The sequence below is a fragment of the Bacillus sp. NEAU-242-2 genome (assembly GCF_027853835.1).
Taxonomy (GTDB): Bacteria; Bacillota; Bacilli; order Bacillales; family Bacillaceae; genus Bacillus; species Bacillus velezensis.
The window spans coordinates 55936-167781 of sequence record NZ_JAPNNY010000006.1; the positions used below are offsets into that span (position 1 = coordinate 55936).

The window sequence follows — 111846 nt, forward strand, 5'->3', positions numbered from 1 at the left end:
TGGGGAATATGGCATATGGCAGACCATAATAGATATCATCAAGCTCATATTAATCAGCTTCGCAAATGGTTTGAAGAGAAACAGAAACTTGGCTGTTAAAGCCGCTTTTAGGAGGAGCAAGGATAAATTTATTACAAATTCATTTTCACTGACTGCCAATCAATTAAAATGGTCAGACAAAAAACCACATTTGCTGTTGAGTAGTTGTGGAATAAAGCATCGCATCAACTGCACTATGACAAGCTGAAACGTTAATATTTTGTGTTTCAGCCATTCGATCGCTATATTTGATCATGCTGTCCCAATACGATTTTTTTTATAGTCTTTGCCGCAGCAAAGTCCTCTGGAATCCTATACTAATCTTCCGCAGCCGCTGCATCGGCCTTTGTCACATGAACTGTACCAAACGGATGGTTGGGAGGAGCGTAAATTGAATATAGTTTTAACGGCGTATTACCCGTATTAATCACATTGTGCCACGTGCCGGCAGGGACAACAATGGCATAATCATCATAGACATTTCTTTGGAAACTTAAATGATCTTTACTCTTGCCCATTTTAACTAGCCCTCGGCCTTGCTCAATCCGTAAGAATTGATCTACGTTAGGATGGATCTCCAAACCGATATCTTCTCCAATGCCAAGACTCATCAAAGTAATTTGAAAATGCTTTCCTGTCCATAGGGCCGTACGGAACGTATTGTTTTGTTTTGCGGCTTTATTGATATTCACGACAAATGGTTTTGGTCCATAATCTTTCAAGAGAAGGTTTCTATCTTCGTATGAAGGATCATAGTTATTTGGAATAGTCCAATAAACAGATCTTCCATCGCTATACATCGGCACATTCACACAATAATAACATTGATGCGAAAAAGGTATATAATACATTTTTCATCCCCGCAATTTTAAATTTTTGTGATATTATCCTATGCGTTTTGTAATGAGAGTGTGCCATACTAAGGAATTCCCTTGTTCAGCCTAAAAGACTGAAGTTAGCAGAATCGTTTTGGCCACAAAACCCGTTTGCATAAAAAATACCAAAGGCCTGTAACTTTTGGTAACACTGTTGCAGCCGAGAAACTTAAACTTGCCCGGGGTATGCACTCACCAGTCCGACAACCAAGAGATATTGTGTTTTCTGTTCCACAAGCCGATTAAAACAGCCACAGTCACATAACTGGGCTTATTCAACACAAAAAAGAGCAGTAAACCCGTAAGTTACTGCTCTCCTCAGTCTATCCACCGTTCATTTGTTTCACAATGTATTCAGCATCATTTCCTACACCTTGAAGCAGCGCTGAACCTCGCCTATGCTGCCAAGGCAAACCAATAAAGTACAATCCCTCCGCAGCTGAAACACCCCGGTGATGTATAATTCGGCCTTCCTTATCCAAAACACCTTCTATTTTCATCCAACAAAGCGGATTCTTAAAACCAGTTGCCCAAATAACATTGTTTACTTCTAATGAAGATGAGTCTTTAAAAATGATTTCATTTTGCTTTCCGGCTATGACTCTTTGTTTTAAGATGATCTTCTTCTGTCTTATTGCATGTTTTAATTCATACCCAAATATGGGGTCGCCTTTCTTTTGAATGAACTTGCCTAATATTGATGTATGACTTGCATGTAAAACTCCTAATTTATCAAACCACCAAAAAATGCTTCTTTTTCCAATCCATAAAGGAAAATAAACCGGTTTATTACTGCAAGCCAAATATGTAACTCTTTCTTTGGATAATTCAACAGCTATCTGAGCCCCGCTATTCCCGCCGCCGACTACCAGTACATTCCCAGGCGCCAGTTGTTTTGAATGTTTATATTGTGAAGAATGTAATTGACGAATATGACCGGCTACATCTTTTGATATTGATGGAATGTTAGGGGTATGAAAAGGGCCTGCGGCCACCACCAGATTCTTCGTTTGATATTCTTCCCGGTTTGTTTTTATTAAGAAATAGTTGTTTAATTTTTGGACACTTATTACTTCTGTCCGTAATTGGATCGGGATCTCAAATCTTTTAACATATTTTTTCAGATAAGCAGCAATTTCATTTTTTGAAGGGAGTCCATGCTTGTCTCCTTCAAGCTGCATTCCCGGCAAAGAGCTGTACATTCGAGAAGTAAATAAAACCAATGAGTCATACCGGTTTTTCCAGCTTTCCCCCACTTCATGACTTTTATCCAAAATGATAAACTTTTGTTTCGACTTCCTTAGATAATATCCTACTGAGATTCCTGCCTGACCGGCTCCGATTACTATCGTGTCGTACATATGAACCCCCCCTCCGGTTTTATCTTAATTGTCAGCAGACAAAGTGAGTCCCTATCTCCTCCTTTAATGATGATGATGGTCACGCGGATTCTCAGTTTGGGCCTGACAAAGAATCGTATTGTCGTGATTATGCGCAGCTGTTTCCATTTGAATGGTTACATGTGTAATGCCTTTATCTCCAAGTTCATGTTCAATTTTGCGTAAAATACTTTCACTTTCAGAAATGGTCAGCTGATCGTTAACAACAGCGTGGCAGGAAAGAGCATTCAATCCGCTTGTGATAGACCATATGTGCAAATCATGAATGCTTTGAATTCCTTCTGTCTCTTCAATTGTATGAATGATGTCAGTGACATTGATATTTTCCGGAGTTCCTTCCATTAATACGTGAATGGAGTCTTTCGTCACATGGTAACCGCTTCTCAGCACAAGAATAGCCACAATGACACTGGCCACTGGATCTGCCCAGCTCCATCCGAAGAAGATGATAAGGATCGCAGCCAGTATGGCACCTACAGATCCGAGCATGTCACTTATCACATGTAAGTAAGCTCCTCTAATGTTCAGGTTATTCTTTGTATCTCCGCCGTTCAGCATAATCCAAGCGACCAATATATTCACAGCTAACCCGATGATACTAATCGTCAGCATGCCGGTTGTTGCTACCTCCGGCGGATGAGAGAAACGTTTGATTGCTTCATAAATGATATAAAGGGAAATCAATATTAATGCAACACCGTTGATCACAGCTGCAAGAATCTCAAATCGTTTGTAGCCGAATGTCTTATGATGACTTGCCTTTTTTTCGGCCAATTTAAAAGCAATCAGAGCAACCATTAAAGAGATTGAATCACTCAGCATATGGCCTGCATCTGACAAAAGCGCTAAACTATTGGTTAAAAATCCGCCTATCGCTTCTATTATCATATAACCTGTAATCATGATAAAAGAGATCAATAAAACCTTCTTATTGGATCCGCCAGCGTGATTGTGATTGTGACCCATAAAAATCTCCTCCTTATCTAATACACTGTATTTATTATTTCTTTTCTGCTATGAAGCATTCTAACACGGACACAAAAATAACCTTATATGATTATGTGCTCATATACGAATATATAGGTTCTTTACTGAAATGTCAAAATATTTTCAATGAAAATGTTTCTTATCATTAGCTTAGCTTGGGAGGTTGCATTGCTATGAAGCCGCGGATTACAGTAATTACTTTAGGCGCAGACAATTTAGAAAAATCGCTGCACTTCTATCGGGATGGCTTGGGTCTGCCTACAGAAGGAACAGCCGGTACAGATTTGAACGACTTGCAAACAGGACTGAAACTTGCCCTTTGGGACCGCAAAAACATCGCACATGAATCAAACGTTACGATAACTGATCCCGCTCATGATACTTTTTGTGGCGGATACGCCGTTCACTTCCAAGACCCCGATGGACACTTATGGGAAATCGTTTGGAATCCGCACTGGGATGCAAGTGAATAACCAAATTTTACAGCAACAATAAAAACACACCTGAATGTTCTGGTGTGTTTTTTAATTTGTTTCCCACAACGATCAACCTATTTATACGATGGCGGGATGCTTTGCGGAAAACGGAATACATTTTCGGGATCGTATTTCGCCTTTATTCTTTGAAGCCTTGCAAAGTTTGAGCCATAATATGCTTTTCCGAAGTTCTCGATATTTTGATCCGGAACATTCACATATGAACCTGTTACATATGGTTTCATCAGCTGACGCACTCTTTCAACTGATGCAAGATTCGAAGCTTCTTGTGATTTATTTTCCCAACTGGCCGTCCATTCCGTATAAAATAATGGACGGCGCCAATAGAAGGCTGTTTCACTGCTTGGAACTCTGCTTATCGCGCCGCCCCAATTGATAAAAAAGAAGTTGGTTTCTGTCCCAGTCGCTTTTTCTAAAAATTGTCTCATTACTGCAATAGGTTCTTCTGGCCAAAGATTGAGCGCCCACGCCGAGGAGAATTTAACACTCTGATCAGATCTGCCGGGAATCGGTTCGTCAGGATCTAAGAAATCTATACAATCCGGATAGTATAGTGTTTTGATTACTGTTTGTGCCGGCGTTCCGGCATTTAATAAAGGTTTTAATAATTGAACCAGCTCCGGTTTTGAACCGAGGAACAATCCTTCCGCATGGCACAAACCATTTACTTTGCTGTAAATCTCAAGGTAGCATCCTAATCGTTCGTCTGTAAACGGCGCCCATTTTTGCCACGCTTTAAATACCGTTTCTAACTGTTCCCACGGCCAAATGATATTAAAGACGGTTGCGGTTTTAGGGGCACGGTGAACTTTGAATGTATATTGGGTGTTATATCCGAAATTGCCTCCCCCGCCGCCTCTGGAAGCCCACAGTAAATCTTCATTGCGGGAATGATTTGCTTGAATGATCCTGCCTTTGGCATCTACCATTTTCAGTGCGAGAAGGTTATCACTTATCAGGCCGATCGATCGTGAAAGCACTCCAAATCCGCCTCCCATCGTGATTCCTCCGATTCCGACGGTTGGACTGTCTCCGAACGGGGCCATAAAACCTTCCCGAGCTAAACCTTTTACAAGCGGGCCGACGTGAATGCCGGTTTGAACGGTTGCTACCGCGTTTTTTTCATCTAAGAAAACGTTATTCATGTCACTCACATCAATAACAATCCCATCACTTACCGTGGAAAGATTTTTATCCAGAGCATGGCGGCCGCTTCTGACACGTAAAGGCACATTCTTCTCACGAGCCCATTTAATAGCATTACTTACATCGTATGAATTTTGTGCAAAAACAAAGACAAGCGGACAGACATCAACATAAGGGTTCCAATTCTTAACCGCCTGTGTATAGCCGGGGTCCCCTTTGAAGATGACACGTCCCGTTAACTGTGCTGATCCCATCTATTTCACTCCCAATAAGCATTTGATTCCGATACCAGTATATGCAGGAATTGGACAAATTCTTAGACAGATGTTCTGCAAACTTAAAAATAGATACATATACGCGAAGATGATATAAAAACAAAAAAAGACAAGAGCGGCAACCTGCCGAAACTCTTGTCTTTCCTACCATGATAGGCACTTACATTTATTGGCGTGATATCCCGACCTGACTATGGAAGTCCATAGAACATTATGTTTGCCCTGCCATGGGTGGTTCTGCTGAGACACCGGCTGAGCAATCTTTCTGTTTGATCCCCCGACAAGAATCTTTTTCTTTATCGTTTTTGCACCCCTGTACGGATAAAATCAATACACATTGAATCTTATCTTTTACATGATGAAAAGCTCTTATTTTTTCTTCTTGTGCTTACGTTTGCAATCATGTTTTTTCTCTTTCTTATGACGTTTTTTACATTTCGCTTTGGCTGCTAATTTTGCCGCTTCTACCTTTGCTTCTGCTGCTGCTTTTGCTGCTTCTGCAGCTCTGGCTCTTGCTTCTTCCGCCCTTGCTATGGCTTCTTCCGCTCTGGCTCTCGCTTCTGCTTCTCTTGCCGCTTCCGCTCTTGCTGCGTCGTCCGCCATATCAAAATCATGACCAAGGTCACAGGCTTCATTGTATGGCTTTTTCTTCGGAACGTACTGTTGATCTTCACCTTCGTTATAATACATTACGCCACTCCTTCTCTCATTTTTTAATCTCTACATACTATGTAAAGAAAGAACTGCAGCTTGGACTGGTATTTTGATGAACCGGCACATTTTTAGGGCAATTTTCATTTATCATTGCAACAGATTCTGGATGCTTGATGAAACTTGAATGATTTTGACGATTATCATAAACAGCTTAAAAAGGGAGACTACGAAAAAACCAAGGGGTTAAACCCTTGGTTTTTTTGTGAAAATGATAAAAAGGATGCTGCACGCTGCAGCACCCTTTTTATTGAACGATTGGAAAGTGTTTTTTGGTTTTTAGTTTGCTTGCTGTGTTTGTTTTACTGGTTCTTTGCTAAAAAGTCCGACAATGTTCCACAAGATAATAGCAGCAGCTATGATTACACGAGCCGTACTGACTTCTTGATTAGTAAACAATTTATAGCCATATATTGATCCCAATGCTGCTATGCAAAAAATATTGAACCATTTACTCCAACGCAATTAGAAAACTCCTTAAAAAAAGATTACATTTCCAAACAATGTATTATAATATTAACAAATTTTTAAATATTTAACCTTAAATTATTCTTAATTGGTTTTCCTGATCATTGTCTCTAATGTCATTCGGTCTTTCGGAGTTTTGATCGTTTTTTGTTACAGGCTAGACCCAGACATCATTTTCAGCTGTTTGATCAGTTATTTCCTGCCCGGTATTCACAACACCTTTAGGTTCTACAAGCAAAATGTTACACTCTGATTCTGCATAAGGTTTATGTTCAACATTTTTCGGAATGACAAACATTTCACCTTCATTTAATTTTACTTCTCCATCACGAAATTCAATGATTAAATTACCCTTAATAACAATAAAGACTTCATCTGTTTCGTCATGCTTATGCCAAACAAAATCCCCTTGTACTTTAACAAGTTTAAATTGATAATCATTCATTTCAGCGATTACTTTTGGAGACCATTGATCTTGGAACGCAGCTAATTTCTCTTGGAAATTAATCGGTTTATATTCCATTCTTTCCCCTTCCCGTGTAAAACTCAATCATTTTACTAGTCCCAAATTAAAGGCCTGTCAACCTCAGCAGTTCTGAGGTAGTCTAAAAGCTGACCGGTATGTACAGACTCATGGTAAGCGATTCTTAATAACATGTCTCCCAGTTCGCGAATATATCCAACATCAGACCTGTCAATCTTTATATTTGTTAAATCTGTTTCGCTTAACGATTTGATGAATGTCAAAAACGCGGCCCGATACGGTTTGGCGAATTCTAATTCTTCGGTTACTGTGGTAAACGTTTTTGATTCATACGGGTTTTCGGATTCCTCTGAAGACTCATTCATTTGTTTTAGTAAAATGTGATGATAAAGAAATTCCGCTTCTAATACATGTCTTATCATTTCCTTGCACGACATTGCTTCGGAATCCGGGCGCCAGTCCATTTTTTCCTCAGGTACAGCTGTCCATAACTTGATGCTTCGCCGTCTTACCTCTTCAAAATGTAAAACAATAAGGTCAATTGTATTCAAGTATTTTCCCCCTTTTATTTTTAAATAATAATTCTCCTTCTTCACGGAAAAAACCTCTTCAAATAAAAAACATATCCTTTCCCGACTCGCTGGATTGATAATCAAACCATTTTTAAGATAAGAAGATATTCATTCATCCATACAATAGACTCTGGCTGAACATATACTGAATGATAGTTTGCATCAGAAAGGAGAAATCAGCTTTGGCAAAATATCGGATCATGACCTTTGACGGGGGCGGTACATTAGGTGCTTTAAGTTTACAACTATTGAACAGACTGGCTGAAGAAAATCCGGCATTAATAAGCCGAACCCATGTATTTGCGGGAAATTCAATCGGTTCATTTACTGCCCTGGCATTAGCAAGCGGAAGATCTCCGAAGGAAACACTTCAGTATTTTGAGGATGAAATCCTGCCCGCATTCAGCACTTCCCGGCCGGGCGGACCTGTTTTCAATCAGCAATTACCATATTCCGGTTTTATTAAAGCGGTACGAAACTTTTTCCCGCCAGGCCTTCGTCTTAAAGATGTAAGAAAACGAATTGTTGTCCCTTCATTCAAATTATACTCCCCGGCACTGGATCGTTGGACGCCCGTATTATTTCACAACTTTCCCGGCTCTCCCTATTTAAATGAGAAAGTGAGTGATGTCATACTGCGGAGCAGCGGTGCTCCCGCGACACAGCGCGCCTATCAAAACTACGTGGACGGATATGTAGTGGCAACGAACCCCAGTACGGCCAGTATCGCGTTTGCGGTTGGTAAAGCCAACGTGCCATTGGATCAAATTGCGGCGCTATCCATCGGGACAGGTGAAGCCCCGACTCGGTTAAGAAGAGATACGAGGGGATGGGGAATGGTAAGTGCGGATAACATACGTCCCGAAAATCTGAAGAACCTTCCTCCAAATTGGGGAGTCCTTTTGGACAGGTCGCCTAATGAACCTTTACTGCCATTTCTTCAGATGATCTCCGGCGGAAATGGCTACTATGAATCCATGGTCAGCGCGAATCTGCTGGGAGATCGCTTTTTCCGGTTAGATCCGCGGATTCCTAACTTCTCCAAAACAGACCCTTCCGTGGTTCCCGCTGTCATTGAAATTGCGAACAAAACCAACTTACAGCCTGCGAATACATTTATAGAGAAAAACTGGAATGACAGCGCTAAATAAGCAAGAAGTTTACATCATCATACAATGAACAAAAAATACCAAGGGACTCAAACCCTTGGTATTTTTTATGCGGCTGAGAGGATTTGGACCTTCACGGGTTATTCACACGCTGGGATACTGTTTCATTTGAAGCTGAATCGGTCGGTTTTTGCTCTTTTTTTATTTTAACCGTTTCAGGCAGTAAGAAAGTAAATATTGCCGCTCCCAACAAAATAATAATTGAGAAATAAAAAGAAAGATCATAGTTACCCATTTCACTATAGAGAAAACCCGGTACATAAGCTCCCAGCGCTGATCCTATCTGATGGCTCAGGAATAACCAGCCTAAAATAAAACCAACTGAATATTGTTTAAAATATTGCGTGGCTAACATTTGAGTAGGGGCTACAGTTGCAAAATCAACTAGTCCAAACAGGGTGGCAAAAATAAGTAATATGACCGGATGATGACTATATAACAGGATACAAATTGATAATGCGCGTATGGCATATAAAAGAATAAGCATCTTTTTACTGCTCCAACGGTCTGCCGCAATTCCTGAAATGATTATCCCCAATATATTAAATCCCGCCAATACACTAACTGCGGCACTGGTTACACTTGTTGAAAATCCATGGTCATGAGAAAAAGGGATAAGGTGAGTATCCATCAGCCCTGTAGTTGTAAAACCGCATATAGCAAAAGGTAATATTAAAAACCAGAATTGTTTCTTGCAAAACACAGCCCAAACAGAAAAGCGGGCCGTATGCTGTTCACTTTCAACTCCTGCTTTCATAAAACCGCCCATAGGAGATAACCCCATCTCGCCGGGATGATTCCGTAAAAATAACAGTATGACAGGAAACACAATAACCATTAAAAGCAGACCCAAAATCACTACAGTTAACTTCCAGTTAAACCATTGAATCAAAATGAGAGAGCCGGGAACAAGAAGCATCTGACCCACGCCAAACCCTGCCTCCATAATTCCAAAAGCAAGTCCGCGTTTTTCATTAAACCAATTTGTAACAACAACTGTTGCGGCTACATTGGATGCCCCTCCGACACCGACGGAGATAACAATTCCGTAAAGGATAAATAATTGCCATGGATGATTTACAAAAGAAGTCAATATAAAGCTGATCCCGACTACGAAAGTGCTGACTGACAAAATCATTCGGGGACCTAATTTATCAACCAGCCTCCCTATTATGGGCTGAGATATGCCATATATGATAAAACTCAGAGTGGAAATAAGTGAGATTGTTCCTCTATTCATAGAAAAATCTTTTTCCCATGGTTCAACAAAAGCTCCAAATGAAAGACGCGCGCCTTGAACTGCTAAAAAGGTAAAAAAAGTGACAAACACAATGATCCATGCATAGTGATATTTTATTCGCATCCTATCCCCCCTCACTTTATAATTCCAAATCCCAGCGCTCTTCTATTAAATTTGATCCCCATAAAGGTTTTTCTTCATGAATTTCTGTAATTTCGAATCCATTCTTTTTATACAATGGCCGGGCTGTTGACATGTCTCTTACCGTCCAAAGAAATATACGCTCGTATCCATTTTCTTTACAATATTGAACAAGTGCCTTAATCAGACGGCTGCCGACACCTTTTCTTTGAAATGACGGATCGACTAAGAACCACCTTAACTGACCTGTTTTTTCATCGTCATTCACTAAGCCGATACAACCCGCAAATTGATTCCCGCTTTCTGCCACCCATATTTTTTCAATATCCGCTTTAAACGTATCGTGAAGATAGGATAAAAATGTTTCATCCCAGCGATGGGATTCGGCATAAAATAATCGCTGTTTCTCAATTATGTTTTTGACATCCTCTGAAGTATAATAGTCTCTTATTGAAATCGGAGATTCTTTATCATAAAAAGAATGCTGCAAAATGTTTTGAATGATTTCCATTGAATGTACAAGTTTTTCTTGTTCCTCTTTGTCTATGCGTTCAAGGATATATTCAACTTGCTGATTAGCTTTTTTCTCCAGGCTTTTATAAATACTTTTCCCTGACTCGGTGACATAAAGGAAATGGTTGCGTCCGTCTTCTCTGCATTTTTGCTTGTATATGAAGCCTTCTTCTTCAAATTTTCTGATAATTCTGCTTACATATCCTCTGTCCAGGTCTAACCTTTCTTGAATGATTTTTGCTGTACAATCGGGCGTATTATAAATTTCGTATAAAATCCTGGTTTCCGTTAAAGAGAATGGACTGTCATAAATATGTTCATTCAGAAAACCCAAAATGTCTGTATAAAATCTATTAAATTGTCTGAATGCCAAAACACGTTTTGTTTCCAAATTGTTGAACCTCCTCCAAAAGATTGACTTAAGAAACTTTTTCCATCGTAATCGAAACAGTTGCTTGAGTCAACTATTAATTTTCATCCCCTTTCAATTTGATGATTTTCTTACCGTAAAAAAACACATTGAAAATAAACGACACTGTTACATCGGAAAACAGTTACGTACCGGGATACATTCTTTTGACGTTAATATGGACATACAAAAAGTCACTTCCCATTACGTAAAGAAAGCGACTTTTTAGATTTGATTTTCAAGTTCCTTTTACAAATTTTGAAAAGACCATTGACTATTCAGTTGTACTGTATTAAGTTTAACTATATAGTCGAACTGAATAGAGGATGAGGATATGAAACATAAATTATTACCGCTGTCTGAAACCATGCATTATATTTTATTAGCTCTGCGTGAGCCGCTTCATGGCTATGCCGCCATGCAGAAGATCGAAAAGATGAGTAACGGAACTGTTATTTTAGCGGCCGGCACATTATACGGCGCGATTGAAAACTTGAATAAGCATGGCTGGATTGAGCCTGTTGGAGAATCAGGCCGGAGAAAAGTCTATAAGATAACTGCGGAAGGAAGCGCCATTTTGAAGATGGAACAAAACAGGTTACTGCATATTTTATCCCTGCACGAAGGAAGTGAATCGAATGAAGAAATTTAAGATGTTTTTTGATATTGAAAAAGAGGAGCAATGGCTGAACGAGCAATTACAAAAAGGCTATCGCTGTACAAATATCAGCGGATTAGGAATATACACTTTCGAAAAAACCGACAAAAAATATGTGATGAGACTGGATTATCAAGATTATTTATCAAAGAAAAAATTTAAAGATTACAAAGAGATCTATGAAGACTTCGGCTGGAGTTATATAAATGGCCCTTGGGGGCTTGGAACTCGATATTGGCAAAAAGAAGATGATGATCAAAATGAAATCTTCTCGGATCGCCAGTCAAAGAGTAATTATTATAAAAGACTAATGAGTTTTTCATCTTGTTTTGGGTTACTGTGCTTGTTTTATTCTTATTTGATTTACAAGGATTCAGGTTTGTATTTAGCTGAAGGTCTGTGGAGTATGGAAGGCGCAATGTTTTGGAAGGCATTTTTATTTGAAACTCCATTTGCCCTTTTGAGGTCGCTTCCCGCCCTTATGGCTGTTCTATTTGGCTGCAGTTTCTATAAAGCGTATCGAAAGTATTCAAGGTTAAAAGAACAATAACGCGGGGAAGTTACATTCAAAGAAGTAATTGAGGATCATGTATCTGCCGAAGCCGGGCGCTTTAAAGGAAAAAAAGCGCCCTGAATTTGCTGATAAATCAGATGACTTATTTTGTTAATGATACATACTTATTTACAATGGCTTGAGCGAGACAGGCTGATGAATCAACAAAGGTAAGCCCGCTTCTTTTTTGATCCGTAACCATATTTAAATCCGTACATGCAATGATAACCGTATCAACCTTTTCTGCTAATTCACGGTGTAATTCATCATATAGTGTACTAGCCTCATCGATTTGACCTTGTTTAATCTTTTCTATTATTTGATTGACATAGATTTGCCAACTATCTTGATGTAAAAAATCATAACCTTCTCTGTTTAACGCTTCTTGAAATATTCCGGATTGAACCGTAGGAACGGTGGCTAAAAGAGCTGCTTTTTTTGAGCCTTTAGGTATTTTTTTTATGGTTTCATCAATCATGTTTAGTAAAGGGACTGAAATCGATTTTTTTATTTGATTAAAATAGAGATGTGCGGTATTACATGGAATGGCAATAAAATCAACACCCGTTTTTTCAAGCTTTACAGCACCCTTAATAATTGCATTTTCCATGTCCGTATGATTGAGAGGTTTATTCATGTAGAAAGGTGTCGGACAGGAATAAATCATCATATGAGGAAAATCCATGTCATGTATTGCTCCATATATTTTTTGGCACTCGTCTACGACTTTATCTACAAATGGCCCAGTAGATTTTGGCCCCATGCCTGCCAGTATTCCAATCATAATTGTCCTCCTCTGTAAAAATGTGTACGAATACGATCATGATGAGTTATTCTTGTGTTTCTCATCTGAATCTGCACTCATTTCTTTTCTGGCTTTCTTCTCCTATTTTATCATTTCATTAATCGAATTATCATATCTAATTCCGCCGCACGCAGAAGAATGGCAGATACACTAAGGTTATGAAAGCTTGTTTTCATTACTATGTTTTCATGAATGATGGTTAAAAATCGGTGATTAAATTGTGCCCATATAGATTAGTAAACGTGTCATTGATGTCAAGGCATGAACTCCTAAAGGATATTTAATAACTCATTTTCAACGAAAAACTGATCTCTGTTAATTAGTCGAGATTCCAAGATATACCCCGACCAATTGACCTTCCTTTTTTAGGAATCCCAAAGGTTCCCTCTTGTTTTGATGTTGTTTTTTTAAAAAAATTTATTGACACAAATAAACGATCATGTTATTATTGAAAATTTGATATCTCACTTCATATATGGTAACCTTAAGTTAAGTTCCCATATATGGAGGTGGATTATATGTTTCAAATTGGCGATAACATTGTTTATCCAATGCACGGAGCAGGTACGATTGAAGCCATAGAAGAAAAACAATTCTTAGAGGAAAAACAACAGTATTATGTCATAAGAATGTCAATCAGTAATATGACAGTTATGATTCCAACGCGTAAAATATCGAGTTCAAATATACGGCCAGTTACTGATATACGTGCATTAAAACACATTATACACATTTTTCAGCATGGAGAATCAGATAGGTTACTGCCGTGGAAGCAAAGGTATATAGTAAACACGAACAAAATAAAAACGGGTGAAATACAAGAAGGCGCTGAAGTTGTACGTGATTTAATGCGAATGAAGAAAGAAAAAGCACTTAATTCAAGCGAAAAAAAAATGTTGGATAATGCATATGAATTTTTGATTAGTGAACTGGAAGTCATTAAAGGAATCACTGAAAAACAAATAAAAAGTTTCTGTTAAGGTTAATGATAGATAATTTTTCAGAATATTACGATTAGACGTTCAACTTCTTCAACTTACTTTTTAAACATTAACCGCTTTTATTACTCCTCAATCTAATCTGTTTTATTTTTTCTTCAACGAACACTTGAATTCTCGATGAAATAGTCACTTGATTTTTGTAATCCTGATTCACACTGGCACGGACAAGGAGCCGTAAGGATGGAAGAGAGGCAGGGCTTTCATTGTTTTAGGTCTAAGTGATTATTTCCGGAAGAAAAAACAACCACTCCCCTCTTTATCTTTAAGAATTTCTTACATCTCTTGCGACAGTGAATAGCAGTTGTTTATCTTCTTTTCATAAAAGAGATATGCGAATTGTAACAAAGAATAACATACAGTTACCTTGAGAACATAAAAACAAATCATTTATATATATTCCACATATCGTCAATCCGTTATGTTATACTGTAAACAATCCTTTGAGGTTTTAAACCTTTTTCTTACCTTGTAGCATCTGTCCCTACTCGAACGTTGAGTAGGGTTTTTTATTCAGTATGATACAGAGAACATAAAAAAACAGGCCCTATATAAAGAGCCTGTTTGTATAAACGATTGAAGATTAAGCAGTTTTTTGAACGTTAGCAGCTTGAGCTCCACGAGCACCTTGCTCAACGTCAAACGTTACTTTTTGACCTTCGTCTAAAGATTTGAATCCGTCACTTTGGATTGCAGAAAAGTGTACGAATACATCGTCTCCATTTTCACGTTCGATAAATCCAAAACCTTTTTCTGCATTAAACCATTTAACTGTACCTTGTTCCATTTTTGTTGCCTCCTAGTGTATTACACATTGTATTACTATCCTTGCCCAAAGTATCATCAAGACGAAAAGTCGATATTCATACTATCCTTTACACGAACAAAAATAATTCTCCTTTATCATAGCACGAAACGGAAATAACTGCAAATTAATAATATGTTCATTCATGTTTTATTTGTTAAACGTGCGGCAGGTTTTTTAGTGAGAACCTTCATTTGTAATTTAGAAGTTTTGACGGACCCCTTACCGTACTTAATAATAAATATCATGTTGAGAGGTGTATTTTTAAAAAGCCCACTCATGAAAACGAGTGGGTTTACAAAAGCTCTAACTAACCCGCAAAGGTTTTAGTCAGAGCTATTTATACGTATTTTTTTGATCCAACTCACTAAGCACCTGCTCTGTCATCAGTTCGATAATATTCATTGGAACATGATAAATCCCCTTTTTCATAAAAATAATCAGCTACTCTGATTGCAAAGTTTTCAATGTCTCCGTACATTCTTAAAAGGAAAATGCCATTAGCAATGACGCTAATGGCACCTTTGTTTCTTACTCAATAACTTATTCAGCTTCTCCCACAACTGTAAAGCGTTCATTTATATGTTTTGGATTTTCTATTTCATCCAATACTGCAATTGCATAGTCTGCATAGCTGATATAACTTTCGCCTTTCGAATTCACAAGAAGATGATCTTTTCCTGACTGATAAAACCCAGTTCTTTTCCCGTCTGGGTCAAATACCGCTGAAGGACTGATAAATGTCCAGTTAATATCAGAAGTCTCCTTTAGCTCTTGCAAGTTACGACCTTGCCCTTTAGCTGTTGGAATAAAAATCTCCGGGAAATCTGGTGTATCCATTACACTGACAGTTTTATTTTCGTCTACATAAAGACTCCCTGCTCCGCCTACAATTACGGCTCTTGTCCCCATTCCTTTTAATGCCCTAATTAATGCCCGGCCAGCATCTACATGTGCCTGTTCTTCTCCTAATGGAGCTCCGAAGGCATTAACTACTACATCTAACTTTTTTAGATCATCCGATGTCAGATCAATTATATTTTTTTCAATGATTGAGATCTTTTCCTCTTTAAGTTTTGCAGCATCTCTTACAATTGCAGTTACTTCATGTCCCCTGCTTACCGCTTCTTTCAAGATAAGACTTCCAGCTTTTCCGGTTGCACCAATGATTCCAATTTTCAATTTAAAGTCCCCCTAATCATTCAAAATTTTAAATGTAACCAAATTGATTACATGTAATAATTTTAGTTACACCTTATTTATTTGTCAATACTTTTATCATCTTGTTAATTGAGCATATTAGAGTGAAATAAACTTGTAATACATTCAGTTACAAGTGTACTATAAAGAGTGTAAAGTAATTAGGATGGTGAAGAAATCATGTCTATTAGCAGCCGTTTTGCTGTAGGAATTCATATATTGGCTCTTATTGAAATAAATGAAGACGGAATTAGCACTTCTGAATTTTTAGCTGGAAGTGTAAATACAAATCCCGCCTTAATAAGAAAAATTATGGGGATGCTGAAAAAAGCAGGTTTAGTAAATGTACGGCCAGGTATTGCAGGAGCTGAATTAGCGAAGGATTTAACTGAAATCACCTTACTTGATGTTTATAGAGCAGTAAATGTTGTTCAAGATAAAGAATTGTTTAGTATACATGAAAATCCCAATCCTCAATGTCCTGTAGGCCGGAACATTCAAAGTACAATTGGTCCAATATTTGAAATCGCCCAATCTGCCTTGGAAAAAGCTCTTGGACATATAACAATTGAGGATGTGGTAAAGGATATTATTGAAAAAGAAAAATCGGCCGATAATTGTTAAATGATTCACAGAAAATCTTTTATCAGACTGGGGATAAAAAATCAATAAAACAAAAAGGGACTGGGTTATATTGAATCCAGCCCCGAATTGATATTGATTTTTTGATTGAAAAATGGCTTTTTAAGCAGTAAGCTTGCGAGAACTTTCTTCTGGCTGATAAAACGCAAGCTGAATATACTTCCCGTCATCATATACAGAAATTATGGCGTTATCTCTTTTGTACTCATCAGAATCTGCTCGCATTTCTTTTCTGACTTTCTTCTCCTGCTTAATCACTTCATTAATTGCATTATCCTATTTACTACCGCCGCACGCAGTCAGCAGAAGGATGAAGGTGACTGACAAATCATACGACCTACTATAGTAAGTCTATAAACAAAAAATACCAAAGGTGTCAAAACCCTTGGTGTCATTGGGATCGGCCGAGAGGACTTGAACCTCCGCAGGTTATCACCCGCTGGGCCACCATCTATATTCACAAAACTATTGCTCAGTTGTCAGCATGTGAAGTAAATTACGAATTTCCTTGTTATAACTTTTAATTTCTTCTTCATTACAACCGGTTTTATCAAATACTGCATTAGGGATCATTGTGACTTTTTCTTTAAACTCATTCCCTTCAGTTGTTAACGTAATAATTACACTTCGTTCATCCTCTTTTGAACGCTCTCTTATAATAAGACCTCGCTCCTCAAGTCGTTTTAAAACTGGAGTTAATGTTCCGGAGTCCAGATATAATTCTTCGCCTAAACCTTTAACAGATATTTTTTCCTTCTCCCATAAAACAAGAAGAACCAAATACTGTGGATACGTAATTCCTAATTCTTTTAAGAGAGGATGGTATAACTTTATCATTTCACGGGAAGCTGCATAAATCGCAAAACATAGATGATTACTTAACAGTAATTTATCATTCTTCATGTTAAATCCCTCACAATATTTATATTCATTACTACACATAATAGCATAAGAATTACATTAAGTAAAATTGAATGACTAACAATTTAATTAATCATAACTTATGCAAAATCAGAAAGAATTTATCACCAATAATATGATCTCCTATTTTCTCAATGTGGTTATTATGTACACTAACTTTAAACTGCCGAAAACTGTTCTTTATTTTAGTCTAATCAATCATTTAGAGGATTTTAATTGCGAATTTCAATTGAGAACAATTTAATTTTCAAAAATTTAATTGACAACGCTTGTTATATTGATTAAAATTCAATTGTGTTAAATTTAATTTATAGGAGTGTTTGATGATGACAGTATATTTTACAGCAGAAGCTACAACAAAAGGCGGAAGAGAAGGTCATGTAACATCTAATGATCTTATTATTGATTTGGATTTAGCTATGCCAAAACGAAATCAAGTATCCACTGCTACAAATCCAGAACAATTATTTGCGGCAGGCTATTCAGCTTGTTATGACAGTGCTCTTCATTTAGCAGCCCAGAGACAACGATTAAAAATCGAATCAGCTGTTACCGGTAAAGTAAGTTTATTAAAAGATGAAAGTGATAATGGTTATAAAATCGGAGTTGTTCTGGAGGTGGAAATTCAAGGGGTATCTCAAGAGCAAGCGGAAGAATTAACACATGCAGCTCATCAAGTATGTCCATATTCTAAAGCTACTCGCGGAAATATTGATGTACAAATCATTACAACAGCAATGTAAGACGAAAGATGCCAAGATCAATAGGCAATAGAATAAAAAAATTTGATTAAAACATATAGGTGATCAACCTTCAAATAAGGAGTGAGATTGATGTTAAAGAAAGTACAATTAGAAAAAGCAGCTCAAGAATTTGCAGAAGCAACCGCGAACCCACCCTATCTATTCGACCTTGGACCTGAGAAAGGACGAAAAGCTGTAGATGAGGTTCAATCTGACCCAATTGATAAACTGCCAGTTGATATTGAAGATATTATGATTTCAGGAGGACCGAGCGGACAGGTATCAGTAAGAATAATGCGCCCGCAGAATGCACCTGCGCACCTTCCTGTCATCGTGTACATTCATGGGGCCGGCTGGGTATTTGGTAATGAGCATACACATGATCGGCTCATCCGTGAGCTAGCAGTCGGAGCACAAGCTGCTATTGTCTTTCCAAATTACACCTTATCTCCAGAAGCAAAATATCCGACAGCCATTGAAGAAATCTATGCAGTAGTGAAGTGGGCATCTGAAAATGGCCGTGAGAACGGCATGATTCCCGAGAGTCTAACAATTGCAGGTGATAGTGTTGGAGGCAATATGGCTGCTGCTGTCACGCTAATGGCCAAAGCACGAGGTGACTTGAATATCCGGCAACAATTACTTTTCTATCCGGTAACAGACGCTTCTTTCGATACGGAATCCTATCAACAGTTTGCTGCGGGATACTTTTTACGCAAGGACGCGATGATGTGGTTTTGGGATCAGTACACAACCAATTCGAACGAGCGTGCTGAAATTACAGCATCACCTCTGCGTGCAACTGCTGAGCAGCTTCAAGGGCTTCCACCTGCATTGATTATCACAGCTGAAGCTGATGTACTTCGTGACGAGGGAGAAGCATATGCCAATAAACTTCGTGAAGCTGGTGTTCCGGTCACTGCCGTACGTTTCCAAGGTATCATTCACGATTTCGTGATGCTCAACGCCTTAGCTAAAACTGAAGCTGCGCGCGGAGCAATTGATCTCGCCGCAACCTGGCTGCGTAAAGGGTTTTAATCCATTTATTGTTTCGTCACATAGAGACTGCTGCAAATAAATAAAAAACAAACAGATCCACTCAAATAATTGAGTGGATCGTATATTGGAATAATGGAACTTTTGATGAGCTTTTTAATCGGGCTGGTTATTATTTTGTTGTTGAGATGTCCCCCTAATTGAAAAGCTAACTCCACAACAAACTCCATTTTTTCACCACTTCACCCTCTTCATATCCAAAAAACCTTTGTTGATTAGTTAGCGTACAAGTTCTCGTTTTCTGCTTTGGACCCCATATAGAAAATAAAAAGCCAGCTCTCCTTCGGGAGAAGAACTGGCATAACAAAGCTTCTTATTTTGCTGTATTGCCCGGACCTTTTAATTTCTCTTCGTTCTTGCGTCAATGTTTTATTATTAGGACACAACCAATAAAATAATGACGATCGAGAATAGCAACGCTGCTTTTGCAAAGCAGTGAGCCCTCCAGAATATAAAAGAGCTGCAGTCATTGCTGCTCGGATAATCCCAGCTTATTCTGAGTCTGTATTTCGAGTAGTCGTTCAATTAAATGGATGTTTTTTTCATTCCTTTTCTGTTTGTTCCATTTTCCACCACAGTGAATCTTTTGGATTTTCAACAGCTTCTTGAAACTCAGCTTTAGAAGCAACTGTTGGGTATGAACCTTTTAAAGATTTACCTGAAGTATCTTTAAATAAGGTTAACACAACTATTAAGCCAATTAAACTGACTGCCAATAAATAGAAACCCGGCGCCAAATTGTTTCTTGTCACATGGGTTAACCAAGAAGCAACTAAAGGTGTTGTTCCGCCAAAAATAGAAACTGATAAGTTGAATGTCCAGGATAATGTACGATATCTAATGTCCGTATGGAACAACGTAGGTAAAGATCCTGGCATAGTACCTTCGTATACAGATAATACAATACCTAACATTAAAAGTCCTATAAATAAGAAAGTTATATTCCCCATATTAAGAAATTGGAAAGAGATAATCGAAAATACAATTCCTAATACTAATCCAATTGCTATAACTTTTTTATTTCCTAATTTATCTCCCAGTTTACCAAAAGTTAAAGCGAACGGTACCATAATAATCAATACAATTGCTGTAACCGGTGTACTTATATTATCACTTATACCAAGGTTCTCATCTAAATAAGAAGGCATATACCCTAACAATAGGTAATTGGTTATATTGAAAAATGCCACAAATACGATACATAAAAAGATATCTTTTTTATATGTTTTAATGACTTCAAATAAACCTGGTTGTTGTTCTTGGTTTTCAGAGATGTCATTTTCAAAGATTGGTGATTCATCTAAATGACTTCTCAAATATAAACCAAATAATCCTATTGGAATACTTAAGAAGAAAGGAATTCTCCATCCCCAACTATTCATTTGAACATCAGATAAAGTCCAGAAAAGTACTGTAACTAAAACAGAAGCTACTATATAACCAGATAATGTGCCGATTTCTAAACCGCTGCCTAACCTTATACGTTTATTATCTGGAGAAGATTCTGCGATATATACCATTGCCCCAGCGTACTCTCCACCCACAGAAAAGCCTTGCAGAATACGGGCAAAGAGTAATAATATAGGGGCCCATACACCAATCTGATCATAGGTAGGAAGCACACCAATTATTAAAGTAGATAAAGCCATCATTAAAATAGTAATTGTTAATACCATTTTCCGACCAAATTTATCACCCATTTTACCAAAAATAATTCCGCCTACCGGTCTAAGTAAGAAGGCAATTGCAAATGTAGCAAAAGTAAATATTAACTTTAATTCATCGTTTTGAACCGGACTGAAAAAGTTTTTACTAATAATAACTGCCAAATAAGAATATAAAGCAAAATCAAACCATTCCATCGCGTTTCCTATCCCTGTAGCAAACACGCTTTTCTTCGCTTTTTGAATGTCTACAACGTTAATTTTTTTCTTGTTAAACTTCATTTAATAATATCGACTCCTTAATTATCAAATCCACATTATACAAGCGCATAAACGGTCCGAGCATGCAGTCCCAGAATGTATAGCGTAATGCTTCTCTAAAAGTCTGGGGGTTTCTGTTTCACCTGATGGAGAGCTAACGGCATAGTGGCTGATTGGTTCAACTGTACCTTAAAAGACTAGACTAATATCCATATCAGCGCCAAATAACATTGTAAACCAGGAAAAAGGATGAAATTCAGTGTTTTCGCTGGTTTCCTTAACTTATTTTTGCCGATTGGGCTAAAAATAATACAAGAAGCAACAAAAAGAGAAACAGCCAACAGATAATACCAGCCAAAACGGTTAGTGACATATCCTCGGGCTGCGGTTGGTATTTTCTGCAGACTATTTGGAGAAATGATTCCCCTTCATACAGCTCTATTGTGAATATGATCACAATCGATAAAAAACTTTATTTCTTAAAAGTATCCTAAACCTTTATTTTAGTTCTTCCATTACGTCTTCCAATATGTTTATTATAAGATTGAGGTCGTTCCTAAGAATTATTTACTGATTCTATCTTTATTACCCCACAATCAGGTGAAACAAAACACTATAAACGTAGCATACCTTTTTAAAATCTGACAAGCCCAACAGGGTGGTAGAAACCCGGCTAAAGCCAAGCTAGTCAATGGATAGAAGAAATTTTTTTGTTTTTCCCAAGGAATAACCGTCTGCGTTTAATCTAGCCCAATTAGAAAGAAAAAGAGCAGGAGTAATCCTGCTCTTTCATTCAAAACTTTAATTTGTATGACGAATTTCGTATACCTTTTCGACTTTTCTTACCTATTAATCAGTATGCAGACTACAACAGAAATAAGTAGCACCGGGTATGAAATAATGGTTTTATTTTTAATCAATGATTAAATTACCCTCAATGACAGTAAATACTAATAATTACTAAACATTATAGGAAACCCCAATATTCCTTATCTTAATTATTGTTTAATTAATTGGGATTGTAACAGTAAAACTCACACTTATAGAAAGTTATACCAATCAAAAATTTTCCGACTCAAGTCTGTTTAACCAGTTGTGAACCAATGAATTAAATACATCGGTTTGTTCGATTTGCAGGTTGTGACCAGCCATATCAAGCACTGCAAAAGTTGCCCTTGGGTAATCTTCTATTAATCGCCATGCATCGTGGTATCCGACTACATTGTCCTGACGCCCTGTGATAATTAGCGTGGGATACTCAAGTTTAGATGAAATATCGAAGGTAAACCCATATCCATTTTGACGAATGTTGTTTACGAATTCATAATTTGTTTGTTTAGATGGAAGTAAAATTTCATCTCGAAACCTCTCCCATTCAGTTTTACCTTGCACAATCCCCATAGAGCAAAATTCATACGCTTCCTCTGAAGACAAATGTGATATCAAGTCGCTGTCTCTTTTTAGAACAGTCTTCTGCGGTACTACCCTTTTATCGAATTCGGGTATAGTTAATGGTGCCATCAGCAGTAATCCACGAACTGTTTCCTTACGTGAACGAACGATACCTCTGGCAATGTACCCTCCATATGAATTACCACAAACAATAAACTGTTGATCAGGAATAATCTCGTCCAAAAGACGCAATATCGCTTCTAAAACATCATCAGAGTTCTGAATAGACGGTTGTGGCTTAGAATGTCCCATACCTGGTAAGTCTATGTATATTCTCTTCCAACCGCTTCGTTTCTCGAATAACGGTTCCATTGCATGTAACATCACCTGATGGTCAAGTGTCCAACCATGCAACATAACGATCGGATATCCATCTCCAATTACTTTATGGTAAATCGACATGTATTTGTTCCCCTTCCCTGTAATCCTAATGTTTCGATATGAACATTTAATCCTTTCATGCATTTATCACAATTTTAACAAACTTTTAACTGAACTTGGTAAGTTGAACAAGGGTTATACATTGAATTTCGACAATCGCAAACTGTCATATGTGTCCGTCATATTAAAAGAATCTGTTTAATGTGTTGTTTAGTGCTTTCGTTACTGCGACTATCGACAAATAAGAACCAAGCAAAGTATTGTCCAGATACGTTGAGTATTTTGATCACTTTGCAAATAAGTGATTGAAAATACACTACCTAAAATCACTGCAGCCAATAGAACCCGGCTGATTTTCATCAATCATCTCCCCTTTTTTAATTTTCGTAGAGAACATTAAATTTCCTCGTTCATGAAAATAATCAGCGACTTCAATCGAAAAACCTTCAACATCAGCAAACATTCTCCCCGAAGTCTTGGTTTTCTTCCCATGCTTAGCAGCACTTTCTCTACTTTTGTAAATTGGAGTTTGAGGCATTAGTAGCTAACTATAAATGATGAAAATATTTGTGCGATGTCTACTGCAGATGACTTACTTTAGGTAAGTGGGCAGTAGATCATTTAAAAATAAGCGCAAAAAAATACCAAGGATCTCTCTATTACCCTTGGTATTATTGAGATGCGGCCGAGAGGACTTGAACCTTCACGGGTTATTCACCCGCTGGGCCCTCAACCTAATGAAAACGTATCAAGTATTACATAAACCTTATAAATAAAGCATTCTTTATCTTCATTTCCACCTGTTTTCAAAAATCACTGAAAATATTACCTTTAAATTTGTAATTTCAGCTAAGACCTAAGAAACCACTAACAAGAGAAGTAATGCAGTCTCGCCCACTAGGTGCGATAGTTTTTGCGTTTTGCGGGTATCGGAAAATCTTTGCTAGTAGCAGTGCCTCAATAAGAAGATCGCAATTTCCACTTACCTAGCTATATCAAGGTTTACTTGTCTGATTTGGGATGTTTGGGGTACAAAAGTTGAGTTACAAACATTATTATCCAAAAGAACGTTTACTGTAATTATTTTACATGGTATTATTTGTATTGTGCATATGGAATATGTATGTGTAATAAATGAAATTAAAAGGAGTGCTTGATCGTGAATCTTAAATCCATTTTCAAAGGAGTAACATCGACTCTGATAGCTGGTGTAATTGTTGGAACTTGTACTATACCTGCTTTTGCGGAGTCGACTACAAGTGTATCGCCGAAAAATTATGCAGTTAAAAGTGGGGTATTCAAAGCTCTAGACAAGGAGGTTTCAGAGGGCTCTGTTGATCAATCAAGCTGGAGTCGGGAGTTCGAATTAGATGAGAATGACGGAGCACAAGTAAACTTCTGGATTTCAAATAACGGAAGTAATGACATAAAAATATCAATTGATGGAAAAGTCTCAAGAACCATCGCACCAGGCAAGCAAGGCAACATTTCTGCCGAGGTTAAAAATGGTTGGTTTGGTTGGACATACAATTACACATTTACAGCTTCACCAACGGCTCAAGGTGGCAGTGTTAAGATGAAATATAAAATTGCCCAAAGAAATAATTAACGAATTACGGAAAGGTAATCACTCATTACCTTTCCGTAATTTCATCATTTTTTAGTTTTACAAATAGATCCTTATTTTCTGTAATTTGGAGATAAATTCACTCCAGGTTGTTCATCTTCTCTTTTTCTAGAAATAAAAGGTTTTTGTATTAAATCCTATATGATGCAAATCAAACCGATTAGTAATTACTTTTCTCCAATTTTCTGCTCCTGCTTTTCTTGCTCTTTTCCCCTCAGCCTTATGAAATATTATCATGTCCTATATTTAAGGGTTATACAGCGCTCATTATCATTATTTACACCTTTTTTGATGTTTTTTCATATTTTCTGGACAGTAAATGGGAGTAAAGAAACCTTGACCACTCACCAAGATAAGTAAAAAAAAAACGAAGGGCATCAAACTAGACGACTTACTATAAGTAACTGGGCAGTAAGTGGGCAGTAACAGACAAATTTCTATAAACAAAAAAATACCAAAGGTAGTTAAACCCTTGGTATCATTGAGATGCGGCCGAGAGGACTTGAACCTCCACGGGTTATTCACCCACTAGGCCCTCAACCTAGCGCGTCTGCCATTCCGCCACGACCGCGTGCTATGAAGCTGTCTTTCCACTAAGCATATAAGCTAGTGATGATGATCATCACTTTGAAAAGAAAGTGCGGGTGAAGGGACTCGAACCCCCACGTCGTAAGACACTAGATCCTAAGTCTAGCGCGTCTGCCAATTCCGCCACACCCGCGTGACAAGTGGTGAGCCATGAAGGACTCGAACCTTCGACCCTCTGATTAAAAGTCAGATGCTCTACCAACTGAGCTAATGGCTCGCTCTAAAAGTGATTCAAAAATTTTAAATAAAATGGCTGGGCTAGCTGGATTCGAACCAACGCATGACGGAGTCAAAGTCCGTTGCCTTACCGCTTGGCTATAGCCCAACGAAGGTAAATGGTGACCCGTACGGGATTCGAACCCGTGTTACCGCCGTGAAAGGGCGGTGTCTTAACCGCTTGACCAACGGGCCGTCTGGTTGAGAACTTATCTGGCGGAGAAGGAGGGATTTGAACCCTCGCGCCGCTTACGCGACCTACACCCTTAGCAGGGGCGCCTCTTCAGCCACTTGAGTACTTCTCCATAATGGCTCCACAGGCAGGATTCGAACCTGCGACCGATCGGTTAACAGCCGATAGCTCTACCACTGAGCTACTGTGGAATAATCAGACTTTCTTCATTATAAATGATGCGACATATTGTGTCAATAAGCAACATTTATTTTTTTGAGAAAGTATCGTTGTCTCTCAACGACTTTTATAATTTAACACAGATCATTGAGATGAGTCAAGCCTTTTTAAAAAATTCTTTTGATTTTTCCTCTGCATTTTCCGCAGGCATATCTTTCCGGGTTCATTGCCCGCTTCTTTATATACTGTTGGCCGCAAGCCTCGCATCTATACATATATGTTTTCTTTTGTGTCTTTTTGGTTTGCAGCGGCGTGCAGAATCTTGGCGCTCCGACTTTCTGAAGCAGGTCTCTGAAATCTTTGTCTCTGTGCTTGTACCCTTTTCCCTCAAGATGAAGATGATAATGGCACAGCTCGTGTTTGATGATGCCTATCAGCTCGCTCTGCCCGTGTTCGAGCAGATATTTGCGGTTTAATTCGATGTTATGGGAAGACAGCATGTAGCGGCCGCCTGTCGTTTTCAGCCGGTCATTGAAAAAGGCCCGGTGACGGAACGGCTTTCCGAAATCCTGTGCAGAGATGTCTTCCGTCAGCTTTTGAAGTTGTTCGTTATCCATATGTGCACCCCGCTTTAAAAACATTGAACGGGACAATTCACCGTTCGCATACAATGTGTTAAAACCGACCTCTAACTAAAAGCTGAGGAGGAATGAGCCATGCCGAATTGGCTGATGAAACAAATGCAAAAAGCGTTTTTAGAAAAGGACAATTACCAAATCAAACTGCTGAACCAGTGCTGGTATTTCTACAGAAAAAAACACTGCTCGTAAGCAGTGCTTTTATTTTACCATAGACAGCGACACTCTGCCTTTTTGCACGTCCACCCCTTCGACCCATACGGTGACGATGTCTCCGACCGATACGACGTCGAGAGGATGTTTGACGAATTGATTGCTCAGTTTTGAGATGTGCACAAGCCCGTCCTGCTTGACGCCGATATCGACGAAAGCGCCGAAGTCCACAACGTTGCGGACGGTGCCCTGCAATTCCATTCCTTCCTTTAAATCCTCAAGCTGCAGAACGTCTTTTTTCAGCAAAGGCTTCGGCACTTCGTCACGGGGATCTCGCTCCGGCCTTGTCAGCTGCCCGCAAATATCCGCAAGCGTAATCTCCCCTATACCGAGCTCTTCAGCCGTTTCAGAAAGCGGCAATGCGCTTATTTTCTCTTTTGCGTCCGCGCTTCCGATCTGATCCGCAGTGAGCTGCAGTTTTTTGAGCAGCGCCTTTGTCTCTTTATAGCTTTCCGGGTGTATCCCGGTGCGGTCGAGCGGCTCCCGTCCTCCGGGCACTCTCAAAAAGCCGATGCACTGTTCATATGTTTTTGCGCCGAGACGCGGGATTTCTTTCAGCTCTTTGCGGTTTGTAAATTTTCCGAGCTCTTCCCTTTTTTTAACGATATTGCCGGCAACGGTTTTGGATAACCCGGCTACATATTGAAGCAGCGCGGCTGATGCTGTATTGACATTCACCCCGACTTGGTTGACGACGGTCTCTACGACAAAACGGAGAGATTCGTTTAAATGCTTTTGGCTGACATCATGCTGGTATTGCCCGACACCGACGGATTTAGGATCAATTTTCACAAGCTCGGCCAGCGGGTCCTGCAATCTCCGCGCGATGGAGACGGCGCTGCGCTCTTCGACCTGAAAATCCGGAAATTCCTCACGGGCGATTTCTGATGCGGAATACACGCTTGCTCCGGCCTCATTGACGATGACATAATAAATGTCCCGCTCTGTTTCTTTCAGCACATCAACGACGAATTGCTCTGTCTCCCGTGATGCCGTGCCGTTTCCGATCGCCACAACCTCGACTTCGTACCGGTCCAGCAATTCTTTGATTTTTTTTCGGGCTTCCGCTGTCTTTTTGACGGGAGCGTGCGGGTAAATGACGTCGATTTTCAGCACTTTTCCCGTCTCATCAACGACTGCCAGTTTGCACCCCGTACGGAAGGCCGGATCGACGCCGAGCACGACTTTTCCCTTCATCGGCGGCTGCAGCAGGAGCTTACGCAGGTTTTCAGCGAAAATATGGATCGCCTGGGCGTCTGCTTTTTCTGACAGCTCTTTGCGGATGTCACGCTCAATAGCCGGCTGGATCAGGCGCTTGTAACTGTCCTCAATGGCTTCTTTCAGCGTTTCTTTCACAGGTGTTTCACGGTGTTTGATGATTTGCTTTTCTAAATAAGCTTTTATCTGATCGGCGGGCGGTTCGATCGCAATCTTTAAAATGCCTTCTTTTTCACCGCGGTTCATCGCAAGCACTCTGTGAGGAACGACCTTTTGGATCGGCTCTTCGTACTCGTAGTACATTTCATAGACGTTTTTCTCGTCATCTGCGGCTGACTTGCCTGCCGCGGAAGTGAGAATTCCTTTTTTATACGTTTCCTGGCGGATCCACTTTCTGAAATGAGGATCATCCGAGATTTGTTCGGCTATGATGTGCTTCGCGCCTTCAATGGCTTCCTCTCTTGAAGCGACTTCTTTTTCTGCACTGATATATTGATCAGCGACGTCGTGAAGGCGGTTTTCTTTCGGGAGAGAAAGAATATAGTCCGCAAGCGGTTCAAGGCCTTTGCTTTTGGCGACGGTGGCTTTTGTTTTCCGTTTTTGTTTGAAGGGGCGGTATAAATCCTCGACTTCCTGAAGCTTCACCGCTTGCTCGATTTTTTGCTTCAGTCCGTCCGTCAGCTTGTCCTGCTCAGAGATCAATCTGATGACTTCCTCTTTCCGCTGCGTCAGGTTTTGTATGTATTGCCACCGCTCGGAGATTGCCTGAATCTGCACCTCGTCCATTGAGCCGGTCTGCTCTTTTCGGTACCGCGCAATAAACGGGACGGTATTGCCGTCTTCCAGCAGGCGGATGACACTTTCGACATGTTTTTGGGATAACGCTGTTTCTTCAGCAATTTGTTTTTTCAAAAGGGCTAACGTTTCCATATCACAAAAGCCTCCATCTCTTCTTTCTTTCTCTAGTGTATCAAAAAACGGCGGAACATAAAAAAAGCAGCCTTACGATAAAAGCTGCCCGAGAATATAGGTCAAATCATCACGTCTGGATGTTGTGTACGGATGAAGTGATTTTGATATTTCTTCTATTGAGTGTCCCTGCTTTAAGCAGGTGCGGATATGCGGAACCTCAAGCCCATCCGTGTAGATGATGAATGTCGCCCCTTTTTCGTATGATGACGTATACGTTTTGTATCTTTGCGGTTTGCCTGAGAGGTAACCCGAAATCGGCAGCGGATGAAAGACTTCGCCTGATGGGGAGTGCAGGAAGAAACGGACGTTGCCGATCGAGCAGTATGTCAATTCCCTTTTGATGAAATTGATTTTTAAGATGGAGGCAGTCGCCCCTCTTTTGTTTTTCATCGCTTGATTGCAGCGCTCAATGATGCTTTCCACATCCTCATCCGCATACGTTTCCACGATGTCTTTAATGGCTGACGAGGATTCGTTGGCAAGAGATCCGCTGCCGAGACCGTCCGCTACCGCGCAAACTAATTCTTCTTCATTCGCCTTCATAAAAAAGCTGTCGCCGCATATGGACTTGCCTTCTTTATTTAATTGGTATACGAGAGTTTGAACATGTTCATTTTCTTCAACCTGAATCATTACATTAGCTCCATGGAGGGATCTCCAATCAAGGCCTCTCTCAGTTTTTTCACCGCTTTCCGCTGCAGGCGCGAGACGTGCATTTGAGATATTCCGAGAATGTCCCCTGTTTCTTTTTGGCTTTTATTTTGCACAAATGTTAGATCGATAATCTGTTTTTCGCGGTCGGACAGCACATGAAGCACGCTTTTGATCATCATCTGCTGGTTGACGCGTTCGTATCCTTCCTCCTGCGACCCGACGATATCTAAAATCGTGACGGTGCTTCCGTCCGCATCCGCTTCGATGCTGTGATCGACAGAAAGCGCCTGATAGCTTTTTCCCATCTCCATCGTTTCAAGCACTTCCTCTTCTGACACATCGAGAAAGGCTGCGATTTCTTCGACTTTCGGCGACCGCTGCGTCTCTGTCGTCAGCTGATCCACCGCCATTTTAATGCGCGGACCGAGTTCTTTAATCCGTCTCGGGACGTGTACGCTCCATGTTTTATCTCTGAGGAAGCGTTTGATCTCGCCGATGATGGTCGGAATCGCAAATGCTTCAAAGGATTTGCCGACCTCGGGATCATACCGTTTAATGGCTCCGAGAAGTCCGATCATCCCGACCTGGCGGAGGTCTTCGTGAAAGCTTTTTCCTTTTGAATATTTCTTTGCCAGCATTTCGACGAGATTGGTATACACCTCGACGAGTGTTTCCTGGGCTTCTTTATTATCATGTGTTTGAAAGTCGCGTATGAGCCGATCAACTTCATCTTTAGTTAGTTTCGTAGTTTTTGATGGTTGTGCCATGATCAACTCGCTCCCCATTTAAATACTTTGTCATCGCCACGGTTACGCCAGAGTTGCTTTGAACTTTGACTTCATCCATGAGCGTTTCCATTAAATACAGACCGAGCCCTCCTTCTGACAATTGATCGACTGTGTGCGAAGGTGTGTACGGCCCGAGATCCTGCTGCTTCTGATCAAAATCAAAGCTGTCTCCCTGATCGGCGACAATGACCTCCAGCCGATCCTCAAACACACCGAACCGCACGGATACTTCTCCCTTATTTTCATCTTTGTATGCATGCTGGACAGCGTTTGTACAAGCTTCGCTGACAGCGATTTTCAAATCTTCAATGTCATCATAGGTATAGCCCATTCTGCTGGCGACTCCTGATAACGTAAGCCTGACGATTCCTACATATTCCGGTTCGGCCGGAATTTTCATCTCTATATAATCAACTGATGTACTCATTGCACGCCACCTTCTGACTTTGCCGAAATGTCGATGATGTCCTTAAGCCCCGTAATTTCAAACAGACGGACGAGCCGGTCGGAAAGATTCTCAAGCTTCAGAGAGCCGCCTTCCTTGCTCACCGTTTTAAACACGCCTACAAAAACGCCTAAACCCGTACTGTCCATATAGTTTACATCTTTTAAGCAGATTCTCATGTCCTTCCCCTCGTTTGCCAGGGGCATCAGCTTTTCACGAACCACCGGAGCTGAGTATACATCGATTTCTCCAGCGATATTGATTTGTATATCTGAAAGATTCTCCTTCATATCTACCGTTAAATTCATCGTATCACCTCTGAAAGTTATCCTTACTCGTGCTAATGGCTTTTTACCCGTGCTGCTGTTTTTTTAAACCTTTCTTTTCAAAACAATTAACGTAAAATCGTCATGAAGCTGAAAGTCCTGAAGTCTCAGCAGGCTGTCGTAAATATTTTTGACCATATCCTGCGCGGAGCAGTCCATATGTTCTTCCAGCATGCGCTGAATGTCGCTGCGTTCTAAGAAACCGTTTTCGGTGCGGCATTCGGTGACGCCGTCAGAAAAAAGAACGATCATGTCTCCTTCGTCCATGTGCTGTTCATATTGGCTGTAATCAAAATCCTGGGAAATTCCCAGCACCAATCCTTTTGCCTCCAGATCATAAAACTTTTTTTCTTTTTCAGAGTAGTAGAAGCCCGGTTCATGCCCCGCAGAAGCATATGTAAATTGGTGATTTTTCGTATTGTAGTTTGCGTAAAACATGGTGATAAACATGCTTGAGTCCACGTTCTGTTCTACAACGCGGTTAAGATTTTTCAGCACTTGGGAGGGGTGAATGCCGATCTCCGGAAGAGAGTCCATGGCATACTTGATCATCGACATGCACAATGCGGCGGGTATTCCTTTTCCGATGACATCGGCTATCGCGATGTTAATCGATTCCTTGTCTTTGACAAAGTGATAATAGTCCCCGCTCATTTGCTTGGCGGGGACGCTGATCGCCCCGATATCCAGTTCTTCTTCTTCAGGAATTTTTGTGCCCAGCAGCGTCTGCTGAACATTTGCGGCAATTTCAATTTCTGAACGAAGCTCCTGCTGGATATCTCGCAGACTTTGGTGTTCCTGATAAGCCATCCCGTAGCCAATCATGACTTCTATTAAAAAATCCAGCGAATGAAAAACATCTTCCGGCAGATCCGGATACAGTTCCTTTACCACTTTTCGGTGGATGCTGATGATCTCCTCCGGAGGAACCTGATGTTCAATCGTTTTTCGGCTGAATTTTTGGGCTTGATATAAAGATGTTTCTGTTAATTCGGCTATATATCGGCTAAGCAGCTGATGATACCGCTGCTCTATAACCTCCCTGAAATCCACGTTCTAACCTCCTACCGAAGCCATTTTACGGCTTGAATCTCTGTTCCTTCCTCTGCAACAGATTGCAGGCTGAATTCGTCCATCAGCCTTTTGACGCCCGGAAGTCCCGCTCCCAGTCCGCCTGACGTTGAAAAGCCGTCTTCCATCACTTTACGGATGTCGGGGATTCCGGGTCCTTTGTCTTCTGCTATAATTTTAAGGCCTTTTTTCCCTCTGTCGTTTACTTGTTCTATGCTGACCTGGCCCTTGCCTGCATATAAGTAAATGTTTCTGGCCAATTCTGAGATAGCCGTCGTGATTCTGGCCTGGTCCACCGTGCCGAAGCCTAATTCCTTCGCAACGTTGCGGCCAAGCTGTCTGGCGGCTACGATATCCCATTCTGTCATGATTTTCACACAGGATTGGTCGTTCATCGCTATTCCCCCAATTCCCGCTTCAATGTCTCAAGCCCTTGCTCTAAATCGAGCGCCGTTTCGATTTCCTCAAGTGAGATTCCGAGTTCAATCAATGTGACCGCCACAGCCGGCTGAATTCCCGTCAATACGACCTTTGCACCCATCAATTTAGACATGGTGATGACATCGCCGAGCACTTTCGCGATAAATGAATCGATCATGTCAACGGATGTCAGGTCAATGACGACCCCGTTTGCGCCGGTTTCATAGATTTTGTTCAGCAGATCTTCTTGAAAATGCAAAGCTGTCTGGTCGTCAAGCTCCCATTGGATGGATACCAATAAGCAGTTATACAGTTTCAGGATCGGGATTTTTGGATGTCTCACAATGTTATTCCCCCAATGAAACGATTTTTCGATTTGTCATTTCAAGCGCTGTTTGAATTCCTTTTTGAAGGGTATTCTTCGTAATAACCTGCGACAAATCAATTCCCAGATTAACGATCGTCTGCGCGATTTCCGGACGGATTCCGACGAGCAGACATTTCGCGCCGACAAGCCGCACCGCTTCTGATGCCTGAATAATATGGTGCGCCACCATCGTATCAACGACCGGCACGCCCGTAATATCAATTAATACAACCTGTGAACGGTGCTTTACGACGCCGTTTAACAGATTTTCCATAATATGCTTTGCACGCTCCGTATCAATCGTCCCGACAAGCGGCATGACCGTTACATGCTCAAATACCGGGATCAGCGGAGCCGACAATTCCTGAAGCGCGATTTTTTGCAAAGTAACCGTTTTTTCCCAGGAGATAGAATACTGATTTAAAATTTCCGTGTTGATCGGATTGAAAAAGCTGTCTATTTCCAAAATCAAATCTGCTCTGTCCTGATCGGCCATATTAAGGTCGACCATCGTTTCGTAAAGCAGTTTCCAAAACTCTGACAGGGTGGCTGAAAGAAGTTTCAGCGACAGGCCGAGCTGAACGGCGCGCAGTGCGAGTTCACTGATCTGCTCTTCCGTAGCCTCGTCATTTTTTGTCGATAATAAAAGAATGTCTATATAGTCTTTACAAATATTTTCACATATGTGATTCGTAAGCTGATAGTCTTCCTGATTGCCTACTTCTTTTAGTTTGGCTGTCCAAGTATCAAGCAGTTCATCATGCTGATCAATAATGAACTGATACACTTTCTGATTCGACATGGGTTTCACTGACCTCCCGACACAAAACAACAAATTTTGTTTGATTATCTCTTTATTATAGCGCTTATGTTTTTCGAAAACAAAAAAAGTTGCTCTATATGAGCAACCAAAATATGACTAAAAATCAATGAGTGCCAAACTGATTTGCAGGGCTTCATCAACCTTATCCATCATTTCATCATCCAGATGAGTTATTTTATCCGTTAATCTTTGCTTGTCAATCGTCCGAATTTGCTCCAGCAAAATAACGGAATCTCTTTCAAAACCGTAGCGTTTTGCATCAATTTCGACGTGGGTTGGTAATTTCGCTTTCTGTATTTGGGCTGTTATGGCTGCAACAATAGCAGTCGGGCTAAAGCGATTTCCGATATCATTCTGGATCACTAAAACCGGGCGTACGCCGCCTTGCTCTGAGCCAACAACAGGAGATAAATCAGCAAAATAAACATCGCCGCGCTTTACAATCAAAATGATTATCCTCCGCTGACTAAGCGCTCAACGGTCGTTTCTGCTTCGCACTCAGCATAGTGAGCCTCAGAAGAGATATTCAAGTTGATTTTCGCCATTTCCATATACCCGCGTCTCATCAAATCACGGTTATGGCGAGTCGTCCGTTCGCTGACATACGCTCTCACTGCTTGTGATATCAGTTCGTTTCTGCTTCGTTTCTCCCGCATCGCTACACCATCCAATTCAGCTACTAAGTTTTCGGGCAAGCTGATTTTCATTTCGGTTCTTGCGCTGGATTCAGACAAAAAACATACACCTCCACCAAACTTACGGATACGACCAATTCATCCATCCAGACATAATGATACCATTATTCAAACGTCAAGCAAAGCTGTTTTATAAATTCTCTTTTTCCGGATGACGGCTACTTGTTTGTATTATCTTGCAGTAAAGGATTTCTTACTTCCATTATACTCTCATTTTCCAAAAACATACGGGGAACGCGGGAACTAATGGTACAAGGGACCTCGTAATTAATCGTCTCAAGCCGCCCTGCGATTTCATCCATCGTGATCGTTTCTTCCTTCTGGCTGCCGATCAGGGTGACTTTGGTGCCCGGCGGATAAGAGTGATCTAATTCGACCATCAATTGATCCATGCAGATTCTTCCCGCGATGTTCATCCGTTTGCCGCCGATCAGCACAGACGTGCCGCTCAGCTTGCGGAGCCACCCGTCTGCATAGCCGATGGGAACCGTTCCAATCCATTGATCCTTCTCTGCCGTATATGTTGCGCCGTAGCTGACGCTTTCCCCTTTGCGGATCTTTTTCACATGGGATAACACAGAGTGCAGCGCAAAAGCCGGCTTTAATTGAAACGGAATTTCGCTTTGGATGTCAGCAGAAGGACGAAGCCCGTACATACTGATGCCGAAACGAACCGCGTTAAAGAAGCCTTTTTTAAGGCGAAGTCCGGCGGCGCTGTTCGCGCAGTGCACCATCAATTCTTTTAAAGGGAGCGGAGCGATCAATGTTTTAAAGCGGTCAAACTGGAAGAGGAAATAATCTCTGTTTTTCTCATCCGCGGTAGCAAAATGGGTGAATACACCTTTACAGACTAAACCGGGATTTTGGCTGAGGATTTTTAACACGCTTTGGATTTCTTCCTCCGTTTTGACTCCGAGTCTGTTCATGCCGGTGTCGACTTTCAGATGAAACGGCAATGTGGCACCTCCGAGGTGGCGCGCAGCTTCCTGAAGCCATTCAACAGAATACCCCGTGAGTGTTACGTCATACTCGGCAGCTGCTTGTACATATTCGGGCGGCACGGCGCCAAGCACGAGAATCGGCGCTGTAATGCCCCGTTTTCTCAATGAAATCGCTTCATCCAGTATGGCTACGGCAAGACAAGAGGCACCCGCTTCAAGCGCGGCTTTCCCAACTTCCAAATCTCCGTGGCCGTAAGCGTTCGCCTTTACAACCGCCATGAGATGGACGTTTTGCCCGATGTGTTTTTTCATATGCGTGACATTTTCTTTAATCGCGGACAGGTTGATTTCCGCCCACGTTTCTCTGTAAAAGGATGCTGTGTTCATTCGATACACTTCCTAGCATTATTTTCAATTCATATTGTTATTATCATACTAAAATTATTCTGCAAAGTGAAATGGAATCAAAAAAGAGACCGACAGCGGCGGCCTCTTTTTTGACATTATTTTGACGACTGTCCCTGCATGCTTTTAGCGGCGGCCACCATTTCATCTTTTGTCAGATCCTGTGATGACAGAAGATAATCGACTCCGTCATATGTCCACGTTAAAGACGTATCAGATAATGCGGCCACCGTGAAGCCGAGATTAACCGGTTCGCCTTTCAGCGTGACGGCAGAGGCGGCTTTTGCGATATGGGCTTTTTCTTGAATAAGGGTGAAGGATTTTTCTCCGCCGTAAGTCATGACGATCCGTTTGCCGTCCGCCGTTGAAATATCTTTCTCTTCAAGCTTTTTGACGCCGGCCGGCACTTGAAGCGGTGTTTTGACCGCAAATGAATCAGACGGCTTGGCGCTTGTGGCGACGTCCATCTGGGAAAGCGTCATATTTTTCTTCTCGTCAAAAGAGTCTTTATCAAACGGCTTGTTGAATTCAAAGCTTTTGAATTCGACTTTTACCATCACTTTCCGGTCTGTATCCATCACTTTGACGAGCGACGGGCTCATGTCCTTTTTGTTGAAAGTGATTTCCTGAGTCGGCAGCATTTTGTTGTGCTGATAGTTTGTTTTTGTTTCAAACGTGTACTTTTTATCTTTGGCGGAATAGACGGCGTCTTTGTCATGCTGCACGTCCTTTACAAGTGACTCAAACAAATATACTTGGCTGCTGTTATTCGGCCAATCGCTTTGGAACCTGAAGCTCTTATTTAAAGACGGCGTAAGGACAAAGACTCCGTTGGCGTTCCGTAAAATGACTTGGTTTTGGTCTTTTTTCGGATTTTCCAGATAGACCCGGTACAGGGAAGGTTTTTTATGCCAGATTTCCACATTGTATACTTGCGGATCACTCCCCGTCTGAATGGTCATTTTGGCTTTCGCTTTGTACGAGGTGTATTCTTTCGCCTTCTTATCTAAACCGTTCACGATATCTTCCTGTGATTTTTGGCCGCAGGCCGAAAGAATAAGGACGGCAAGCAGTCCCGTTAAAAGCAAAACAAAGCTTTTTCTCACCTTTTTTCAACCCCTTCTTCTCAATTGATGTAAAGGGAAGAAATCGCTTGTTTGACTTTAACGGTACGCCCTGAACGGACGGACGCGTACCATAAAAGCCTCAAACAACTTGTCTCCCTTAATGCACTATCAAATATATGAAGGGGTTTCGGCTAATATGCAGACTAGCGTGACAACCTTTCAATCACGACCTGTGCCGCGGCGTATTCTTTTGTATGGGTAATGGAGACGTGAACCGCCGCGCCGTCCAGCTTGGCGCAGGTCAGCACCGGCTTGCCCGCCGTGTCGTTTCCGGTTTCAATATCCTGAAAGCTGAGCTCTTTGCCGATACCTGTGCCGTATGCTTTCGAAAAGGCTTCTTTTGCCGCAAATCTTCCCGCGAGAAATTCAATTTTCCTTTTATCCGACAGCAATGTAAAACGGGCGTATTCAGCCTCCGTCAATATTCTTTGCGGAAACCTCGCCTGCCGGCTCATCATGTTTTCAATTCTGTGCAGTTCAACGATGTCGATTCCGATTCCGAAAATCATGTGAATTCCTCCTAAAAGTCCGTACTAAAAAACGGTTTATGTCATAAACGTGTTACTATATATGTAACAAATCAGATGCAAAGGGGCTTGCGATGTTTATACGTACGGAAAATTTCCAGACTTTTATCAGACGTTATCCGGCCGTCAGCTGTATCTTGGCGCTGCAGGCGTTCTTGTGGCTGTTTTTCAGTATGCCGCTTCATTCCGTCATGATGTGGTCAGATGCAGTGACCGGCTATAATTACGGCGTTTCCTCGGGAGAATGGTGGCGGCTGGTGACACCGATGTTTTTACATGCGAATTTCACTCACCTTTTGTTTAACTCCATGTCTCTCTTTTTATTCGCGCCCCCGCTGGAGCAGATGCTCGGAAAAGTCCGTTTTTTGATTGTGTACATCGCATCGGGCATTATCGGCAATATCGGCACGTATCTTGCCGAACCGCTTGATTATGTGCATGTCGGCGCATCCGGCGCGATCTTCGGACTTTTCGGCGTGTATGTGTTTCTGACTGTTTTCCGCAAGGAGCTGATCGGCCGGGATCAGTCGAAAATGATTATGACCCTGCTTATCATCGCGGTACTGTCGACGTTTATCAATTCTAATATTAACATTATGGCGCATTTGTTCGGATTGGCAGGCGGATTTTTGCTTTCCTTTTTATGCGTGCAGCAAAAAAAGCGGCGGTATTAACCGTCCGCTTTTTCATATGAATACCAGCGCCCGATGCGTTCGGCATCTTCCTCGCTGACATCCTTCAGCATGACATGCTCCATGTGGTGAGCTGATTTCACTGCGGTAGCCACAGATGCGAGCCGCCTTCTTTTTTGCAGAAAGGAGCGGCTGACTTCAAACATCTGCATTCTTCTTCTCAGCATAATCGTGGTCGTCTTCCCGATCAGCCGTGTGGTGAGCTGCAGCCGGCCGCCGTTTAAGCACCATGACGCGCTCTTAAATGAGGCGTAGCCCAGCACCAGTTCGACGGGAAGCACAAGGAGCGATGCATATCCCCACGGTTTAAACAGAATACAAAGCGGAATGATCACGAAAACCGAGAAGATAACGGAGCGGAATAAATACCGGCGCAGCGCCCTTTTCGGCAAATGATTCCTGTTTTCTTCCAGTACGTAATCCGGTGTGAAACCGTTCAGCATCACACCGAGCTTTGATTTGCGGATGATCGGAAACAGAATCGTCTGAGCTCCTTCTTTCTCATTCCCCGCACTTCCGGCGCTGACAATCGCAACCGTCGCGTATCCGAATAACTGCCTGATCACATTTTCTTTAATTTTAATGGCTTGGATTTTACGGAGCGGGATCGTCACTTGATGTTTTTCAATAATTCCTCTCGTAATGACCAATTCGTGTTCCTTTTTTTCTATCTTAAAGTTGGCATGCTTGATCATCATACCGGCGATGCTTAACAGCCAGGCGATGAACAATCCTATGAAAATGATCACGGCGTATATGCCGATGCTCGCATGCTTGAGAAAGGAAAACCTGTCATAGAGCCAGTCCATCGGAAGTACTTCATCAATCTGAGAAAAGAGGGCGAATACCGCTGAGATGATGACACCGATCCCCCCGGATGTTGAGGCGGCCATAAGCAGCTCACCCACAGACAGGCGGTAAACGGATTGCACATCTTCCCCGCGCATCGGCTCCTGCTCCGCTGCGGTCTCCCCTCGTTCTTCTTGCTCCGCTTTTTGCTGAAAAACAGCCGCTCTGATCCGTTCCGCCTCTTCCACCGTAATGGCGGATAAGACAGCCTCGGCGTCTTTCCCGTCGCCGGCCGTTTCGATTTGAAGCTTAACAAGCTTAAACAGCTGCTGAATGATGCCGGCACTCGTATTCATTGATTGAATCCGGTCAATGGAGATGTATCTCTTTTTCGTAAAAAACAAGCCTTCTTCAATTCTGAATTCTCCGTCCTCAATCCGGTATGTAAATTTTCTCCACTCGATCACACTTGCCGTAATCAGCCAGATAAGCAGGACGGCGAGCGCAATGCCTCCGTAAAAGCGGATGAAGTGGTTGGAATTAACAATATAGACGAGAAAAAATGGCAGAATAATGTTTTTAATGGTTTCGATAATAATATGGAATAAGTTCAAAATCACGGCCGCCGGGTGCAGACGTTTCGGCTCAGACATCATCTTCCGTCACCCTTGCCAGACGGGAAATGGAATCCCTCAGCCGGTCAGCTTCCTCCATATCAAGCGCCGGAATGGAATGAACGGTTGCCGCCGTGGAGATTTTGACTGAGGCCAGACGGTACCTTCTGAGGAGCGGGCCTTGTGAAGTATCTACGTGCTGCACCCTCACCATCGGCACAATGACCCGTTTGACTATAAAAATGCCGGATTGAATATCAATTTCATTTTCATGGACCTCATAGCGCCAGATCCTGTGCCTGATTTTCGGTATGGCATAGACGGATATCACTGAACCGATGACCCAAATGATGCCGAGGACTCCGGTGATCCAATACGGCCAATGGAAGAAATGGCTTAAAACAGCTGCTGCTATAACGGCCAGAAGACAGAAGGCGGACAGGATGATTTCCTGAAGACGCCAGACTTTTAAGCCGCTTGGACTGATTCGATTTTTTGGCTGTGCTCTCAACATACCTACCTCCCATTTTTATCATACATACAAATACGGCTGATTTGCAAAAAAGATTCACTTTCCGGCATATCAAAAAAAGCGGACCCCGTAAAAGGGTCCGCTTCCAGTGTTTTAGTAAGATTTTTTCTGGCGTCTGTCACCTGAAGAACGGCGGTCGCTTGAGCGTTTTTTATCGTAGGAAGAACGGTTGTTGTTTTTCCCTTTGCCGCCGCGGTAGCCGCCGCCTTGGCCGTCTCTGCGCTTAGAAGTACGCTGGTTTTTATAGCGTTTGCTGACCATCGGCGCTTCATCAGTGAGGCGTACAGGCGTGCTGTCCGGCTCTTTTGTCGCCATTTTAATGGCTGCAGCCACAACTGTCACTGCATCATGATCTTCTAACAATTCCGCAGCTGCCGTCATGTAGAAGTTCAGGTTGTTTTCGCTGATCGCCGTACGCAGACGGTCAACCGTCACCTGCTGCTGACCTTCTAATGCTTCGTCAAGCGTCGGCTCTTTCATGCGGTCCATTTTGCGTTTTGTCGTTTGTTCGATCGCGCGAAGCATGTTTTTCTCACGCGGTGTGATAAACGTCATCGCCATACCCGTTTTTCCTGCGCGTCCCGTTCTTCCGATACGGTGAACGTAACTTTCAGGATCTTGAGGCACGTCAAAGTTGTAAACGTGGGTAACACCTGAGATATCAAGTCCGCGGGCAGCAACGTCAGTCGCTACAAGCACTTCGATCGCACCTTCTTTAAACTTGCGGAGCGCTACCATACGCTTCGCCTGCGTTAAGTCGCCGTGAATTCCTTCAGCCGCATATCCGCGAAGGTTCAGCGCTTCCGTCAATTCGTCAACACGGCGTTTTGTACGGCCGAATACGATCGCTAGTTCCGGAGACTGAATGTCAAGAAGACGAGTCAGCGTATCGAATTTTTTGCGCTCCTGCACTTCCAAGTAGAACTGCTGAATGTTGGACACAGTCATTTCTTTCGCTTTTACTTTTACGTGTTCCGGCTCAGTCATGAAACGCTCTGCGATCCGTTTGATCGGCGCAGGCATTGTTGCTGAGAATAAGAGCGTTTGGTGGTCGCTCGGCACGTTTGAGAGAATGGATTCAATATCATCAATGAATCCCATGTTCAGCATTTCATCAGCCTCGTCCATGACAACCGTGTTCACGTTGTTTAAACGGATCGTGCGGCGGTTGATATGGTCAAGAAGACGCCCCGGCGTACCTACGATGATATGCGGGTTTTTCTTCAATGCGCGGATCTGACGTCCGATATCCTGACCGCCGTAAATAGGCAGCACTTTCGCACGCTTATCTTGTCCGATTTTATATAACTCTTCAGATACTTGAATGGCTAATTCACGGGTTGGCGCGATTACGATTGCTTGAATATTAGGAGACTCGGGGTTCATTTTTTCAACAAGGGGTATACCGAACGCAGCTGTTTTACCTGTACCTGTTTGCGCTTGTCCGATGACATCTTTATTTAAAAGTCCGAGCGGAATCGTTTGTGCCTGAATCGGTGTTGCTTCTTCAAATCCCATACGATTGATTGATTTCATGAGATCAGAACTTAATTGGAAATCTTGAAACGTTATAGTCAAATTATTCAAACTCCTTCTGATTGCTGTTTCAGTAATGTCGTGATTTACCACTAAAAACTGCCCTTTCATCCAAAGGACAGGATCATACGTATACAAAGCCCGAATTACTTTACGTTTAATCTTACCATTACACTATGTGTTTTTCAATAAGGCGAGATGGTCAGGCGGCCGGAAGCGGCCTGACCGGATTCTTCCCGCGAACGAGGCCGGACCCCGCGCCGGACGGGATTTCCCAGCCGGCGGCCTTGCTTTTTCATACGGACAGAATTATTTCACCCTGAATTAGTTTCTTCATTTTTGTATATTTTTATGATGCTGATCGGTATTTTTTCAGTTCTTCTCTAATAAATCTTTAACGATTTCTTCGAGCTTCATACCTCTTGATGCTTTAAACAGAAGGAGATCGCCGGAAGCGGTCTTTTCCTGTATGGCGCAAAGCAGTTCTTTTTTGTCAAGATAATGGCTGACGCGCCCTTCTTCAAAATGCCGGCGCGCTCCGTCAGCGATGAATGCGCCGAGTGTGCCGTAAGTAAATACATGGTCGATTTCCGCCGGATTGATCGCAGCTCCGCATTCTTCGTGGAATGCTTTTTCTTCATCACCGAGTTCAAGCATATCACCGAGCACGAGCATTTTCTTCCGATAGCCTTTCATCGTTTCGATTAATTCGACCGCCGCTTTCATTGACGTCGGGCTCGCATTATACGCGTCGTTTACGATCGAGATGCCGTTGTCCGTTTTAACCAGTTCCAATCTCATCCCCGTCACCTTCAGGCGGCTCAGTCCCAGAGCGGCATTTTCCGGCGTAATGCCGAAATAGATGCCGGCGGCGTATGCAGCCATGGCATTCATCACATTATGTCTGCCGAGAATGGGAATAAAGAAAGAACGTTCGATCCCGTCGATATTGAAGTACGTGCCTTCTTCCGCCTGTTTTATTTCTTTCAGACGGAGATCATTGTCAGCGCCTGCGCCGTATGTCGTTGTCCGGCAAGTGTACGCCTTTTCGCGGAGCAGCGGCTCATCCCCGAAATAAAACAGAACACCGTCTTCCCGAAGTCCGTTTATAATTTCAAGTTTCGCCTCCGCAATTCCTTCTCTTGAGCCTAAATCCTGCATGTGGGATTCGCCGATATTGGTAATGACGGCAGCTTCCGGTTCAGCAAGACGGCTCAGAAAATCAATTTCGCCTCTCGCGCTCATTCCCATTTCTAAAACGGCGATTTCTGTATCTTCAGGCATGGCAAGCACGGTCAGCGGCAGGCCGATATGGTTGTTGAAATTGCCGGCGGTTTTGTGAACGCGGTACTGAGTGCCGAGAACGGCGTGAAGCATGTCTTTCGTTGTCGTTTTTCCGTTGCTCCCGGTCACCCCGATGACCCGTGTGCCGAGTTCTTTCAAATAAGCTTTCGCCAATGTCTGCAGCGCCTCCAGCGTGTCATCGACAAGGATGACAGCACGCTCTTCCGGCGGATTCGGTTCAGAGCGGTCCCACAACACCGCGGAAACGCCTTTTTCGAATGCTTGCGGCACAAAAGTGTGGCCGTTAAAATGCTCGCCTTTTAAAGGAATGAACAGCTGATTTTTTTCCAAAGTCCGCGTATCGGTTGCGGCGCCCTCAATCATTGTTTGTTCAAATACAGGATTTGTCAGTGTGCCTTTGACCATGTCGGCGATTCGTTTTACAGTTCGCTTTATCAAAGGTGGCACCTCGCTTTCTGAAAATGTTGTCTGTTACGGGAAAAGACACTGCCCCTTCAGGCAGTGTCCGTCTTCATTAAAATGTATGTTTAATCAGCTGTTTTTCGGCATGGCGTTCTTTTGCCAGCTCAACCAGCTGTTCGATCAGATCACTGTAATCTACGCCTGCTTCTTTCCAAAGCAGCGGGAACATGCTGAATGGCGTAAAGCCCGGCATTGTGTTCACTTCGTTAATGAGCACTTGACCGTCATTGGTCAGGAAGAAATCGGCGCGGACAAGGCCTGATCCGTCAATCGCTTTGAAGGCTTTAATCGCCATCTCGCTGATTTCCGCATATTGTTCATCCGTCACTTGCGCGGGAATCATTAAATCCGTGTCGCCGTCTTCATATTTCGCTTTGTAATCGTAAAAGTCGGTTTTCGGCGCGATTTCACCGACGGCGGAGCATTTCGGTTCGTCATTTCCGAGCACGCCGATTTCGATTTCTCTGCCGGCGATTCCTTCTTCCACCACAATTTTCCGGTCATACTCAAAAGCCAGTTCGAAGGCTTTTTCAAGCTCTTCACGGTTTCGGCATTTGCTGATTCCGACGCTTGACCCGAGGTTCGCCGGTTTGACGAAGCACGGATATCCCAGCTCCTCTTCAACCTGCTGTAAGCAGCTGTCCGGCGTCTGTTTCCAGTCCTTTTTTAAAAAAGCGGCGTACTTCGCCTGCGGAAGCCCCGCTTGAGCAAACAAATGCTTCATGATGACTTTATCCATGCCGGCTGATGATGCAAGCACGCCGTTGCCGACATAAGGAACGTTCAGCAATTCCAGCAGACCCTGAATCGTGCCGTCTTCACCGTTCGGTCCGTGGAGAAGCGGAAATACGACATCGATCGGCGCCTTTTCGTCAGGCGACGCTTCTGGAAACATTTCCCGGTTCAATGCTGATAGAGCGAAACTTTCACCGTTTTGTTCCAGCTGAAGCATTTTCACGTTGGAAACCGGCTCAGTCAGCAGCGGGCCTCTTTGCCATTCTCCTTTTTCAGTGATGTAAATCGGATGTATATCAAACTTCTCAGTATTAAGCGCTTTTGTTACAGCTAATGCTGTCTGCAGCGATACATTGTGTTCGGCTGACTTTCCGCCGTACACCAATCCTAGACTTGTTTTCAATGGATATTCCCCCCACAACAATTCATCTTTACTATCTTATCACTTTCCTCAGAAAATGATCTAATTATTTTTGGGCATTCTGAATATGAAAGCATTTGTATGTAATTCCTTTTTATTTTATATTAAAATGGCATGGAAAAGGAGATGTGTCATATGAAAAAAATCAGTACAACAGAACAATTTAATGAACTTATTCAATCCGACAAGGAAATCATCGTGAAATTTTTCGCTGACTGGTGCCCTGACTGCACGCGCATGAATATGTTCATCGGCGATATTTTGGAAGAATATAATCAAAATGATTGGTATGAGCTGAACAGAGACGAGCTCCCTGAGCTTGCCGACAAATATCAGGTAATGGGCATACCGAGCCTTCTGATCTTTAAAAACGGCGAAAAGAAAGCGCATCTTCACAGCGCAAACGCGAAAACGCCCGAAGAAGTCACAGAGTTTTTATCACAGCATATTTAATTCGTTTCACGATCTTTGTTTATGACTTCAGGCTCTACATGAACATGGACATGAGTCACATCATGTTCATGTTTTATTGCATATTCGACTTCATCGGCTACTTCATGGCCTTCTTTCACAGACAGTCCCGGATCTACCGTAATGACCATTTCCACATGAACCGTGCTCCCCAAATACCTTGCTTTCACATCCTTCAGCCTGCTGACCTCTTTTATTTCTTTCACTGTGTGTTTATACGGCTCCAAATCTTTCAGATCAAACCCGTCCGTTAATGAGTGGGAAGCATCTTTGAAGATGTCCCATGCCGTCTTACAGATGATAATTCCGATCAGAAAGGCAATGACCGGATCAATCCACGGCAGATGAAGCCGGGCCGTTAAGACGCCTATAAACGCCCCAATACTGACATAGGCGTCAGAACGGCTGTCTTTCGCCGCCGCCTGAAGCGCAGAACTTTTAACCCGATCCGCAAGACGGCTGTTATATACATACATGCCGTACATGACAATCGCGCTTCCGAGCGCCGTCCATGCCGCAATGAAGCTCGGCTCGGCCTCCGTTCCGCTGACAATCGCCTTTGCTCCTCCGATCAGCACTTCAATACCGACCGCCATCATAATAAAAGACGCAATTAATGAAGAAATTGTTTCAGCCCGATAATGTCCGTAGGCATGATCACTGTCCGCGGGGCGCTGGGAAATCCGGAGCCCGATCAGCACAGCCAGTGATGCGACAATATCCGTGGCATTATTTAACCCGTCCGCTCTGAGCGCTTCGGAATGATAAATAAGACCGATCACCAGTTTGACGGCGGCAAGGATGAGGTACGCGGCGATATTAAGAATCGCGCCTTTTTCGCCCCGTTTTAAGTTTGCCGTTTGATCATTCATGCAAGGACTCCTCCATTCTCATTCATAGTATGGATGGAAAAGCGGAAAAATAGCAGCTTTGATCTGACCAAATGCAATATTCGACAGCATTATTCCCCGGGAAACTTTTGTCGAAAAATTGGCGGTATTTTTCCTTTACATATGAATATGTCCATTGTATACTTTCATTAACTGATAATGATTCTCAATATCATTTGATTAGGAGGGTAATCATGAGGTCTTCTCCTCAGCTCAGATCATCCGTTGAAGGACGAAAAAAACATCTGATCCATTTGCTGATCAATAACGGAATATACAAAAAGTCGGAACGGCATTTATATGAATTATCGCTCGGAGAATTAGAAAGCGAATACAAATATGTAAGGAAGGTGCGGGCTCATGGCGAAACGTAAAATAAAAACATACGAACAGCTGATAAAAGAAAACAAGGCGGCCATTATGAATAATCAGAAGCTGATGAATGTGATCTATGACAGAATTGACCGCAAGCATCAAAAACTGCTCCGGCACAACAGCCATACATAAAAAGAGCCTTTTTCAGGCTCTTTTTTTATTACTCAAAGGCTTCCGCCGCTAATTTGCCGATGACCGCATCGTCCATCGGCGGATTGTGAAGGCCGGCCCGGGCATCCCGATAATACCGCTGAAGCGGATTATTTCGCTCCAGGCTTTTTGCGCCGGTGATTCTCATTGCTTTGTCAACAACAGAAAGGACGGCATTTGTCACAATATGTTTTGCCGCACCGAGCTCGCTTTTGATGAAAGGGCGGCGTTTCGGGTCATCATACATTTGGGCCGCCGTAAAGAGAAACTGTCTCGCTTTTAACAATTCAAGCTCCATTTCCCCGACACGCTGCTGAACGGCCGGCACGTCTTTAATCGGTCCGTTCAGGCTGTTCGGCGAATATTCGGATGCAAACCGGACGGCATAGTCCCTTGCCGCTTGAGCGATGCCCAGATAAGCAGCTGGAATGTGAAGCAGCCAGCCATTCACTTTCGCCGCTCTCGGCCCGCTGATAAGCTCCACAAGCCGCTCGTCACTGACCGTGACATGATCTAAAAGGAGATCATGGCTTCCGGTCGCCTTCATGGCAATCATATCCCATGTTTCTTCGACTGAAACGCCTGCCTGATCTTTATGAATGAGAAAAACACCGGTCGTCTGTTTTTCTTCAATCCATGCCGTCACAAGCATATAATCCAAAGTCAGCGAAAGGGTTGTAAAGGTTTTTCGGCCGTTCAGCACCCATTTTCCGTCTTTTTTGACAGCGGAGGTGCCGGGTCTTCCTCCCCTCGTCGGACTGCCGGTCTGCCGTTCCGTCGCTGCCCTGTTCAGGACGGCTCCCTTTTTCACCTCTTCTGTGATAAATGAAAAGACATCTTCATCCCAGCTGTTTCCTTCTCCGAGCTCACCCATGACGGATAAATGCCAGCCGATTCCGAGAGCGACGGCCGCGTCTCCCCGCGCCAGCCGTTCCTGAAACAGCACCATCTCATAAACGGAAATGCCTGCACCGCCGAATGCCTCAGGTACCGTTAACGCCGTATATCCCGCGTCGCGCAGTCTTTGAATTTTCTCCGCGGGAAAACGGCCCGCCTCATCATCAAGCGCGGCTGTTTTTTGAAATTCGTCTGCAAGCAGGCCGATTTTTTCCATCCATTCCCGCTGCCGTTCATTCTGTATCCATAAAGACACTGGAATCCCCCCATTATAATTCCGATAAAGTTAATAAGTATTATAGAGATTCAAGTCTCGTTTCGCAACTGTGAGGCTGTACAAAAAAAACACGCTATTCCATGGAATAGCGCGTTCAGACTGCTTCCGGGCCGCGGTCCTGCTTGAGCCCGAGATAAATCAGCATATATGTGAGATAACCCATCGTCATCACAAGCCCGCCAAAGAAAAAGCTTGAAAAAATCGGCTCTTCAAACGCGGTAACCGCCGCAAGCACGATCCAGCTTGCATACAGGTAGATGATGAAATAACGGAATCCCGTCTTCATTTTATATAAGAGAAACAGCCCCACTGTAGAAAACAAACCCAGCGCAAGCCTGAAATAAACAAGATGTTCGAATTGAAACATGAATGACAAAAAGGAAAAACCAAGCAATAACACAATCGGTAATGCGGTAATAAAATTTCTCAAGTGAGCACCTCCGTCATTACCTTTATTATAAATCAAAATAGCATAAATTATTGATTTATCGTGATCTTTTTCACAAAAATGTCATTCCTTTACTTTATACCCGAACATCTCGTTTGCAAAAGCTCCACCAAGCAACGGCTAAGAAGAATACGATATGGATAATGATAATGCCTGCGGAAAATAACGGCGTCATTCCCGCAAACAGCGGTTTCGCCCCGCTCATATATTGCGTCAGGTCAGTATTTGCGAACAGCAGAAAACTTCCCCATTTGTTTTGGAAGAGCGACATAATCGTCACAAGGGATTTTGCGCCGTACAGCACGATAAATGACAAAATGACGGCCGTTGCACTGTTTCGGAATACAGAAGAACACAACAAGCCAAAGCATGCCATCGCAAACGCCTCGACCCAGTTCGTGCCGATTACTTTCAGGGTGTTCACAAGAAGCGTCCCTGATTCAGATGTCACCGACACTCCGAAGAAAGCCATGCCGAACAGCAGAGACAGAATATAGTACGCCGCATACAGGTACAAGCTGACCAAAAATACGGTAATGAGTTTAGATACAAAAATCCGCTCCCGCTTTACCGGACGGATCAACAAAAATTTGATCGTTTTCTTATCAAATTCAGCGGAAATGATCGTTGCCGCGATAACGATTGTTAATGCCTCAAGCAGAATATTCAGCCCGGGGGCGTACGCCATATAGCCGATGAAATTCTCATCCGTTCCGGAACTGATGACAAGCCGTTTAATGACAAGCGCCATAATAAATTGGAGAACAGCCATCAGAATCAGCGCCACTAATGAGACTTTTCGGTTAAAGAGTTTCATATGCTCATTCGCTGTCAATTTAAACATTCGTCTCCCCCTCCTCTTGAAGCGCCGTCGTCACTTTCATGAATTCATCCTCCAGCGATTCCGCATACGGCATGATGGAATACACGAGAAAGTCTTGTCCGACGAGCGCACGGTTTAATGCCGGGATGTCCTTCTTCGCTACGGTGACGGTAATGCTCCCGCCGTTTTTCTCCGGAACGAATTGCTGCTGGGACAGCCATTCGAATGCTGCGTCAGCCGGCTGAATGTCGAGGATGGCTTTTTCTTCTTTTTCCGCAGCGCCGCGCAGAACAACCTCTGTTTTGATCTCACCTTTTTGAATGATGATGACACGGTCGCAAAGGTCCTCCACTTCACGCAATAAATGCGTCGCAAAAAGGATGCTCGTCCCTTCAAGCTCCGCGAGTTCCTTTAAGTGATCGCGGAAATCCTTCATTCCGCCGGGATCAAGCCCGTTTGTCGGTTCATCTAAAATGAGCAGATTCGGACGGTGAAGAATGGCCTGTGCAATCCCGAGACGCTGACGCATGCCAAGGGAATACGTTTTAACTTTGTCATGAACGGCATTTGTGAGCCCGACCCGCTCGATGACTTCCTGAAGCCTGTCCTCTTTGATGTTTTTGTGCATGTTGGCAAAGTGCTTCAGATTTTCCCACCCCGTCAGGTACGGGTAGAATTCAGGATTTTCCACGATCGCTCCGACGGATTCAAGCGCTTTTTCGAAATCAGCATCGTGCTGAAAGCCGTTAATTGTAATCGTGCCGCTGTTTTTCTTTAAAAGGCCGACGATGATTCGGATAAGTGTGGTTTTTCCCGACCCGTTCGGACCGAGCAAACCGATGATCTCGCCCTGCCTGACATCCATGCTGATGTTTTTTAAAATGTGCTTTTTGCCTATTGTTTTGTCAAGGCCTTCAATATGTAAAATCGGCTCAGTCATACAGCCTTCCTCCTTTTTCACAAAAAATAAACAGTGCCCGTACATAGGCACTGTCTGCATTATAACATTAGTCATATATTCGTGAAGAGCCGGAGCCGACGTTATGTCTTATCAGGAGCCGGTCCGTTTTTTTCCTTGTCCTCATTATTGACGACATCCAGAATATCAAGCAGGAACACAAAAATCGGAATTCCGATAATCAAGCCCCAAATGCCGAAGAAATGTTCTGAGAAAATCAGAACCGTAAAGGTAAAAAAGATCGGCAGTTCCGTTTTTGCTGACATCAGTTTCGGATTAAGGAAGTACGTCTCAATCGCATGAATGACGAAAATGACCAGCACGATGTAGATGACGTACGCAGCGCCGCCCGTCGTATACGCGATGATGCTGAGCGGAATGAGCGAAATCACCACACCCGCCACGGGAATGAGCCCGAGGAAAAAGACCATGATGGACAGGCCGAACAGCTGCGGAAAATGCAGAATCGCCAATGCGATCAAGGTGAGGATACAGTTCACCAGCGCGATAATAAATTGGGCTTCAAGCACTTTGCCGAATGTTCTCGCAAATTTGCTGCCGAAATAAGCAAGTTCGTAGTAAAAAACAGACAGCTTGCTGTGCTGAAATTTTTTCATAAACTCCGTGAGCCGCTTTTTCTCGAACAGGAAAAACATGCTGAGAATCAGTGACATCACGACCTGCAAACCGAAAGTGCTGATATCGGCCAAGTATGTATACAGTACATTAAAACCTTCTTTTACATAGGAACCGATATTGATATCGCCGAACACGCTCGATATCTCATCATAAAACGGAATGACATCGGGATGATACGCGATGTGCTTGATCTGCTTAATCAGCTGTTCAATCTGCTTGGCAACAATCGGGTAAAAGACAAAGCCTCCGACAGTCGCCCCGACAGCCAGCGCAATATATAAAATGGTGATGACCACCCTCTGGCTGATCCGGAAAAAATGGTTCAACACGTGCCGGATGACAGTCTCCAGCCGATCCATCAGAAAAGTAAAAATAAACGTAAGCAAAATCAAATTAATCATACTTCGGAATACAACTAACACCCCAGTCAAAACAAGAAAAACGGAAAAACGTCTGACACCCGGATGCTGAAAAAATTTAAAAATAGCCGCCATTTATACACTCCTGCTAGGACAAAAAGCCCTTAGATTTCATCTTTCACTCTCTAATTGTAAATTATATAACAAAATGACGCTAAGGTCTTTGTCCACCTCCTAATAAATTTAAACAAATTTATCTTTTTTACTCATGGCAGCCGAAAAAAAGAACGGCATGCCGGATGCATGCCGTTCCTTTCCTTTTATACCGCCGTTTTCATCTCTTTTACGGCCTGTGTGCTTTTCGCTTCGTCAAACTCATTTTCGCTCTTGGCTACGATGATGGTGGCGATTCCGTTTCCGATCAGGTTGACGATCGCCCTTCCTTCACTCATAAAGCGGTCAACGCCGAGGAGCAGCGCCAGTCCCTCCAGCGGAATAACCTGAAGTGCCGATAAAGTGGAGGCGAGCACGATAAATCCGCTTCCGGTTACGCCCGCCGCGCCTTTTGATGTCAGCATCAGCACGAGAATGATCGTAACCTGCTGGCCGATGGTAAGGTCAACGCCGAATACCTGCGCCAGAAAAACCGTCGCCATGGACAGATAAATCGAGGTGCCGTCCAGGTTAAAAGAATATCCCGTCGGAATGACAAGGCCGACAACCGATTTGGAACAGCCGTAACGCTCCATTTTATCCATCATCCGCGGAAGGACGGACTCAGAAGAGCTTGTGCCGAGAACGATGAGCAGTTCATCTTTAATAAAACGGAGATAGTTCCACAAGCTGAAACCGAATAGTTTGCAAATGATATTCAAAGCGACAAATACAAACAGGAACATCGTAACGTATACAGACAGCATCAGACTCGCCAGCGGCTTGATGGAATCAAGGCCGAAGTGACCGATCGTATAGGCCATGGCCCCGAATGCGCCGATCGGCGCCGCGCGCATGATGTAGCCGATGATTTTGAAAAAAACGTGCGACAGTTTATCGAAGAAATCAATAATGCTTTTGCCTCTTTCACCGAGCGCCGCCAGGCCGACACCGAATAAAACAGAAAAGAATAAGACCTGAAGAATGTCGCCTTTTGCGAAAGCGTCAACCATATTTGACGGAACGATGTGAGTGATAAATTCAATCCAGTCAATCCCCTGTCCCCCGTTTTGGGTGTACTGAGAGACATCCCCTTTTTCAAGCTTGCTGTAATCAAGGCCCTCACCGGGTTTCATGATATTGACGACCAGAAGTCCGATAATAAGGGCGATGGTGGTCACGACTTCAAAATAAATAAATGCTTTTCCCCCGACTTTGCCGACTTTTTTCATGTCTCCCATCTTGGCGATGCCAAGCACGATCGTCAGGAATATGATCGGTGCGATAATCATTTTTACCGCATTGATAAATGTATCGCCGAGCGGCTTCATCTGCTTCCCGGCATCAGGCCATACGAGTCCGACAATGACGCCGATGATCACCGCCGTGATGACCTGCACCGTAAGATTTTTGAAAATTTTCATCCCTACTCCCCCTTGCCTCTCGCTGCGTCTATACAAAAATGATAGCGTTTTCATACAAAGAGGGGAAGCTTATGATCATAACGGACATTTTGGTCTTTTTGGTCTCGGCTAGCGGACGAATTTGTAGCGGTTAACCGGCCGTCCCACTCCCCCGTATTGAATGTCGAGCTTAATCTGGCCGTCCTTCTCAAGAAAATCAAGATAACGCCGCGCCGTCACCCTTGCAATTCCGAGCGCTTTGGCGGCTTCTTCAGCTGAAAGCGGCTCCGTCTGCTGTTTCATATAGGTCAAAATTTCATTCATCGTAAAATGATTTAACCCCTTCGGCAGATCCCGGGACGGATTTTGCGGAATTTTCAGCAGCATGTCAAGCTGCTCTTGCGACATGGTGTCATGCTCTTCAATTTTCCGTTTATATTGTTTATAGTTTTCGAGCGCCTGTCTCATCCGCTCCAGCTTAAACGGCTTCAAAATATAGTCGGCCGCACCGTTTTGCAGCATAAGCTGGATTGTTTCTTTGTCTTTTGCGGCCGAGACGATGATGACGTCCACTTCGAGCTTTTGTTTTCTGATTTCCTGGAGTGTTTTAATTCCGTCTTTTTTCGGCATGTATACGTCTAATACCACGAGCCCGGGCCGCAGATCTTTTATAAGCCTGATTCCCTCGTCTCCGTCAGCGGCTGTGGCGATGACGCTGAACCCCGAAACACCGGTGATAAATTCTTTATTCACCTCCTGCACCATCGGATCATCTTCAATAAGCAGCACCTTGATGTCCATCGAATGATTCCTCCCCCTTCATCGGAAATAATATAGAAAATGCCGTTCCCTGTCCCTGCCGTGTGTCGACTTCAATCACGCCCATCCCTTTGTCGACGATTTGTTTGACGAGGTACAAGCCGTATCCCGTTCCTCCCGTTTTATTGACGGTAAACCCTTTGTCATAAAGGCGCGGGATGTGCTGATCGGAAATCCCGCTTCCGTTGTCTTCTATTAATATAGCAAGCACTTCATCATTTTGCTCGATACTGATGTCAATATGTTTGTCCTCCGTGTCCGCTGTTTCGAATGCGCCGAACGCATTTTCAATTAAATTGCCGAGCAGGACGACGATGTCATGCTGGTCGACATGCTCCGGAAATGCCGAGAAACTGCTGTTTTCATCAATTTTCACAGAAATGCCAAGCTCTTTTCCTCTTTTGATTTTGCTTAACAGCAGCCCCGCCGCAGCGTCATTCTGAATGGCCTGATGAAGAAAATCAGTGACGCTTTCTTGTTCTGATGATTCCTTAAAAGCAAGCTGGAGCGCTTTTTCTGATTTTCCGAGCTGAATCAGCCCCGCGATGGTGTGAAGCTTGTTCATATGTTCATGATTTTGGACTCTGAGCGCATCGACAAAATTTTTCACACCTGTCAGTTCTTCCGCCATTTTCGCCGCTTCCGTCCTGTCCTGAAAAATGGCGACGGCTCCGATGACCTTCTTTTTCATGACGATCGGAATTCTGCTGCTCATGATCACCTTTCCGCTGACTTGGATTTCTTCATTATATACGGCTCGGTTCCGCTCGACGATTTCAGGGAGCCGCGAATCTTTTAACACGTCCCAGATCAGCCTGCCGTCGGTCTCTTGTCTGACATTGAATATCTGCTTCGCTTTTTCATTAAAAATGGTGATGTGATGCTGATTATCGATCGCAATGACGCCCTCATTCATTGAATGAAACGTAGCGGTCCGTTCCTCATACATTCTCACGATCTCATGGGGCTCCAGCCAAAACATTTGTTTTTTGATGTGGCGGGCCAGCAAAAAGGAGCCGGCCAGTCCGAACCCGAGCGCCAGCAGAACGATAAACAGTATTTCATGTTTCAGCTGAAGAAGAATTTCACCGAATCCGGGCAGCGTTTTACCGGCCAGAACGACACCGATCTGATTCAAATCCCGGTCTTTGATGGGATAAAAAGCGCGGACGGCGGTGCCGATCTCTCCCTTTGCTTCGGAAAAATAAATGTGCTCGGCGAACGCCGCGGCTTCGTCCTCACCCCTTGAACGCTTTCCGATCATTGTGCTGACGGGATGTGAATAGCGGATATGATCCATATCCATGACGACGATGTAGTCCGCTTCATTGATGATCCTTATTTCTTCGACCGCATGGCGCACGTCTTCCCTTTGTTTTTTCTGCTCCAGGGCGCGTTTGACATCGGTCATCTCAGATACCGTCCGCGCGGTATTCATCAGCCGTTTTTTCAGCTCGCGCTCCTCTGTATGCTGGATATTGCCGATCAGCACGATGCCGACGATCAAAAAGGTAAAAAGCACGACGATATACGAAAGTATGGTGATTTTCCAGCGGATGGTGAGCTTTTTTTTCGTCATTGGCCTCTTCCTTTCCGTCTCTTTACGAAAACGGCCCGCCCGATTATGCTTGTTATAGAAAATGGCGGAGGGGGTTTTCGATGAAAAGCTTGCTGACTTGTCTCAGCCTGATGGTACTCGGTATCGGAACCGCTTTATTCATCGGCTTTCACGATCGTTTCTCAACGGAAGAACCGTATTATGATGACGAACAGGAAGGCCTGAAAGATCAAATGGTTTTCAAGTTCAGCCATGTCGTTGCTGAAAACACGCCTAAAGGGCGGGCGGCGAATAAATTTGCCGACCTGGTCTATCAAAAGTCCGGCGGCACCATTAAAGTAGAGGTATTTCCAAACGGGAGCCTCTATTCAGATAATGAAGAAATAAACGCCCTCCAAAACGGGGACGTGCAATTCATCGCCCCCTCCACCTCAAAGCTCGGATCACTGTCTCCCGAATGGGGTGTTTTGGATCTGCCGTACGCGTTTACAAACTATAAAGCCGTGCAAGAAGGCCTCAGCGGCAAAATCGGCACGCGCCTGTTCGCTTCTTTAGAAAAGCATCATTTGAAAGGACTGGCGTACTGGACGAACGGGTTTAAGCAGCTCACGTCAAATAAAGGACCGATCTTCACTCCGGACGACTTGAAAGGACAGGCGCTCAGGATCATGCCGAGCAGCGTGATCGAAGACCAGTACCGCCTGCTCGGCGCGCACCCGCGGCAGGATTCCTTTAATTCCACGTTTCAGCTCTTGGAAAGCAATCTCGTAGACGGAGAAGAAAATACGATTTCAAATATCTATTCTAAAAAATTTTATAATGTTCAAGATTATTTGACAATCAGCAATCACGGATACCTCGGTTATGCCGTGATGACCGACGAGCATTTCTGGAATTCACAGACAGAAAAAACGAGAACCATCTTAACGGAGGCGATGAGAGAAACGACGGAATGGAACGAAGCCTCCGCTGAGAAAATGAATAAAGACCAGCTTGAAGAGATAAAGAAGAATTCATCCATTCATATTCATGTGCTGAGCAAAGCGGAAAAGAACACATGGATGAAACGCCTCGACCCGATTTACGGACAATATGAACAGGTGATCGGCCGCGGGCTTGTGCAGGATTTGTTATCCTTGCGCCGCGAGCCTTAGCAGGACCAATACGCCCATCTCCGTTTCATCCCTTTTCCCGCCGGGGAAGTAAATAGGGACAGAGCAAAAAAAGGAGATGGAGACATGTTTACACATACGAAAAAACTGCAGCATCCGGCAAAACCGGATCGTCCTGACCCGCTGTTCGCAAAAAAGATGCAGGAAATTTTAGGGGGACAATACGGGGAAATATCCGTCGCCATGCAATATTTGTTCCAAGGATGGAATACACGGGGCAATGAAAAATATAAGGATCTTCTGATGGATACCGCGACTGAAGAAATCGGCCATGTCGAAATGATCGCGACGATGATTGCGAGACTGTTAGAAGACGCCCCGCTGGCAGAGCAGGAAAAAGCGGCTGATGATCCGGTCATCGGGTCCATTTTAGGCGGGATGAATCCGCATCATGCCATTGTCTCAGGACTCGGCGCAATGCCGGAGAGCAGCACGGGCGTTCCGTGGAGCGCAGGCTATATCGTCGCAAGCGGAAACCTTCTGGCAGACTTCCGCGCCAATCTGAACGCCGAATCACAAGGAAGGCTTCAAGTCGCACGCCTGTATGAAATGACCGATGATAAAGGCGTGAAAGATATGCTCAGCTTTTTATTGGCCCGTGATACCATGCATCAAAACCAATGGCTTGCGGCCATTAAAGAATTAGAAGAACAGGAAGGTCCGATCGTTCCTTCCACATTCCCGAAGGCGCTGGAAAAACAGTCATTCTCCCATAAGCTTATTCATTTCTCAGATGGAGCAGAAAGCGCTGAACAAAATTGGCTGAAGGAAACAGCGCCGGACGGAGAACCATTTGAATACGAAAAGGAACCGAAAGCGCACGGCGAAATAGCTAAGCTGGACCCCGTCCCGCCGTATGTCCACAACACGCTTCCCGGACGAAAATAAAAAAGCCTCTAAAGGGGCTTTTTTTTATGTGCGCACAACTGTCCAGTCCGGTTCGTATCGGATGTCCGGGTGATGTAACAGCTCGTGAATGACAGGTTCATCCCCCTCGTACAGCATCACTTCTATTGAAAGAATCGCAGCCTTCTGCTCGTTTTCTTCGTATATGCGGTCATGTTCGTTCTCCATAAAATCATCATAGGCCTGTCTGTTCTCCCAAACGCTGATGATCTCTGCGATGAACAGGCCGTCTGCGTTTTTCCGCCAGCCGCCGGCCTGTTTGACGAAGCCATTTACACAGGATAATGCTCCCCACCTTGACTGTGCTTGCCCAAATGCTTCAGCGTTTGCAGCGTCTGTTTCACATACAATCTTTTTGATCAGCATGACAGTTCCTCTGTGATGACTGTTTTCGCATGCGTATGCTCGACACAGAGATTCACGGTTCTGACGTAAGAGCGGGTGCGGTGAATCGTGCCTTTCGGGATGAGCAGGCTGTCATTTGCTTTGAGCACTGCGGTTTCTTTGTCCTTAAAATCGATCAGCAGCTCACCTTCCAGAACGATGAACCATTCATCTGAGTCAGGGTGATGGTGCCAGTCATATTCTCCCGTAAACACTGCGAGGCGCACACAGTGGTCATTGATCTCCGCGATTGAAAAATTGGCGTGTTTTTCTTTGACTTTATTGGCGATAGCGAGCAAATTCAGCATGTCAGACACGAGTGAAAAACCCCTTTTTCATTTTATTGTATCGTAAGGGCGGCTCAGATCAAGATTTTCCCAAAATAAAAAGCGATCCAGCTGATATGCCGGATCGCTTTTGATCTGCAGGTTGTCTGCCTTTTATGCTTTTATTAGCTGCTTCGTCTGTTTCCGCCTTTTTGGCCGATTTCCTTATAAAAATCTTTGTCATGATTTTTGCTTGTAGCTTCTCCGCCTTTTTGACCGATTTCTTGATAGAATTCCTTGTCATGGTTATTGCTTGTGGCTTCTCCGCCTTTTTCACCGATTTCCTGATAGAATTCTTTGTCGTGATTTTTGCTTGTGGCTTCTCCGCCTTTTTCACCGATTTCCTGATAGAATTCTTTGTCGTGATTTTTGCTTGTGGCTTCTCCGCCTTTTTGACCAATTTCCTGATAGAATTCTTTGTCATGGTTATTGCTTGTAGCTTCTCCGCCTTTTTTACCTGCTTCTTCTCTGCTCATTTTGTTATTATCTTGTGCCATTTTTGAATTCCTCCTTTAATTGGTGTTGGTTGTTGGTTTCCCGATTTCAGAACTGCTAAACAAAGAAAACACATTGAATGTGTTTTCGGGTGGTTTTTTATCATTCTGTATCCTTCATGCGTTTTAGAATCCGGCGTTTCTTATAAAGCATGATGCCTGTTTCCGCGATGCTTTCTAAAGCTGAACGGTTGGCGGACGCGCCGAAGATGATGCCTGCGGCCGGAACCATTTGCAGCAGTTTTTTCGCGGCGAACGTATCGCGGTAGCTGTAAACGACTTCCCGCCAGCCTTGGATTTGCGAGGCGACGCGCTGATAGGTTTGGTCGTTTTGATCATATTGCCGTAAATCTTGCAGGATCGCTTTTTTTCCGATGACGTCACTGGATGCAAGCTGAAGCAATTTGACGATAAACACGCGTTCTTTTTTGTCTTTCGGATCAAAGCCGTAAGCAACCGCGATGTCTTGCAGCGTCTTTAAGGACAGGCCGAGCATCGCCGGAATGTCTGCCGCAAGCGTAAACACGCCGCCGACTCCCGTTGCGGCTCCCTGCACCGTCGCGGCCTTTACGCTTGTACGCGCTATGGCTTCTGCGATTTCGTCCATGACGGCAAGCGGCGCATTGCGGATGTCGTGAAGCGTTTGACATGTACCGTGCGGCAGCCGTTTTTGAAACTTTTTCATGATGCGCTTTTCTGATGTAAGGTACTGTCCGCCTGACTGAATAAACGTTCCCGTTTCATCGAGTATGAGTCCGATTTTCCTCTGAATAAATTGCGGTGTCAGCTTGTCCAAAAGCTGAAACGGCAAGCGGGTGAATGTTTGCCAGAACATCGCCCTCTGCTGCGCCTTTTCCCATTTTTGAATGTCTCTCAGTTGTCTTTCCAGGTCTGTCCGATCTTCTGTCACCCGTCCTGCACGTCCTTTCTGATTTCTTTCTACATAGTATACCTTTATGGCGTTTTCTTTTTACACCCGGCCGGACTTTTTATCCGGAAAACATTCCATTGATTAATTTTCTTCAAATTCTATATATTGTATAATTTTGAATAATACGATTGAAGGAGAATGTTGAATGCAATGGATTTATTTAAGTTTAGCGATCATTTTTGAAGTATTGGGTACGGTCAGCATGAAATTATCAAATGGATTTACAAAACTTGTCCCAAGTATTTTATTGTTATTGTTTTATATCGGCAGCCTTTGTTTTCTTACTTTGACTTTGAAATATATAAGTGTCTCCATCGCATATGCGGTCTGGTCGGGAATGGGGATCGTGCTGATTTCCATGATCGGAATTTTTTTCTTTCATGAACAGTTCTCTGTCATAAAAGCCGTCTCTGTTCTTCTGATCATCATCGGTGTGGTTTCCTTAAACTTTATTTCTGAAAGTGAAACGTCATCAAACGGCATCAGCGTTCATACGGACAGAAACAGATGATGAAAGGGTTAAAGGTTCTCTTCCTCATTACAGATATTGGATTTATCATTTATTGGATTGTTACTTTTTTTGAGTGGATTCCAAAAAACATGGCGTTTAAAGATTATGATAACGCCATGATAATGGCCTGGAACTGGTCATTCTTTCCCTTAGATATTTTCATTTCGATAACCGGGCTGTACAGCATGTTTCTTTATAGACAGAAACATGCGTTATGGCACCCTTTCGCATTAATATCACTTGTGCTGACCTTTTGTTCAGGCCTGCAAGCGATCGCCTTTTGGGTATTTATCGGTGATTTTGATCTCATGTGGTGGGCATTCAATCTGTACTTGCTTCTTTATCCTTTATATTTTATTCGGAAATTGCTGGTCTCTCGTAAAAATAGCTGTCATTCTTTTTGATGAGGCGGTTTTCTTTTTCTTCAGGCGGGAAACACTTTTCATAAAGGAGTGATAGACATGCCTTGGTCTATGAAGGATTATCCGCAATCATTGAAGAATCTCGAGGAACCTGTGAAGAAAAAAGCGATCGAAATCGCGAATGCGATGGTAGATGAGGGTTATGAAGAAGGACGGGCTATTCCCATTGCGACAAGTCAGGCGAAAGAGTGGAAAGAAAATGCCTCTAAGGAAGAAATCGATCAGCTGATGAAGCACGATGATGAAACGAAGCGCGGAAATTGATCCGGTATATATGGAAAAACCCCGCTCTAAAGAGAACGGGGTTTTCTGATTATAAACCGTAATAATAAGAAAGAGTGGTAACTGACACGTAGCCTGTCGCTCCGGCATACGTGACTTTCAGCCATTTATTAGAATTGGTGTAGTGGCCTTGAACATATTCACCGGTTACCCAAGAACCTGTAATTTTTTTACCGCTTGAAAATGTTGTAATTGTTGAACAGCTGACCTTAGAGCATGAGCGCATATTAGCACCGTAAATACCGACTGTTCCCCCGCTGGCTAAAATGGAAACGTCCGGTTCAGCTTTAGGTGTAAAAGTTGCAGCTGATGCAGAGCCGCCAAAAGCGAATAAAGAAACAACAAACATCATGGCTAAAGAAAAGACCGACAAACGACGTACCAAGAAAATTCCCCCTCTTTTATCATATGGCTGGAAAGCTTTCCTGACGTTATTATACGTTTTCGCCCGGAAGACTGGAATAAGTCTAATGCTCCAACTTCTTTTCTGCGTGAATGATAAAGCACTTTCTTTGTTTCGATAAATAACAGCGGTTTATTGGACTTGAATCACTGATATATCGTTGATTCAAACATTTATTCAGAGCGTCCGGAGTTTTTCCGGAGGTCATTTGAATGGTACAGGAAGGTTTTATCTTCCAATGGAAAGGTTCATTATTATTCTATTTACCCGGCAAAATGGAGGAAATGTGCCGTCTTTTTTCAAATCTTTGCTGGCGGACGGAAGGTTCTGACGATTTATGGGACAGTGTACTCTTTCACCCTTTTTAAAATGGAGAACCCGTGCGGAAACATCGTTGAGAACGGCATCGCTTCTTTCCCGGAACGATGCCGTTTTCATTTTCGGACCTTTCTTCGGCGGGATACATACCATAGATAAAACAGGGCATCAATGTACCGGTTTATTGAACATAAAGAACTTGACATCTCATAATAGCGGATTTATGATGTAGATAAAATAATTTGCATCTAGGAAACTTTTTGTTATTTAGCTAAAAATCTATCAGAATTTAGGTGAGACATAATGAGCAAAGACATCTCAGCACAATCACTGCAAGCAAAAGCCGTGCAGGATGCACTTGACGGCAAAAGCAAGGGATTCAAGCGGCTTCTGCCTTTCTTAGGCCCAGCCTTTATCGCGGCGATTGCCTACATTGATCCGGGAAACTTCGCTACGAATATCTCAGCTGGTTCGAAATTTGGGTATATGCTGCTGTGGGTCATCCTCTTTTCAAACTTGATGGCTTTTTTAATCCAAGTTCTTTCCGCGAAGCTCGGCATTGCCACGGGTAAAAACCTTCCGGAAATTGCCAGAGACCGGTATCCGAAATGGGTATCCGCCGGGCTGTGGATACAGGGTGAACTGGTGATTATGGCAACTGATCTGGCAGAATTTATCGGGGCGGCGCTCGGGCTCAACCTGCTGTTCGGCATACCGATGGTTGAAGCGGCCATTATCGCGGCAATCGGATCATTCGCGATTTTAGAGCTGCAGCGCCGGGGTTACAGGGCGCTGGAAGCGGGCATCGCCGGACTTCTGTTTGTCGTGGTGATCGCCTTCGCTCTGCAAACCTTCTTTGCCAAACCTGACGCCGCCTCCGTTCTCGAAGGGCTGTTTATCCCGAAAATTGACGGAATGGACAGTGTGCTCTTGGCAACCGGTATACTCGGTGCAACCGTGATGCCGCATGCCATTTACTTACATTCCGCACTGACACAGCGCCGTGTCGTCGGAAAAACGGATAGTGAGCGGAAAAAGATTTTTAGATTTGAGACGATTGACATTCTCATCGCGATGGTGATCGCCGGGGCGATTAACGCAAGCATGCTCATCGTCGCTGCCGCGCTTTTCTTCAAGAACGGGCTGTATGTAGAAGATTTAGACGTGGCTTATCAGCAATTCGGCCACTATATCGGACCGGCTTCAGCCATTCTCTTCGGGATCGGGCTGCTGGCCGCAGGGCTTTCAAGCTCTTCTGTCGGCACATTGTCAGGCGATATTATCATGCAGGGCTTCATCCGTTACCGTATCCCGCTTTATTTGCGGCGTTTCATTACCATCATTCCGCCGATGATCATCATTATCTCGGGGGTCAACGCCACAGAAGCGCTCGTATGGAGCCAGGTTGTTCTTTCATTTGGCATCTCCTTTGCACTCGTGCCGCTGATTATGTTTACAAGCAACAAACGCCTGATGGGCGCCCTGACGAACCGAAAATGGGTGACGGCTCTCGCCTGGCTGATTGCGGTTTTGGTGATCGCGCTTAATCTGTTTGTGATCTACGATTCATTCCGTTAGAAAAAAACCGGCCATAGCGGCCGGTTTTTCTTTTGGCACCGGGTGCCGTTCGTATCTTTTTCCGGGCGTTTTTGGTATGATAGAAGAAAAATCGGAGTTTTGCTTATGTCAGTATTTATCCTTTTTTATCTGTGGATTGTGCCGATTGTCATCGGTATCTTCTGTTCTCTTTTTGCTTATCGGACAACGGGTAAGAAACGTCTGGTTCCCGGCTTTGTGATGATCGCATTAAGTATCATTTCCTTAATCACGGGGCTTTGGATCGGCGGGGTGAACTATCATGTGTTCATCGGAGGCATGTTTTTATTCGGTACGTTATTGGCCGGTTCCGCCTTCCCGTTTTTCTTCGCTCTTTCACGCAAACGAAAATAAACAGGCATGCCGCCTGTTTATTTTTTTACCTAAGCCTAAATGATAAAAACCGCTCCGATAATGTGATTCCGCCTCAAACAGCCTGTACATGTGTTATATAGTCTCCAGCCCATGTTCTATTTCACGAAACTGCAGCTAAAATAAATCCTGCCAAAGAAGATTTTGAATTGCGAGAAAAATATCGTATTAAAATCCTATTTACCCAAAAAATACCTATTGATAGAATGGTATCTGAGAGGGAAAAATGTTCAAAGCGGATCATACAGGTCCCGCCTAAATACATAGTCTTTCATTTCTCTCTACACTACATTTCTAAAGGAGGATTTCCCATTAGACACGCAGCTAAAGGCATTCTGTTTGCCGCATCTTTAGCCCTTGTAACTACTGCTTTTGTCCCCGCATCCTTAGCTAAAGAAAATCATAATAATACTGCCAATGCCACTGGAACGACAAAATCATTTTTTTATCAGACTGATACGCAATTTTCCTACGGACTTAAAGCACAAAGCGATGCATCTGTGTCAAAACCAGTCAAAGATGCAATCAGAGAGGTGCTGAAAAATAAAACAAAATTATTCAATCTTGTTGAAAAATTAGCGGGAAAGAAAATAAGAAATGAACTCGAATCCGTTTTCAATGAACACATAGAACCGGTTTTAAAGAAAATGCTGAACGAGTATGTCGCCTTAAGCTGGACTGATGTGGAAAAGAATCTTTATCTCTCACTTAAAAAGTCCGGACTTTCTGACAGCCAGGCTAAAAACCTCGCTCATTTGACAACTTTAGCAATGAAAGCATTTTAAACTCATTCATAAATGATCAGCAGGAAAATATGTATGAAGTAATGCAAAGTGCTGTTAGATTCACTCTAATAGCACTTTTTCATTGGAGATTTCACATGACTGTCTTTTTTACTGTTTTGCTCACTTTCTTATGCTGCCTTGTGATTTCATCTCTTATTTTTATGATTCTATTAAAAAAAGAGATCGTGGATACACCGCCAAACCGCTTAGCTCATACAGCATTCATAGGGCTTATTGGATTCTCCCTGTTCTTCGCTATAACTGTACCCAGCCTGATTATTTGTTTTGCAGCTGTAACAATACATCATTTTTTCGGAGATTACATCATATATGATTCTCTATCAGACTTATACATATTTTCTGTCGTCGTCAGTATTTTAGCTTTAGTTTATATGCTAATCCTTACGGCAATTGTTAAAGGAATGACTCATGTTTTGACATTGCCTGCTTGGTCAGCCTATATCCTTGAATTCATTTTTGCATGGGCTGCTGTTTACTTCTCAATTCAATACGTTTCCAATCATATCATTGAGAACATATCTATATTTCAAGGCGGAGAAGTGCTTCTTTCATTGTTCATCACTTTCTTATTTTCGGGATTGGATATTCTTTTTACTAATTTGGATAAGATTTCAAAAGAGAAATTAGGCTAATAAGGGGGAAACGGATATGAGGATCATGACATATATATCTTATTTTTCTATTTCTTTAGTTTTGCAGGTGGTATGGCTGCTACTCATAAAAGAAACCTCTAATTTATCTCTGATAGATATGATTACGATGTCCTTTTTATTCACTCTCTTTATGTTCATCTTGGATCAAATTTTCAAAAAAAAGCGGACAAATTAGGGTCTGTTTTTTTATAATCCTAGGGCTTCTCTTTCATTTTGAAATTGCTCCGGATCTGGGGATGTTGCGGGAACCGTTCATTAATGTTTAACACCGGCCTCTGTAAAATACTTCTCCTTTTATATAACATCCTGACTTCTCCGTCATATATTCAAACGAAAAAACGGCAAAAGGGAGTAATGAAACATGATATTGTTTATTGGCAAGTTCATGTTGCTCTTTTTATTCTGTTCGCTGGCATATTATTTGTTTAAAGTTGTTTATTACAATATAGGGAAGAACATTGCGCTTAAAACCCCGGAAGGGACAAAGACAAACCGGACGGCACGTATGTTTGTCAAAAATGGAACTACACTGAATGATGGAGATTACTTTATGATCGCTGTTGTGACCGCTCTCTGGCTGTTCTTCAGATGAAACCGCGCTGATCCATCACGAGTTTTTTGATCAGCCATCGCTCGCCAGCTGCGAATTTTACGATCTCCTTTACCGTTTCGCCAGATTTTAATACGATACACTTTCGATTGCGGTCCCCGTCCTCTAAGCTTCCAAGCGGGTTCAAACTGCTGACCACTTCCTTACCATGGAAGAGGTCATTAAAGAAATAATCATCAACAAGAAAGCCTAAAAAAATAAACAGGCATGCTGCCTGTTTATTTTTTATAAGCGCTGGCTTCTTAAAACAGCCGTTTTAAGCTTTTCTTGAGTGACGGCATTTCGATTTTTTGGTTTTCAAAGAAGTTTTTCAGCATGTATTTGCTGAAGCCCTTCGCTTGGCCGTAAGTGATTTTTCCCGGAAGCGGCGGCTCGTCGCCGATGACGGCGTCGATGACGACCGGCTCATTTGAGTTGAGCGCTTCATGAAAAGCGGGAGCCAATTCCTCGTGTTTCGTCACTTTGATGCCTTTTGCTCCGCAGCTTTCTGCAAAAGCGGCGTAATCCATATTTTGCAGCTGGGTGACGTAGTCAATGTTGCCTTTGACCCGCTGTTCATATTCAATCATGCCTAAATTTTCGTTGTTTAATATGACAACCGTAATCGGCAGTTTATATTTAACAGCCGTCGGCAGATCCTGCATCACCATTGAAAATCCGCCGTCTCCGCAAATGGCGATGGACTGCCGCTCAGGTTCGGCAAGGCTTGCGGCAATCGCTCCCGGAAGCCCGCATCCCATTGTGGCGAGCCAGCTTGAGACGATAAAGTCCTGCTTCTTCATTTTAAAATGGCGGGCCATCCACACCGTAACCGTTCCGACATCCACTGACAGGACGGCGTCCTCTGCGGCGGCATCCTGAAGCCGGGCAATGACCTGCTGCGGCTTGAGCGGATGAGTCGCTTCGGTTTCATCCTTCTCGATTTCCTTCCACCAATGCTTCATGTGCTCGGTGCAGGCGTCTAAAAATCTTCTGTCTTCTTTATATTCAATGTATTCCGTCAGCTCTTTCAGCCCCAGAGCCGCATCACTGACGATTCCCGCATTGACGGGATAGCGCTTGCCGATTTTCGCCGGATCCGAATCAAGCTGAATGGCAGGCGTATCGTCCGGGAGATAATCCCTGTATGGGAACGATGTGCCGAGCATGATCAGCAGATCGCATTCCTCCATGGCTTCGTAGGCGGGCTTTGTGCCGATTTGCCCGAGATTCCCGAGAAAGTGTGGATGGCTGTCAGGCACGACGCCTTTTGCCGGAAGGGTAATGACAATCGGGGCGGCCGCTTTATCGGCGAATGCGAGCAGCTCCTCTTTTGCCGATTTTAACCCTTGGCCGGCGAGAATGACCGGTTTTTTTGCGTTGTTAATATATTGCGCGCATGTGACGAGATGTTCTTTTTTCGGCTCTATATCGGCTTTGAGGTATATCGGCGATGTGTAAACCGGCTCCCGTTTGATTTTTTGCGCGAATAAATCATCAGAAACGGTTAAAACGGCAACGCCTTTTTTGCTGTAAGCCGTGCGGATCGCCTGATTCAGAAGATCGGGCAGCGCTTCTGCCGTATGTACTTGCTGGTTGAATACCGCCACGTCCTCAAACATTTGCTCTAATTTGATTTCCTGAAAGCTGTCACGCCCGATTTCATCGGAAGCCACCTGTCCCGCAATCGCCAGCACCGGAACGCCGTCCGCTTTGGCGTCGTATAAACCGTTCAGCAGATGAACGGCCCCCGGTCCTGCGATTGAAAGGCAGACACCGATCTGTCCGGTCAGTTTTGCCTCAGCCGCGGCAGCCAGGGCGGCGACTTCCTCGTGCCGGGTTTGGATGAATGTCAGGTTATTTTGTTCATGTCTCAGTTCTTCGATAAATTCATTAATGCTGTCTCCGGGAATGCCGTATATATGACCGACTCCCCATTGTTCAAGCAGCTCCGTCATTACGTGTCCTGCTGTTTTACTTGGCATACTGCATCCTCCTTTTACCTGTATTCATCCCCTTTTTCATACGGGTTGAAACACGGGCTATACTCTCAGCTTTTTTCTCAGAAGATCAAGGATGGATAACAGATTTAGGTCTTTAAGGACTGCCTTACGATTTGCCGCCCCATTGAGTCCGTCTTTTATCTGCCGTTTTCTGTTCGGCACCATGAACAGCGGCAGCCGGTTTGGGGAAAACCAGCGTAATGCGGCGGTTTCCGGCCCGTTCATCAGCGGTGTTCCTCCGGTAATGGCTCCGATGAATACATGCTGTGTATCTTCAAATGCCGGCCTTTCATACTCACCGGCTTTATGCAGGATGGTCACGTTATAACCGGTTTCTTCGAAGGCCTCTCTGACGGCTGCGGCTTCAGGTATTTCACCTTCTGCGATCCTGCCCCCGGGCAAATCCCATAAGGGAATGTCTTTTCGTTTTACGAGCAATATGTCCCGCTCCTCATTTTGTATGATGACAAACGCGCCTTGTGCCATGTCGTCCTCCTTTACAAAAAAGACCGCGGCATTTTAGCCTGCGGTCTTTACCGTTACTTTTTAAAATGATACGGCAGGGTGGCGACAATGATGTCCTTCTTCCAAAACAGCCGGACGCGGAGCAAGAAGGCTGATTGGTTGTGAAGGATGGTCTGCCAGCGTTTTTTCGTAATAAATTGCGGAAACAGCACCATCACGGAGAACTGTTCTTTTTTCGCTTTTTGTTCGACCGTTTCTAAAAACTTATCAAACGGGTGAACCAGACTGCGGTATGAGGAATGCAGGGTGACGAGGCGGACGCCGTTATGAAGCTCTTCCCAGCGCTTTTCCACCTTTTTTTCGTGTTCTCTGTCAAAGGAAACATGGACCGCAATGACCTGATCCGATAATGATTTCGCATACTGAATCGATTTTTGGACGACGGTGGTGACACCGGCGACAGGCACGATGACGACGGTTCCCTTGATTTCCTCAGGCTGCTGATCAACGACTCGCAGCTGTTCGCCGACCGCGGTGTAGTGATTTTTAATGACGAAAAACAGCATGACGACAGCAGGCATGAATAACAGCACCGGCCAGACAAGATTGAACTTCGTCGCGAATAAAATACACAGCACCATAAATGAAATGGCGGCGCCGCATGAGTTGATCAGCATTTTTACCGCCCAGCCCTTCGGCTTCTGCCTGATCCACTTGATGCACATTCCCGTCTGCGACAGCGTAAACGGAATGAACACGCCGACGGCATAAAGCGGAATTAAATGTTCCGTGCGGCCGCCGAATAAAAGAATGAGCAAGATGGACGCGATACCGAGAAAGATGATTCCGTTTGAAAATCCTAATCGGTCGCCTCGTACCGTAAACATTCTCGGCATATACTGATCGCGCGCTAAATTAAACGCCAGCTGCGGAAAAGCAGAAAAGCCCGTATTTGCCGCAAGCACGAGAATCAGGGATGTAACGCCTTGAATGAAATAGTACACCGTATGCCGTCCGAAAGTTTCCGCTGCGATTTGTGAAATAACGGTCTCGTTAGGCTTCGGACCCGTACCGTAGCCGTACGCCAGCACCGTAATCCCCGTAAATAAGATCGCCAGCAGAATCCCCATCATGGCCAAAGTGCGGGCCGCGTTTTTCGCCGGAGGATTTTTAAAGGCCGGGATCGCGTTTGAAATGGCTTCAACACCGGTCAGTGCCGAGCAGCCGGATGAAAAGGCCTTCAGCAGCAAAAACAGCGTGATGCCCGCTACGGGCGTGCCGATCGGTGTATGCTCGGCCGGATGAACCTGCCCCGTCATGAGCTTAAACAGCCCGACGACGATCAAAAGGACAAGCGCCGCCACAAACAGATAGACGGGATACGCCAAAATGGACGCCGACTCTGACAGCCCTCTCAAATTTAAAATCATAATCAGAATCACAAGCAAAACAGCAATGAGCAAATGATACGGGTGCAAAGCCGGAAATGCCGATGTAATCGCATCAGTTCCGGCAGAAATGCTTACCGCAACAGTCAGAATATAATCAACAAGCAATGAGCCCCCCGCAATCAGGCCCGGCTTCTCACCAAGGTTTTCTTTTGACACCATATAAGCGCCCCCGCCTTGCGGATAAGCGTAAATAATCTGTCTGTAGGACAGAATCAAAGCAAGCAGCAAAATGAGAACACCCGCTGCGATCGGAATGGAATACCAAAACGCGGCCGCGCTTACCGCAGCCAAAATGATCAGAATCTGTTCCGTTCCGTAAGCAACTGATGACAGCGCGTCTGAAGAAAGCATGGCGAGCGCCTTGAGTTTCGTGAGTTTCTGCTCTCCGGCCGCCTGTGATTTCAGCGGTTTCCCAATCAAAAATCTTTTGATTGAATGGTACATTTTTTGTCTTCCCCTTTTTTTCATTTTCCGTTTGATTTACAAACCCTTACTGCTATGATGTCTCTGAATAACGATTGCATGCCATATTTCGGCACAGCAAAAAGACACAGAGGCAAACGGATGCCCCTGCGCCATAATCGTGCACAGGTTTCATTCATCTCCTCTCATGAACGCTTACGAGGTTAGCTGTCGGATTCGGGCTGATGAGAGTTGGCCCTACCTGAAAAAGGATTCACCCCAAGCGGCATGACGCGCCGCAAATTGGTTCCCCCGCTCTGATTACAGATTAAGCGATATAGATTATAAAAGAGATCATACTCCCGTCCCGTTCAGTTGTAAAGGGGCTTTTATGCTGTTTCAAAAATAAAAAAATCACCGCCAAAAATGGAAATAAAAATACAAAAAAAGAGGCCTGTTAACGGCCTCTTTTTCCTTCATTACTCTTCACTTTTTTCATTGTCCGCTTTTCTTTTTTTCCTTCTTGCCGTCAGCCAGATCAGACCGGCCGCAATAATTATAAGCGCAGCGAAAACAGCGATATACGTGACGTTCAGTGCTGCGGAACGGCTTTTCGTATCAGGCGATGGACTGCTGTCGTCGGATTTGATTTGCTGATGGTTTGAAAACAGCTGCCGGCCGGCCGTTTCGTTAATGACGGTTGCGGCATCGCTTGTGCTGTCTAAAAAGCGGATCAGCTCTTTTGTGACAGACGCGCCGCTGCCTGATAACGGAGCAAAAACAGCGATGCTCCGGCCGGAGTCCCAAGGTGATTCCTGGGTAAACGCGACTTGTTTCGTTGTCTCATTCAGCATTTGAAACGAAGAAACATCGTACGCGCCGCTGCGGTCTGACGGCACGAGAAGCTTAGAGGCGTTTGATTTCAAAAGCGGAATTTGCGGCAGGCCTCCGATAAACACAACATTCCGGCCTTTGGCATCCGCTTCCTTCATGTCTGATGCCGTCTTTACGGTAAAGCCGTTTCCGAATGAATCCGCCACCAGAGAAAGTTCTTTCAGTGTCTGTATGTTTACGTCATCCGGGATGACGATCACTGTTTTCTCTTTCACGCCGCCCGCAAACGGGAGCGGCCATTGCCCGAAATCCGCTTTCTGCGCCGCATCACTTACCGGATACGTCAGCATGCTGCTTTTATCAATATAGACCCATTTATTTTCGTCACGGTCGATACACGGGTTGTTATGTTTCAAACCTGACGTGACAAATTGCAGATCAATGTACCTGCTGCTTCGCAAAAGCTTCGGATCAATCGGGATTGAGACGTGGTAAAAGCCGTCTTTATCTTGATTGCCGAGATCGTCAAGACGCACCGCATTCGGCTGTCCGTTGACCATGACGTTCAGCTCCGCTCTCTCGGCGTCATTAGCTGAATCCGCCTTCGTCCGGATCGATTCCGACGTTTTTAATGTAAGTGAAAGCTTAACCTTACCGTCTTTATCAACAGCGGCCGCCGCAGGGTAAAAGAAGTGCTCTGACGCCGTTTTGTTTGATCCGACCGTTACATTTCCCGCGCCGAAGTCCTCTAATGTCAGTTTATTGCCTGTTTTTTCCGCAGCGGGCTGAAGGCGGCCGATTGTCAAAGTATCTCCGCCCAGCTGGCTTGAATAAGCGCTGTCTGTGATGACGCGGATTTTATCCGCCAGCGTTTTGTCTGAGTGCGCCGTGACAAACAGGACGGGCTGCCGTTTGTCCCCTGATGTCAGAACCCGTTCAGCGAGAAGGAGTTTGTTGTCTTCCGCTTTGAGGTTCCCGCGATCGAAAAGCTCTTTTATTTTCCCGTTCCAATGCTGATCAGCGCCGATGACAATTGACGGATTGCTGATTTTGCCGGCGTCGGATTCTTTTACATAGGATACCTTCAGCCTGCTGTCAGCCGTTTTCAGAAATCCTTCTGTTTTGACTGCGGCTTCAGCTTCAGCAGAGGTCGGTTTGTCAGGAAGGATAATATCGGTTTCTTCACCCGTATTGCCTGATTGGGCAAACGGATACGGGAAATGGCCGAGATCCGCTCCCTTTGACTTGCTTGCTTCTGAAAGCACAAGGCGGCTGTCCGGATAAATTTTTATCCAGTTGCCTGACGTATCCTGCCTGACGCAGACGCCCTCTTTTAATACGCCGTAAAATCGTAATGATACATTGTGATAGCCTTGGGCGGATTGGCTTTTGCTGAGATTGAGCTTCACCGTTTTCCGCTTGGAGCTGCCGTCAAGCTTTATGGATTTGACGGGTTCATCATCAATGGCGATGGTTAAAGAAGACGGGGCAATTAATAAGTTTGACGCCTCGTAATCAATCAGAAGCGACTGATCGGCATTCGAAGCTCCCGCAGGAATCTGATAGGTCAGCTCTGAGCTGTCTTTCGCCCCGTACAGTGTCATCAGATCGCCAGTCAGCGCCTGCTGCTCTTTTGCGCCGGCGCTTGTTCCGAGGGCGGAACCGTCCGTTTTCAGTTCCCGGGCCGCGGCCGCCTGCCCGTTATACATCAATAGCAAAAGGCCAGTTATCAATATGATCGCTTTTTTCAAAAAGGTCACCCGCTTTTATTTTGATTGTATCGCTCCGTTTTGTACCACTTGACTTCCTGCTTGAACAATCGGTGCTTGATCTCTGTGAATAATGACCAGATGACGAGCACGATCCAAGCCTGGGAGTATGTAAAGTACATCAGAAATACGATAAAGAAGTTTTGTTTGTTCATTTCTGTTTTTTCAATGCTCAAAGTAATCATGACCTCAGTCATAAACAGGAAAAAGGCCAGTATCCACAAAATCATCGCCAAAAACCCGACTGTCAGATGCAGGTCGTAAAAAAGATTGATGATAAAAATCGTGTTTGACATGATCACACCGAAGAAAAACAAAAAATACGTAAAAAAGAAATAAAACAGATCGAAGATGATCCGCTTGCGTTTCAGCTTGAAAAATTGGGATAAAAACTTAAGAACGACGTACTGGTTGCCGCGCGCCCATCTTGTCCGCTGACGCCACCAGACCTTCCATGTCTCAGGCTCCTGCTCCCATGTCACAGCCGCCGGGAAAAAGCGGATATGATAGCCGAGATTATACACGCGGATGGTCAGCTCGGTATCCTCCGCCAGCGCCTTATCATCCCAGCCGCCGAGCTGTTCGATAATGCTCCGCCTGATCGCGAAGTTCGTTCCCGGGATGGTGGCGATTTTGAACCATTTCCATCTGCCGCCCTGCGCCATCCACTGAAAACAGATGGTTTCAATATTGATAAACTTCGTCAGGATCGTTTTCGCCGCATTGATAACACGGAATTTCCCGACAACCGCTCCCGCTTTCTCATCATTCATCAGACCGAGAACCAGGTAGTACACCGCCATTTTTTCCGGCGTATTGTCCGCATCATACACGCAGATCACGTCTCCGTTCGATTCCGCGAACCCTGAGTTCAGCGCCGAAGATTTTCCTTTTCCGGCGTTCGGGGGCTTTGTGATAACCATTTTAATGAAGTCATACTGACGGGAAAATTCATTGACGATATCTCCCGTCCGGTCGGAGGAATTATCATTAACGACAATGATCTCAAGCCTGTCTTTCGGATAATACAGGTTCACCATCGCCTTCAGCGTCTGCCTGATGACGACCTCCTCGTTATGCGCGGGAATGAGCACGCTGACCTTCGGGAGCTCCCCCATCTTTGCGCGCCATTTCGGAATGTTCCGTTCGAAGGTCATATAATGCCTGAATCCGCCCTGCATCAGAAACATGTGATAGAGAAGCATCACCCATATTAAACTTAATGAGATAAAAAACAGAATGTTACTCAAGGCTTCTTCTCTCCTTAAAGATTCGTTTTTTTAATGTGGCGCGCAAATAAAGGACGTAGCAGGCGAACATGATGATAAACAATAACACCACGCCGGAGAGAATCCAAAGCGCTTTTTCCAGAGGCGTCTGCTGATGGTGATTGAAAAAGGCCGTTATCGGATGAATCTTGTTTTCCACATGAATGGTTCCGTCTCCGTCCGTTTTGATCCTGACGCTGTCCGACGTTACCGTTTGCTTCGTTTTCTTCAGATCGAGCCACTCGCCGCCGGGAATCCGCTCCATCTGATTGACGAGCTCGGGAAGGTATTTCATGCCGAGATACGGATGGTAGAAACCGCCCGCCGTTCCGCCGCCGAAATCAATCATCTGCGAGATATGATTCTCCATATCTCCGAGCGGATTTTCCTTTGAGTTATCGGCATAACCGATTGTTTCAGGGTACAGCGTCATCCCGTCCAGCATAGCCGGCTTTGAGACGAACGGAGGGGCGCCCGAGGTTTTCCACGTCGTGCCGCTGAGCTGCACTTGTCCGAAAATACTGGAGAAATAAGAAGATGCGATTTTGTAGCCTTCTTCAGACATCGTGTAGTGCGGCGCTTCGAATGACAGCGGGTAAAGGCCGAGCTCTGTCAGATCGTCAATCGCCTGCTCCAGCTTCGTTCTCGTGTAGATGTTTTCTTTTTCACGAAAAGGTTTCACATACGCCCGGTACGCTTTTTCATTCGGAAAATCCTGTTCCTTTTCAAGCTTGACCGGAGTATTATCCGCATTTTCTGACGTAATCGGCTGATCCGCTTTGGCATCCCAAAATTCAAAGCCTTCTCCCGTTTCGCTGTATCGGTATGCGTGCGTGTAGCCGTGAATAATGATGCTGCCGCCCATTTGCTGAAGTTTTTTCAGGACGCGGACCATTTTCGGCTTGTCCGCCAGGTATACTTTTTCTCCGTTTTCCGGATTGAGATAGACCGGAATGACCGCCAGAATAAACGGAATGTGTCTTTTATGCAGGTAAGCGCCCGCTTCGTAAAGCAATGTTTCATCTGACATCGGACTGATGTCTTCAAGCCGCAAATAAAGGAGGGTGCCGCCCTCTGATTCTCCGAATGCGTTGCGCATCGCTTTCGCCGTCAGAAACGAATCATTTAACAGGCTCGTCACACCGAAATAATAGTCAGAGCGCGCCGTTTTCCACATAAAAGGGCGGGTGCTGCCGTCACCGGACCGGTATGTATAAAGGGACTTTCCTTTTACTCCCGATACGCCGAGCACGGACATCCCTTTTTCAAGCGGCATGTCTGTTTTTTCTTTCTTGCTGTAAATGCGGTATACCGTTTCTTTTTCTGTCAGGGACAACCCCGCAAATTGGCGGAACTGTCCGGCGTTATAGCCGATGCTGATAAGCTGCTGCGGCATGCTGCTGATCAGTGACACAAATGATGTGCTGAGCTTTTTTTTCGTGACGCCGTAATAGATGACGCGCCGATTCTTTTTGAAGTCCGCGGCTGTGATGTCTCCGTCGCTTTTCACGGTGACGGCTGATGAGAAATGGCCCGCGGTCAGATCAAGCATTTTGACCTCAGCGGTTTCTTTGCCGTCCGTGCTTGTATAAATAATGAGAATGCCGTCCTTTTTGTCTTTTGCTTCCGCCGGACGGGGAACATAAACCGCCGAAATCATGAAGAGCGCCGAGAGTAAGAGACGTATCCATTTAGAGTTCATTCATCATCATCTCGTTTTCCAGTTCGTTTAAAAATTGCTCGGCCGTTTGTAAATCTTTTCGGTACGCCAAGTAACATACACGGAAGGTGATGGAGACGTATTTACCGTTTTGCAGCCGGTACGTATCCAATTCCTTTTTCAGCTTCGCCAGAACGGCCGGCATGTTTTCTTCAGGCGTATGGGTCAGCACGATGCCGAACCGTTCGGCGGACGGCCTGAATTTTTTGTCTGTTTCCCGAACGCTTGACCGGATTTGGCGGCTGATAAACGCCAGCAGCCGATCGGTCTCTTTTTCTCCGTACAGGGATTTAAATTCCTTGAAATAATGCATGTGCAGCAGCAAAAAGACGAAGGAATTGCCGTAGCGTTCCGCCCGCTTGATCTCTTCGGAAAGCTCCAGCTTCATCCGCAGATGGTTGTCAAAGCCGGTCACCCTGTCGACGGCGACAAAGCTCGTAATCTCTTCACGCAGCTGTTTCACTGAGCGCTCAAGCCCCTTCGCCAACTCGTGAATCCTTCCCGCTATGTAAGAAAAGAGCAGCAGCGCAATCCCCCAAATGACCAGCACCTGCAGACTTTCGGCACCGGCAGACGCCATAAAGCTCCCGGTCTGAAACCACAGGAGCAGGCTGCCGAGAACAAATAAGACGAGTAAGGTCATGACGAGCGCGTAAATTGCCCCGAACCATATACCGGCTCCCGCAACAAGCAATGTGATGCAGGTTATCAGAAGCCCTGCGGATTGCTGAGACGCATAGTAAATAAAAAAAGACAGCAGCACCAGCATAACTGCTGTGTAGCTGCACAGTTTTTGTGATTCATTGAATGATATTTTCATTAAACAATTTCCTTTCAGCCAGAAGCGGCAGCAGGTTATCGAAAGAATGTGTATCGCTCCCGCTCATATAGCCGCCGTAATCGGGTTTCAGCGTGTCCAGTGTTTCAAATGAAGTCATTCTTTCATAAAGCGGCTTGATGACAGCCGGATCAGCTTTTTGTTCTGCTAAAAAAAGAACGGCCAGGGCGTAAACGGACGGTGATTCGTACTGAACCGCCGGCTCCTTCGTGTCTGCGCTGTATCGTCCGTACAGCTGTCCGCGCGACTTAAATTCCTCTATCATCCATTTTGACAGCGCGGCAGCCTTGCCATCGCCCCGCTTCAGATTCACGGCGGCGTACAGCTGGTCGATGACATTCACTTCGCTGTCATATTTGTATTCCTTTGTTTCGGTATTGAATGATTTCGGCAGAAAACCATTTTTCAGGGGCGCATGATTGAGAACATCAAGGTTCCGGTTTTCCGTTTTCTCATCGATAATCCCTTTTTCTCTGAGCATCTGTAAGGCGCCGGGGTCAACATAGGATAACGTCACGGTCTTTGATGCGGCATTTGAAGCGGCATCATAATAATCCGTAAAATACCCGTCATTCGTATTGTATTTTTCCAGCGCCTTCCCGATCTGCACCGCTGTTTTCCCGTATTCACTGTTTCTCCACAGGGTTCCGGCCTCATTCAGACAGTTCATGATTCTGAAATCGTCAATTAAGGCATTGGTGCCGCTCGCTTTATTCCCGTCAATCTTCCACGACACGAGCCCGTTTTTCGTCAGAAACGAATCGGTGAGAAGCTGATATTGCGCTTGAAACTGCCGTTCATCTTTCCTGTTCAGCAAAAATGCCATCCATAGTCCGAGAGACTCAGATAAATATTCCGGCTCACCGGATATGTTCGTCCGGATCATCCCCCGCCCGTTCATCAATTTATGATAAATAAAATGCTCTGCGGGCTGAAGCGGTCCGGACGGTTCGGCTGCCGCCTGTTTTTCAGTGCCGGCCTCCGCGCACCCCGCCGTCAGAACGATCGGAATCAAAAGGAGCATCAGACGAAAAACGAATTGCTTCACAGCCCATCCTCCTATTTTATAAATCCTTTTTTAGACCCATATCTTATTTTTTCACAAAGTATTTTTACTATAAAGGAAACGATAAAAGAATACTAGCATTTTTTCACATTGGAAAATTTTAAATGGGAGCGCCGCCTCTCACCTTTTCCCTCTTCGTCTGGATCGTATTCCCATTACAGTAAAAAACACAACAAAAGGCAGCATTTCTTTACAAATGCTGCCTTTCTCTGATCTATTTATCCAGGCCGAGTTTTTTCAGCTGTTCTGCCAGCGCGTTGTTCATCGGCTCCTCTTTGTTTTGGCTTTTCATATAAGAGTTGATGTCCCGCTTGGATGCGCGGCCGGATTTATCTTTCGCCTTGCGCTTTTCAAAGACGGACAGTTTCTCCCGGTGGCCGCATACACATGCGAAGGTTTGGCCTTCGCCCTGGCCGCGAAGCTCCATTTTCTTATGACAGTTCGGACAGCGGGCGTTTGTTTTTCTTGCCAGCGTTTTCCGGCTGCCGCACTCACGATCCTGACATACGAGCATCGTGCCGCGTTTGCCGTTGACTTTAAGCATCATTTTGCCGCAATCAGGGCAGGCGGTGCCTGAAATGTTGTCATGTCTGAAAGTCTGGCTGCTGTTTTTGATTTCCTTCACCGTTTTGCCCGCATATGTTTTCATGTCTTTAATGAACACGGCGGATTTCAGTTTGCCCGCTGCGATGGCGGAGAGCTTTTGCTCCCACTCAGCGGTTAAGGCCGGCGATTTTAAATCTTCCGGGACGAGCTGTAAGAGCTGCTTCCCTTTTGACGTAATGAAAATATCTTTTTCTTTTTTCTCGATCAAGAAACTGTTGAACAGTTTTTCAATGATATCAGCGCGGGTGGCGACTGTTCCGAGTCCGCCGGTTTCACCCAATGTTTTCACAAGGTTCTTCTCTTCTCCCTGCATAAAGGCGCTTGGGTTCTCCATCGCGGATAACAGCGTGCCTTCATTAAAGCGCGCCGGCGGTTTCGTCTGTCCGCTCGTTTCTTTCAATGATGAGACAGTGAGGCGCTGACCCTGCTGAAGATCCGGGAGCGTCTGGTCTTTGTCTTCCTCATGATCGTCGTCATCCTCGTACATATCATACACGGCTTTCCAGCCAGGCGATTGAACCGTTTTCCCTTTTGCGGTAAATGTTTCGCCGCCGATATCGGCTGTGACCTTTGTTTCTTCGTATTCGAACGCCGGCATTAACACGGCGAGAAAACGTTTGGCAATCAGATCGTAAAGCTTTCGTTCTTTGTCGCTGAGGCTTGAAAGGATCAGCGGCTCCTCTGTCGGAATGATGGCATGGTGATCCGATACTTTCGCATCATTGACGAATCCTTTATGCGCTTTGACGCCCCGCTTCAGTATTTGATTGACGTACTGGGCGTACGGCTTAACTTCCATGCCGTTTAAACGGTCTTTTAAAGTCGGCACGATGTCTGCGGAAAGGAATCTGGAATCCGTCCGCGGGTAAGTGACAAGCTTATGCTGTTCATACAGCTTTTGAAGCACGGACAGCGTCTCTTTTGCGGAGAAACCGAAGCGCTTATGAGCGTCCCGCTGCAATTCCGTCAAGTCGTAAAGACCGGGAGCGAAGCTTTTCTTCGCCGTTTTTTTCAATTCTGAAATGACTGCCGGCTTTCCTTGCAGGTCTTTTGCCAAACGGCCGGTCACCGTCTGATCGAACGTTCTTGTCTGCTTTGTTTTTTTATCCTGCCATGTCAGCGTCATCTGATCAGCCGCCGCGCGGAGACCGTAATAAGGAACGGGTTTGAACGCCTGAATATCCGCTTCGCGTTTGGCGATCATCGCCAGTGTCGGAGTCTGGACGCGTCCGCATGACAGCTGCGCGTTAAATTTCGTGGTCAGGGCGCGGGTCGCGTTGATGCCGACAATCCAATCCGCTTCCGCTCTGGCAACGGCGGAATGATACAGGTTTTCGTACTCTTTGCCGCTGCGGAGCTTTTGAAATCCTTCTTTAATCGCCTTATCCGTCACAGAGGAAATCCACAGCCGCTTAATCGGTTTGCGGACGTTTGCCTTTTCGATAATCCAGCGGGCCACAAGTTCCCCTTCCCGTCCTGCGTCTGTAGCGATTACGATCTGGCTGACGTCTTTCCGGACAAGCTGAGCTTTGACCGCATTGAACTGTTTTCCTGTTTTTTTAATGACGACGAGCTTTAAAGGCTCCGGAATAATCGGAAGATCCTCAAGCCGCCATGATTGAAATTCTTTGCCGTATCCTTCAGGGTCAGCGAGCGTTACCAGATGCCCGAGCGCCCATGTGACGATGTAGCGGTCGCCTTCAAGATATCCGTTTCCTTTTTTATGACACTTCAGAACGCGGGCCAAGTCCCGGCCGACTGAAGGTTTTTCAGCTAATACAACTGTTTTTGACATGCTTTTCACTTCTCTTTCTTTCACACTCATCCTGTTATTATAACAGACTTCCTCACGCTCTCTCTAATCGAGGACGTTTTTTGTGTCAATTTCTGAGAAAATGACGTGGGTCACGGTTTGGGCATACGGAGAGGTGCGGTTGATGAAGTGTTCGATCGTTTCCAGGCTGTCCGCGTTAATCTTCAGCATATAACACGCCGCCCCGGCGACCCGAAAACAAAATTCAATGTTGGGAATGGATTGAATGTAGGTTTTGAATTGATCGTATTTTCCGTTTTTCACCGTCGCTTCGACAATGCAGGAGACGGGGAGCCCGATCTTTTTTTGATCAATGTCCAATGTATAGCGCTTAATAACGCCGAAGGATTCAAGCTGTCTGACACGCTCTGTGACGGACGGGGCTGACAATTTGATTTTTCTGCCCAGCTCCCGCATGGACAGGCGGCTGTCCCGCTGCAGCTCTTTAATGATGCTCAGATCCACATTATCTAGTTTCATGACTGTAGTCCTTCCTTACCCTTTTGGCTATATTATCAAGAGAAATCCGAAAAATGACAAGAACAACAGGCTGAAATCATGAAGGTTTTTTCAGGAACTGACGCGAAATGGTCATATTAGGACTGCCCTTTGCTTATAGTATAGAGGAAAAAAGATGTCCGACAGGAGGGAGCTGTATGTTACACACGCCGATCGGCAGACTTCGCACGATGGGGTTTATTGAAGGAATGTCACTTTTGGTGCTGCTGTTTATCGCGATGCCGCTGAAGTATTGGGCTCATCATCCGCTCGCCGTCACCATTGCCGGTTCCATTCACGGCGGTTTGTTTATCATTTATCTGGCGGTGCTGGCGTATGCGGCATTTACTGTCAAATGGCATGTGAAATGGTCAGCCGCCGGTTTTATCGCGGCCTTTATTCCGTTCGGTAATTTTATTTATGATCGCGGCCTGAGAAATTATCAATAAAAAAGCTCCTCTTCTGCAGAGGAGCTTTTTTCATGCGTTACATCCATTTCGTCACCCAGGCGATATAATAAGCGCCGGGGAGGAATACGAGCTGGGCGAGAAGCGTGCCCGCGACCCTTGATGTGACCATCGTCAATGATGTCCATTTTAAGGAGACGTAGCTGCGCTTGCCCTTCGCCACATCGTCTGCCAGTACGGAGACTTTCGGGTCAACAAACACGGCCAGCAGCATAGTCGCAACGCCGTTGATTAAGCCTGATGCCATCACGGCGGTCGTACTGTGCTCAGGCGCCAGAAGGCCGGCGTACAGAGCGGACAGAACGCCGATCGTGTAAATAGACGTAATGACCATATTAATGACAAACAAGCGTTTCGGGATCATTCGGAATTGAAGCCCCTTTAAATAGGAGACTGACGGCAGTCTGATATAAGAACGCGCATGCTTCAGCCCGTTCAGTGAAAATCCTTTTTTAAATACCTGCATGACGGAGCCTCCTCCGTCCGCCAAGTGTATAATCGCCCTGGAGAATAACGCGACGAATGTCGGCAGAAGACAGATGCCGAGCATCGTTCCGACCGTGGAGCCGAATATTAAAAATCGAAACTGGGCGCCCACAACAGACAGAGCGTTTGATCCGGCGGCATCAATCAGATGTCCGGTAAACGGCTGCTGAACCATGTTTGACATGCGCGACACAATAACCATGACATTAAATAATGACAGCGCGGACGCGATAAATCCGACTCTCGCGCCGGAAAGCCGTGTTGCATAGGCAAGCGTTTCAATCGAATGTATCAGCAGCAGAAAACAGAAGATAAACAGTACTTGTGAAGTAATAACGTGCAATGTATGATTCCTCCAAATCTTTTCATACTGATTAGACTCTGCAGACTGCGGCGAGGTTTCGGCCGTTTACATAAAAAAACCGCCCGGATGTCCGGCGCGGTTTTGTCTTATTCTTTTCTTACGCAAATAAATAATATATGGTTGCCCGCCTTAGCCCGCGGGTGATTCGTATTAACAGTTCCGACAGAATCATTCTTCGAAAGTAAACACCATGGAAGTTCTTGAACACAAGACAACGAAAGCCCTACCTCTCAATCGTCACTGCGGCTCCGAAGCCGCGCCGGTGTGAATTGTAAAACAAAAAGTCTTTTTTCCATCTCTTCGTTAGGGGCGAATATCAGAAGGAAAAGAATAAGCTCAGCTTTTTTTCAAGCTGTCCGTTGAAGCCTGAAGCTTCTATATCAAAACAGAAAAAAGAAGTTTACTTTCTTTTTTATTTGCATGTTGTCACTTAGCAGTTAAGTATAACAGATTGCCCCTGAATAATCAAATGATTTATTAAAGTTCCAGCTCGGCCGGCGTTTTTTCACCCGCGTTCATGAGCTTGATCTGCTTCGGTTCAATTTCAAGAATCACCAGGTTCGGATCGTCTTTTCCGTCAAACCAGCGTTCCAGTTTCGGATCCCACAGCTTTTCTTTTAAATCTGCTGAGTTGTTCAGTTTGGCGGTTCCGGCCACTTCCACATAAGCGTCACCGAATCCTTCACAGTCATACCCTAACAGAATATGAACATTCGGATTGTTTTCAATTTCTTCCGCTTTATGAGTGTCTTTGCTCGTCGGCGTGTAAATCGTTAAGCCGTCATGGAAAAATGTCATGTAGCGTGAATGCGGTTTGCCTTGCTCTACCGTCGCAAGCGAACCGACTTTATGATGATCCAGTACTTCAAGCACTTTTTCTTTGATTTCATTTTGATTCATGAAGAATCACTCCTTTTTAACGTCTCCGCTGTTACTTTTCCACATTGGGGAGACATTTAAACCAAGAAATGTGCTCTTCTGCCGATCTTCGCTCCATTCCCGCTTCAGCATGCTGTAGTTCACCGTGTCATGATAGGCGCCCTGTACGAAAATGCCTTCTCTCGTCAGTCCTTCTTTCTGAAATCCGAGCCGTTCCGCCACCGCCCTGCTTTTCGTGTTTTTTTCAGCCGCGCTGATCATGATGCGGTTCAGCCCGAGGTCCTGAAATGCATGGGTGATGACCGCCCGGCAGCTTGCGGTGATAATGCCGAATCCTTCATGCTCTCGATCCAGCCAGTAGCCGATCTCTGCTTTTTGATTGACTGTATCGACATTATGGATGCTGATCATGCCGCAAAACCGGCCTTTCACAAAAATTCCGGCGTCAAACCCATTCTCTTCCGCATATTTATAGCGCCATTCGGGGATGATCACATCGCGGTACGTATCGATGTCAGCCAGTTCTTCCGCCCAGCTGAGCCATTCGCTGAGATGGTTTTGATTTCGCTTCATAACAGAATACAATTCGTCCGTATCTTCTTTGGCAAGCAATCTGATCGTCAGATGTTCCCGGATTTGACAGGAAAACACGACCGCACCTTCTTTCCTTTATTAGCCATTATACAGGTAAATTTATTTTTTTCCATACAAAAAAGATGAGGCGTGCAGCCTCATCCTTAAATGCGCGGGTCGGTGAAAACATCGTGATCATCCGTGCTTGTCGATGACATTTCCGTAACGACCGCCCCTTCCTCTCCCGCTTGAAACCAATGCTTCGTATCCGGCGGAATGGTGTATTGTCCGCCCGGCTCAAGCACAATCTCATGCCAGACGGTGTAGTACTCCTTGTCTTCTTCCGGCGGGAGGACGCTTGGGTTCTCTGTCTTTTCGCCTTCCACGTAGAGATACACCTTCCCCCAGCGGCAGCGGAATGTCTCTTGTTTTCCCTTCTCGCCGCCTACCGGCGGATGGCGGTGTTCCGGACACGTCTGGCGCGGGAAGAGCACCAATTCTTTCGAACAGTAGCGGTCGGTATTCACGTAAATAAACAGCTGAAGCCCGGTTTCCTCAAGCTTGCCTAAGCCGTAATCCATGATTTGAATGTCTTCAACTTCATCATCAGTCAGAACGATTCCCGCTTTTTGATAGTATGCATTCACGTCATGCTTCGATATCGTCATGGGTCTGCCTCCTTATGTGGTCACAAATCTGCCGCCGTTGACATGCAGCGTCTGTCCGGTCATATAAGAGGATTCGTCTGAGGCCAAGAGCACATAGCATCCGACATGCTCAACAGGCTGGCCTGCCCGGCCCATCGGCGTATCCTGACCGAAGGAAGCGACTGTTTCTTCTGAGAATGTCGCCGGAATAAGCGGTGTCCAGATCGGCCCCGGCGCCACGGCGTTGACACGGATACCATCGTTGACGAGCGCTTGCGCCATGGATCTCGTAAAACCGTTAATCGCGCCTTTCGTAGCCGTGTAGTCAATCAGCTGCGGATTGCCTGTGTAAGGATTAATGGATGTCGTATTGATGATCGCGCTGCCCGGCTTCATGTAATCAATCGCTTTTTTAGTCAAATAAAATTGTGAGTAAAAGTTTGTCTTAAAGGTTCTGTGAAGCTGCTCGCTTGTGATGTCTTTAATGCTTTCTTTCGGATGCTGTTCCGCGGCGTTATTCACGAGAATATCAAGACGCCCGAATTCTTCAACCGTTTTTTCAACGGATTCATTGCAAAAGTCTTCCTCACCGACATCGCCGGGGATTAACAGACATTTTACGCCTTCTTCTTCCACTCGTTTTTTTGTATCTTCCGCATCACCGTGTTCATCAAAATAGACGATCGCGACATTTGCGCCTTCCTTCGCGTAAGCAACCGCAACGGCGCGTCCGATACCGCTGTCGCCCCCTGTAATGAGCGCGGTTTTCCCTTTTAATTTGTCAGCGCCTTTATATTCTTTGTATTCGTAAACAGGCGCCGGATTCATTTCGTTTTCAATGCCCGGCTGGCGGTTTTGTGATTCCGCCGGGAATTCCTTCGGATAGTTTTCCATGTCAAGTTCCTCCTTCTTGTTCGATCTCATATTTCTTGTCTACCTCGGCTGTCCTCCGGATAAACATGATTGAGACAGTTCAAAACGTTTTCGGAGAAAAATGTTTCACATGGAACGCAAGAAAAAAACCCGGCTGGCAGCCGGGTTTTTGTTCTCTATTATGAACGTACCGCTTGTTTGCGGAGCACGTCTTTTCTCACTTTTCCAAGGTTGTTTTTCGGAAGTTCGCTGACGAACTCAATGTCCGGAATTTTAAAGGCAGCAAGACGTTCTTGCAGGAATCGGGTCACTTCTTCTTCTGTCAGGTCTTCTCTGCCGTTTGTCACGATGAACGCTTTCGGCTTTTCGCCGTAAAGCGGATCAGGGATACCGACAACCGCCGTTTCGAGAATGCCCGGCACTTGCTGAATGACTTCTTCAATCTGGTCGGGATAAATATTATCGCCGCCGTAGATGATGACATCTTTATAACGTCCGGTGATAAAAATAAATCCGTCTTCATCCACATAGCCGGAATCGCCGGTATGGAACCAGCCGTCTTTCAGCACTTTTCGTGTCGCTTCTTCATTACCTTCGTAGCCTTTGAATAAAAACGGACTTGTCACAACGACTTCTCCGATTGAGCCTTGCGGAAGGACTTCACCTGTTTCCGGATCTACAACGCGGACGTCCACTTCTTCCATCGGTTTACCCGCGGAAGCGGCTTTATCCATTCCCATTTGCGGATTCCAAGAGCTGATGCCCCACGCTTCCGTGCTTCCGTATCCGTGCATGAGCGGGATGCCGATGTCGAGATACTGCTGGATCAGGCTGCTTGGCACCTTTGTGCCTCCCGTCATCATATAAACGATAGAAGACATGTCAGTCTGGTGCGTTTCCCATGCTTTCAGCAGGTATGTGAAATAGACTGGCAGCGCCATGATGGTTTGAATTTTTTCTTTTTCGATGAGCTTCAAGTTTTCCACAGGGTCCTGATTGTCTGTCATAATGAATGTCGTTCCGCTCATCGTGCCGACCATCTGGCAGATAATCGCGCTCGTATGGTAATTCGGATGGCATGCTAAGAAGCGGACATGCTGCATTCTCCCCGTGTAAGCCAATGTCGCGTTTACGTAGTTGTATATGCCGCCGTGAGTGATCATGCAGCGTTTCGGATTGCCGGTTGTACCTGAAGTAAACATCAGCAATGCCGTATCGTTTTCAGACACCGTTTCGACATCCGGTGTATCACCGGAGCCTGTCAATAAAGCGTCAAACTCAGGCGTTGTCTCCGCAGCTGTTCCTGTCTCGACCTTCAGTTTAAGAGAAGATACCAGCGCAGGAAGAACTTCTTCCATAATCTCTTTAAATTCAGTGCCGAAAAAGACAGCTTTCGGTTCACAGGCTGCTAAAATGCCTTTCATTTCGTAAGGTGTTAATTGCCAGCTGACCGGCACAACAACCGCGCCGATTTCGAGTGCCGCAAACATGACAATGGATGACGCGTGGCCGTTTTTGCAAAGCATCGCCACTCTGTCGCCTTTTTTTATTCCTTTATCAAGAAGCGCTTGTGCAAGCTGGTTGATTCGTTTTCGATATTCCGCGTAGGTCAGGGTATGCGCACCGCTTTTTACAGCTTCGATCTCTTCGCTATTTGAAATGTCATGCAGAATCAGATGCTGTAATGTCTCCATATTTTCATCTCCCATAATCATAAATCACAAAAAACTCTGTCAGATTTTCTTCCTCACGCAACCCATTTTAAACCAAAAAATATAACTTGTAAAACAATTTTGTTTTAGAACTATTCCATTCGTGAATGATACAATAGTCCCATGTTTTTAGTTTCTTCCCTTCCCCTTACCCTCATACATGCAGAAAAAAACACACCCCATATGAGGTGTGCGCTTTCTGTTTACCGCTGTCCTTTCTCCTGAATGAAATGATAAAACAGCTTGTTTAAACGTTTGTATAAATCGGCTTCATCCTCCGTCTGGAAGGCTTTTATACTGTCTTCGGACTCGATGATGGCGGAGCTGACCGCACTTAGTATTTCCGACCCTTCAGCGGGCATATCAGCCGGCGCCATCATCACCAAAGCGCGGCCGACGGTCAGGGAATTTCCGTCCATGCCTTTGACACTGCATGGAGCCGTCAAATCATAAATTTTGAAAAAAGGCGTGACAATTTCTTCATTTTTGAGATGGTACAGCGCCATCGCCGTTCCCGGAATGCCGAGTCCGCCCTGTCGTTCACGCTCTGCAAGGCGCTGTGCGGTTTGTTTGGCATTACGGACAAATCCTTCTTGCTCAAGCATGGCAAACAAACGATTCAAAAACAGTTCGTACGCCGTGTTTGACTCAATGGATTTGACCGAAAAGTTCCGCAGCACGCTTTGGATAACCGCCGCATAATGTGCCATACGGCCGGCCGCTTCCAGCATATCAGGCGTCTCCGGCTGCTTCTCTTCTCTTTTACCGTTTCTTTTTTTGTCAAGAATCAGCGGAATTTTTCTTTTGATGTACTGCTTCACCTGATCAGCGTCTTCTTCGTTTAAAAGCGGACTGACCATGACGTAATCAATGTTTCCATACGGGATCGGAACGGTGGATACGATCATGTCATACGCGGTGATGTCTCGGTCCTTCAGTTCGATGAGGGAAGACATATCAAAGGAACGGATTTCCGGAAGCTCCTTTTTCAGTCTGGATGCGAGCATTTTGGACGACCCGATGCCGCTGGAACAGACGATCAGCGCCTTGATCTTCGCTTCTTCCCGTTTGATTTCCAGAGCGGAGCCGAAGTGAAGAACGATGAAAGCGATCTCATCATCAGAGAAAAGAAGCCCCGGAAAGAATTTTTCCATTCCTTCTTCTACGGCCATGTACAGCAGAAAGTAGTCGCGTTTAATTTGCTCGGTCATCGGGTTGTACATGTCGATATTTTCTTTCACCCGGTTGATCGCAGGCTCCAGATGGGCGATTAAACCGTCGTATAAAGAACCGTTTTCCGTCAGATCAATTTTGATTTTTTCAGAAATGAATCCGATCAGCTGCTTCGTTTGCAAGGCCGTTTCAACTTCAATGTTTTCCGGTTTGAATTCCGTTTTGTATTGGCGGTTGGCGCTCCGCAAATGAATGGTGATATAACCGATCTCAGCTTCCGGAATTGAAACGCCGAACGCTTTTTCAAGCTCTTTTGCCATTTCCAGCGCAGAGCCGTACTCCTTCGTCTGCTGCAGCGCTTTTAGTTCCGAAGCCTCCATCGTGATGGTTTCTCCGAGTCTGATCCGGTCCATTGCAAAGGTTAAATGAACCGCAAGCGCCATGTATGAGCTGTCAGATAAGGCGATCGCGATTTTTTCCTTGAGCTGAATCAAGAGCCGGTCCATTTTCAAAAGTTCCGCTTTATTTACGACGCCGAACATTTTTTCAGCATCGTCAGGTTTTCCTTTAATATTGAATTCAACCGCTTCCAAAAAGCTCTGAATATCAAGCCGGTTGACGATGAGATTGCCGACGATTTTCCGTTTCGCATTTTCCGGCCCCGTCAGCTGAATGCCGAAGCCCCTTTTTCGGATCAGCGTCAAGCCGAAGGGCGCAATCCAGGTCTCCAGCTCATCCAGGTCATAGCTGATCGTCGCGTTTGTCACTTGCAGTTCGTTCGCCAGACTGTAGAGCTTGATCGGCTCTTGCGACTCTAATAGTGAACATAGAATTAAAAGTTTCCGCTCCTCAGCGCTGTATTCATGCTGTTCATAGGACAGGTCTGACAGGAGTTTTTGTTTGTCCTCCGGGTTTCCTACCGCTTTCAGTCCTTTGCCGGGCTGTTTATCAAGTGCCAGACCGAATGATTCCATCATCGGTTTGATTGTTTTTAACTCGCGGTGAACGGTTCTTGTGCTGACTTGTAAAGCTTCTGCCAGTTCATGCACTGTCTCGTAACGGTTCTGCAGTAATAGATGTTTCATTAATTTTTGTTCTCTCGCTGTCATATACATGAAACGCGCCTCCAGATTTTCTAGTTGTGAGAAGTATGGCATATGGGGAGTGCTGCCGGGGAAAGTGGTGTAAATTATAATATAAAACGCTTTCAATGATTATTCAACCATTTTCAAATGGCAATTTGGCACTGGGCCGTGTGACAGTATTGAAAAAGAGAAAAATGTGTCAGATAATATGCCATGACGCTTGTTACTCTTGATCCGCACGGCTATACTTCAAAGTGACCTTACTTGTTTTTAGACATTGCACACCACATAAACAAACGCCCGGAAGATACCTTCCGGGCGTTTGTTCTGTTTATGGAATATCGCAGCCTTGGACACCGGTATAAATCCGGAACCACTGATCATGGCTGAGTTTGTACGCGGATGCACGCACCGCGGCGGAAATGCGGTTCTCTTTTCCGCTGCCGACAATCGGCATGATGTCTGCCGGGTGGGTGAACAGCCATGCGTACATGACTTCGTCAATGGAAGCAGCGCCGATTTCTTCCTGTACGGAACGAAGCACGGCACGGATTCGGAGGTCCTTATCTGATTGTCCTGTAAAGACGCTCCCGCCCGCAAGCGGTGACCACGCCATCGGCGGAATGCGTTTTTCCTGACAGAAATCCAGCGTGCCGTCATGAATATTTTCCAGCTCGTACGCCGAGATTTCAATTTGGTTTGTGATGAGCGGATCATCCAAATAGGATTCGAGCATTCTGTACTGGTGCGCTTTAAAGTTCGATACCCCGAAATATCTGACCTTGCCCGAGCTTTTCAGCGCGTGAAACGCTTCAGCCACAGCCTCCGGGTCCATAAGCGGGTCCGGTCTGTGAATGAGCAGCACATCCAGATAATCCGTATTCAGATTCAAAAGCGACTGCTCCGCCGACGCTAAGATGTGAGACTTCGACGTATTATAATGATGCGACTTGTTTCCGGGCCGCTCCGGTGATTCAATGACAATCCCGCATTTTGTGACGATTTCGATTCGCTCCCTTATTGAAGGCGAAAGGGACAAAGCGCCGCCGAACAGCTTTTCACACGTATAACCGCCGTATATATCGGCATGGTCGAAGGTGGTGATGCCTTGGCTGATACACCATTCAATCAGATTCAGCAGCTCTCCGTCTGAAACATTCCATTCGTTCAAACGCCAAAGCCCGTGTATCACTCTTGAAAATTCCAGGTCTTCAGCCAATTGAATGCGCTGCATGTGAAATCCCCCTTTTTCTTAGAGCCTCTTGTATCTCTGTTTTCAGGAATTGCCCATGCTGTTTCATTCTGCTTCGGCGGCCGATTTTCCTTTCAGCCCGCAAAAATCGTCATTTAATGATTCTGAAACTGCTTTTTCGCTTTTTCAACGACGTAATGGCTTCCGCCGCGTTTTTTGACGTCTTGAATCATCATCGCGATCAAGAGGTCTTTCTTTTTATAATCGTAACCGACAAACCAGCCGTTTTCTTTGCCGTCTTTATCTTCTTTAGACGTTTTCAGCTCGGCTGTGCCGGTTTTTCCGGCTACGGTAATGCCGCTTACGGCCGGCTGATATGCAGAGCCGCGCGGATCTTCAACGACGCCTCTCAGCCCTTTTGTGATTTCTTCGGCATTGGCTTTCGACACCACTTGCTTATGCCAGATTTGCGGTGTTTTTTCTCCGTCTTTGATCAATGTCGGTTTGACGAGATTTCCGTCTGTTACAAATGCGGTATAGTCAGCCGCTAAGTGCAGAGGAGACATCAGCATCTGCCCCTGGCCGTAGCCCGTATCTCCGAGAAGGATCTCGGAATCAAGCTTGCCGTTAGCGATTGAGGACTTTTCAATCGGAAATTGGTACGGAATCTCTTCATCAAAGCCAAATGTTTTTAATCCTTTTGTAAACGCGTCCGCTCCGGCATCTATGGCATTTTGCGCAAAGTAGATGTTGTCCGATGTGATCAGCGCGTTTTCGAGATCCACTTCATTCAGGCGCTCTGATACGCGTGTGACATGGTAACCGCCCCAGCTCGAATCTTTCTGCCACTCTTTACCGGTGATTTTTTTCTTTTCCGACGCTTTCAATGTGCCGTTTGTCAGGCCGACTGCCGCGGCAATCGGTTTAATCGTTGATCCCGGCGCATAAAGTTTGTTGAATTTCGCTGAAAACGGATTGTTTTTATCTTCATTCAGCTTTTTCCACTCTTTTCCGCTCCAGCCGAAAAGAAAGCCGTTCGGGTCATAAGACGGTGCGCTGACGAGCGCGAGGGTCTCTCCCGTTTGCGGTTCGAGGGCGACTGCCGCTCCGCTGTCGTCTTTCATAGAATCATACAGCTTCGTCTGCGTTTTCATGTCAATCGTTACATGAATATCCCGCCCGCTTTCGGCTTTCTTTTCAGCAATGACCTCACCTGTTTGCGGGACGTAAATTTTCCAGCCGGTCGTGCCGCGCAGCTTGTCTTCATATACATTCTCAAGGCCGGCGATGCCGATTTTGGAAGTATCGCTGTATTGGCCGTCTTTCGCTTTTTTCAGCTGCTCCGCTGTGATGGTTTTAATATAGCCGGTCAGATGGGCCGCTTTTTCGCCGTACGGATAGTAGCGGGAGCTGACTTTCGTTTTCGTCACGCCGTCTAGTGCGAGCAGGCTTTTGACCTTGCTTTCATCATCCGGTCTGATTTTTTGAATCGGGACATAGGAGTCGTCTTTTACCCAGCCCTGGTTCAGTTTGCTTTTGATATCGTCTTCAGAAAGGTCCAGTTTTTCAGACAGTTTTTTGATCACGCTGTCTTTATCCTTGCCGAGTTTTCCAGGGATAATGCCGATTTCCGGCACCTCGGTATTCACGGCGAGACCTTTTCCGTCTTTGTCGTAAATTTGTCCGCGCTTCGGTTCCTCATTTGCGATCTGCACGGTTTTGTCATCGGAAAGCTGTTTGAAAATAAAAGAAGGATTCCAGTCAATGTTCCATGATTCGCCATCGTCTGTTTTCTCTTTTTTCAGGACGGCCGTGTTTTCAAAAGCGACCTTCCCTGCTTTTGTATCCATGCTGACTTTATAATCGATGTGCTGGAGGTCATCTTTTTTCTTATCGTCTTCGTCCTGTTTTTCGGCAGTGACTTTCAGATTTTTGACCCCTGCTTGTTCATAAATGGTTTCATATCGTTTTACAAAATCCTTTTTGGATCGTTTTTTCTTTTCATCTTGGGTGAGGCTTTGGTACATCTTATCGTAATGACTGCCGTTCCAGTCTTTTACGAAATCTTTCATTCTGTCTTCGGCCGATTCCGTTTTCGAGCAGCCGATCAAACCTATGATTCCTGCGAGTAAAAGTAATAGGTATAACCCTTTTTTCACTGTCTATTCCCCTGCCTTCCAACTGTTATTTTCTCCTAAACCAAATCAGGCTGGCAAGGATTTTTTTCTCAGAGCGTTTAAAATTTTTTTGTTTTTCCGGCCGTCACGGCCCATATTCTTATACAATGTATCTATTAAAAAAAGGAGGAATCTCAGATGATCAGAGAAGCAGCCATGCTGTATGTAAAAGAAGGCCTTGAGGGGGAATTCGAAGAGGCATTCCGCCGGGCGGAGCCGATTATCGCGGGCATGAAAGGTTATCTGTCCCATTCCTTGTCCAAATGTATGGAAAAGACGCATAAATATTTGCTGCTTGTGGAATGGGAGACATTAGAAGATCATACAAAAGGCTTTCGCGGATCGCCGGAATATCAGGAGTGGAAAGCCTTACTGCACCGTTTTTATTCACCATTTCCTGTTGTGGAGCATTTTCAGGATCTATCAGACTCAGATCGCGTGAAGCGTAAAACCGATTAAGGAGATCGACCATACAAAAACGGCGGTATAGATATTGAATTTCCCGGAGCCGTCGTTTTCTTTCCGTTTTTCCTCCAGCCCCTGAATGAACATGACCGCACCGAGAAACACGAGCATAACCGGCTGTATGACGGAGGTATGTTCCGCATACGTAAATGCGGCGGCCGCAAGTATAATAATCAGCATCGCGAGTGACAGTTTTAAGGCGCGCAGCAAAGCAATCCATCCTTTCTGTTATCATTTTTTGAACACAATTCTATTTCTGTCTTTATCCCCCATTATTCTAGCGTACTTTTTGCGCGGATAGAACGAAAGTCGGACAATTTTAAGTTTGTTTTAAGGAGCACGAAAAGCGCGCTCCCCATGAAAAGGAGCGCGCGGTTTATGAGCGGGCGAGGCTTCCGTATCCGAGCCCCCGCAGGACGCATGCCATGACTTCATACCCCTTGCTGTTGGGGTGTACGCGGTCATGAGAAAGATATTCATTCATTTTTCCTTTGAAAGCGCTGTGGACGTCGGCAATTTTGACGTGCGGCGCCGATGCGAGCGTGCTGAGGTGCGCATTATAAGAGGATATCCATTTTTCTGCAATGGAGATGCCCGGGAAAGGATTGTATAAATTGAAGACGCGGATCTCATAAGGAGACGGGTGCGGCCCTTTTAAGGCAGCGATCTTGGCTATCATCTTTTCAAAGTTCTCATGGCAGTGACTGGACACGCTGGTGAATACCGAAGCATCCGATGTTTGCTGATATGCCTGAACCGAATCGATCAAATCGTTGCCGCAGCCTGTAATCGTAATCATATCAGCAGCCTGAATCCGCCTCTGAATGTACGGCAAGGACATAAGCCCGAGAATTTCTCCCGTCTCAAGGCCTGATTTGGCAAAGATGGATACGTCGGTTCTTGTCTGTAAATCTTCTGCCATCATGCGCCCGAACCGCTGGACAAAACCGGCGGAAAACGGCCCGGATCCCCTCCCCGTCGTCAAAGAATCCCCCAGCGCCGTATAAACAAGTCCCATTTACTTTCCTCCACTCGTTACTATCGATATTGTAATGTACGCGAGTGAAGAAAAATTGGCTCGGTCAATAACCTAATTTCTCAGAAATATGCTGTGCGGCGTTTTTGACCTTTTCGGTTAAATACGGCAGCCTGTCCTCTGAAAACCGGGCTTCGAAGCCGGCGATGCTGATTCCGGCAGCCACCTTACCTTCGTGATTGAAAATCGGCGCCCCGATCGCCGCCGTATAATCTTCTAATTCCGAATAGCTGATCGTATAACCTGATTGCAAGGATCTTTCAATGGAGTGAAGCAGTTCAGCCCGATCCGTCATCGTGCCTGAGGCGATTGCGGCAAGCTTTGTCTTCTGAATGTATGTGTCAATCTCCTCTTCCGGCAGAAACGATAAAATGCTTCTGGCGCACGCTCCCGCGTACAGCGGCGACCGGCGGCCGATTGCCGTATACAGGCGGACGGTTTGGGTGCCTTCAATTTTTTCGACGTAAATGGCTTCATCCCCGTCCCTCATGATCAGCTGAACGGCCTCATCCACTTCGCCGCACAGCTCTTCCATAATCGGTTTGGCTATTTTCCTGATATCCAGACGTTCAGAGACGAGCTGGCCGAATTGTAAAAAGATCAGACCAAGCTGATAACGGCCGTCCGCCGCCCGGGTGAGAAACCCCGTTTCCTCCAGTGAGCTTGCCATCCGGTGAACCGAGGTCTTCGGCATTTCCGATAGAGAAACCAGCTCATTTAGGCTCAGGCTCTGTTCAGTCAGAAACAAATGAAGCAGTTCCATTGATTTGATGACGGTCTTGTTTTTGTTTTCCATGGTCTTTAGCCCCTTTGTCAGATCACCCATTCCATTTTGAGCCTTGCTTTCAGCTCCTTCAGCTGCTGTTCCTTCTCCAAAAGCAGCATTTCCGCTTCCTCCAGCGAAACGGCCCGGAACGTAATGTGTTCCCCCGGCATCGTTTGGGCGACGAGAGGAAGATCGGCGGATATGATATGCGCCATCCGCGGATAGCCCCCCGTCGTCTGTCTGTCAGCCAGCAGAATAATCGGATTGCCGTCCGGCGGCACCTGCACCGTTCCGAACGTCACGGCCTCAGATACCATTTCCAGCGGCTCCCGCAATTCAAGCGGAGCGCCCTTCAGCCGGTAGCCCATTCGGTCGGATTGAGGCGTGACCGTATATGACTCTTGATAAAAACGTAATTTTGCTTCTTCTGTAAAAGCGTGAAATTGAGCGCCTTCAAGCACTCGTATGACCGGATTTTTTTTCAGCGGCAGAAATCCTCTGCTGCTGACAGACCAATCAGGCGCTGAGAAACCATGCTGTCCGAAAGAATCGCTCAGACGGTACGCGATTGATTCCGAACATGGCGTCATACGGCCGAGCGGCAGCTCATCATCTTTTTGCAGCGCTCTTCCGCAAAAGCCGCCGATCCCCGCTCTGACATACGTGCTTTTGCTTTCCATGACGGCGGGCACGTCAAATCCCCCCGCGACGGCGAGATAAGCGCGGCTCCCCATCTTGCACGGCCCGAATGAGACGACGCTGTTTTCCTTTATCAAAACCGGTTTCCACAGAGGGGCGGGCTCCCCATTAATATGAAAGGCGAAATCCGCTCCCGTAACGGCAATAACCGCGGGTTCTGAGAACTCAAAGGAAGGCCCTGGCCCCATAAGCGTAACTTCAAGCCCCGCCTCTTTTTCTTGATTTCCGGCAAGAAGATTGGCGATGCGCAGAGAGATCGTATCCATTGCGCCGCTTCCCAATACACCGTATTTTTGATATCCCGTCCGTCCCGTGTCCTGAACCGTCGTCAAGAGACCGGGTTTTACCACTTTCATACTCATTCGGCTCCCTCCTTGATGCGGCTGTACTCCTCTGCTGTGATCCGGACGAATTTCACCGTATCGCCCGCTCTCAAAAGACTCGGCGGATGTTCTTCCGGCCTGAAAAGCCGGAGCGGGGTGCTGCCGATCAGCTGCCAGCCGCCGGGAGTGGATATCGGATACACACCGGTCTGCATTCCCGCGATTCCTACTGAACCGGCCGGGATGGACGGCCTTGGCGACGCCTTTCTCGGCGCTCTGATCCGCTCAGACATTCCTCCTAAAAACGGAAACCCCGGCGCAAATCCGAGCATATAAACGAGATATTCGCCTTCAGTATGAATGCGGATGACGTCTTCCGGGGTCAGATCGTTCATCTCAGCGACCTCTTCTAAATCGGGACCGAAATCACCGCCGTAGCAAACGGGGATTTCCATCACCCGGCGCTCTTCTTTGCGGCCGGTCATTATATGACTGAGACGTTCTGTCACTTCTTTCTTGACCAGGGCAAAAGGAGAGACGCCTTTTTTTATGTTTGAGACGGCATACACGTCATAAAAGATCGTTAAGCTTGTGAATGCCGGAATACATTCAACGAAGCCCGGAAACGGCCGTTCTTCCATACAGGCTGCCGCCGCATGCACCCGGCTGTTGACCTCTTCGCTGATGTGCCCGCCAAAGCGGATGATAACGGCGGAATCACCGTACGGCTGTATATCAAGCGCTGTATTTCCGCTATACTGCATCATTGTCATCACCTCGTTGTATTCTTTCTCACTTACAGGACAGCAAGCGATTCATTTCGTATATCGGTGATCAGCATATGCCCCGGTGAATGTGTTATTACGATATCAGGCTTTGCTTCCATGATCACCGCCTGGGGTGTAACGCCGCAGGCCCAGAATACGGGAACTTCACCTTCCCGCACCGTTACGGCATCTCCGAAATCCGGCTGATGCAAATCGCTGATGCCGATGCTTTGCGGATTTCCGATGCGGACGGGGGCGCCGTGCACGGCGGGAAAACGTGACGTGACCTGCGCCGCGCGGACTGCAAGCCTTTCCGGAATCGGTCTCATGCTGACGACCATCTTTCCTGAAAACGAGCCCGCCGGAACACAGTCAATATTTGTTTTATACATGGGGACATTCACACCCTCATCGATGTGCCTGATTGGAATGTGCTGATTGATAAGGGCCTGCTCGAATGAAAAACTGCAGCCGATCAAAAACCCGACATAATCATCCTTCCAATACGGCGTAATATCCGTTACCTCTTCAGTAAGCACGCCATGCCGATAAATCCTGTATTTCGGAAAGTCCGTCCGGATATCAGCTCCCGGCGCCGCTATTGCCGGAACAGGTGAACCCGCATCCGTCACATCAAGCACCGGACAAGGCTTTTGATTGCGCTGGCAGAATAAAAGAAAATCAAAGGCAAGATCCTTTTGCAAAACGACGAGATTGGCTTGTGCGTAAGAAGCGGCCAACCCCGCCGTCGGCCCGGTCATCTGCCCTTTCCTGATAAGCTGTCTGACTTCTTCGGGACTCGTATCACTCATATGGTTTTTCATATCATCAGCTCCATAGCTGCGGCATTTGCGAGAATAATGTATAGATGCCCATAACCGCCATGACAACCACTACGATCGCCCCTGCAATCGTGAGCCAGATCGGATGCTTGTAATCGCCGACGATTTTTTTCTTATAAGCGCCCAACAGAATCATCGCTAATGCAAGCGGCAGAATTAAGCCGTTAAGCGAACCGACCGCGACCAGAATTTTGGCAGGCTGGCCGATCGTGACAAAAATAAGAGTGGATACAATGATAAAACCGATAATTACGCCATGTGAGTGCTTTTCGATTTTTGCCGAAAACGATTTGAAGAATGACACCGATGTATAGGCGGCGCCGATGACAGACGTGATAGCGGCAGACCACATGATGACGCCGAAAATTTTATAGCCGACATTTCCCGCCGCAAGCTTGAACACAGAAGCCGCGGGATTATCAGGATCGATGCGCAGGCCCTTTGAAACGACGCCGAGCACGGCGAGAAACAGGGCAATCCGCATAATAGATGTAATCAAGACGCCCGTGATGGAGCTTTTCGTGACCTGAGGAATGACTTCCTTCCCTTGGATGCCTGAATCAAGCAAGCGGTGGCCGCCGGCAAATGTAATGTATCCGCCGACCGTGCCGCCGACAAGCGTCACGATTGCCAGCACACTGATATGATCAGGCATAAAAGTTTTCACAACGGCGTGTCCGACCGGCGGAGCCGTCGTTACGGCAACATACACCGTCAATACGATCATGACGATTCCGGCGATCTGCATAAAACGGTCCATGACTTTTCCGGCTTCCTTTATGACGAAAATCAGAACCGCAATCGCAGCGCTGATTAAAGCGCCGATCTCCGGTTTGATTCCGAATAATACTTGAAGACCGAGACCCGCGCCGCCGATGTTTCCGATATTAAACGCAAGTCCGCCGAGCACGACCAGAAAAGCAATGGCATAACCGGCGCCCGGAAGCACCATATTGGCAATCTCTTGGCCGCGCTTTCCGGAAACCGCGATAATCCGCCATACATTGGTTTGCGCGAAGATGTCCAAAATAATAGAGATTAAAATGATAAAGCCGAAGCTTGCCGCCAATGTATTGGTAAACGTGGCCGTTTGCGTCAGAAAGCCGGGCCCGATTGATGATGTCGCCATCAAAAATGTCGCGCCTAAAAGAAGCGACCATTTGCCGGAAGCCTTTCCGGCTGTTTTTTTCTTTTGCTCCATGCTGTCTTCCTCCCTCTGCTGCTCAGTCTTTTGCAAGCGCACTGATTTGAATGTCTGCCGCTTTTAATTCTTTTTTGATTGTTTTTGCGAATGTCAGCGCGTGGGCGCCGTCTCCGTGAATGCAGACCGTGTCCGCTTTCAGGTTTACAGCTTGTCCCTTACGTGATGTCACCGTGCTGTCTTTCACCATTTGAATCACTTGACCGACCGCTTTTTTGTCATCCTGAATCAGCGCATCCGGCTCTGAACGCGGCGTCAGCGTGCCGTCTTCCTGATAGGTGCGGTCCGCAAACACTTCGCTTGCCGTCCTCAGTCCGATTCGATCTCCCGCTTTAATCAGCTCGCTTCCGGAAAGCCCGAAAAGAATGAGTCCGGGATCAAAATGACAGATCGCCTGAGCAATGGCTTCTGACAGGCCGGGATTGACAGCGGCCATATTATATAAAGCGCCGTGCGGCTTCACATGCTGCATCTCGACACCTTCCGCTTTTAAAAACCCTGACAGCGCGCCGATTTGATACAGCGTCAGATCATACGCTTCCTCGGGCGTAATCGCGATCTGCCGCCGCCCGAATCCCTGCAGATCGAACAGCCCGGGATGAGCGCCGATTTTCACGCCTTTTTCCGCCGCAAGCGCAACCGTTTTGCGCATCACGCTGGGATCACCCGCATGAAAGCCGCAGGCGATGTTTGCAGATGTCACATAATCCAAAATCTCTTCATCCAGTCCGATTTTATAAGCACCGAAACTCTCTCCTAAATCACAATTGATGTCAATCTGAAACATAAGCTCCCTCCTGTATTGTAAACGTTTTATTTTATTATCATTCCGATATTCGGAACGATTATTCCGAATTGTTGAATTTCTCTTCATTATATTTAATTCTGACAGGTTTGAACATCCTTTTGTCAGAAAACCTACCATAGACCTAGTCACAAATCTGACAAAACAAAAAAAGAGAGCCTCATGCTGAGACTCTCTCTTTTTTCTATTATAACACCCAGTGGCGGATCGCTTTGGCGACCCCGTTTTCCGTGTTGACATCAGTCACCCAGTCAGCTGTTTCTTTCACGATGTCCTGCGCGTTCCCCATGGCGACGCCGACACCCGCTTTTTCAATCATGGCAATGTCATTCAGACTGTCACCCATGGCCATCACATTTTCCATCGTGAAGCCGAGTTTTTCCGATACCTTCGCCAGCGCAGCCGCTTTGTTGATACCGAGGGCATTGACTTCGATGTTGATCGGACTTGAGTTTGTGATTTCGAGCTCCTTGTATTCTTTGAGCTCTTTCAGCACCTCATTCCGCACTTCGTCATCCTCGATTTCGAACCCGAACTTGAGCCACTGATGATCCGTAATCGTTTCCGGGAATTCCCCTCTCCACACTCTATCGACGGTGGAAGCCCAGAAATTCGTGTTGTGCTTATTCCTCAGATCCCATAATTTTTGAATATGATCGGTATGAAGAAGCTTGCGCTCAACCAGCTCAAAGTTGGAATCCCAGATTTCGCTGCCGTTTGCCGTGATTAAAAAGGATGACAGCTCGAGAGACTCAGCCAGTTCGCGGCAGGTCATCAGCGTGCGTCCTGTGCTGATGACGACGTGAATTCCTTTCGCCTCCGCTTCCTTGATCGCCCGCCGGTTTTCCTCCGGGATGAGCTGCTCGTCATTGAGCAGGGTTCCGTCCATATCAATCGCGATCAGTTTAATATCTGCGTCTTCTCTTTGTATCGGCATATATGTACCTCACTTTTTATATTGTAGTCGTCTCTATTTTAATACATATGACCCACAGGAACAAAAAACCGCTTCCTGCGTTTGGCAGGGCGAGCGTTGAGGAAAATAAATATTGAGGTGATGGAGGATGAAAGAAAGAAAACAAAAGAATAAACCGAATGAAAATCCTGAACATCATGATTTAACCGATCCGATTCCGCTGGAAGAGCTGAAGGAAAACGCCAATGACGAAAAACACAAACATGACCAAAGGGACAATTCACAAAGTGAAAGAGATTATGATACAAAATAACACGCTTGTCCGAAAGCCGCCGGTGGAGGCGGCTTTTTTTACGATGGCTGGATAAATATGCTGAGCTCGGCATCCGCCACAGGCTTTCCCGCAACGGACGCTTTCGCCCGGCCGAACACAAAACCGCGTCTGATTCGTGTGACCTCAAAAAAAAGATCCAGACGGTCTCCCGGCAAAGCGGCACCTAACCTTTCCGCTTTCTTCACCGCGGATAAGAGACCGAGGCCGTCACCGCCGGTAATTCCCGCGCAAGCCGCCGTTTGGGCCATTGCTTCAACGACGAGCGAAAATGGCATCTCTCTTTGGGATTCAGTTATAAACCAGTCATTTTCACTGATGTTTTTGTAAGCAGCCGCCCATTTTCCGGCTTCACTGTTCGTCGTGCCGTCAATCAAAAGAAACGGAAAACGATGGGGCAATAGCGTCTGATTCATCACGCAGCCTCCCTTCCCTCTCATTATAACGCAAGAAAAAACCCGCGTCCCCCCGACGCGGGTTCATTTTTATTGATTGAGCTTTTTGAGCACGATGCCGTGCAGCGGTTCATGCGGCTGAATACCGCAAATGTCTTGAAGAACGCCGCTCGTGCCTTTTTCCGTGATAAGCTTTTGCAGCTCAACCGCTTCCGGATCATCCTGATAGTCAAAGCGCAGGGCGGCGGCGATACCTTCCGCCAGCGCATTCGGTTCTTTTATTTTTTTGGCCGGCCCTACTAATCTGTCATTCGCTCCGAGTTTTCTGAGCGGTGATCTGGCGACTCTTGTCACATCATCCGTGATGTATTCATTATCAAAGCGGCTGATGATTTTTTTCATGTACTGCTCGTGTTCGGCTTGCTTAAAGCCGTACGCTTTCACCAAGTACTCGCCCGTTTCTGAAAGTGCATCGTACACGACACGCCGGATTTCCGGATGGCCGATGGCCTCTTTGACGGTTTTTAATCCGCGCTGATAGCCGACATACGCCGTGACGGCATGCCCGGTATTGACGGTAAACAGCTTTCTCTCAATGAAAGGTGTAAGATTATCCGTAAACAACGCGCCTTTAAGTACCGGCTGATCGCCGGCAAAGCCGGTTCTGTCTATGACCCATTCAAAAAACGGTTCTACGGATACTTTCAGCGGATCTTCATGGTGCTGAATCGGCACGATCCGATCTACCGCAGAATCCGGGAAGCCGACTGTCCGGTTCACGAGTTCCCGCTCCGCTTCCGTCAAATGTCCGAAAACTTCTTTTTTCAGAAAACTGCTGCCGCCGATCATATTTTCACAGGCAATGATATTGAGAGGCTCAGAGGACGTTCTGCGCTTCAGACCTTCCGCGATGGACGGAGCGATGAGTCTGAGAACGTTCGGGCCCACCGCCGTCGTAATGATCGCCGCTTCATTGATCAGCCCGTACAGCTCTTGTTCTTGCACCGCGCTGTTGATGGCTGAAACGGGGCCGATGATTTCTGTCTGCCTGCCGCCGTCGGCAAGCTCCACGGTATATTCCTTCTTTTCATTGAGAAGGCTGACCATCGTTTCATTCACATCAGCGAAAACTACGTCATAGCCGGAATGATGGAGCAGGGCGCCGATAAAGCCCCGCCCGATGTTTCCCGCTCCGAAATGAAGGGCAATCATGTCAGTTCACCTCGCTGAAAATAGCGGCCAGTTCTTCTTCCGTCTTTGCACTGATCAGCCGTTCAATGTTTTCTTCCTCTGAGCAGATGATGGCGATGTTTGACAGGATGTCTAAGTGTTCATTGTTTTTTCCGGCGATACCGAAAACGACCTTTGCCGTATTGCCTTCACCGTATTCCACACCGTCCGGAATCTGGATGACGGAAATGCCTGAATGAAGCACCTCATCCTTCGCATCTTCCGTTCCGTGCGGGATCGCAATGAAATTCCCCATAAACGTGGATGATGTTTCTTCACGTTCGAACATTTTTTCCACATAGCCGTTCTTCACGTAACCGTTATCAATCAACGTCTGTCCCGCCAGGCGGATGGCATCCTCTTTTGAGTTCACTGTCTGGTTCAGTTTGATGTTCGCTTTAGCCAATACTTCCATGATGAAGATCCCTCTTTCTGTTTGATTAGTTTTTAAGCTTTTCAATCAGTTCATCGTATTTCGGGCTGTTTAAGAAATTATCAACCGAAATGTGCACCGCCTGCGGCAGCTTCGCTTTCGCGCGGTCAGTCAGGTCCTTATGCGTAATGACGATATCCGCGTCATTCGGAAGATTATTGATCGACGTATTTGTCACATCAATATCCAGGTCTGCTTTTTTCACTTTGTTTCTTAAAATGGAGGCGCCCATTGCGCTCGATCCCATACCCGCGTCACATGCGAAGATAATGCGGCTGACTTGGTCAGCGGAAATATCAGCGGCGCTGTTTTCCGGCTCTTCCTCTTTGTCTGCCAATGCGGCCGCCGCTTCACTTTTCCTGCCTTTCATTTCCTGCATTTTTTCCGCCGCGGCTGTCAAATCTTCTTCGCCCGCTTTAGACGATTTCAGAATAAGCGCCGAGACGATAAACGATACGGCCGCGGCAACGATGACGCCCGCCAGCACGCCGAGATAGCTTCCTTTCGGCGTCAGCGCCAAAATGGCGATGATGCTTCCCGGAGATGATGCGGCGACAAGACCCGCGTTAAAGATCGAGAATGTAAGCAGTCCGCTCGCTCCCCCGGCGATCGCCGCGAGGATCAGCATCGGTTTCATTAAAATGTAAGGGAAATAGATTTCATGAATCCCCCCGAAGAAATGAATGATCGCCGCTCCGGGAGCTGTTGATCTTGAAGAGCCTTTCCCAAAGAACATATAGGCCAGTAAAATACCGAGTCCCGGTCCGGGGTTCGCTTCCACTAAGAACAGAATGGATTTACCCGCTTTGGCGGCCTGCTCGATTCCGATCGGACTTAAAATGCCGTGGTTGATCGCGTTATTCAGGAACAGGACTTTCGCCGGTTCTACGAAAACGCTTGCAATCGGCAGCAAATTCGCGTGGACAATGACTTCCACACCCGCCGCCAGCAATTTGTTAAGAGACAGGACGACCGGGCCGATCGCATAAAACGCGATAATCGTCAGCACTGCGCCGATAATTCCCGCCGTGAAGTTGTTGATCAGCATTTCAAAACCCTGTCTGACTTTATCTTTAAACACACGATCTAATTGTTTAATGAGATAACCGCCCAAAGGCCCCATAATCATTGCCCCTAAGAACATCGGAATGTCCGCTCCGACAATGACTCCGATGGCGGCCGTCGCTCCGACGACTCCCCCGCGGTGATCATAGATCATTTTTCCGCCCGTATATGCGATTAAAAGCGGCAGAAGATACGTAATCATCGGGCTTACCAATGTATTCAGCTGCGGATTGGGAAACCATCCCGCCGGAATAAACAGCGCGGTGATAATTCCCCATGCGATAAATGCGCCGATATTCGGCATGATCATACCGCTTAAATAACTGCCGAACCGCTGTATCTTCACTTTCATGCCAGCTTGCTGTTCTTGCTGCATGTTCATTCCCTCCCTGTTTGCCTGCCTTCAGATGAAAATAAATAAGACACGGGGTTTCTCTCTCCCCTGTGTCTTCATCATAAAACGCTTACAATCCCCATTCAATGAAAAGTAAAGAGGAGTTTGGCACAGAGACTGTGACAAATCCTTAACAAAAAAAAGACACCTCATCAAAGGTGTCTTACCGCTTTCTGTATATAATGTGTCCTTTTGTGACGACGAGCTTGGCAATGAGCCGCTCACTGACAATAAACACCGGATACGCACATACGAGCGCGAAAATGGCGGCCGGCACATACCGCGCTGCCGGAAACATCGGCATGACGGCGGTTCTGGCCATCTGCACAAGATAAATCAAAAGCACCGTGATCGCAATGGCCGCAGCCATAATCGGAGCTGATACTTTATATTCACGCAATTTCACATGGCAATGCCCGCACTGAAACTGGCACGGGATCATGGATGATCTGACCATGTCGCCTGTAATCGGCTTGCCGCAGTTCGGGCAGGTCGTTTCTTTCATGTTTATTCCTCCATTCAACTCTTCTATTATAACAGAGTCCGACTGCGTGTTTTACATTTGTGATTGTTCAACATTTTTTCACATATTTTATCATCAGGCTCTTGTGTGCATTTGTGAAAACATCTACTCTTAGAGGGAGGTTCATCACTCATTCGCATAAAAAGGAGGATGCAGAATTGCTTCCGATTCACAGACAGCAAACCTTGCTCGAATGGCTGAAAGAAGAGGGCGCGCTGAAAATCTCTGACATAAGCGAGAGATTCGGCGTCTCCGAGATGACCGTGTACAGAGACGTCAATCAGCTGGCGGATGCAAACCGGATTATCCGGACACCCGGCGGCATTACGCTCCCTCACGCTTCAGAACAAAGCGCCAATCAATGCGGCTATTGCCTGCGGCCGATTCAGCATTCGTATTCTGTTCAGCTTATTACCGTTTCCCAAGCCGTTGAGCAGATGTGCTGCATTCATTGCGCGATTTTGCGGTATGAGGATAAAAAGGAAGAAGTGTCCCACGTCATTTGTAAGGATTTTCTTCTCCAGACGACACTGACGGCCGCTTCCGCATACTTTTTAGTCCATGCCGATATTGACCTTCACTGCTGCCGGCCTCAGGCGATTCCCTTCTCAACGCTTGATTACGCAGAACGGTTTCAAAAAGGATTCGGCGGGGTCATTTGCACCTTTGACGAGGCGGCGGACATCATCTTACACGACAGGCAGAAGGGATGCACCTGCAGCAAGACATAACAACAACCAACCGGAAGGCGGTGTCATCATCCATGAGACAGAACAAACGCTGGCTCATCTTTTTGCTGTTCCTTGTTTTGATTCCGAAAACAAGCTTCGCCCACGCCTACATCACAAACTCAAATCCGGGTGAGAACAGCGAATTAAAACAAGCGCCGAAGCAGATTGAAATTGAGTTTAATGAACAGATTGAAGAAGGCTTCCACTCCATTAAGGTCTATAATTCATCCGGCGAACGGGTTGACGCGGGCAAAACGGTGATTCAAAAAAATAATGCCCGCATCATGACCGCGGCATTGAAAAAAAATCTGCCGCATGATATTTACAGAGCGGAATGGAACGCGGTATCGGCCGACGGACATCCGGTATCCGGCGTCATCCCTTTCAGTATCGGAAAAGCCGGCGGTGAACTTCAGGAGCAGACATCATCGCAAGCGGCGCTTCATCCCGAAGCGGCCATCGACCGCGGTATTTTGTACACCGCTCTCTCCCTGTTTATCGGCACGGCTTTTTTCCATCTGTTTTGGTACAGAAATAATGAAGATTCATCAAAAGCAAAACGAACTGTAAAGCTGCTCGTGATTTCTTTATGTTTAACGGGGCTCGCGCTCGTGTGCCAGCTCCCGATCCAGACGAAAGAAAACGCGGGCGGCGCTTGGAGCGCCGCGTTTCAGCCGGACTATGTAAAAGAAACGCTTCTGAAAACGGCAGGCGGGTACGTCTGGATGATCCAGATCAGCTTATTTATCCTGCTCGCCCTGTCCATGATCCCGCTGCTGAAGAAGAAAGCAGTTCGGTCATTTGCGTACTGGACGGCGCCGCTGTTGCTCTTCTTCGCTTCGCTTTTGGCAAAAGCATTCGCCGGGCATGCAGCCGTTATCGACGAAAAAGCGGTCGGCATCGTGATGGACTTTCTACATTTATCGGCCGCGTCTGTATGGATGGGCGGTATAGCCGCTCTTGTGCTGCTTCTTTCATCAGAGTGGAGAAAAACCGATAAAACCATCGCTTGGGAAACGGTCAGACGGTTTTCTCCTTGGGCGTTCGCCTCTGTCGGCGTGCTGTTATTTTCAGGTGTGCTGAACGGATTTTTCATTATCCGCTCGTTTGATTCACTCTTTCACACCGCTTACGGCAAGACGCTCCTTTTGAAAATCGGACTGTTTGTCATCATGCTTGCGCTCGGCGCCGTTCACGTATGGATGACGAAGTTCAGCAGAAAAAGGAGCATCAGCGCAACGATAAAGGCCGAATGGGCACTTGGTATTGCGGTGTTATTCACAACCGCCGTCTTCACAAGCCTGCCCAGCCCGCCGCCGCCTGCGCCATTGCCTTTTAACGGCTCAGAAACGATCGGAAACGGGGAGACCCTATCCTTGCACATTACGCCGAACCAGCCGGGTAAAAATGAATTTCAAGTCATTGTCACCGATCATAACGGCAGCTTAGTAAAAGACATTCAGCAATTTACGGTCACTGTTTACCAGACGGGCTTCAGCGGCAAACAGCATGAAAGCACCTTTGATTTGAAGAAGACGAAGGAAGGCACATTCGAAGCCGCCAACCTGTCCATCACCGAAAAGGGAAACTGGAAGATCAAAGTCCACGGACTGACAAACGATTTTAATGAAATCAACCAAATATTCTCAACGACAAACTAAGGAGTGTATCTCATGTTGAAAAAAAAGGCTTTAATATTCATATCCGCCGTGACCCTGTCACTCGTCGGTTTTACGGCTGCAGCAAGCGCCCACGTCTCAGTCAAACCCGCGGAATCCGCGGCCGGTTCTTGGGAAACGTACACGATGAAAGTGCCTGTGGAAAAGAATGAGCCGACAACGAAAGTCGTGCTGAAAATGCCCGCCGGCGTTGAATTTCAGCAGTATCAGCCGATTCCGGGCTGGAAAACATCCGTATCCAAACATGATGACAAAGCGGTCTCCGTCACTTGGGAAGCAAAGGACGGCGGCATTCAGCCCGGCCAATTCCAGCAGTTCACGTTCGTTGCGAAAAATCCTGAAAAGAGCGGAGATGCCGCTTGGGACGCTTATCAATATTACAAAGACGGCAGCATTGTAGAATGGACGGGTGATGAGAAAGCCGACACGCCCCACTCGATTACGAAAATCACGAAATCGGCCAGCGTGACGGATGCGCACGGAGCTGAACAGTCAAATGAAGAAAGCAAATCCGGCGTATCAGCGCTTGATATTGCAGCCATCGTTCTGTCAGCTGCGGCGATTATCCTTTCCATCGCGGCGCTTGTAAAGAAAAAACGCGCGTAAGCAAAAAGCGATCCGGCTCTAAAGAGCCTGCGATCGCTTTTTTTCTTATCCGCGGCCTGCCTGGAATGACGGATATTTGGTCATTCCCCCGTCAGCAAACAGCGTAATCCCGGTCACATAGCTTGATTCCTTTGAAGCAAGCCAGACGGCGACAGCCGCGATTTCTTCCGGCTCACCGATATATCCCATCGGAATCATGCTTTCCACATCTTTTCTCTGAACGGGATCCGCAAATTTTTCCGCGTTGATCGGCGTATTGATGGCTCCCGGTCCGATATTGTTAACACGGATGCGCTTCGGCGCGTACTCAAGCGCCAGCGTTTCCGTCATCAATTTGATACCGCCTTTACTCGCCGCGTAGTGAACAAACAGCGGCCATGGAATCATTTCATGTACGCTTGACATGTTAATGACGTTTCCTTGAATATCATTCTCTACGTAATATTTAATGGCTTCGCGGCTTCCTAAGAAAGCGCCGGTCAGATTGGTGTTGATAACTTTGTTCCAGTCTTTAAGCGGCATTTCATGCGACTGAACCGGATTTTCCATGCCGGCGTTATTGATCATGACATCCAATGTGCCGAATTCCTTCACTGCGGTCTGCACGATGTTTTTGACATCTTCTTCTTTTGTGACGTCTCCTTGAACGATGACCGCTTCGCCTCCCGCTTTTTGAATCTCTTCTTTAACGGTTTGGGCGTCTTTTTCATTACTATAGTAGTTAACCACGACTTTCGCCTGCTCCTGTCCGAAGCGGATCGCCATCGCTTTTCCTAATCCTGATGAAGCTCCCGTAATGGCAACGACTTTTCCTTTTAAATCCGTGTACATGTTCAAACCTCCTGCATATGTTATGAATTTGATTTCGCAACGCCTAAGAATACCGCCGCTACAATGATCAGGATAATCCCTATGGCAATGGCGACCAGCTGACGCTTCGTTTTGCTCTCACGGAGAATGAAGATTCCGCCGAGCGTGCTGATGACGATCCCCATTTGAGAGAGGGAAAAACTTGTCGCAACTCCGACACGCGGCTGTGAGATGAACAGAAACATGTTCCCGAGCGCCCAGATGATTCCCGGCAGAATGTTCTTGAGGGCGTACTTATTAAACGGTTTATGCTTGTACGTCAGGAGCAGTCCGCCGATGACCATCCCGATCGCCTGCGGCAGAAGTGCTGACCATCCGGATACGCCGAACAGCCGGGCGACGACGACATAGACCAAATAGCCGAGCGTGGAGATCAGCAGGATAACAATGCCTTTTTTTAAGTTTCCCGGTTCTCCGTCCGCCCGCCCCTTTTTATCTTCTAAAGATGTGAGCACAATCCCGATGATGATAAAAATAAGGGCGAGAATACCCAGCGTAATCGCGATCGGGGTTGACCATTCTTTGAATACGATCACACCGAACAAAGAAGTCGAGACGAGCTGCATTCCCGTTGATATCGGCATCGTTTTTGAAACGCCCATCAGCTGTATGCTTTTAAGCTGATTGCTTTGGCCGAGCGACCAAAACAGCCCCGAGATGATGCCGACAATAAAAATGCGCCCGGACAGGACCGGGTGGACAAACAGATACAGCACAAACGAAACGATGAGCGCCCCGATTGTCGTTCCCAGCGTCTGGCTGTAAGGCCCGCCGCCTAATTTGACGTTAAATAACACGATGCTCCCCCAAAATAAAGCCGGGAGAAGAGCCAGTAATATATCCATGATGGCGACCTTCTTTCAATCGTATTTGCTGTTATTTTGTCTGGAATCGAACCGATTATTCCCGCAAGATCAAAAAAGCCTGCCGGCGATATTCACCGGCAGACCGCTCAATAAAAACAGCCCCGCTTAGAAGCGGGGCTTTCTTTTCGGCTCATTAAAGTCCGATAGACATGTATTTGGTTTCCAGGTACGGTTCAATGCCTTCCGTACCGCCTTCACGGCCGATGCCGCTTTCTTTCATTCCTCCGAACGGCGCTTGAACCGCGGACGGACCGCCGTCATTCCAGCCGATGATGCCGTATTCAAGCTGTTCAGAAATATAGATGCCGCGGCGGTAGTTTTCTGTGAAGAAATAAGCCGCAAGCCCGAACGGCGTATCGTTCGCAAGCTTGATCGCTTCATCAATATCTGAGAACGTAACGATCGGCGCAACCGGGCCGAAAGTTTCTTCATGCATGATGTTCATGGATGTGTCTACATTTGAAAGCACGGTCGGCGTCACGAAATAGCATCCTTTTTCATCGTTTTGGTCATACGTTCCGCCCGTCAGCACTTTTGCGCCTTTTTCCACGGCGTCATTAATTTGGCCGACGATTTTATCGAAGCCTTTTTTGTTGATGACAGGGCCGACATTTACGCCATTTTCAAGACCGTTTCCGACTTTGAGTTTCGCAGCTTCTTCACTCAGTTTTTTCGCAAACTCGTCTTTCACGGATTCGTGTACGATCAGACGGTTCGCACAGACGCAGGTTTGGCCGGCATTTCTGAATTTAGAGGCCATTGTTTGGGCTACCGCCAGATCAAGATCAGCGTCTTCATCCACGATCAGCGGCGCATGTCCGCCAAGCTCCATTGACATATGTTTTACGGTGTCGGCGCTGTTTTTCATCAGAATTTTGCCGACAGGCGTTGAGCCGGTAAAGGTAATTTTGCGGATTTTCGGGCTGCTGGTGAAGACGTTTCCGATTTCGGCTCCGTCACCGATCACCACTTGCAGCACGTCCTTCGGAATTCCCGCTTCATATGCGAGACGCGCAAGGGCGTAAGCGGAAAGCGGCGTATCCTCCGCCGGTTTGATGATGAACGTACAGCCTGCCGCCAAAGCGGGCGCGGCTTTTCTTGTAATCATCGCATTCGGGAAATTCCACGGCGTAATCGCGGCTACCGGGCCGACCGCCTGACGGGTGACGACAATCCGTTTGCCCGTTGTCGGCGCAGGTACGGTTCTGCCGTAAATCCGTTTTGCTTCTTCAGCGAACCATTCAATATAGCCGGCGCCGTATAAAACTTCTCCGACCGCTTCTTCGTACGGTTTGCCGTTTTCTTTCGTAATTAATTCCGCAAGTTCTTCTTTATTTTCAACAATCAGCTCATACCATTTTCTCAAAAGTGAGGCACGTTCTCCCGCTGATGTTTTGGACCATGATTGAAACGCTTGATGTGAACGTTCAATCGCTTTTTCAACATCTTCGGCCGTCTGCTGGGGGATGCTTTCGATCGCCTCTCCCGTTGCCGGGTTGTACACTGTTAATTGTTCTGGCATATTGAACATTCCTTTCTTTCCTATAGTAAAACCATTGAATGCTTGTTGATGTATCTCACACTTTCATGATAGCAGACACATCCGGCGGCATTCCAATAATTGAACTCACAGAGCTGCTTCGATAATGGAAAGGCCTTCTTTGAGCTGCTCATCCGTCACGACAAGCGGCGTCAGGAATCTGATAATGTTGCCGTTAATGCCGGCCTTCAGCAGCAGCAGTCCGTTCTCGTTCGCCGTTTTAGCGATCGCCGCGGCTTTTGCTTTGTCCGGTTCCCGCGTGTCCGGATCTTTGACAATTTCGATGGCCGCCATCGCGCCGAGTCTGCGCACTTCTCCGATGCAGGCATGCTCTTTTTTCCACTCGAGCGCTTGATGCTCGATGATCCGGCCGATCTCTTCGGAACGCTGATTCAGCCCTTCTTCTTCTATAATATCCAGGACGGCAAGCGCAGCCGCACATCCGAGAGGGCTTCCCGCATATGTGCCCCCGAGTTCCCCCGGCGCGGCGGCATCAAGCATTTCCGCCCGGCCGATGACACCGCTCAGCGGCAATCCGGCTGCAAGTGATTTGGATACGGTGATCAAATCAGGGACGGCTTCGAAATGTTCAATCGCAAAATACGTTCCCGTTCTGGCAAAACCGGTCTGAATCTCATCCGCTACAAAAACGATACCGTGTTTTTTACAAAAAGCGGCGACGTGCTGCACGAAACGTTTTGAAGGAATGATGAAGCCGCCTTCTCCCTGAACCGGCTCCATTACGACACAGGCGACGGTTTCCGGTGCAACTGCGGCGATAAAGAAATCCTCAAAAGCGCTGATGATAAAGTCGTCATACTGCTCGTTAGTCATGCCGGCCGGCTTTTGATAATAGTAAGGAAACGGCGCCTGATACACCTCTGAGGCAAACGGGCCGAAACCGAATTTATAAGGCTTCACCTTGCTCGTCATGCTCATCGTCATGTTCGTGCGGCCGTGGAACCCTCTTGTAAATGACACGACAGCCTGGCGCTTCGTATATTTTCTGGCGATTTTCACGGCGTTTTCCACCGCTTCCGCCCCCGAATTGAGAAAAATCGCTTTTTTCGCATGATCTCCCGGCGCAATGGCGCAAAGTTTTTCAGCCAGCTCAATATAAGACGGATACATCATGACGTTAAATCCCGGGTGAATCAGATCCTCCGCCTGTTTCTTCACGACCTCCACCACTTTCGGATGGGAATGGCCGACATTCAGCGTTCCGATCGCTCCGGCAAAATCAATGAATCGTCTGCCGTCCAAATCGTACAAAAGCGCCCCTTCCCCTTTTACCGCCATGCTGCGGTTTCCGTTGCCGACCCCCTTGGAAACGAATTGATCCCGTTTTTGCTGCCACTGGGCTGTTGTCACTTCCGATAATGCTGTTCGACTCATAGATTCCATCCCCCTGCATTGTTTTCTTATCATTCTGACTTCTTTTTGGTATGATGAAAAGTACCAAAATCAATTTTTCCATGGTATCAGAAAGGAGCAGGGTCTGGATGCTGACGATTTCCATTGATCATTCGGAAACGGCGGATTATATCTATCAGCAGATCTATCAGCACATAAAAGCGGCCGTTTTGAAACGCAGCCTGATGCCTCATACAAAGGTGCCGTCTAAACGGGAGCTTGCCGAGACGCTGAAGGTCAGCGTGAATTCAGTGAATTCAGCTTATCAGCAGCTGCTTTCGGAAGGTTATTTATATGCAGTCGAAAGAAAAGGCTTTTTCGTGGAGGAAATTGATACGGTTTATCATGAAGAAACGCCTTCGCTCTCATTGCCTGAAGATTTAAAAGAGCGGGAGCCGGATAAGAGCGGCTGGATTTCGTTTTCTCATATGAGCGTGGATACGGCGCATTTTCCCCTGAAAAGCTGGTTCCGCTGTGAGCATAAAGCAGCCGCCCGTTCATTTCATACACTCGGAGACCTCGTCCATCCGCAAGGCTTATATGAAGTCCGTGAAACCATTTCGCGGCTTATTTCCCTGACAAGGGGCGTTACATGCCGCCCGGAACAAATCGTGCTAGGGGCGGGCACGCAAATGCTGAT

General features: G+C 45.6%; 121 protein-coding genes, 7 tRNA genes, 4 pseudogenes and 1 riboswitch (2 of these 133 cut by a window edge). Of the genes and pseudogenes, 32 read left to right on the forward strand and 100 right to left on the reverse strand.

Annotated elements, in window-relative coordinates:
* Positions 1–99, forward strand: the 3' end of a protein-coding gene (locus OWN49_RS16565; protein WP_229153753.1) for a DinB family protein. It extends 429 nt beyond the left edge of the window; 99 of the gene's 528 nt are visible here — the last part of the coding sequence; the start codon falls outside the window, past its left edge; its stop codon occupies positions 97–99.
* A gap of 257 nt (positions 100–356) precedes the next feature.
* Here OWN49_RS16565 and OWN49_RS16570 read toward each other — a convergent pair whose 3' ends face one another.
* The 3 genes from OWN49_RS16570 to OWN49_RS16580 form a co-directional block, all read right to left on the reverse strand.
* A complete protein-coding gene (locus OWN49_RS16570) occupies positions 357–890 on the reverse strand; it encodes a cupin domain-containing protein (protein WP_077721852.1) in 534 nt (177 codons plus the stop codon).
* 347 nt (positions 891–1237) lie between these two features.
* Positions 1238–2275, reverse strand: coding sequence for a flavin-containing monooxygenase (locus OWN49_RS16575; RefSeq protein WP_077721851.1), 1038 nt, complete (start codon positions 2273–2275; stop codon positions 1238–1240).
* A gap of 63 nt (positions 2276–2338) precedes the next feature.
* Entirely contained in the window at positions 2339–3280 is a 942-nt protein-coding gene (locus OWN49_RS16580; protein ID WP_077721850.1) for a cation diffusion facilitator family transporter, read from the reverse strand.
* 194 nt (positions 3281–3474) lie between these two features.
* Here OWN49_RS16580 and OWN49_RS16585 point away from each other — a divergent pair, with 194 nt between their 5' ends.
* Positions 3475–3774, forward strand: a complete 300-nt coding sequence (locus OWN49_RS16585; RefSeq protein WP_077721849.1) for a VOC family protein — start codon at positions 3475–3477, stop codon at positions 3772–3774.
* 77 nt (positions 3775–3851) lie between these two features.
* Here the strand turns inward: OWN49_RS16585 and OWN49_RS16590 are convergent, their stop codons facing one another.
* From OWN49_RS16590 to OWN49_RS16610, 5 genes are all read right to left on the reverse strand, one after another.
* Positions 3852–5198 carry an FAD-binding oxidoreductase gene (locus OWN49_RS16590; protein ID WP_077721848.1) on the reverse strand — a complete coding sequence of 449 codons (1347 nt, stop codon included), beginning with the start codon at positions 5196–5198 and terminating at the stop codon, positions 3852–3854.
* Between the two features lie 390 nt (positions 5199–5588).
* Positions 5589–5909 carry a hypothetical protein gene (locus tag OWN49_RS16595; RefSeq protein WP_070081414.1) on the reverse strand — a complete coding sequence of 107 codons (321 nt, stop codon included), beginning with the start codon at positions 5907–5909 and terminating at the stop codon, positions 5589–5591.
* Positions 5910–6209: 300 nt separating this feature from the next.
* On the reverse strand, positions 6210–6395 hold the full coding sequence (locus OWN49_RS16600) for a hypothetical protein (RefSeq protein WP_015388652.1): 186 nt from the start codon (positions 6393–6395) through the stop codon (positions 6210–6212).
* A 160-nt stretch (positions 6396–6555) separates the two neighbouring features.
* The gene (locus tag OWN49_RS16605; RefSeq protein WP_044802983.1) at positions 6556–6921 is read right to left on the reverse strand and encodes a cupin domain-containing protein; all 366 of its coding nucleotides are present in this window, start codon (positions 6919–6921) and stop codon (positions 6556–6558) included.
* 35 nt (positions 6922–6956) lie between these two features.
* Positions 6957–7433: a DinB family protein gene (locus OWN49_RS16610; RefSeq protein ID WP_077723133.1), complete on the reverse strand. Its 477-nt coding sequence runs from the start codon at positions 7431–7433 to the stop codon at positions 6957–6959.
* Positions 7434–7636: 203 nt separating this feature from the next.
* Between OWN49_RS16610 and cotR the strand changes: the two genes are divergently transcribed.
* Complete coding sequence (gene cotR, locus OWN49_RS16615; protein ID WP_003156127.1) at positions 7637–8605, forward strand: sporulation hydrolase CotR; 969 nt, start codon at positions 7637–7639, stop codon at positions 8603–8605.
* Between the two features lie 91 nt (positions 8606–8696).
* Here cotR and OWN49_RS16620 read toward each other — a convergent pair whose 3' ends face one another.
* Positions 8697–9986: an MFS transporter gene (locus OWN49_RS16620; protein ID WP_176283131.1), complete on the reverse strand. Its 1290-nt coding sequence runs from the start codon at positions 9984–9986 to the stop codon at positions 8697–8699.
* 16 nt (positions 9987–10002) lie between these two features.
* Positions 10003–10908 carry a bifunctional helix-turn-helix transcriptional regulator/GNAT family N-acetyltransferase gene (locus tag OWN49_RS16625; RefSeq protein WP_176283130.1) on the reverse strand — a complete coding sequence of 302 codons (906 nt, stop codon included), beginning with the start codon at positions 10906–10908 and terminating at the stop codon, positions 10003–10005.
* A 352-nt stretch (positions 10909–11260) separates the two neighbouring features.
* Here OWN49_RS16625 and OWN49_RS16630 point away from each other — a divergent pair, with 352 nt between their 5' ends.
* Positions 11261–11578 (forward strand): PadR family transcriptional regulator, encoded by a 318-nt coding sequence (locus OWN49_RS16630; RefSeq protein ID WP_014304415.1) that lies wholly within the window; start codon positions 11261–11263, stop codon positions 11576–11578.
* Positions 11565–12134, forward strand: a complete 570-nt coding sequence (locus tag OWN49_RS16635; protein ID WP_071392100.1) for a DUF2812 domain-containing protein — start codon at positions 11565–11567, stop codon at positions 12132–12134. The genes OWN49_RS16630 and OWN49_RS16635 overlap by 14 nt, the downstream gene beginning before the upstream one ends.
* Positions 12135–12240: 106 nt before the next feature.
* Here OWN49_RS16635 and OWN49_RS16640 read toward each other — a convergent pair whose 3' ends face one another.
* Positions 12241–12921 (reverse strand): aspartate/glutamate racemase family protein, encoded by a 681-nt coding sequence (locus OWN49_RS16640; RefSeq protein ID WP_146283802.1) that lies wholly within the window; start codon positions 12919–12921, stop codon positions 12241–12243.
* Positions 12922–13460: 539 nt separating this feature from the next.
* Between OWN49_RS16640 and OWN49_RS16645 the strand changes: the two genes are divergently transcribed.
* Entirely contained in the window at positions 13461–13922 is a 462-nt protein-coding gene (locus tag OWN49_RS16645) for a CarD family transcriptional regulator (RefSeq protein WP_060563139.1), read from the forward strand.
* 601 nt (positions 13923–14523) lie between these two features.
* Here the strand turns inward: OWN49_RS16645 and cspC are convergent.
* Positions 14524–14727: a cold shock protein CspC gene (cspC, locus tag OWN49_RS16650; RefSeq protein ID WP_003156143.1), complete on the reverse strand. Its 204-nt coding sequence runs from the start codon at positions 14725–14727 to the stop codon at positions 14524–14526.
* A gap of 561 nt (positions 14728–15288) precedes the next feature.
* Complete coding sequence (locus tag OWN49_RS16655) at positions 15289–15927, reverse strand: NAD(P)-dependent oxidoreductase (RefSeq protein WP_101562752.1); 639 nt, start codon at positions 15925–15927, stop codon at positions 15289–15291.
* Between the two features lie 198 nt (positions 15928–16125).
* Here OWN49_RS16655 and OWN49_RS16660 point away from each other — a divergent pair, with 198 nt between their 5' ends.
* Entirely contained in the window at positions 16126–16569 is a 444-nt protein-coding gene (locus OWN49_RS16660) for an Rrf2 family transcriptional regulator (RefSeq protein ID WP_025853722.1), read from the forward strand.
* Positions 16570–16689: 120 nt separating this feature from the next.
* Here OWN49_RS16660 and OWN49_RS16665 read toward each other — a convergent pair whose 3' ends face one another.
* Entirely contained in the window at positions 16690–16854 is a 165-nt protein-coding gene (locus tag OWN49_RS16665) for a cystatin-like fold lipoprotein (RefSeq protein WP_370649026.1), read from the reverse strand.
* 198 nt (positions 16855–17052) lie between these two features.
* Positions 17053–17490, reverse strand: coding sequence for a MarR family winged helix-turn-helix transcriptional regulator (locus tag OWN49_RS16670; RefSeq protein ID WP_003156155.1), 438 nt, complete (start codon positions 17488–17490; stop codon positions 17053–17055).
* Between the two features lie 341 nt (positions 17491–17831).
* On the opposite strand from OWN49_RS16670, the gene OWN49_RS16675 reads away from it, so the two are divergent.
* Positions 17832–18251 carry an organic hydroperoxide resistance protein gene (locus OWN49_RS16675; RefSeq protein ID WP_176283129.1) on the forward strand — a complete coding sequence of 140 codons (420 nt, stop codon included), beginning with the start codon at positions 17832–17834 and terminating at the stop codon, positions 18249–18251.
* A gap of 90 nt (positions 18252–18341) precedes the next feature.
* Positions 18342–19289, forward strand: a complete 948-nt coding sequence (locus OWN49_RS16680) for an alpha/beta hydrolase (protein ID WP_156735895.1) — start codon at positions 18342–18344, stop codon at positions 19287–19289.
* A gap of 560 nt (positions 19290–19849) precedes the next feature.
* Here OWN49_RS16680 and OWN49_RS16685 read toward each other — a convergent pair.
* The 6 genes and pseudogenes from OWN49_RS16685 to OWN49_RS16710 all read right to left on the reverse strand — a co-directional run.
* Complete coding sequence (locus tag OWN49_RS16685; RefSeq protein WP_060563133.1) at positions 19850–21253, reverse strand: MFS transporter; 1404 nt, start codon at positions 21251–21253, stop codon at positions 19850–19852.
* Between the two features lie 38 nt (positions 21254–21291).
* Positions 21292–21657: pseudogene (locus OWN49_RS16690) on the reverse strand (BCCT family transporter); the annotation flags it as partial.
* 634 nt (positions 21658–22291) lie between these two features.
* The gene (locus OWN49_RS16695) at positions 22292–23086 is read right to left on the reverse strand and encodes an alpha/beta fold hydrolase (protein WP_176283128.1); all 795 of its coding nucleotides are present in this window, start codon (positions 23084–23086) and stop codon (positions 22292–22294) included.
* Positions 23087–23200: 114 nt separating this feature from the next.
* Positions 23201–23325, reverse strand: a pseudogene (locus tag OWN49_RS16700) (IS1595 family transposase); the annotation flags it as partial.
* Positions 23297–23425, reverse strand: a complete 129-nt coding sequence (locus OWN49_RS16705; protein ID WP_229153749.1) for a hypothetical protein — start codon at positions 23423–23425, stop codon at positions 23297–23299. The pseudogene OWN49_RS16700 and the gene OWN49_RS16705, both read right to left, overlap by 29 nt.
* Positions 23382–23537, reverse strand: a pseudogene (locus OWN49_RS16710) (tetratricopeptide repeat protein); the annotation flags it as partial. The gene OWN49_RS16705 and the pseudogene OWN49_RS16710, both read right to left, overlap by 44 nt.
* A gap of 687 nt (positions 23538–24224) precedes the next feature.
* On the opposite strand from OWN49_RS16710, the gene OWN49_RS16715 reads away from it, so the two are divergent.
* The gene (locus tag OWN49_RS16715) at positions 24225–24674 is read left to right on the forward strand and encodes a hypothetical protein (protein WP_069448575.1); all 450 of its coding nucleotides are present in this window, start codon (positions 24225–24227) and stop codon (positions 24672–24674) included.
* Between the two features lie 505 nt (positions 24675–25179).
* On the opposite strand, the gene OWN49_RS16720 is transcribed toward OWN49_RS16715, so the two are convergent.
* The 8 genes from OWN49_RS16720 to OWN49_RS16755 all read right to left on the reverse strand — a co-directional run bounded on the left by OWN49_RS16720 (position 25180) and on the right by OWN49_RS16755 (position 26465).
* Positions 25180–25263 (reverse strand) — tRNA-Leu (locus OWN49_RS16720).
* Between the two features lie 68 nt (positions 25264–25331).
* Positions 25332–25413 (reverse strand) — tRNA-Leu (locus OWN49_RS16725).
* Between the two features lie 8 nt (positions 25414–25421).
* Positions 25422–25497 (reverse strand) — tRNA-Lys (locus tag OWN49_RS16730).
* Positions 25498–25530: 33 nt separating this feature from the next.
* A tRNA-Gln gene (locus tag OWN49_RS16735) sits at positions 25531–25605 on the reverse strand.
* A gap of 11 nt (positions 25606–25616) precedes the next feature.
* Positions 25617–25691 (reverse strand) — tRNA-Glu (locus tag OWN49_RS16740).
* A gap of 19 nt (positions 25692–25710) precedes the next feature.
* Positions 25711–25801: transfer RNA gene (locus OWN49_RS16745), tRNA-Ser, on the reverse strand.
* 4 nt (positions 25802–25805) lie between these two features.
* Positions 25806–25880, reverse strand: a tRNA-Asn gene (locus OWN49_RS16750).
* Between the two features lie 135 nt (positions 25881–26015).
* Positions 26016–26465, reverse strand: a complete 450-nt coding sequence (locus OWN49_RS16755) for a SprT family protein (RefSeq protein WP_014304406.1) — start codon at positions 26463–26465, stop codon at positions 26016–26018.
* A 99-nt stretch (positions 26466–26564) separates the two neighbouring features.
* On the opposite strand from OWN49_RS16755, the gene cmpA reads away from it, so the two are divergent.
* Positions 26565–26678 carry a cortex morphogenetic protein CmpA gene (cmpA, locus tag OWN49_RS16760; RefSeq protein WP_003156164.1) on the forward strand — a complete coding sequence of 38 codons (114 nt, stop codon included), beginning with the start codon at positions 26565–26567 and terminating at the stop codon, positions 26676–26678.
* 9 nt (positions 26679–26687) lie between these two features.
* Here the strand turns inward: cmpA and OWN49_RS16765 are convergent, their stop codons facing one another.
* The 14 genes from OWN49_RS16765 to acpS form a co-directional block, all read right to left on the reverse strand.
* A complete protein-coding gene (locus tag OWN49_RS16765; RefSeq protein WP_070081402.1) occupies positions 26688–28847 on the reverse strand; it encodes a Tex family protein in 2160 nt (719 codons plus the stop codon).
* Positions 28848–28919: 72 nt separating this feature from the next.
* Positions 28920–29522, reverse strand: coding sequence for a PP2C family serine/threonine-protein phosphatase (locus OWN49_RS16770; protein WP_003156170.1), 603 nt, complete (start codon positions 29520–29522; stop codon positions 28920–28922).
* A complete protein-coding gene (sigB, locus tag OWN49_RS16775; protein WP_003156171.1) occupies positions 29522–30310 on the reverse strand; it encodes an RNA polymerase sigma factor SigB in 789 nt (262 codons plus the stop codon). Before sigB ends, OWN49_RS16770 begins: the two co-directional genes overlap by 1 nt.
* Entirely contained in the window at positions 30276–30758 is a 483-nt protein-coding gene (gene rsbW, locus OWN49_RS16780) for an anti-sigma B factor RsbW (protein ID WP_003156173.1), read from the reverse strand. Before rsbW ends, sigB begins: the two co-directional genes overlap by 35 nt.
* The gene (gene rsbV, locus OWN49_RS16785; RefSeq protein ID WP_003156176.1) at positions 30755–31084 is read right to left on the reverse strand and encodes an anti-sigma factor antagonist RsbV; all 330 of its coding nucleotides are present in this window, start codon (positions 31082–31084) and stop codon (positions 30755–30757) included. Before rsbV ends, rsbW begins: the two co-directional genes overlap by 4 nt.
* Before the next feature lie 63 nt (positions 31085–31147).
* Positions 31148–32155, reverse strand: coding sequence for a PP2C family protein-serine/threonine phosphatase (locus OWN49_RS16790; protein ID WP_003156177.1), 1008 nt, complete (start codon positions 32153–32155; stop codon positions 31148–31150).
* 11 nt (positions 32156–32166) lie between these two features.
* Positions 32167–32568 (reverse strand): anti-sigma regulatory factor, encoded by a 402-nt coding sequence (locus OWN49_RS16795; protein ID WP_003156178.1) that lies wholly within the window; start codon positions 32566–32568, stop codon positions 32167–32169.
* 2 nt (positions 32569–32570) lie between these two features.
* Entirely contained in the window at positions 32571–32936 is a 366-nt protein-coding gene (gene rsbS, locus OWN49_RS16800) for an RsbT antagonist protein RsbS (RefSeq protein WP_003156180.1), read from the reverse strand.
* A gap of 4 nt (positions 32937–32940) precedes the next feature.
* Positions 32941–33762 (reverse strand): STAS domain-containing protein, encoded by an 822-nt coding sequence (locus OWN49_RS16805; protein WP_003156182.1) that lies wholly within the window; start codon positions 33760–33762, stop codon positions 32941–32943.
* Positions 33763–33879: 117 nt separating this feature from the next.
* On the reverse strand, positions 33880–34230 hold the full coding sequence (gene ndoA / locus OWN49_RS16810; protein WP_003156187.1) for a type II toxin-antitoxin system endoribonuclease NdoA: 351 nt from the start codon (positions 34228–34230) through the stop codon (positions 33880–33882).
* 5 nt (positions 34231–34235) lie between these two features.
* Positions 34236–34517: a type II toxin-antitoxin system antitoxin EndoAI gene (gene endB / locus OWN49_RS16815; protein ID WP_003156188.1), complete on the reverse strand. Its 282-nt coding sequence runs from the start codon at positions 34515–34517 to the stop codon at positions 34236–34238.
* A gap of 119 nt (positions 34518–34636) precedes the next feature.
* On the reverse strand, positions 34637–35806 hold the full coding sequence (alr, locus tag OWN49_RS16820) for an alanine racemase (protein ID WP_077721837.1): 1170 nt from the start codon (positions 35804–35806) through the stop codon (positions 34637–34639).
* A 116-nt stretch (positions 35807–35922) separates the two neighbouring features.
* The gene (locus tag OWN49_RS16825; protein ID WP_003156191.1) at positions 35923–36930 is read right to left on the reverse strand and encodes a LolA family protein; all 1008 of its coding nucleotides are present in this window, start codon (positions 36928–36930) and stop codon (positions 35923–35925) included.
* Positions 36931–37094: 164 nt separating this feature from the next.
* The gene (gene acpS / locus OWN49_RS16830) at positions 37095–37460 is read right to left on the reverse strand and encodes a holo-ACP synthase (protein ID WP_071392104.1); all 366 of its coding nucleotides are present in this window, start codon (positions 37458–37460) and stop codon (positions 37095–37097) included.
* A 92-nt stretch (positions 37461–37552) separates the two neighbouring features.
* Between acpS and OWN49_RS16835 the strand changes: the two genes are divergently transcribed.
* Positions 37553–38152, forward strand: a complete 600-nt coding sequence (locus OWN49_RS16835; protein ID WP_003156193.1) for a rhomboid family intramembrane serine protease — start codon at positions 37553–37555, stop codon at positions 38150–38152.
* Here the strand turns inward: OWN49_RS16835 and OWN49_RS16840 are convergent.
* The 5 genes from OWN49_RS16840 to OWN49_RS16860 form a co-directional block, all read right to left on the reverse strand.
* Entirely contained in the window at positions 38149–39615 is a 1467-nt protein-coding gene (locus OWN49_RS16840; protein ID WP_077721835.1) for a PH domain-containing protein, read from the reverse strand. The genes OWN49_RS16835 and OWN49_RS16840 overlap by 4 nt on opposite strands.
* Positions 39605–40084, reverse strand: a complete 480-nt coding sequence (locus tag OWN49_RS16845) for a PH domain-containing protein (RefSeq protein WP_003156195.1) — start codon at positions 40082–40084, stop codon at positions 39605–39607. The genes OWN49_RS16840 and OWN49_RS16845 overlap by 11 nt, the downstream gene beginning before the upstream one ends.
* 114 nt (positions 40085–40198) lie before the next feature.
* Complete coding sequence (cshA, locus tag OWN49_RS16850; protein ID WP_003156196.1) at positions 40199–41683, reverse strand: degradosome RNA helicase CshA; 1485 nt, start codon at positions 41681–41683, stop codon at positions 40199–40201.
* Positions 41684–42013: 330 nt separating this feature from the next.
* Positions 42014–43384, reverse strand: coding sequence for a UDP-N-acetylmuramoyl-tripeptide--D-alanyl-D-alanine ligase (locus OWN49_RS16855; RefSeq protein WP_176283127.1), 1371 nt, complete (start codon positions 43382–43384; stop codon positions 42014–42016).
* 76 nt (positions 43385–43460) lie between these two features.
* Complete coding sequence (locus OWN49_RS16860; protein WP_003156199.1) at positions 43461–44546, reverse strand: D-alanine--D-alanine ligase; 1086 nt, start codon at positions 44544–44546, stop codon at positions 43461–43463.
* Positions 44547–44699: 153 nt separating this feature from the next.
* On the opposite strand from OWN49_RS16860, the gene OWN49_RS16865 reads away from it, so the two are divergent.
* Positions 44700–45017, forward strand: a complete 318-nt coding sequence (locus tag OWN49_RS16865; protein WP_003156200.1) for a thioredoxin family protein — start codon at positions 44700–44702, stop codon at positions 45015–45017.
* On the opposite strand, the gene OWN49_RS16870 is transcribed toward OWN49_RS16865, so the two are convergent.
* Positions 45014–45907 (reverse strand): cation diffusion facilitator family transporter, encoded by an 894-nt coding sequence (locus OWN49_RS16870; protein ID WP_077721833.1) that lies wholly within the window; start codon positions 45905–45907, stop codon positions 45014–45016. The two genes, OWN49_RS16865 and OWN49_RS16870, sit on opposite strands and share 4 nt — an antisense overlap.
* Positions 45908–46119: 212 nt before the next feature.
* Here OWN49_RS16870 and OWN49_RS16875 point away from each other — a divergent pair, with 212 nt between their 5' ends.
* Together OWN49_RS16875 and fbpB are read left to right on the forward strand one after the other, a co-directional pair.
* Positions 46120–46299: a Fur-regulated basic protein FbpA gene (locus tag OWN49_RS16875; protein WP_003156203.1), complete on the forward strand. Its 180-nt coding sequence runs from the start codon at positions 46120–46122 to the stop codon at positions 46297–46299.
* On the forward strand, positions 46286–46432 hold the full coding sequence (gene fbpB, locus OWN49_RS16880; RefSeq protein ID WP_003156206.1) for a Fur-regulated basic protein FbpB: 147 nt from the start codon (positions 46286–46288) through the stop codon (positions 46430–46432). The genes OWN49_RS16875 and fbpB overlap by 14 nt, the downstream gene beginning before the upstream one ends.
* A 28-nt stretch (positions 46433–46460) precedes the next feature.
* Here the strand turns inward: fbpB and OWN49_RS16885 are convergent, their stop codons facing one another.
* The 8 genes from OWN49_RS16885 to OWN49_RS16920 form a co-directional block, all read right to left on the reverse strand.
* Positions 46461–47603: an acyl-CoA dehydrogenase family protein gene (locus OWN49_RS16885; RefSeq protein WP_107994535.1), complete on the reverse strand. Its 1143-nt coding sequence runs from the start codon at positions 47601–47603 to the stop codon at positions 46461–46463.
* A 115-nt stretch (positions 47604–47718) separates the two neighbouring features.
* Complete coding sequence (locus OWN49_RS16890) at positions 47719–48054, reverse strand: hypothetical protein (RefSeq protein ID WP_070081397.1); 336 nt, start codon at positions 48052–48054, stop codon at positions 47719–47721.
* A gap of 94 nt (positions 48055–48148) precedes the next feature.
* Positions 48149–48889: an ABC transporter permease gene (locus OWN49_RS16895; protein ID WP_088005483.1), complete on the reverse strand. Its 741-nt coding sequence runs from the start codon at positions 48887–48889 to the stop codon at positions 48149–48151.
* Positions 48890–48908: 19 nt separating this feature from the next.
* Positions 48909–49835, reverse strand: coding sequence for an ABC transporter ATP-binding protein (locus OWN49_RS16900; protein ID WP_071392110.1), 927 nt, complete (start codon positions 49833–49835; stop codon positions 48909–48911).
* Between the two features lie 101 nt (positions 49836–49936).
* A complete protein-coding gene (locus tag OWN49_RS16905) occupies positions 49937–50986 on the reverse strand; it encodes an AI-2E family transporter (protein WP_058906577.1) in 1050 nt (349 codons plus the stop codon).
* A gap of 185 nt (positions 50987–51171) precedes the next feature.
* Positions 51172–52428: a C4-dicarboxylate transporter DctP gene (gene dctP / locus OWN49_RS16910; protein WP_058906576.1), complete on the reverse strand. Its 1257-nt coding sequence runs from the start codon at positions 52426–52428 to the stop codon at positions 51172–51174.
* A 108-nt stretch (positions 52429–52536) separates the two neighbouring features.
* The gene (locus OWN49_RS16915) at positions 52537–53208 is read right to left on the reverse strand and encodes a response regulator (RefSeq protein WP_003156219.1); all 672 of its coding nucleotides are present in this window, start codon (positions 53206–53208) and stop codon (positions 52537–52539) included.
* The gene (locus OWN49_RS16920; protein WP_014416956.1) at positions 53183–54805 is read right to left on the reverse strand and encodes an ATP-binding protein; all 1623 of its coding nucleotides are present in this window, start codon (positions 54803–54805) and stop codon (positions 53183–53185) included. The genes OWN49_RS16915 and OWN49_RS16920 overlap by 26 nt, the downstream gene beginning before the upstream one ends.
* Before the next feature lie 80 nt (positions 54806–54885).
* Here OWN49_RS16920 and OWN49_RS16925 point away from each other — a divergent pair, with 80 nt between their 5' ends.
* Together OWN49_RS16925 and OWN49_RS16930 are read left to right on the forward strand one after the other, a co-directional pair.
* On the forward strand, positions 54886–55938 hold the full coding sequence (locus tag OWN49_RS16925) for a TRAP transporter substrate-binding protein (protein ID WP_077721830.1): 1053 nt from the start codon (positions 54886–54888) through the stop codon (positions 55936–55938).
* A gap of 84 nt (positions 55939–56022) precedes the next feature.
* A complete protein-coding gene (locus OWN49_RS16930) occupies positions 56023–56844 on the forward strand; it encodes a manganese catalase family protein (RefSeq protein ID WP_003156225.1) in 822 nt (273 codons plus the stop codon).
* Positions 56845–56868: 24 nt separating this feature from the next.
* On the opposite strand, the gene OWN49_RS16935 is transcribed toward OWN49_RS16930, so the two are convergent.
* The 4 genes from OWN49_RS16935 to OWN49_RS16950 form a co-directional block, all read right to left on the reverse strand.
* Positions 56869–57228, reverse strand: coding sequence for a YdbC family protein (locus OWN49_RS16935; protein WP_077721829.1), 360 nt, complete (start codon positions 57226–57228; stop codon positions 56869–56871).
* Entirely contained in the window at positions 57222–57563 is a 342-nt protein-coding gene (locus OWN49_RS16940; protein ID WP_077721828.1) for a cupin domain-containing protein, read from the reverse strand. Before OWN49_RS16940 ends, OWN49_RS16935 begins: the two co-directional genes overlap by 7 nt.
* Positions 57564–57697: 134 nt before the next feature.
* Entirely contained in the window at positions 57698–58069 is a 372-nt protein-coding gene (gene gsiB, locus OWN49_RS16945; protein ID WP_012116853.1) for a glucose starvation-inducible protein GsiB, read from the reverse strand.
* Positions 58070–58169: 100 nt separating this feature from the next.
* Positions 58170–58976: an EcsC family protein gene (locus OWN49_RS16950; protein ID WP_077721827.1), complete on the reverse strand. Its 807-nt coding sequence runs from the start codon at positions 58974–58976 to the stop codon at positions 58170–58172.
* A gap of 166 nt (positions 58977–59142) precedes the next feature.
* Between OWN49_RS16950 and OWN49_RS16955 the strand changes: the two genes are divergently transcribed.
* From OWN49_RS16955 to OWN49_RS16965, 3 genes and pseudogenes are all read left to right on the forward strand, one after another.
* Positions 59143–59508 (forward strand): DMT family transporter, encoded by a 366-nt coding sequence (locus OWN49_RS16955; RefSeq protein WP_017419236.1) that lies wholly within the window; start codon positions 59143–59145, stop codon positions 59506–59508.
* On the forward strand, positions 59505–59912 hold the full coding sequence (locus OWN49_RS16960; protein WP_077721826.1) for a DUF5360 family protein: 408 nt from the start codon (positions 59505–59507) through the stop codon (positions 59910–59912). Before OWN49_RS16955 ends, OWN49_RS16960 begins: the two co-directional genes overlap by 4 nt.
* 57 nt (positions 59913–59969) lie before the next feature.
* Positions 59970–60185, forward strand: a pseudogene (locus tag OWN49_RS16965) (DUF2188 domain-containing protein); the annotation flags it as partial.
* A 58-nt stretch (positions 60186–60243) separates the two neighbouring features.
* Here OWN49_RS16965 and OWN49_RS16970 read toward each other — a convergent pair.
* Positions 60244–60597: an SH3 domain-containing protein gene (locus OWN49_RS16970; RefSeq protein ID WP_016937199.1), complete on the reverse strand. Its 354-nt coding sequence runs from the start codon at positions 60595–60597 to the stop codon at positions 60244–60246.
* A 636-nt stretch (positions 60598–61233) separates the two neighbouring features.
* Between OWN49_RS16970 and OWN49_RS16975 the strand changes: the two genes are divergently transcribed.
* The 5 genes from OWN49_RS16975 (at position 61234) to OWN49_RS16995 (ending at position 64952) form a co-directional block, all read left to right on the forward strand.
* Positions 61234–62511: an Nramp family divalent metal transporter gene (locus OWN49_RS16975; RefSeq protein WP_088005335.1), complete on the forward strand. Its 1278-nt coding sequence runs from the start codon at positions 61234–61236 to the stop codon at positions 62509–62511.
* 105 nt (positions 62512–62616) lie between these two features.
* Entirely contained in the window at positions 62617–62883 is a 267-nt protein-coding gene (locus OWN49_RS16980) for a hypothetical protein (protein WP_063174391.1), read from the forward strand.
* Between the two features lie 167 nt (positions 62884–63050).
* Entirely contained in the window at positions 63051–63686 is a 636-nt protein-coding gene (locus OWN49_RS16985; RefSeq protein WP_245133892.1) for a hypothetical protein, read from the forward strand.
* 95 nt (positions 63687–63781) lie between these two features.
* The gene (locus OWN49_RS16990; protein ID WP_077721824.1) at positions 63782–64339 is read left to right on the forward strand and encodes a hypothetical protein; all 558 of its coding nucleotides are present in this window, start codon (positions 63782–63784) and stop codon (positions 64337–64339) included.
* A 382-nt stretch (positions 64340–64721) separates the two neighbouring features.
* Positions 64722–64952: a hypothetical protein gene (locus tag OWN49_RS16995; RefSeq protein ID WP_146283813.1), complete on the forward strand. Its 231-nt coding sequence runs from the start codon at positions 64722–64724 to the stop codon at positions 64950–64952.
* Here the strand turns inward: OWN49_RS16995 and OWN49_RS17000 are convergent.
* From OWN49_RS17000 to OWN49_RS17050, 11 genes are all read right to left on the reverse strand, one after another.
* Positions 64945–65097, reverse strand: a complete 153-nt coding sequence (locus OWN49_RS17000) for a hypothetical protein (RefSeq protein WP_176283126.1) — start codon at positions 65095–65097, stop codon at positions 64945–64947. The two genes, OWN49_RS16995 and OWN49_RS17000, sit on opposite strands and share 8 nt — an antisense overlap.
* 115 nt (positions 65098–65212) lie before the next feature.
* Positions 65213–66934 carry a pyruvate oxidase gene (locus tag OWN49_RS17005; protein ID WP_077721822.1) on the reverse strand — a complete coding sequence of 574 codons (1722 nt, stop codon included), beginning with the start codon at positions 66932–66934 and terminating at the stop codon, positions 65213–65215.
* A gap of 57 nt (positions 66935–66991) precedes the next feature.
* Positions 66992–67438, reverse strand: a complete 447-nt coding sequence (locus tag OWN49_RS17010; protein ID WP_077721821.1) for an NUDIX hydrolase — start codon at positions 67436–67438, stop codon at positions 66992–66994.
* Positions 67439–67491: 53 nt separating this feature from the next.
* Positions 67492–69312 carry an APC family permease gene (locus tag OWN49_RS17015; RefSeq protein WP_003156252.1) on the reverse strand — a complete coding sequence of 607 codons (1821 nt, stop codon included), beginning with the start codon at positions 69310–69312 and terminating at the stop codon, positions 67492–67494.
* Between the two features lie 156 nt (positions 69313–69468).
* A riboswitch (cyclic di-AMP (ydaO/yuaA leader) is annotated at positions 69469–69615 on the reverse strand.
* Between the two features lie 134 nt (positions 69616–69749).
* On the reverse strand, positions 69750–71855 hold the full coding sequence (locus OWN49_RS17020) for a cellulose biosynthesis cyclic di-GMP-binding regulatory protein BcsB (protein ID WP_176283125.1): 2106 nt from the start codon (positions 71853–71855) through the stop codon (positions 69750–69752).
* Between the two features lie 5 nt (positions 71856–71860).
* Positions 71861–73123: a glycosyltransferase family 2 protein gene (locus OWN49_RS17025; RefSeq protein WP_003156256.1), complete on the reverse strand. Its 1263-nt coding sequence runs from the start codon at positions 73121–73123 to the stop codon at positions 71861–71863.
* Positions 73116–74843 (reverse strand): DUF2334 domain-containing protein, encoded by a 1728-nt coding sequence (locus OWN49_RS17030; RefSeq protein WP_176283124.1) that lies wholly within the window; start codon positions 74841–74843, stop codon positions 73116–73118. The genes OWN49_RS17025 and OWN49_RS17030 overlap by 8 nt, the downstream gene beginning before the upstream one ends.
* On the reverse strand, positions 74833–75681 hold the full coding sequence (locus OWN49_RS17035) for a diguanylate cyclase domain-containing protein (protein ID WP_103527139.1): 849 nt from the start codon (positions 75679–75681) through the stop codon (positions 74833–74835). The genes OWN49_RS17030 and OWN49_RS17035 overlap by 11 nt, the downstream gene beginning before the upstream one ends.
* Positions 75662–76747, reverse strand: a complete 1086-nt coding sequence (locus OWN49_RS17040; protein ID WP_176283123.1) for a lipoprotein YdaJ — start codon at positions 76745–76747, stop codon at positions 75662–75664. The genes OWN49_RS17035 and OWN49_RS17040 overlap by 20 nt, the downstream gene beginning before the upstream one ends.
* 232 nt (positions 76748–76979) lie before the next feature.
* Positions 76980–79166, reverse strand: a complete 2187-nt coding sequence (locus OWN49_RS17045; RefSeq protein WP_003156261.1) for a DNA topoisomerase III — start codon at positions 79164–79166, stop codon at positions 76980–76982.
* A gap of 63 nt (positions 79167–79229) precedes the next feature.
* Positions 79230–79664 (reverse strand): Lrp/AsnC family transcriptional regulator, encoded by a 435-nt coding sequence (locus OWN49_RS17050; protein WP_003156263.1) that lies wholly within the window; start codon positions 79662–79664, stop codon positions 79230–79232.
* Positions 79665–79840: 176 nt separating this feature from the next.
* Here OWN49_RS17050 and OWN49_RS17055 point away from each other — a divergent pair, with 176 nt between their 5' ends.
* On the forward strand, positions 79841–80131 hold the full coding sequence (locus tag OWN49_RS17055; RefSeq protein ID WP_003156265.1) for a DUF3817 domain-containing protein: 291 nt from the start codon (positions 79841–79843) through the stop codon (positions 80129–80131).
* Positions 80132–80168: 37 nt separating this feature from the next.
* Here OWN49_RS17055 and OWN49_RS17060 read toward each other — a convergent pair whose 3' ends face one another.
* The 9 genes from OWN49_RS17060 to OWN49_RS17100 form a co-directional block, all read right to left on the reverse strand.
* Positions 80169–80978 carry a lipid II flippase Amj family protein gene (locus tag OWN49_RS17060; protein ID WP_063174376.1) on the reverse strand — a complete coding sequence of 270 codons (810 nt, stop codon included), beginning with the start codon at positions 80976–80978 and terminating at the stop codon, positions 80169–80171.
* Positions 80979–81476: 498 nt separating this feature from the next.
* Entirely contained in the window at positions 81477–81899 is a 423-nt protein-coding gene (locus tag OWN49_RS17065) for a pyridoxamine 5'-phosphate oxidase family protein (RefSeq protein ID WP_003156270.1), read from the reverse strand.
* Between the two features lie 6 nt (positions 81900–81905).
* Positions 81906–82529 carry a GNAT family N-acetyltransferase gene (locus OWN49_RS17070; protein ID WP_014304361.1) on the reverse strand — a complete coding sequence of 208 codons (624 nt, stop codon included), beginning with the start codon at positions 82527–82529 and terminating at the stop codon, positions 81906–81908.
* Between the two features lie 86 nt (positions 82530–82615).
* Entirely contained in the window at positions 82616–83119 is a 504-nt protein-coding gene (locus OWN49_RS17075; RefSeq protein WP_014304360.1) for a D-lyxose/D-mannose family sugar isomerase, read from the reverse strand.
* 12 nt (positions 83120–83131) lie between these two features.
* On the reverse strand, positions 83132–83992 hold the full coding sequence (locus tag OWN49_RS17080; RefSeq protein ID WP_176283122.1) for an SDR family oxidoreductase: 861 nt from the start codon (positions 83990–83992) through the stop codon (positions 83132–83134).
* Between the two features lie 158 nt (positions 83993–84150).
* On the reverse strand, positions 84151–85665 hold the full coding sequence (locus OWN49_RS17085) for a class I adenylate-forming enzyme family protein (RefSeq protein WP_063174392.1): 1515 nt from the start codon (positions 85663–85665) through the stop codon (positions 84151–84153).
* Positions 85666–85886: 221 nt separating this feature from the next.
* Positions 85887–87971, reverse strand: coding sequence for a BglG family transcription antiterminator (locus OWN49_RS17090; RefSeq protein WP_101562715.1), 2085 nt, complete (start codon positions 87969–87971; stop codon positions 85887–85889).
* A gap of 301 nt (positions 87972–88272) precedes the next feature.
* Entirely contained in the window at positions 88273–89175 is a 903-nt protein-coding gene (locus tag OWN49_RS17095; RefSeq protein ID WP_070081375.1) for an aldo/keto reductase, read from the reverse strand.
* Positions 89176–89288: 113 nt separating this feature from the next.
* The gene (locus OWN49_RS17100; protein ID WP_176283121.1) at positions 89289–91292 is read right to left on the reverse strand and encodes a penicillin-binding transpeptidase domain-containing protein; all 2004 of its coding nucleotides are present in this window, start codon (positions 91290–91292) and stop codon (positions 89289–89291) included.
* 156 nt (positions 91293–91448) lie between these two features.
* On the opposite strand from OWN49_RS17100, the gene OWN49_RS17105 reads away from it, so the two are divergent.
* Complete coding sequence (locus OWN49_RS17105; RefSeq protein WP_003156282.1) at positions 91449–91769, forward strand: antibiotic biosynthesis monooxygenase family protein; 321 nt, start codon at positions 91449–91451, stop codon at positions 91767–91769.
* Here the strand turns inward: OWN49_RS17105 and OWN49_RS17110 are convergent.
* From OWN49_RS17110 to OWN49_RS17150, 9 genes are all read right to left on the reverse strand, one after another.
* Positions 91740–91955 carry a YczI family protein gene (locus OWN49_RS17110; RefSeq protein ID WP_369719110.1) on the reverse strand — a complete coding sequence of 72 codons (216 nt, stop codon included), beginning with the start codon at positions 91953–91955 and terminating at the stop codon, positions 91740–91742. The genes OWN49_RS17105 and OWN49_RS17110 overlap by 30 nt on opposite strands.
* 196 nt (positions 91956–92151) lie before the next feature.
* Complete coding sequence (locus OWN49_RS17115; RefSeq protein WP_007609458.1) at positions 92152–92793, reverse strand: GDSL-type esterase/lipase family protein; 642 nt, start codon at positions 92791–92793, stop codon at positions 92152–92154.
* Positions 92794–92857: 64 nt separating this feature from the next.
* Positions 92858–93607 (reverse strand): IclR family transcriptional regulator, encoded by a 750-nt coding sequence (locus OWN49_RS17120; protein WP_077721811.1) that lies wholly within the window; start codon positions 93605–93607, stop codon positions 92858–92860.
* Positions 93608–93624: 17 nt separating this feature from the next.
* Positions 93625–94632, reverse strand: coding sequence for a biotin-dependent carboxyltransferase family protein (locus OWN49_RS17125; protein ID WP_094247900.1), 1008 nt, complete (start codon positions 94630–94632; stop codon positions 93625–93627).
* Between the two features lie 2 nt (positions 94633–94634).
* On the reverse strand, positions 94635–95366 hold the full coding sequence (gene pxpB / locus OWN49_RS17130) for a 5-oxoprolinase subunit PxpB (RefSeq protein ID WP_012116821.1): 732 nt from the start codon (positions 95364–95366) through the stop codon (positions 94635–94637).
* A gap of 29 nt (positions 95367–95395) precedes the next feature.
* Positions 95396–96190 (reverse strand): putative hydro-lyase, encoded by a 795-nt coding sequence (locus OWN49_RS17135; protein ID WP_077721808.1) that lies wholly within the window; start codon positions 96188–96190, stop codon positions 95396–95398.
* Positions 96191–96194: 4 nt separating this feature from the next.
* Complete coding sequence (locus OWN49_RS17140; RefSeq protein WP_044053272.1) at positions 96195–97409, reverse strand: NRAMP family divalent metal transporter; 1215 nt, start codon at positions 97407–97409, stop codon at positions 96195–96197.
* Between the two features lie 22 nt (positions 97410–97431).
* Positions 97432–98196 carry a 5-oxoprolinase subunit PxpA gene (locus OWN49_RS17145; protein ID WP_077721806.1) on the reverse strand — a complete coding sequence of 255 codons (765 nt, stop codon included), beginning with the start codon at positions 98194–98196 and terminating at the stop codon, positions 97432–97434.
* A 205-nt stretch (positions 98197–98401) separates the two neighbouring features.
* A complete protein-coding gene (locus OWN49_RS17150; RefSeq protein ID WP_003156292.1) occupies positions 98402–99151 on the reverse strand; it encodes a Cof-type HAD-IIB family hydrolase in 750 nt (249 codons plus the stop codon).
* 127 nt (positions 99152–99278) lie between these two features.
* Between OWN49_RS17150 and OWN49_RS17155 the strand changes: the two genes are divergently transcribed.
* Positions 99279–99443 (forward strand): hypothetical protein, encoded by a 165-nt coding sequence (locus OWN49_RS17155; RefSeq protein ID WP_003156294.1) that lies wholly within the window; start codon positions 99279–99281, stop codon positions 99441–99443.
* Between the two features lie 38 nt (positions 99444–99481).
* Here the strand turns inward: OWN49_RS17155 and OWN49_RS17160 are convergent, their stop codons facing one another.
* The 5 genes from OWN49_RS17160 to OWN49_RS17180 form a co-directional block, all read right to left on the reverse strand.
* Positions 99482–99877 carry a 3-hydroxyacyl-ACP dehydratase FabZ family protein gene (locus OWN49_RS17160; RefSeq protein ID WP_176283120.1) on the reverse strand — a complete coding sequence of 132 codons (396 nt, stop codon included), beginning with the start codon at positions 99875–99877 and terminating at the stop codon, positions 99482–99484.
* A 69-nt stretch (positions 99878–99946) separates the two neighbouring features.
* Entirely contained in the window at positions 99947–101068 is a 1122-nt protein-coding gene (locus OWN49_RS17165) for a mannitol-1-phosphate 5-dehydrogenase (protein WP_176283119.1), read from the reverse strand.
* A gap of 1 nt (position 101069) precedes the next feature.
* Positions 101070–101501: a PTS sugar transporter subunit IIA gene (locus tag OWN49_RS17170; protein ID WP_012116817.1), complete on the reverse strand. Its 432-nt coding sequence runs from the start codon at positions 101499–101501 to the stop codon at positions 101070–101072.
* A gap of 25 nt (positions 101502–101526) precedes the next feature.
* Complete coding sequence (locus OWN49_RS17175; RefSeq protein ID WP_014720723.1) at positions 101527–102966, reverse strand: PTS mannitol transporter subunit IICB; 1440 nt, start codon at positions 102964–102966, stop codon at positions 101527–101529.
* Between the two features lie 175 nt (positions 102967–103141).
* Positions 103142–103483, reverse strand: a complete 342-nt coding sequence (locus tag OWN49_RS17180) for a hypothetical protein (RefSeq protein WP_003156306.1) — start codon at positions 103481–103483, stop codon at positions 103142–103144.
* Positions 103484–103659: 176 nt separating this feature from the next.
* On the opposite strand from OWN49_RS17180, the gene OWN49_RS17185 reads away from it, so the two are divergent.
* From OWN49_RS17185 to OWN49_RS17195, 3 genes are read left to right on the forward strand one after another with little or no spacing between them, the layout of a single operon-like run.
* Positions 103660–104232 carry a DeoR family transcriptional regulator gene (locus OWN49_RS17185; RefSeq protein ID WP_176283118.1) on the forward strand — a complete coding sequence of 191 codons (573 nt, stop codon included), beginning with the start codon at positions 103660–103662 and terminating at the stop codon, positions 104230–104232.
* A gap of 32 nt (positions 104233–104264) precedes the next feature.
* Entirely contained in the window at positions 104265–105893 is a 1629-nt protein-coding gene (locus tag OWN49_RS17190) for a copper resistance CopC/CopD family protein (RefSeq protein ID WP_077723130.1), read from the forward strand.
* 12 nt (positions 105894–105905) lie between these two features.
* Complete coding sequence (locus OWN49_RS17195; protein WP_043866834.1) at positions 105906–106517, forward strand: YcnI family copper-binding membrane protein; 612 nt, start codon at positions 105906–105908, stop codon at positions 106515–106517.
* Between the two features lie 45 nt (positions 106518–106562).
* On the opposite strand, the gene gdh is transcribed toward OWN49_RS17195, so the two are convergent.
* From gdh to gabT, 4 genes are all read right to left on the reverse strand, one after another.
* Positions 106563–107348 carry a glucose 1-dehydrogenase gene (gene gdh / locus OWN49_RS17200; protein WP_007609424.1) on the reverse strand — a complete coding sequence of 262 codons (786 nt, stop codon included), beginning with the start codon at positions 107346–107348 and terminating at the stop codon, positions 106563–106565.
* 20 nt (positions 107349–107368) lie between these two features.
* The gene (locus tag OWN49_RS17205) at positions 107369–108232 is read right to left on the reverse strand and encodes a RhaT/GlcU family sugar-proton symporter (protein WP_003156317.1); all 864 of its coding nucleotides are present in this window, start codon (positions 108230–108232) and stop codon (positions 107369–107371) included.
* A gap of 154 nt (positions 108233–108386) precedes the next feature.
* Positions 108387–109775, reverse strand: coding sequence for a succinate-semialdehyde dehydrogenase (gene gabD, locus OWN49_RS17210; RefSeq protein ID WP_077723129.1), 1389 nt, complete (start codon positions 109773–109775; stop codon positions 108387–108389).
* Between the two features lie 105 nt (positions 109776–109880).
* Positions 109881–111188 (reverse strand): 4-aminobutyrate--2-oxoglutarate transaminase, encoded by a 1308-nt coding sequence (gene gabT / locus OWN49_RS17215; RefSeq protein WP_077721800.1) that lies wholly within the window; start codon positions 111186–111188, stop codon positions 109881–109883.
* A gap of 107 nt (positions 111189–111295) precedes the next feature.
* Here gabT and gabR point away from each other — a divergent pair, with 107 nt between their 5' ends.
* Positions 111296–111846, forward strand: partial view of a MocR-like transcriptional regulator GabR gene (gene gabR, locus OWN49_RS17220; RefSeq protein ID WP_077721799.1) — the 5' portion only. The gene runs 859 nt beyond the window's last position; only the first 551 of its 1410 coding nucleotides appear in the window; it begins with the start codon at positions 111296–111298; its stop codon lies off the right edge, out of view.

Excerpts from the sequence above, each read along its gene's own strand:
- OWN49_RS16570 (WP_077721852.1), bottom strand. The coding sequence starts at position 890 with ATGTATTATATACCTTTTTCGCATCAATGTTATTATTGTGTGAATGTG.
- OWN49_RS16575 (WP_077721851.1), bottom strand. The coding sequence starts at position 2,275 with ATGTACGACACGATAGTAATCGGAGCCGGTCAGGCAGGAATCTCAGTA.
- OWN49_RS16580 (WP_077721850.1), bottom strand. The coding sequence starts at position 3,280 with ATGGGTCACAATCACAATCACGCTGGCGGATCCAATAAGAAGGTTTTA.
- OWN49_RS16585 (WP_077721849.1), top strand. The coding sequence starts at position 3,475 with ATGAAGCCGCGGATTACAGTAATTACTTTAGGCGCAGACAATTTAGAA.
- OWN49_RS16590 (WP_077721848.1), bottom strand. The coding sequence starts at position 5,198 with ATGGGATCAGCACAGTTAACGGGACGTGTCATCTTCAAAGGGGACCCC.
- OWN49_RS16595 (WP_070081414.1), bottom strand. The coding sequence starts at position 5,909 with ATGTATTATAACGAAGGTGAAGATCAACAGTACGTTCCGAAGAAAAAG.
- OWN49_RS16605 (WP_044802983.1), bottom strand. The coding sequence starts at position 6,921 with ATGGAATATAAACCGATTAATTTCCAAGAGAAATTAGCTGCGTTCCAA.
- OWN49_RS16620 (WP_176283131.1), bottom strand. The coding sequence starts at position 9,986 with ATGCGAATAAAATATCACTATGCATGGATCATTGTGTTTGTCACTTTT.
- OWN49_RS16630 (WP_014304415.1), top strand. The coding sequence starts at position 11,261 with ATGAAACATAAATTATTACCGCTGTCTGAAACCATGCATTATATTTTA.
- OWN49_RS16635 (WP_071392100.1), top strand. The coding sequence starts at position 11,565 with ATGAAGAAATTTAAGATGTTTTTTGATATTGAAAAAGAGGAGCAATGG.
- OWN49_RS16640 (WP_146283802.1), bottom strand. The coding sequence starts at position 12,921 with ATGATTGGAATACTGGCAGGCATGGGGCCAAAATCTACTGGGCCATTT.
- OWN49_RS16645 (WP_060563139.1), top strand. The coding sequence starts at position 13,461 with ATGTTTCAAATTGGCGATAACATTGTTTATCCAATGCACGGAGCAGGT.
- cspC (WP_003156143.1), bottom strand. The coding sequence starts at position 14,727 with ATGGAACAAGGTACAGTTAAATGGTTTAATGCAGAAAAAGGTTTTGGA.
- OWN49_RS16660 (WP_025853722.1), top strand. The coding sequence starts at position 16,126 with ATGTCTATTAGCAGCCGTTTTGCTGTAGGAATTCATATATTGGCTCTT.
- OWN49_RS16670 (WP_003156155.1), bottom strand. The coding sequence starts at position 17,490 with ATGAAGAATGATAAATTACTGTTAAGTAATCATCTATGTTTTGCGATT.
- OWN49_RS16675 (WP_176283129.1), top strand. The coding sequence starts at position 17,832 with ATGATGACAGTATATTTTACAGCAGAAGCTACAACAAAAGGCGGAAGA.
- OWN49_RS16680 (WP_156735895.1), top strand. The coding sequence starts at position 18,342 with ATGTTAAAGAAAGTACAATTAGAAAAAGCAGCTCAAGAATTTGCAGAA.
- OWN49_RS16685 (WP_060563133.1), bottom strand. The coding sequence starts at position 21,253 with ATGAAGTTTAACAAGAAAAAAATTAACGTTGTAGACATTCAAAAAGCG.
- OWN49_RS16695 (WP_176283128.1), bottom strand. The coding sequence starts at position 23,086 with ATGTCGATTTACCATAAAGTAATTGGAGATGGATATCCGATCGTTATG.
- OWN49_RS16705 (WP_229153749.1), bottom strand. The coding sequence starts at position 23,425 with ATGAAAATCAGCCGGGTTCTATTGGCTGCAGTGATTTTAGGTAGTGTA.
- OWN49_RS16755 (WP_014304406.1), bottom strand. The coding sequence starts at position 26,465 with ATGGATAACGAACAACTTCAAAAGCTGACGGAAGACATCTCTGCACAG.
- cmpA (WP_003156164.1), top strand. The coding sequence starts at position 26,565 with ATGCCGAATTGGCTGATGAAACAAATGCAAAAAGCGTTTTTAGAAAAG.
- OWN49_RS16765 (WP_070081402.1), bottom strand. The coding sequence starts at position 28,847 with ATGGAAACGTTAGCCCTTTTGAAAAAACAAATTGCTGAAGAAACAGCG.
- OWN49_RS16770 (WP_003156170.1), bottom strand. The coding sequence starts at position 29,522 with ATGATTCAGGTTGAAGAAAATGAACATGTTCAAACTCTCGTATACCAA.
- sigB (WP_003156171.1), bottom strand. The coding sequence starts at position 30,310 with ATGGCACAACCATCAAAAACTACGAAACTAACTAAAGATGAAGTTGAT.
- rsbW (WP_003156173.1), bottom strand. The coding sequence starts at position 30,758 with ATGAGTACATCAGTTGATTATATAGAGATGAAAATTCCGGCCGAACCG.
- rsbV (WP_003156176.1), bottom strand. The coding sequence starts at position 31,084 with ATGAATTTAACGGTAGATATGAAGGAGAATCTTTCAGATATACAAATC.
- OWN49_RS16795 (WP_003156178.1), bottom strand. The coding sequence starts at position 32,568 with ATGAACGACCAATCCTGTGTGAAAATCATGACAGAATGGGATATCGTA.
- OWN49_RS16805 (WP_003156182.1), bottom strand. The coding sequence starts at position 33,762 with ATGTCGAATCAGAAAGTGTATCAGTTCATTATTGATCAGCATGATGAA.
- alr (WP_077721837.1), bottom strand. The coding sequence starts at position 35,806 with ATGAACACAGCATCCTTTTACAGAGAAACGTGGGCGGAAATCAACCTG.
- acpS (WP_071392104.1), bottom strand. The coding sequence starts at position 37,460 with ATGATTTTCGGAATCGGAATCGACATCGTTGAACTGCACAGAATTGAA.
- OWN49_RS16835 (WP_003156193.1), top strand. The coding sequence starts at position 37,553 with ATGTTTATACGTACGGAAAATTTCCAGACTTTTATCAGACGTTATCCG.
- OWN49_RS16840 (WP_077721835.1), bottom strand. The coding sequence starts at position 39,615 with ATGATGTCTGAGCCGAAACGTCTGCACCCGGCGGCCGTGATTTTGAAC.
- OWN49_RS16865 (WP_003156200.1), top strand. The coding sequence starts at position 44,700 with ATGAAAAAAATCAGTACAACAGAACAATTTAATGAACTTATTCAATCC.
- OWN49_RS16870 (WP_077721833.1), bottom strand. The coding sequence starts at position 45,907 with ATGAATGATCAAACGGCAAACTTAAAACGGGGCGAAAAAGGCGCGATT.
- OWN49_RS16875 (WP_003156203.1), top strand. The coding sequence starts at position 46,120 with ATGAGGTCTTCTCCTCAGCTCAGATCATCCGTTGAAGGACGAAAAAAA.
- fbpB (WP_003156206.1), top strand. The coding sequence starts at position 46,286 with ATGGCGAAACGTAAAATAAAAACATACGAACAGCTGATAAAAGAAAAC.
- OWN49_RS16895 (WP_088005483.1), bottom strand. The coding sequence starts at position 48,889 with ATGAAACTCTTTAACCGAAAAGTCTCATTAGTGGCGCTGATTCTGATG.
- OWN49_RS16900 (WP_071392110.1), bottom strand. The coding sequence starts at position 49,835 with ATGACTGAGCCGATTTTACATATTGAAGGCCTTGACAAAACAATAGGC.
- OWN49_RS16905 (WP_058906577.1), bottom strand. The coding sequence starts at position 50,986 with ATGGCGGCTATTTTTAAATTTTTTCAGCATCCGGGTGTCAGACGTTTT.
- dctP (WP_058906576.1), bottom strand. The coding sequence starts at position 52,428 with ATGAAAATTTTCAAAAATCTTACGGTGCAGGTCATCACGGCGGTGATC.
- OWN49_RS16915 (WP_003156219.1), bottom strand. The coding sequence starts at position 53,208 with ATGGACATCAAGGTGCTGCTTATTGAAGATGATCCGATGGTGCAGGAG.
- OWN49_RS16920 (WP_014416956.1), bottom strand. The coding sequence starts at position 54,805 with ATGACGAAAAAAAAGCTCACCATCCGCTGGAAAATCACCATACTTTCG.
- OWN49_RS16925 (WP_077721830.1), top strand. The coding sequence starts at position 54,886 with ATGAAAAGCTTGCTGACTTGTCTCAGCCTGATGGTACTCGGTATCGGA.
- OWN49_RS16930 (WP_003156225.1), top strand. The coding sequence starts at position 56,023 with ATGTTTACACATACGAAAAAACTGCAGCATCCGGCAAAACCGGATCGT.
- OWN49_RS16935 (WP_077721829.1), bottom strand. The coding sequence starts at position 57,228 with ATGCTGATCAAAAAGATTGTATGTGAAACAGACGCTGCAAACGCTGAA.
- gsiB (WP_012116853.1), bottom strand. The coding sequence starts at position 58,069 with ATGGCACAAGATAATAACAAAATGAGCAGAGAAGAAGCAGGTAAAAAA.
- OWN49_RS16955 (WP_017419236.1), top strand. The coding sequence starts at position 59,143 with ATGCAATGGATTTATTTAAGTTTAGCGATCATTTTTGAAGTATTGGGT.
- OWN49_RS16960 (WP_077721826.1), top strand. The coding sequence starts at position 59,505 with ATGATGAAAGGGTTAAAGGTTCTCTTCCTCATTACAGATATTGGATTT.
- OWN49_RS16980 (WP_063174391.1), top strand. The coding sequence starts at position 62,617 with ATGTCAGTATTTATCCTTTTTTATCTGTGGATTGTGCCGATTGTCATC.
- OWN49_RS16990 (WP_077721824.1), top strand. The coding sequence starts at position 63,782 with ATGACTGTCTTTTTTACTGTTTTGCTCACTTTCTTATGCTGCCTTGTG.
- OWN49_RS16995 (WP_146283813.1), top strand. The coding sequence starts at position 64,722 with ATGATATTGTTTATTGGCAAGTTCATGTTGCTCTTTTTATTCTGTTCG.
- OWN49_RS17005 (WP_077721822.1), bottom strand. The coding sequence starts at position 66,934 with ATGCCAAGTAAAACAGCAGGACACGTAATGACGGAGCTGCTTGAACAA.
- OWN49_RS17010 (WP_077721821.1), bottom strand. The coding sequence starts at position 67,438 with ATGGCACAAGGCGCGTTTGTCATCATACAAAATGAGGAGCGGGACATA.
- OWN49_RS17015 (WP_003156252.1), bottom strand. The coding sequence starts at position 69,312 with ATGTACCATTCAATCAAAAGATTTTTGATTGGGAAACCGCTGAAATCA.
- OWN49_RS17030 (WP_176283124.1), bottom strand. The coding sequence starts at position 74,843 with ATGAACTCTAAATGGATACGTCTCTTACTCTCGGCGCTCTTCATGATT.
- OWN49_RS17035 (WP_103527139.1), bottom strand. The coding sequence starts at position 75,681 with ATGAAAATATCATTCAATGAATCACAAAAACTGTGCAGCTACACAGCA.
- OWN49_RS17045 (WP_003156261.1), bottom strand. The coding sequence starts at position 79,166 with ATGTCAAAAACAGTTGTATTAGCTGAAAAACCTTCAGTCGGCCGGGAC.
- OWN49_RS17050 (WP_003156263.1), bottom strand. The coding sequence starts at position 79,664 with ATGAAACTAGATAATGTGGATCTGAGCATCATTAAAGAGCTGCAGCGG.
- OWN49_RS17055 (WP_003156265.1), top strand. The coding sequence starts at position 79,841 with ATGTTACACACGCCGATCGGCAGACTTCGCACGATGGGGTTTATTGAA.
- OWN49_RS17065 (WP_003156270.1), bottom strand. The coding sequence starts at position 81,899 with ATGAATCAAAATGAAATCAAAGAAAAAGTGCTTGAAGTACTGGATCAT.
- OWN49_RS17075 (WP_014304360.1), bottom strand. The coding sequence starts at position 83,119 with ATGACGATATCGAAGCATGACGTGAATGCATACTATCAAAAAGCGGGA.
- OWN49_RS17080 (WP_176283122.1), bottom strand. The coding sequence starts at position 83,992 with ATGGAAAACTATCCGAAGGAATTCCCGGCGGAATCACAAAACCGCCAG.
- OWN49_RS17085 (WP_063174392.1), bottom strand. The coding sequence starts at position 85,665 with ATGGAGACATTACAGCATCTGATTCTGCATGACATTTCAAATAGCGAA.
- OWN49_RS17090 (WP_101562715.1), bottom strand. The coding sequence starts at position 87,971 with ATGTATATGACAGCGAGAGAACAAAAATTAATGAAACATCTATTACTG.
- OWN49_RS17095 (WP_070081375.1), bottom strand. The coding sequence starts at position 89,175 with ATGCAGCGCATTCAATTGGCTGAAGACCTGGAATTTTCAAGAGTGATA.
- OWN49_RS17105 (WP_003156282.1), top strand. The coding sequence starts at position 91,449 with ATGATCAGAGAAGCAGCCATGCTGTATGTAAAAGAAGGCCTTGAGGGG.
- OWN49_RS17110 (WP_369719110.1), bottom strand. The coding sequence starts at position 91,955 with ATGCTGATTATTATACTTGCGGCCGCCGCATTTACGTATGCGGAACAT.
- OWN49_RS17115 (WP_007609458.1), bottom strand. The coding sequence starts at position 92,793 with ATGGGACTTGTTTATACGGCGCTGGGGGATTCTTTGACGACGGGGAGG.
- OWN49_RS17120 (WP_077721811.1), bottom strand. The coding sequence starts at position 93,607 with ATGGAAAACAAAAACAAGACCGTCATCAAATCAATGGAACTGCTTCAT.
- OWN49_RS17125 (WP_094247900.1), bottom strand. The coding sequence starts at position 94,632 with ATGAAAGTGGTAAAACCCGGTCTCTTGACGACGGTTCAGGACACGGGA.
- pxpB (WP_012116821.1), bottom strand. The coding sequence starts at position 95,366 with ATGATGCAGTATAGCGGAAATACAGCGCTTGATATACAGCCGTACGGT.
- OWN49_RS17135 (WP_077721808.1), bottom strand. The coding sequence starts at position 96,190 with ATGAAAAACCATATGAGTGATACGAGTCCCGAAGAAGTCAGACAGCTT.
- OWN49_RS17140 (WP_044053272.1), bottom strand. The coding sequence starts at position 97,409 with ATGGAGCAAAAGAAAAAAACAGCCGGAAAGGCTTCCGGCAAATGGTCG.
- OWN49_RS17145 (WP_077721806.1), bottom strand. The coding sequence starts at position 98,196 with ATGTTTCAGATTGACATCAATTGTGATTTAGGAGAGAGTTTCGGTGCT.
- OWN49_RS17150 (WP_003156292.1), bottom strand. The coding sequence starts at position 99,151 with ATGCCGATACAAAGAGAAGACGCAGATATTAAACTGATCGCGATTGAT.
- OWN49_RS17155 (WP_003156294.1), top strand. The coding sequence starts at position 99,279 with ATGAAAGAAAGAAAACAAAAGAATAAACCGAATGAAAATCCTGAACAT.
- OWN49_RS17160 (WP_176283120.1), bottom strand. The coding sequence starts at position 99,877 with ATGAATCAGACGCTATTGCCCCATCGTTTTCCGTTTCTTTTGATTGAC.
- OWN49_RS17165 (WP_176283119.1), bottom strand. The coding sequence starts at position 101,068 with ATGATTGCCCTTCATTTCGGAGCGGGAAACATCGGGCGGGGCTTTATC.
- OWN49_RS17170 (WP_012116817.1), bottom strand. The coding sequence starts at position 101,501 with ATGGAAGTATTGGCTAAAGCGAACATCAAACTGAACCAGACAGTGAAC.
- OWN49_RS17175 (WP_014720723.1), bottom strand. The coding sequence starts at position 102,966 with ATGAACATGCAGCAAGAACAGCAAGCTGGCATGAAAGTGAAGATACAG.
- OWN49_RS17180 (WP_003156306.1), bottom strand. The coding sequence starts at position 103,483 with ATGAAAGAAACGACCTGCCCGAACTGCGGCAAGCCGATTACAGGCGAC.
- OWN49_RS17190 (WP_077723130.1), top strand. The coding sequence starts at position 104,265 with ATGAGACAGAACAAACGCTGGCTCATCTTTTTGCTGTTCCTTGTTTTG.
- OWN49_RS17195 (WP_043866834.1), top strand. The coding sequence starts at position 105,906 with ATGTTGAAAAAAAAGGCTTTAATATTCATATCCGCCGTGACCCTGTCA.
- gdh (WP_007609424.1), bottom strand. The coding sequence starts at position 107,348 with ATGTACACGGATTTAAAAGGAAAAGTCGTTGCCATTACGGGAGCTTCA.
- OWN49_RS17205 (WP_003156317.1), bottom strand. The coding sequence starts at position 108,232 with ATGGATATATTACTGGCTCTTCTCCCGGCTTTATTTTGGGGGAGCATC.
- gabD (WP_077723129.1), bottom strand. The coding sequence starts at position 109,775 with ATGCCAGAACAATTAACAGTGTACAACCCGGCAACGGGAGAGGCGATC.
- gabT (WP_077721800.1), bottom strand. The coding sequence starts at position 111,188 with ATGAGTCGAACAGCATTATCGGAAGTGACAACAGCCCAGTGGCAGCAA.